At 42.7% G+C, this 84,361-nt stretch carries 78 protein-coding genes, 1 tRNA gene and 3 pseudogenes; 25 read left to right on the plus strand and 57 right to left on the minus strand.

The window, feature by feature from the left end:
- Nucleotides 1–222: 222 nt before the first annotated feature.
- Genes lptB through Bealeia2_RS04325 form a run of 4 tightly spaced genes read right to left on the minus strand, consistent with a single transcriptional unit; the run spans nt 223 to nt 3,535 of the window.
- On the minus strand, nt 223–966 hold the full coding sequence (gene lptB / locus Bealeia2_RS04310) for an LPS export ABC transporter ATP-binding protein (RefSeq protein WP_331255882.1): 744 nt from the start codon (nt 964–966) through the stop codon (nt 223–225).
- 29 nt (nt 967–995) lie between these two features.
- Nucleotides 996–1,931, minus strand: coding sequence for an LptA/OstA family protein (locus Bealeia2_RS04315; protein ID WP_331255883.1), 936 nt, complete (start codon nt 1,929–1,931; stop codon nt 996–998).
- A 3-nt stretch (nt 1,932–1,934) separates the two neighbouring features.
- Complete coding sequence (lptC, locus tag Bealeia2_RS04320; protein ID WP_331255884.1) at nt 1,935–2,534, minus strand: LPS export ABC transporter periplasmic protein LptC; 600 nt, start codon at nt 2,532–2,534, stop codon at nt 1,935–1,937.
- 11 nt (nt 2,535–2,545) lie between these two features.
- Nucleotides 2,546–3,535 carry a KpsF/GutQ family sugar-phosphate isomerase gene (locus Bealeia2_RS04325; RefSeq protein WP_331255885.1) on the minus strand — a complete coding sequence of 330 codons (990 nt, stop codon included), beginning with the start codon at nt 3,533–3,535 and terminating at the stop codon, nt 2,546–2,548.
- Nucleotides 3,536–3,604: 69 nt separating this feature from the next.
- Between Bealeia2_RS04325 and Bealeia2_RS04330 the strand changes: the two genes are divergently transcribed.
- A complete protein-coding gene (locus tag Bealeia2_RS04330) occupies nt 3,605–3,868 on the plus strand; it encodes a BolA family protein (RefSeq protein ID WP_331255886.1) in 264 nt (87 codons plus the stop codon).
- On the opposite strand, the gene Bealeia2_RS04335 is transcribed toward Bealeia2_RS04330, so the two are convergent.
- Complete coding sequence (locus Bealeia2_RS04335) at nt 3,852–5,171, minus strand: ATP-binding protein (RefSeq protein ID WP_331255887.1); 1,320 nt, start codon at nt 5,169–5,171, stop codon at nt 3,852–3,854. The genes Bealeia2_RS04330 and Bealeia2_RS04335 overlap by 17 nt on opposite strands.
- On the minus strand, nt 5,168–5,863 hold the full coding sequence (locus Bealeia2_RS04340) for a response regulator transcription factor (protein WP_331255888.1): 696 nt from the start codon (nt 5,861–5,863) through the stop codon (nt 5,168–5,170). The genes Bealeia2_RS04335 and Bealeia2_RS04340 overlap by 4 nt, the downstream gene beginning before the upstream one ends.
- A gap of 308 nt (nt 5,864–6,171) precedes the next feature.
- Between Bealeia2_RS04340 and Bealeia2_RS04345 the strand changes: the two are divergent.
- A pseudogene (locus Bealeia2_RS04345) lies at nt 6,172–6,974 on the plus strand (IS630 family transposase).
- 151 nt (nt 6,975–7,125) lie between these two features.
- Here Bealeia2_RS04345 and Bealeia2_RS04350 read toward each other — a convergent pair.
- Nucleotides 7,126–7,482 (minus strand): transposase, encoded by a 357-nt coding sequence (locus Bealeia2_RS04350; RefSeq protein ID WP_414437844.1) that lies wholly within the window; start codon nt 7,480–7,482, stop codon nt 7,126–7,128.
- Between Bealeia2_RS04350 and Bealeia2_RS10535 the strand changes: the two genes are divergently transcribed.
- Together Bealeia2_RS10535 and Bealeia2_RS04355 are read left to right on the plus strand one after the other, a co-directional pair.
- Nucleotides 7,369–7,707: an IS630 transposase-related protein gene (locus tag Bealeia2_RS10535; RefSeq protein WP_331255450.1), complete on the plus strand. Its 339-nt coding sequence runs from the start codon at nt 7,369–7,371 to the stop codon at nt 7,705–7,707. The two genes, Bealeia2_RS04350 and Bealeia2_RS10535, sit on opposite strands and share 114 nt — an antisense overlap.
- A 58-nt stretch (nt 7,708–7,765) precedes the next feature.
- A complete protein-coding gene (locus tag Bealeia2_RS04355) occupies nt 7,766–7,972 on the plus strand; it encodes a transposase (RefSeq protein WP_331255451.1) in 207 nt (68 codons plus the stop codon).
- A gap of 110 nt (nt 7,973–8,082) precedes the next feature.
- On the opposite strand, the gene Bealeia2_RS04360 is transcribed toward Bealeia2_RS04355, so the two are convergent.
- A complete protein-coding gene (locus tag Bealeia2_RS04360) occupies nt 8,083–9,054 on the minus strand; it encodes an IS701 family transposase (protein WP_422388038.1) in 972 nt (323 codons plus the stop codon).
- 147 nt (nt 9,055–9,201) lie between these two features.
- Between Bealeia2_RS04360 and Bealeia2_RS04365 the strand changes: the two genes are divergently transcribed.
- The 3 genes from Bealeia2_RS04365 to Bealeia2_RS04375 all read left to right on the plus strand — a co-directional run bounded on the left by Bealeia2_RS04365 (nt 9,202) and on the right by Bealeia2_RS04375 (nt 11,686).
- On the plus strand, nt 9,202–10,185 hold the full coding sequence (locus tag Bealeia2_RS04365; RefSeq protein WP_331255236.1) for an IS5 family transposase: 984 nt from the start codon (nt 9,202–9,204) through the stop codon (nt 10,183–10,185).
- A gap of 312 nt (nt 10,186–10,497) precedes the next feature.
- Nucleotides 10,498–11,253, plus strand: a complete 756-nt coding sequence (locus tag Bealeia2_RS04370; protein ID WP_331255890.1) for a pentapeptide repeat-containing protein — start codon at nt 10,498–10,500, stop codon at nt 11,251–11,253.
- 61 nt (nt 11,254–11,314) lie between these two features.
- Entirely contained in the window at nt 11,315–11,686 is a 372-nt protein-coding gene (locus tag Bealeia2_RS04375; RefSeq protein WP_331255891.1) for a 2TM domain-containing protein, read from the plus strand.
- Nucleotides 11,687–11,689: 3 nt separating this feature from the next.
- Here Bealeia2_RS04375 and Bealeia2_RS04380 read toward each other — a convergent pair whose 3' ends face one another.
- Both Bealeia2_RS04380 and ctrA read right to left on the minus strand, forming a co-directional pair.
- Nucleotides 11,690–13,171, minus strand: a complete 1,482-nt coding sequence (locus tag Bealeia2_RS04380) for an Npt1/Npt2 family nucleotide transporter (protein WP_331255892.1) — start codon at nt 13,169–13,171, stop codon at nt 11,690–11,692.
- Nucleotides 13,172–13,218: 47 nt separating this feature from the next.
- Nucleotides 13,219–13,953: a response regulator transcription factor CtrA gene (gene ctrA / locus Bealeia2_RS04385; protein ID WP_331255893.1), complete on the minus strand. Its 735-nt coding sequence runs from the start codon at nt 13,951–13,953 to the stop codon at nt 13,219–13,221.
- Between the two features lie 208 nt (nt 13,954–14,161).
- Between ctrA and Bealeia2_RS04390 the strand changes: the two genes are divergently transcribed.
- Nucleotides 14,162–17,314 (plus strand): leucine-rich repeat domain-containing protein, encoded by a 3,153-nt coding sequence (locus Bealeia2_RS04390; protein WP_331255894.1) that lies wholly within the window; start codon nt 14,162–14,164, stop codon nt 17,312–17,314.
- Nucleotides 17,315–17,381: 67 nt separating this feature from the next.
- Here Bealeia2_RS04390 and rpoN read toward each other — a convergent pair whose 3' ends face one another.
- The 13 genes and pseudogenes from rpoN to Bealeia2_RS04455 all read right to left on the minus strand — a co-directional run bounded on the left by rpoN (nt 17,382) and on the right by Bealeia2_RS04455 (nt 31,398).
- Nucleotides 17,382–18,824, minus strand: a complete 1,443-nt coding sequence (rpoN, locus tag Bealeia2_RS04395) for an RNA polymerase factor sigma-54 (RefSeq protein ID WP_331255895.1) — start codon at nt 18,822–18,824, stop codon at nt 17,382–17,384.
- A gap of 67 nt (nt 18,825–18,891) precedes the next feature.
- Nucleotides 18,892–20,004 (minus strand): lipid-A-disaccharide synthase, encoded by a 1,113-nt coding sequence (gene lpxB, locus Bealeia2_RS04400; protein ID WP_331255896.1) that lies wholly within the window; start codon nt 20,002–20,004, stop codon nt 18,892–18,894.
- Nucleotides 20,001–20,852, minus strand: coding sequence for an LpxI family protein (locus Bealeia2_RS04405; protein ID WP_331255897.1), 852 nt, complete (start codon nt 20,850–20,852; stop codon nt 20,001–20,003). Before Bealeia2_RS04405 ends, lpxB begins: the two co-directional genes overlap by 4 nt.
- The gene (gene lpxA / locus Bealeia2_RS04410) at nt 20,830–21,681 is read right to left on the minus strand and encodes an acyl-ACP--UDP-N-acetylglucosamine O-acyltransferase (RefSeq protein WP_331255898.1); all 852 of its coding nucleotides are present in this window, start codon (nt 21,679–21,681) and stop codon (nt 20,830–20,832) included. The genes Bealeia2_RS04405 and lpxA overlap by 23 nt, the downstream gene beginning before the upstream one ends.
- A 28-nt stretch (nt 21,682–21,709) precedes the next feature.
- Complete coding sequence (gene fabZ, locus Bealeia2_RS04415) at nt 21,710–22,192, minus strand: 3-hydroxyacyl-ACP dehydratase FabZ (RefSeq protein WP_331255899.1); 483 nt, start codon at nt 22,190–22,192, stop codon at nt 21,710–21,712.
- Nucleotides 22,193–22,196: 4 nt separating this feature from the next.
- Nucleotides 22,197–23,234 carry a UDP-3-O-(3-hydroxymyristoyl)glucosamine N-acyltransferase gene (lpxD, locus tag Bealeia2_RS04420; protein ID WP_331255900.1) on the minus strand — a complete coding sequence of 346 codons (1,038 nt, stop codon included), beginning with the start codon at nt 23,232–23,234 and terminating at the stop codon, nt 22,197–22,199.
- 62 nt (nt 23,235–23,296) lie between these two features.
- Entirely contained in the window at nt 23,297–23,893 is a 597-nt protein-coding gene (locus Bealeia2_RS04425; protein ID WP_331255901.1) for an OmpH/Skp family outer membrane protein, read from the minus strand.
- A 13-nt stretch (nt 23,894–23,906) separates the two neighbouring features.
- Entirely contained in the window at nt 23,907–26,195 is a 2,289-nt protein-coding gene (gene bamA, locus Bealeia2_RS04430) for an outer membrane protein assembly factor BamA (RefSeq protein ID WP_331255902.1), read from the minus strand.
- A gap of 17 nt (nt 26,196–26,212) precedes the next feature.
- Complete coding sequence (gene rseP / locus Bealeia2_RS04435; RefSeq protein WP_331255903.1) at nt 26,213–27,325, minus strand: RIP metalloprotease RseP; 1,113 nt, start codon at nt 27,323–27,325, stop codon at nt 26,213–26,215.
- 128 nt (nt 27,326–27,453) lie between these two features.
- The gene (locus tag Bealeia2_RS04440) at nt 27,454–28,851 is read right to left on the minus strand and encodes an NAD(P)(+) transhydrogenase (Re/Si-specific) subunit beta (RefSeq protein ID WP_331255904.1); all 1,398 of its coding nucleotides are present in this window, start codon (nt 28,849–28,851) and stop codon (nt 27,454–27,456) included.
- 14 nt (nt 28,852–28,865) lie between these two features.
- A pseudogene (locus tag Bealeia2_RS04445) lies at nt 28,866–29,147 on the minus strand (proton-translocating transhydrogenase family protein); the annotation flags it as partial.
- 21 nt (nt 29,148–29,168) lie between these two features.
- Nucleotides 29,169–30,308, minus strand: a complete 1,140-nt coding sequence (locus Bealeia2_RS04450; protein WP_331255906.1) for a Re/Si-specific NAD(P)(+) transhydrogenase subunit alpha — start codon at nt 30,306–30,308, stop codon at nt 29,169–29,171.
- Between the two features lie 97 nt (nt 30,309–30,405).
- Complete coding sequence (locus Bealeia2_RS04455) at nt 30,406–31,398, minus strand: integrase core domain-containing protein (protein WP_462346301.1); 993 nt, start codon at nt 31,396–31,398, stop codon at nt 30,406–30,408.
- A 450-nt stretch (nt 31,399–31,848) separates the two neighbouring features.
- On the opposite strand from Bealeia2_RS04455, the gene Bealeia2_RS04460 reads away from it, so the two are divergent.
- From Bealeia2_RS04460 to Bealeia2_RS04480, 5 genes are all read left to right on the plus strand, one after another.
- Nucleotides 31,849–34,371, plus strand: a complete 2,523-nt coding sequence (locus Bealeia2_RS04460; RefSeq protein ID WP_331255908.1) for a tetratricopeptide repeat protein — start codon at nt 31,849–31,851, stop codon at nt 34,369–34,371.
- 491 nt (nt 34,372–34,862) lie between these two features.
- Entirely contained in the window at nt 34,863–35,684 is an 822-nt protein-coding gene (locus Bealeia2_RS04465) for a hypothetical protein (RefSeq protein WP_331255909.1), read from the plus strand.
- A gap of 327 nt (nt 35,685–36,011) precedes the next feature.
- A complete protein-coding gene (locus tag Bealeia2_RS04470) occupies nt 36,012–36,983 on the plus strand; it encodes an IS701 family transposase (RefSeq protein ID WP_422388038.1) in 972 nt (323 codons plus the stop codon).
- Between the two features lie 464 nt (nt 36,984–37,447).
- Nucleotides 37,448–38,197 (plus strand): HAD family hydrolase, encoded by a 750-nt coding sequence (locus Bealeia2_RS04475; RefSeq protein WP_331255910.1) that lies wholly within the window; start codon nt 37,448–37,450, stop codon nt 38,195–38,197.
- The gene (locus Bealeia2_RS04480; protein WP_331255969.1) at nt 38,187–38,738 is read left to right on the plus strand and encodes a GNAT family N-acetyltransferase; all 552 of its coding nucleotides are present in this window, start codon (nt 38,187–38,189) and stop codon (nt 38,736–38,738) included. The genes Bealeia2_RS04475 and Bealeia2_RS04480 overlap by 11 nt, the downstream gene beginning before the upstream one ends.
- Nucleotides 38,739–38,799: 61 nt before the next feature.
- On the opposite strand, the gene Bealeia2_RS04485 is transcribed toward Bealeia2_RS04480, so the two are convergent.
- Complete coding sequence (locus tag Bealeia2_RS04485; RefSeq protein ID WP_331255911.1) at nt 38,800–39,444, minus strand: hypothetical protein; 645 nt, start codon at nt 39,442–39,444, stop codon at nt 38,800–38,802.
- Between the two features lie 251 nt (nt 39,445–39,695).
- Here Bealeia2_RS04485 and Bealeia2_RS04490 point away from each other — a divergent pair, with 251 nt between their 5' ends.
- Nucleotides 39,696–41,027: a M23 family metallopeptidase gene (locus Bealeia2_RS04490; protein WP_331255912.1), complete on the plus strand. Its 1,332-nt coding sequence runs from the start codon at nt 39,696–39,698 to the stop codon at nt 41,025–41,027.
- A 269-nt stretch (nt 41,028–41,296) separates the two neighbouring features.
- On the opposite strand, the gene Bealeia2_RS04495 is transcribed toward Bealeia2_RS04490, so the two are convergent.
- The 14 genes from Bealeia2_RS04495 to Bealeia2_RS04560 form a co-directional block, all read right to left on the minus strand.
- Complete coding sequence (locus Bealeia2_RS04495) at nt 41,297–42,076, minus strand: nucleotide-binding protein (protein WP_331255913.1); 780 nt, start codon at nt 42,074–42,076, stop codon at nt 41,297–41,299.
- Nucleotides 42,076–43,050 (minus strand): flagellar biosynthesis protein FlhF, encoded by a 975-nt coding sequence (locus tag Bealeia2_RS04500; RefSeq protein ID WP_331255914.1) that lies wholly within the window; start codon nt 43,048–43,050, stop codon nt 42,076–42,078. Before Bealeia2_RS04500 ends, Bealeia2_RS04495 begins: the two co-directional genes overlap by 1 nt.
- A gap of 14 nt (nt 43,051–43,064) precedes the next feature.
- A complete protein-coding gene (gene flhA / locus Bealeia2_RS04505; RefSeq protein ID WP_331255915.1) occupies nt 43,065–45,185 on the minus strand; it encodes a flagellar biosynthesis protein FlhA in 2,121 nt (706 codons plus the stop codon).
- A gap of 14 nt (nt 45,186–45,199) precedes the next feature.
- Complete coding sequence (locus Bealeia2_RS04510) at nt 45,200–46,528, minus strand: sigma-54-dependent transcriptional regulator (RefSeq protein ID WP_331255916.1); 1,329 nt, start codon at nt 46,526–46,528, stop codon at nt 45,200–45,202.
- Between the two features lie 64 nt (nt 46,529–46,592).
- Nucleotides 46,593–46,859 carry a flagellar motor switch protein FliN gene (gene fliN, locus Bealeia2_RS04515; RefSeq protein ID WP_414437845.1) on the minus strand — a complete coding sequence of 89 codons (267 nt, stop codon included), beginning with the start codon at nt 46,857–46,859 and terminating at the stop codon, nt 46,593–46,595.
- Between the two features lie 487 nt (nt 46,860–47,346).
- Entirely contained in the window at nt 47,347–47,955 is a 609-nt protein-coding gene (locus Bealeia2_RS04520) for a FliH/SctL family protein (RefSeq protein ID WP_331255918.1), read from the minus strand.
- A 1-nt stretch (nt 47,956) separates the two neighbouring features.
- On the minus strand, nt 47,957–48,973 hold the full coding sequence (gene fliG, locus Bealeia2_RS04525; protein ID WP_331255919.1) for a flagellar motor switch protein FliG: 1,017 nt from the start codon (nt 48,971–48,973) through the stop codon (nt 47,957–47,959).
- Nucleotides 48,973–50,664 (minus strand): flagellar basal-body MS-ring/collar protein FliF, encoded by a 1,692-nt coding sequence (fliF, locus tag Bealeia2_RS04530; RefSeq protein ID WP_331255920.1) that lies wholly within the window; start codon nt 50,662–50,664, stop codon nt 48,973–48,975. The genes fliG and fliF overlap by 1 nt, the downstream gene beginning before the upstream one ends.
- Before the next feature lie 185 nt (nt 50,665–50,849).
- Entirely contained in the window at nt 50,850–52,169 is a 1,320-nt protein-coding gene (locus tag Bealeia2_RS04535) for a flagellar hook-basal body complex protein (RefSeq protein WP_331255921.1), read from the minus strand.
- 12 nt (nt 52,170–52,181) lie between these two features.
- Entirely contained in the window at nt 52,182–53,135 is a 954-nt protein-coding gene (locus tag Bealeia2_RS04540) for a FlgD immunoglobulin-like domain containing protein (RefSeq protein WP_331255922.1), read from the minus strand.
- A 13-nt stretch (nt 53,136–53,148) separates the two neighbouring features.
- A complete protein-coding gene (locus Bealeia2_RS04545; protein ID WP_331255923.1) occupies nt 53,149–54,420 on the minus strand; it encodes a flagellar hook-length control protein FliK in 1,272 nt (423 codons plus the stop codon).
- A gap of 147 nt (nt 54,421–54,567) precedes the next feature.
- Nucleotides 54,568–55,170: an MlaC/ttg2D family ABC transporter substrate-binding protein gene (locus Bealeia2_RS04550; protein WP_331255924.1), complete on the minus strand. Its 603-nt coding sequence runs from the start codon at nt 55,168–55,170 to the stop codon at nt 54,568–54,570.
- 6 nt (nt 55,171–55,176) lie between these two features.
- Nucleotides 55,177–56,079, minus strand: coding sequence for an MlaA family lipoprotein (locus tag Bealeia2_RS04555; protein WP_331255925.1), 903 nt, complete (start codon nt 56,077–56,079; stop codon nt 55,177–55,179).
- Between the two features lie 25 nt (nt 56,080–56,104).
- Nucleotides 56,105–56,989, minus strand: coding sequence for a LysR family transcriptional regulator (locus Bealeia2_RS04560; protein ID WP_331255926.1), 885 nt, complete (start codon nt 56,987–56,989; stop codon nt 56,105–56,107).
- Nucleotides 56,990–57,089: 100 nt separating this feature from the next.
- Here Bealeia2_RS04560 and dut point away from each other — a divergent pair, with 100 nt between their 5' ends.
- Nucleotides 57,090–57,563, plus strand: coding sequence for a dUTP diphosphatase (gene dut, locus Bealeia2_RS04565; RefSeq protein WP_338453474.1), 474 nt, complete (start codon nt 57,090–57,092; stop codon nt 57,561–57,563).
- Nucleotides 57,560–58,039 carry an SH3 domain-containing protein gene (locus Bealeia2_RS04570; RefSeq protein ID WP_331255928.1) on the plus strand — a complete coding sequence of 160 codons (480 nt, stop codon included), beginning with the start codon at nt 57,560–57,562 and terminating at the stop codon, nt 58,037–58,039. The genes dut and Bealeia2_RS04570 overlap by 4 nt, the downstream gene beginning before the upstream one ends.
- A gap of 9 nt (nt 58,040–58,048) precedes the next feature.
- Here the strand turns inward: Bealeia2_RS04570 and Bealeia2_RS04575 are convergent, their stop codons facing one another.
- A complete protein-coding gene (locus Bealeia2_RS04575; RefSeq protein ID WP_331255929.1) occupies nt 58,049–59,365 on the minus strand; it encodes a hypothetical protein in 1,317 nt (438 codons plus the stop codon).
- Nucleotides 59,366–59,369: 4 nt separating this feature from the next.
- Nucleotides 59,370–59,702 carry a hypothetical protein gene (locus Bealeia2_RS04580; RefSeq protein WP_331255930.1) on the minus strand — a complete coding sequence of 111 codons (333 nt, stop codon included), beginning with the start codon at nt 59,700–59,702 and terminating at the stop codon, nt 59,370–59,372.
- A gap of 459 nt (nt 59,703–60,161) precedes the next feature.
- Between Bealeia2_RS04580 and Bealeia2_RS04585 the strand changes: the two genes are divergently transcribed.
- A complete protein-coding gene (locus Bealeia2_RS04585) occupies nt 60,162–61,034 on the plus strand; it encodes a hypothetical protein (RefSeq protein WP_331255931.1) in 873 nt (290 codons plus the stop codon).
- A gap of 8 nt (nt 61,035–61,042) precedes the next feature.
- On the opposite strand, the gene recG is transcribed toward Bealeia2_RS04585, so the two are convergent.
- Nucleotides 61,043–63,253, minus strand: a complete 2,211-nt coding sequence (gene recG / locus Bealeia2_RS04590) for an ATP-dependent DNA helicase RecG (RefSeq protein WP_331255932.1) — start codon at nt 63,251–63,253, stop codon at nt 61,043–61,045.
- Here recG and infA point away from each other — a divergent pair.
- The 3 genes from infA to Bealeia2_RS04605 are packed head-to-tail and all read left to right on the plus strand — an operon-like array spanning nt 63,252 to nt 65,148.
- Complete coding sequence (gene infA, locus Bealeia2_RS04595; RefSeq protein WP_331255933.1) at nt 63,252–63,470, plus strand: translation initiation factor IF-1; 219 nt, start codon at nt 63,252–63,254, stop codon at nt 63,468–63,470. The two genes, recG and infA, sit on opposite strands and share 2 nt — an antisense overlap.
- A gap of 6 nt (nt 63,471–63,476) precedes the next feature.
- Nucleotides 63,477–64,049, plus strand: coding sequence for a Maf family protein (locus tag Bealeia2_RS04600; protein ID WP_331255934.1), 573 nt, complete (start codon nt 63,477–63,479; stop codon nt 64,047–64,049).
- On the plus strand, nt 64,039–65,148 hold the full coding sequence (locus tag Bealeia2_RS04605; protein WP_331255935.1) for a ribonuclease E/G: 1,110 nt from the start codon (nt 64,039–64,041) through the stop codon (nt 65,146–65,148). Before Bealeia2_RS04600 ends, Bealeia2_RS04605 begins: the two co-directional genes overlap by 11 nt.
- 400 nt (nt 65,149–65,548) lie before the next feature.
- Here the strand turns inward: Bealeia2_RS04605 and mfd are convergent, their stop codons facing one another.
- From mfd to Bealeia2_RS04620, 3 genes are all read right to left on the minus strand, one after another.
- A complete protein-coding gene (gene mfd / locus Bealeia2_RS04610) occupies nt 65,549–69,010 on the minus strand; it encodes a transcription-repair coupling factor (RefSeq protein WP_331255936.1) in 3,462 nt (1,153 codons plus the stop codon).
- A 106-nt stretch (nt 69,011–69,116) separates the two neighbouring features.
- Nucleotides 69,117–69,386: a succinate dehydrogenase assembly factor 2 gene (locus Bealeia2_RS04615; RefSeq protein WP_331255937.1), complete on the minus strand. Its 270-nt coding sequence runs from the start codon at nt 69,384–69,386 to the stop codon at nt 69,117–69,119.
- Nucleotides 69,387–69,468: 82 nt separating this feature from the next.
- Nucleotides 69,469–69,774 carry a hypothetical protein gene (locus tag Bealeia2_RS04620; RefSeq protein ID WP_331255938.1) on the minus strand — a complete coding sequence of 102 codons (306 nt, stop codon included), beginning with the start codon at nt 69,772–69,774 and terminating at the stop codon, nt 69,469–69,471.
- Between the two features lie 260 nt (nt 69,775–70,034).
- Here Bealeia2_RS04620 and Bealeia2_RS04625 point away from each other — a divergent pair, with 260 nt between their 5' ends.
- Nucleotides 70,035–71,195 carry a branched-chain amino acid transport system II carrier protein gene (locus Bealeia2_RS04625; RefSeq protein WP_331255939.1) on the plus strand — a complete coding sequence of 387 codons (1,161 nt, stop codon included), beginning with the start codon at nt 70,035–70,037 and terminating at the stop codon, nt 71,193–71,195.
- Between the two features lie 127 nt (nt 71,196–71,322).
- Here the strand turns inward: Bealeia2_RS04625 and Bealeia2_RS04630 are convergent, their stop codons facing one another.
- The 6 genes from Bealeia2_RS04630 to Bealeia2_RS04655 form a co-directional block, all read right to left on the minus strand.
- Entirely contained in the window at nt 71,323–71,946 is a 624-nt protein-coding gene (locus Bealeia2_RS04630; protein WP_331255970.1) for an IS630 family transposase, read from the minus strand.
- Nucleotides 71,947–71,970: 24 nt separating this feature from the next.
- Nucleotides 71,971–72,090: a winged helix-turn-helix domain-containing protein gene (locus tag Bealeia2_RS04635; RefSeq protein ID WP_331255940.1), complete on the minus strand. Its 120-nt coding sequence runs from the start codon at nt 72,088–72,090 to the stop codon at nt 71,971–71,973.
- A gap of 388 nt (nt 72,091–72,478) precedes the next feature.
- Nucleotides 72,479–74,434: a hypothetical protein gene (locus tag Bealeia2_RS04640; protein WP_331255941.1), complete on the minus strand. Its 1,956-nt coding sequence runs from the start codon at nt 74,432–74,434 to the stop codon at nt 72,479–72,481.
- 20 nt (nt 74,435–74,454) lie between these two features.
- Entirely contained in the window at nt 74,455–75,423 is a 969-nt protein-coding gene (locus tag Bealeia2_RS04645; RefSeq protein WP_331255942.1) for a mitochondrial fission ELM1 family protein, read from the minus strand.
- Nucleotides 75,420–76,631 (minus strand): 5-aminolevulinate synthase, encoded by a 1,212-nt coding sequence (hemA, locus tag Bealeia2_RS04650; protein WP_331255943.1) that lies wholly within the window; start codon nt 76,629–76,631, stop codon nt 75,420–75,422. The genes Bealeia2_RS04645 and hemA overlap by 4 nt, the downstream gene beginning before the upstream one ends.
- 76 nt (nt 76,632–76,707) lie before the next feature.
- Entirely contained in the window at nt 76,708–76,884 is a 177-nt protein-coding gene (locus tag Bealeia2_RS04655; RefSeq protein ID WP_331255944.1) for a zinc-finger domain-containing protein, read from the minus strand.
- An 85-nt stretch (nt 76,885–76,969) separates the two neighbouring features.
- On the opposite strand from Bealeia2_RS04655, the gene Bealeia2_RS04660 reads away from it, so the two are divergent.
- Both Bealeia2_RS04660 and Bealeia2_RS04665 read left to right on the plus strand, forming a co-directional pair.
- Nucleotides 76,970–77,046, plus strand: a tRNA-Arg gene (locus Bealeia2_RS04660).
- 29 nt (nt 77,047–77,075) lie between these two features.
- Nucleotides 77,076–77,501 (plus strand): FKBP-type peptidyl-prolyl cis-trans isomerase, encoded by a 426-nt coding sequence (locus Bealeia2_RS04665; RefSeq protein ID WP_331255945.1) that lies wholly within the window; start codon nt 77,076–77,078, stop codon nt 77,499–77,501.
- Between the two features lie 54 nt (nt 77,502–77,555).
- Here the strand turns inward: Bealeia2_RS04665 and Bealeia2_RS04670 are convergent, their stop codons facing one another.
- From Bealeia2_RS04670 to Bealeia2_RS04700, 7 genes are all read right to left on the minus strand, one after another.
- Nucleotides 77,556–77,978, minus strand: a complete 423-nt coding sequence (locus Bealeia2_RS04670) for a flagellar export protein FliJ (RefSeq protein WP_331255946.1) — start codon at nt 77,976–77,978, stop codon at nt 77,556–77,558.
- Nucleotides 77,953–79,314: a flagellar protein export ATPase FliI gene (gene fliI / locus Bealeia2_RS04675; protein WP_331255947.1), complete on the minus strand. Its 1,362-nt coding sequence runs from the start codon at nt 79,312–79,314 to the stop codon at nt 77,953–77,955. Before fliI ends, Bealeia2_RS04670 begins: the two co-directional genes overlap by 26 nt.
- 351 nt (nt 79,315–79,665) lie before the next feature.
- Nucleotides 79,666–81,282: an IS66 family transposase gene (tnpC, locus tag Bealeia2_RS04680; protein WP_331255562.1), complete on the minus strand. Its 1,617-nt coding sequence runs from the start codon at nt 81,280–81,282 to the stop codon at nt 79,666–79,668.
- Nucleotides 81,283–81,346: 64 nt separating this feature from the next.
- Nucleotides 81,347–81,694, minus strand: coding sequence for an IS66 family insertion sequence element accessory protein TnpB (gene tnpB / locus Bealeia2_RS04685; RefSeq protein ID WP_331255536.1), 348 nt, complete (start codon nt 81,692–81,694; stop codon nt 81,347–81,349).
- On the minus strand, nt 81,687–82,103 hold the full coding sequence (gene tnpA, locus Bealeia2_RS04690) for an IS66 family insertion sequence element accessory protein TnpA (protein ID WP_331255563.1): 417 nt from the start codon (nt 82,101–82,103) through the stop codon (nt 81,687–81,689). The genes tnpB and tnpA overlap by 8 nt, the downstream gene beginning before the upstream one ends.
- Nucleotides 82,104–82,122: 19 nt before the next feature.
- The gene (locus Bealeia2_RS04695; RefSeq protein ID WP_331255971.1) at nt 82,123–82,575 is read right to left on the minus strand and encodes an IS630 family transposase; all 453 of its coding nucleotides are present in this window, start codon (nt 82,573–82,575) and stop codon (nt 82,123–82,125) included.
- Nucleotides 82,576–82,597: 22 nt separating this feature from the next.
- Nucleotides 82,598–82,936 carry an IS630 transposase-related protein gene (locus Bealeia2_RS04700; RefSeq protein WP_331255749.1) on the minus strand — a complete coding sequence of 113 codons (339 nt, stop codon included), beginning with the start codon at nt 82,934–82,936 and terminating at the stop codon, nt 82,598–82,600.
- A 63-nt stretch (nt 82,937–82,999) separates the two neighbouring features.
- Between Bealeia2_RS04700 and Bealeia2_RS04705 the strand changes: the two are divergent.
- Nucleotides 83,000–83,200, plus strand: a pseudogene (locus tag Bealeia2_RS04705) (IS5-like element ISCca5 family transposase); the annotation flags it as partial.
- A 61-nt stretch (nt 83,201–83,261) separates the two neighbouring features.
- A partial coding sequence (locus Bealeia2_RS04710) for an ISAs1 family transposase (protein ID WP_331255948.1) occupies nt 83,262–84,361 on the plus strand: 1,100 nt, incomplete at its 3' end.

The raw sequence follows: 84,361 nt of genomic DNA on the forward strand, positions 1-84,361 counted from the left end.
GGAATGACGGTTCAGACATCTCATATAATAAATAATATTTGATGAAATTAATTGATTTTTTAAAAAATAATTTAATATTAAAATCTAAAATTTATATTTAATATGAATCTTGCGTGAAATGAAAATATATATTCTTTTTTTTATTGAATTGCTAAGTGTATTTTTAAATGTAATGCGGTAAAAAATGATTCTGATCACAAAGGCGGCGTAGGTAAATCTCCATTAAAGAGTAAAATCTTCACCCAGATAAACGCGGCGCACATCTTTGTCGGCAACAATCTCTTGAGGATTACCTTCTTTTAAGACGCGCCCTTCATTGATGATATAGGCGCGATCGACAATCCCAAGTGTGTCCCGAACGTTGTGGTCTGTGATCAAAACGCCGATATTTTTATTTTTTAGATGGGAAATAAGTTCGCGGATTTCGCCGACAGCAATGGGATCAATTCCCGCCAGAGGCTCATCTAATAGCATGAAGTGAGGGTTGTTGGCCAATGCGCGTGCAATTTCAGTTCTGCGACGCTCTCCACCGGAAAGCGCAGGAGCGGGGGAGTTGCGGATATGTTTGATTGTAAATTCATCTAAGAGCTGTTCAAGGCGTTCCTCGCGAATTTCGCGGTTCGGCTCATTGAGCTCTAAAATCGCACGAATATTGCCTTCCACTGTGAGACCTCTGAAAATAGAGGACTCTTGGGGTAGGTAACCAATTCCAAGGCGTGCCCTTCTATACATGGGAAGGTTTGTGATGTCTTGACCTGCAAGATTGACTTGTCCAGCATCGGCGTGAATAAGTCCTGTAATGATGGAAAAGCTTGTTGTTTTTCCGGCACCATTGGGACCTAACAATCCAACAGCCTCTCCTCGTTTAACGTGAAGATTAACGTCGTCGACAACGATACGACCCTTAAAGGCTTTTCTAAGGCCCGAGGCGCGAAGGTCTTGAATTTCTGAATCTGTGTTTTTCATATGAGGGGTCTAACTTGAAATGGGCAAAATTACAATGCTTCTGATGATTTTTTTGTCTCATCAGCTTTTCTCATGTTTTTTGCGTCCTTAGGCATGATAATGCCCCGAATGCGTTTTGGTTTTTGATCAGACACGGGATCGTTGGGGTTTTTAGCGAATAATTGGGCTACATTGGTTTTCATATTCATAATTGCGTATTCCCCGCGAATATGATTTCCACCTTGCGTGATTTTGACATTTCCAAAAAGTTCGGACATGTCTGCTGCCGCATTGTAAACTCCGCGATCTCCTGAGGCGATTTCTTTGGGTGTGGACACAAGAACGTTGCCTTCCGCTTCAATCTTTTTCAGAGACATTTTATCTTTGGCCGAATCTTCTTTGTTTTTAGTGTTTTTCTCTCGTTCTTCTTTGGGAACAAAATAAGCAATGAGGGTATCGGCTTCAACCACTTGCTCTTTTTTAGGGAAATGGGCTACGGCATCTCCCCGGGCAATGCCTTGGTGTTTGATTTGCCAGAATTCGAGGGAATCGCGGGCAGTGATAAGTTGATCGGGTGTCACAAGTTTCAGATCGCCACCGGTTAAAATAACGCGGTCTAACGCCACGTCATAGTGAGCGTGATCGCCATAAGCGGCTTCAGTGGGATTGACGAGGGAGACATTTCCATCCGCCATCAATTCCTTAATTTCCCGATCATGGCCGGATCCTTTAAAGTAAACAGTCAATTTTGTGCCATTGACCACAAATGTGCCTCTTTGGGCACGGGCGTTTCCTGTTGCAACACAGCTGTTGGTGGCTTCATCGCAGACAACAGATTCATCGGCATCAATGACAATAGGTATGCTACCACCACTCTGCCCTAAGGAAAGGAGATTGGCGGCGGAATTTTCTTTTGCAACTTCTTCCTCGGCCTGAAGTGTCGTTGAAAAAAGAAGTGTCAGGCTCAAGAGAAAAATGATTTTCATTTTTTAATTTTCCTTAGCGGCTTTTGAGTTGATAATCACTTGAGATTTGCCTTTAAGAGTTAGTATCTTACCTGATTCATCAGCACGTTCAACCACTGTAAATCCATTTTGACTTTTAAGAGAGCCCATTGGTCCTTCACCTTGAACAGGGACGTTACCATCAACCGTTTGTGTATTGATATCAATATGCGCAGCTTCCGTTTGGACTTTGTAGCCGTCACTTGTGGTTAAAACGACATCTCCTGTAAGATCTACGGCTTTTTGATCATTGGCATAGGTTCCTGCATTGGATTTTAAATCCACTTCAATGCCTTTGGCGTTCGTCATTTTGCCATGAGGACTCGTCAATTGCGCTTGATTCTCAGTGAGTTGTTTTCCCCAGTGAGCCCCCAGCTCAAAAGGCCTTCCGTTTTCATCCGTTGACATAAATCGTGGATGGAGCATTCGATTTTCAACAACATCTGGATGCGAAAGGTTTGCAAATTCTGTGCTCTCAAGAATTTGATTTTCCAAATAAGGCCACAAAAATACAAGGGATAGCATGAAGACACCTGCTAAAGGCAGTGCGATTTTGAGAATGAAAATAGCGCGAGAATAATTCATTTATATTTGCCTTAAGAAAGACCAGCTTTTAAACAGTCGTGAAGACGGATAAGCCCTAATGGTGTTCTATTTTCAGCAATAACGAAAAGACTTGTAATCGATTTTTCATTCATAATGTGAAGGGCTTCTTGAGCCCAAGCTTCTTTTGAAATCGTAAGCGGGGAGGGGGTCATGACCTCTTCAGCTGTCATATTCAAAAGAGTCGGTGACATATGGCGACGCAAATCTCCATCGGTGATAATTCCGCAGAGTTTCTTATCTTGATCAATAATTCCCAAACAGCCAAAACCCTTTTGTGTCATTTGAATGAGTGCTTCACTCATGGGGGTTTTTAAAGATGATAAAGGAAGATCTGTCTGATCGCGCATAAGATCAGATACAAGAGAAAGACGCGCGCCCAGCTTTCCTCCAGGATGAAGGTTCTTAAAATCAAGCGCAGAGAACCCCTTTTCTTGAAGAAGTGCTACAGCCAAAGCATCACCCAAGGCTAACATTAAAGTTGTAGAAGTTGTGGGAGCCAATTGATGGGGGCAGGCCTCTTGATAAGGGGGGAGCGTTAAAACAACGTTGGAAGCTTTTCCAAGGGTGCTTTCAGCACTTCCTGTGATGCCAATAAGGGGAATTCCAAATCGTTTAGCAAATCCAATGATGTCTAAAAGCTCTTGTGTTTCCCCAGAACTTGAGAGAATCATAATTGCATCCTCTTTCGAGAGCATCCCCAAATCGCCATGACTGGCTTCTGTGGGGTGGATAAAAAATGAAGGTGTTCCTGTGGAAGAAAGTGTTGCTGCAATTTTGTTAGCGATATGTCCGCTTTTTCCAATGCCTGTCACAATTACACGACCTTGGATACGGTTTAAAATTTCGATCGTTTCTGTGAAACTGTGATCTAAATGATTCGCTAAACTCTCTAAAGAATTGGCTTCAAGTGTGAGGACGCGACGAGCTTCCTCGAGGGATTTCGTTGTTTTAGGGACTATCTTTAAAGATGAAACTGACATAGGATCCAAGCATGCATTCAATAAACTTTATCCTTTTATAATAGAATTATGAAAAAAATCCATTCAAAAATGCCGATGAGAGAAAAAATTGAGAAGAAATTAAAAACTGCACTGGATCCACAGAGTCTCGAAGTGATCGATGAATCCCATTTGCATCAAGGTCATTCAGGAAGTAAATCTTCGGGTGAGACTCACTATTTTGTGCGCATTGGATCGGCTGTTTTTAAAAATATGAATCGTATTCAACAGCATCGCAAGGTTTATGAGGTTTTAGAGAGGGAACTTCAATCCGGCGTTCATGCTTTAAGAATTGAGGTTATAGCGGAAGCGTGACCTTGGCCTTAAGGCCGCCTTGTTCAGATTTTGAGAGGTCAATGTCTCCCCCTTGATTGCGGATAATATCGCGCGCAATGGAAAGACCAAGGCCAACGCCTCCCGTTGAGGTGTTTCTTGAAGAATCAAGACGGAAAAACGGTTTAAAAACATCTTCCCATTTTTCTTCCGCAATTCCCGGGCCATCATCTTCAATTGAAATTACGACCGTACCTTTGAATTTTTCAAGAGAAACCCAAAGCTGATTTCCATAACGCAGACCATTGTTCATGAGGTTTCCAAGGGCGCGTGCTGTCATATGAGGGCGCAGTAAAACGACAGGAAGGCTTTTGTCGGGTGTAAAATGGATCATCTTTCCATTTTTAATGCGTGTATCAATCACCTCTTGTAGGAGTTGATTGATGTCAATATGACGGGATTCTTCATGGGATTCTCCGCGTGCAAAGGCCAGGTATCCCTCAACCATGCGCTCCATGTCGCTGACATCTGTGATGAGACCTTTGACATCTCCGTTTTGATCCATCATCGCGAGTTGGAGTTTCATCCGTGTGAGAGGAGTCCTTAAATCATGGGAGACGCCCGCGAGCATTTCTGTTCTTTGGCCAATTTGACGTTTGAGTCGATCTTTCATAGATAAAAAAGCTTGGGCAACTTTTCGAACTTCTGTGGCCCCTTCGGGCTTGAAATCGGGGAAATCGCGTCCTTTACCAAAACGATCAGCAGCAATCGCAAGACGCCTTAACGGTTTGACTTGATTACGCATGAAAATGGCAGCCACAAATAAAAAGAAAATTGATGTTCCTGCCGCCCACATGACAAAAAGCGGTGTGGTTTTGGGAAGGAGTCGTTTCCTGGGTGTTGTAAACTCAAGAACCCTTTTATTGACCTCGGTTTCAATAATAATGTCAGTGTTTGAAATCTCAAATTGATAAGGGCGCCTTAGTTTTTCCTGAAGTTCAAAGTCCAAAAAACTATCGATCCATCGGGGGTCGGTTGCTTTTTGAAGCTTTTTTTGAGGAAGTAATTTCATGGAAAATCCCAGCTGAGATCCCGCAATGCCTTTGATGAATTCAAAGCTTTTTGGGTTTTTCTCATAAAGATCAGCCAAAAGTGAGACGTCCCCTGCAATGTCACGCGCCAAAACCTTGGTGGTATATTCCCAGTGGCGATCAAAAAAAATGTAGGCGGAAATCGTTTGGACCAAGACAAGCGGGGCAATCAAAATAAAAAGAGATCGCCCAAACATTGTTTTGGGGAGGAATTTTTTGAGAGATTTAAAAGGATGGCGAAGTGCGTAGATCATTCAGTATCCGTCATCAGAACATAACCTTTTCCGCGCACAGTCTGAAGATAACGTGGCAGTTTCGGATCTTTCTCAATCTTTCGACGTAATCGAGTCATTTGAACATCGATGGTGCGGGGGTTCATTTCCTCTCCATAAAGCTCAACCAACTCTTCACGCGAAAGGGGACGTCCTGGGTATTTTGAGAGAATTTTAAGAAGATTGCTCTCAACCGTTGTAAGCGAAATTGCATTATTGTTGAGGCTCAAATGATTCGTTTCAGGATCGTAAATAACGCTTCCTAATTTAATTTTGATTGCTGAGTCGTAAGCTTGCGTTCGTTTTAGAATGACTTGAATTCTTAACAGAAGCTCTCTTGGGTCAAAAGGTTTTGAAAGATAATCATCAGCCCCATAAGATAATCCTTCAATGCGGTGATCAACCTCGCCCATAGCGGTGAGCAATAAAACAGGGAGGGATTGAAGGCGATCTGATGTTGTTTTTAGTCTTTGGATAAATTCAAAGCCTGTTTCTCCGGGCATCATCACATCCAAAATCATGAGATCAAAGACGAAAATTTTCAAAAGCTCTGCAGCCTTTGCAGCATCGGACGCCGTTGAAATACGCATATTATTTTCGTGCAAAAATTTCTTGAGAAGCTCACGAAGTCTCTCATCATCATCAACAATTAATATGTGTGGAACATGCGTCATAAAAGTAATTATAATATATGCCCTTTCAAACTGAAAGTGCTGAATTTGAAGGCAAAGGCTGAACCTTAGAAAAAAGAGGTCGTGGAGCTCCAGAGGAATTTGAAAGAATCTGTCGTTGAACCTGGATGGTTGCGCCCTTTTTTTCTCAAATTATAGCCCGTTAATGCGGCTTCTTCATTTCTGAGGGGTATATACCTCTCGCTAATGAAAAGGCCTTCTATACCTCTCGCCAATGAAGAGGCCTTATTAATCAGAGGAGTAAACGAAACAACCGTTGTAATTCAATAAAATTTATTTATAAACAAGGCATGAAAATTGAACTGACAAATAAAGAAAAACAAGATCTAGAATTTCAGCACAGTAAAGAAAGAGATCGTCGCGTGGCTGATCGCATCAAAGCCGTTTTGTTAAATGCGGAAGGATGGACTCAAAAGCAAATCGCTCAGGCTTTGCGTATTCGCTATGAAACTGTTCAAAATCACCTCAACGATTACAAGAATAGCTAGCAGGAAACTGAAACCTGAAAATGGCGGTTCTGAAAGCCGTCTTACCCCTCATCAAACTTTGCAGCTGATCAGCCATCTTGAGGGCAACGAATGAACAAATAGCTCATTCGCAACAATTTTTCTTTCAAAAAACTAAGGGCACACCTTCGAAAGCAGATCCAGTAAAACAAGCTGAGTTTATCCAAATCTCTTGGGTTCCATTAATTTGGAAACGATGGATGTGACTATTGCAGCCCATGAAACCATTGATAGCAAGGCCATGGAAAAGCATTTTGCCGCCTTGCGAAAGAAATATCCCAAGGCCCCAAAAATTCACCAGATTTTAGATAGGGGCCCTTATAACATCAGCAAAGACACAAAGCGCCGCTGAAAAATATGGGATCGTTCTTCATTATTTGCCGCCATACAGTCCAAACTTGAATCCAATTGAGCGATTATGGAAAGTGATGAACGAGTACGTACGCAACAATCGTGTCTTTCAAAGTGCTGCTGAATTTAGGGATGCCATTGACGCATTCTTTGCTACGTGGCCTCAAATCGCCATCTCTATGGTTGACCTCATTAATGATAACTTTCAGATCCTTAATAAGGCATCTTCAAGTTAAAGGAGTATATCACGCGGATATTGGCCAAGCGTTGTGCAGGATCTGTGTCACTTTCCTTGCGAAAACCTGTATTGAGCGGAATGACGGCTATGATGGGTTTGTCTTGTCCGTGACGGAGTTGATGCTCTTCAAGAGCACTATAGGTGGGAGGTTAATCATAGGCGGAATCAGCAATGGCCTCCGCAATGGGAGCGTCAATCTGTCGCAGAAGGGGATCAACCTGATTACAATCGCTATTAGTATGATTTGTCAATGTTGCCGCGATAATCTCACCATGTTCATCCGTGGCAAGGCTAAGTTTCCGCCACACTTTCCGCACACGGGTCCCATGCTTATATAGTCCTTCCCCTATAAATAGATAGATTTTTAGGAAAAGTTTAGGTATAAGGAGGGAATAGCAAAAGCATATTCGGAAGACCTGCGGAAAAAGGTCATCTCCTACATTACGAGCGGCGGCCGTAAGCGGGAGGCTGCAAAGGTTTTTAACGTTGGAGAAGCCACGATCTATCGATGGATATGTCTTCATAAACAAGGGGATATTAAACCGAAAAAACGCACTTCTTATCCGCGTAAAGTCGATGAGCAAAAACTCAGAGACTACGTCGCTCAAAATCCGGATCATACGCTCAAACAAATCGCCGAAGCTTTGGGGTTGAGATTCCAAAACGTGAGTAAATGGCTTAAACGTTTAAACATTACACGAAAAAAAGACGACGCTTTACAAAGAACGTAACGAAGACAAGCGGGCCGAATTTATAAAACAGCTTGAGAAAATAGATCCTGAAACAATCGTGTGGATTGATGAAGCTGGGATTGATAATCGCCTTTATCGAGAGCATGCCTGGGCGCCGCGCGGACAAAAGGTTTACGCGGAGATCCCGGGCCAAAAAAGAGAGCGTGCCAGTATCATTGGCGGTCTCATGAAGGGTGCGTTCGTGGCGCCTTTCACCTTTCAAGGTGGATGTCATGCAGATCTTTTTAATGCTTGGCTTGAGTAGGTTTTATTGCCGGGTTTATCAAAAAATACCACCCTGATTATGGACAATGCCGCTTTTCACAAATAAAGACCATTCACGAGTTACGCAGTTTGCAGCAAAAGGGTGGGAATCTAAGCGAAAGACATGAGTTTTGTTATTTCTCTAGAGATATCATGCTTAATAACATCCCACTGCTGCTGATAAAAAGAGAAGCCTCCAGCAAGTCGTCTTTTAAATCTTTGAATCCAAGCCGAAATGGCAAGAAATATATGATTTCTTTGGGCTCGTCCCGTGCGAGACTGACAGCGTTCAAGACCGCATGTTTGCTTTAATTCCCGATGATAAACTTCGATTTTCCAACGCGATTTCATGACCAGTTCAATATGATCACGAGAGGGATTATCCCTATTGGTTCCGATATAATCCGTGCGACCGTTTTTGGCAACAAACCGGAAAACAGTAATCCATCCATATCCGCGTAAGTGAACTTTCAGTCCTTCATCTGGAATGTCCAGCTTTTCAAGAGTTTCTCCACGATTCACTTTCCTGTTTTTCTTCAACCCCATCACCCATGTCCAGCCTATGGATTCAATGGCCTTCAGATTATTCAAGCTCGAGTACCAAGCGTCTGCAACCACGTCATCCGGATTTATCCCTCTGTCTTGAGCCAGCTTTAACATTTCCCTGAAATGGTCATTCTTGCTTTTGCCATCGCTGGCTTTATCATAAATACGATAATCAACAGGAATAGAGTCATGACTCCTCAGGCCATGCCATACCAAATTGACAAGACCTATCCCCGCAATAACATCATGGGCATTCCCAGAATACTGATAATGCACAAGCTCTATCTTCTCGCTCCGATTTTTATCCAAAATTGTATCGTCACATACTAAAAAACAAGGTTCTTTCTTGTTAATAAGAGATTGAGTAAGATTCCACACTCCGCTCGGACGCAATGCACTAGAACTCAACCATCGATTGACGCTGTCATGCGACAATGGAATCGGTGACACCTCCGAAAGTGCCAACCCTGAATAGCGCACACTGCTGGCTTGTAAAAATGAACGATAAAGTGATTTTGTGCATTTGTGTCGAGACATCATTTCTTCTCATTTAATAAATATTCCCTCTCACCTTATCTCTTCTCTCTTCTCCTGCAAACTGCGTAACTCGTGCCATTGCATAATTGAGGGATGAGGAGAGAAAGGATATACTGAGGAAAGTCCGAAAAGCAGGAGTGATCGAAAATGTCCTTTTTAAATCGTGAAGCCAGAGAGCGTTTAAAGAACAGTCAACTTATCCAAGCTTTTAGCCTTATCGACTGGGAGAGTGTAAAGCAAAATATGGGGAAACTAGGAAGATCTGGCTATGGCCCCAATGGGTACGTACCAGTCAATTTACTGAAGGCGTTGATTTTGCAGGCTTGGCATAGCTTAAGCGATGAGGGGTTGGAAGAAGCCTTGAGGGTTCGGTTGGACTTTATGGTCATCACGGGGTTGGAAAAGGTGCCTGATCATACGACGCTCTGTCGATTTCGCAACTTGTTGATCAGTCAAAACCTTTGGGAATACCTCCTTGCAATGATCAATTATCAACTAGAACAAAAGGGATTAAAAGTGAAAGAATCCCAAGGAGCGATTATAGATGCGACGCTTATCGAATCAGCGGCACGTCCTCGGAAAGAAATGGAGGGGATGGCTGTTGATCGTGAAGAAGACAAGGAATATGCTGTTGAAGAGCAGGTAACCCTTTCCAAAGATCCAGATGCCACATGGCTTAAGAAGGGGAAACGGAGCTATTTTGGGTACAAAGGCTTTATGGTCATTGACCAGGAGGACGGATATATTGATCAGGTTCACGTGACGCCTGCGCATGTCTCTGAAGTGAGAGAGTTGGAAGAGGTTGTGAAGAAGCGTCGAGATAAGAGGCTTTATGGAGACAAAGGGTATGCTTCCCAAGGAAACAAAGACTTGCTGAGGTCTAAGGGGATTAAGAACGGGTTGATGGAGAAAGCGAAAAGAAATAAGCCCTTAACCCATTGGCAAAAAGTATTTAACCGGATGATTTCGAAGATTCGATATAGGGTGGAACAAGGATTTGGAACCTTAAAACGAAAATTCAAATTCACGAGAGCATCCTATTTTACAACACCCAAAGTTCAAGGACAAATGGCCCTAAAAGCCATAGCCTTTAACCTCTTAAAGGCCACAAATAAGGTTGCTTATGGATAAATCAGGCGAGTTAAGTGAGTATTTGAGCAAAAAAAGAACAAAGAGACGAAGAAAAATATCATCCCCCTCAATTTAAAAAACTCAAAAATTAGCTTTTCAGGACCTCAGTTGGAATTTTTATTAATTATGCAATGGCCTTTCTTTTTGTTTTATCAGACAGTCTCTTAGGGAAGAGTGTTGCATAAATTACAATGTGTCGTAAGTTTTTAAAATTGAGAGATTCAGGGCTTGCTAAATGTAAATAATTTTAATAGCCTTCAATCGCTTATTAAAAAATAAGAATATATCAAACCATCTCTTAGGGAGACTCTCATGAAAAAAAACTTTGTAACACCAGGCCTTTCTTTGCTTAGCGTCCTTGCGCTTGCAGGACTTACAGGATGCGCAACATCCAATATGGATCGTCTGCAATCTGATGTAAAATGGGGCGAATGTGTGAATTGCGATTTGTCAAAAGCAAACCTTGCTGGCAAAGACCTTTCCCACGTGGATTTGGCCGGTGCCAATTTAAGTGGTGCTAATCTTGAAAAAGCCAATCTTCAAAATGCTAACTTAGAGCATGCGAATTTAATGGGGGCTAATCTTAGCTTTGCCAATTTTGAACGTGCGAATTTGACCGGTGCGAATTTAGATGCTGCAATGGCTCCCAATGCGAACTTTGAAAGAGCAACTGTTGTGGATGCCAACATGGCCGCAGACCTCAAAGATGCGAACTTTGAAAGAGCCTTTGTTGCAGATACAAATTTCATAGGTGGCAACCTCGCTGGCGCCAATTTCTATTGGGCTGAGACAACGGAACTTGTTAAAGAAATGCTTTATCACTCTGGTGCACAAAACCTCGACAAGATCACCGTTTATGGTCAAGAGGAAGTGGCGGTGCTGAAGAAGAAGCATTATAAAAAGCACAAAAAGCATCACCCTAAAGCTGCAGAGCACAAAGTGGTGAAGCATGAGCATCACAAAAAGCCTCATGCCCATCATGCAAAGCCTACGAAAGTTGAGCCCGTAAAAACAGCTCCTGCTATGATGCCACTGAAGCCTGCAGGTAAAAAAGATCACTCAAACTAAAATAAAAATCAAAAGATTTAATCCTTTTATAAAACCTCAGTTTTCGGACTGAGGTTTTTTTTTGAATTGTAAATATATTATTAATAATTTTCCTGTTAAAATAGAGAATAGAAAGTATATTAAGGGGGAGGTTGTGATGGATAAGGATCAAGCCCAAGAAATTGTAAGACGTAAGCGAGAGTTTTATGTGAGTCTTACAGTTTATATTATCTTTTCAATTGTAGGAACCATTATATTTTTTCTTTATGATCATGGGATGAGTTTTTGGCCCAAATACATTTATTTTTGGGGGGCTCTTTATATCGTTTATAAGGGGATAAAAACAGGAAGCTTGCCTTTTATCAGTTCAATATTACCTTTTACTTCTCAAAAATGGGAGCAAAAGGAAGTAGATAAACTCACAAAGAAAAATGATTTGGAAGAGAAGAAATAAAATTTAATTCATTGATTTTTCATTTCCCTCAACTTTGATAAGCTCTTCATAAAGCGGGGCCAATGTCCTCACGCTGTAAAACCAAATTCCAAGGAGTATAAAAACAAAAACAGAAGCATAGGGGAGAGTAATTAAAAGACCTGCTGCAAAATAAGCCGTTAGAATGGCATCCGTGCCGGCGCTTCCGCCATTGGCAATATCAAAACTTAAGACATCAACAGCAGCCTTTCCCTTGACTTTCATATCCGTAGGTAGGGGGATGTAAGCCATTTCTTTTGTTGTGTATACGAATGCATAGTATACAAGAGAAATAATAATTGTATTGGCGGTTCCAATGTAAATGATGAGAGATGATAATTGAGAAAACTCTGGAAAATGCCCATTTAATAAAAGAGCACTCAAGAAAACAGTGGCCGAAAGTCCCGTTAATAATGGCGCCATATAAGCTACAAATTTCCATCCAAGTTGAGGGATAAATGTTTTTGAAATGTAAGCAATAATTGCAACGCCTATCCCTTCCCAAATGCGAACTTGAGAGAGAAAATAATTATAATTGTCTGGCGAGGTCTCAATTTTATTCAGTTCTGTTTTCCAGAGTAAAGCTGTGAATTCATAGATCATTTCATTGGAAAGCAGTATTAAAAAAATGCATCTTAAATACTTGGAATTAAAAAGATAATGAAATCCTTGAAATATTGATGTTTTTGATCGATCTTTTGGTGGCGTTTTGTGTTTTAGCATAAAAGGCCGTTCCCACAGAATAATATGAATGCTGACGGCTATGAGAAATGAAACAACGCTTAAAACAGAGACGAGTTGAAAAACGTGAGTCCAAACTTGTCCTTGATCAGAAGGGGAGGCAAGAACCATATTCACGAGTTTTACAACGCCCATACCTGAGGCAATAGAGGCGAGTCCTCCAATGGCAATGAAAACGGGATAAAATCTTTTGGCTTCATGCGTTGTGACAACTTGGTTGGCCAATTGCCAAAATAAAACAGTAAAAGAAGCACCCAACCATAAATCAACAATGAGATAATAAATGCAAATTAACCAATTGCCATAGATCACGATAAACCATTTCCAATGCGGATAGGATTGAATCAGATTTTCAATATATTGGGGAGAGGGTTGATAACGTTCAATTGAAGGGTAAAGAAAAAATGGAAAGAAAAGTAAGAATGCTGAGGTGCTCAGAAAAAAGACGTTAAAGATTGATCTGCGTGAAAACCGATCAATCATCCAAGAAAAAAACATAACAAATAAAATACCGATGGGAAGTGATCCAAAACACCTTAAATAAACGAGTATTGTTGCGCTAGAATTGGGTGCGGTAATCACAAGAGAGTCTCTGAGTCCCGTCAGATTCAAATTTCCAACGGAAATTAAAAATGCTAAAACTGCAAAATAATAAAACTTTTGCCGCTCTTGGCGTTCAATGGGAAAAATATATTTTTGAAAAAAAGAAACGTGCTGATGCGTCATGTAAAGTCTTTATTTTAAATTTTAGGGTCGTTAACAGAATGAAAAAATTAAGCGATGCGTTTTGGTTTTTTCAATTCAGAAGACTCAAAGCCTGTACCCGTCATTTCTTCAGGGTCTCTAAGGACATAGCCACGTCCCCAGACGGTTTCGATATAGTTTTCTCCGTCCAAAGCATCCGTAATTTTTTTTCGAAGCTTACAAATAAAGACATCGATGATTTTTAATTCAGGCTCGTCCATTCCCCCATAAAGGTGATTTAAGAACATTTCTTTGGTGAGTGTTGCGCCTTTGCGTAAAGAAAGAAGTTCAAGGATGGCATATTCTTTTCCGGTAAGTCTGAGGGGGCGTCCATCTATAAAAACGGTATGATCTTGAAGGTTCACGACTAAGCGGCCAGTTCTGACGCTTGATTCAGCGTGACCTTTTGAACGGCGGATAATAGCTTGAACGCGCGCAGTGAGTTCATTTTTATTAAAAGGTTTTGTGAGATAATCATCGGCACCAAATCCCAGGCCTTTGACCTTATCGGAGATCTCATTGAGGCCTGATAGAATCAAGATCGGCGTTGTAATATGGGACGCGCGAAGACGCCTTAAGACCTCATAGCCGTCCATATCCGGAAGCATTAAATCCAGAATAATGATGTCGTAATCATAGAGCTTTCCGATTTCAATACCGTCTTCCCCCAGATCCGTTGTGTCTATAATAAAGCCTTCCGCGCGGAGCGTTAATTCAACACTTTTGGCCGTCGACGAATCATCTTCTACCAGCAGAACGCGCATGATATTTCTCCCTTTTATATAGGCCTTTGACCCTTTTTTATTTATAGTAAACCATATTTTTGCACATTCGTTAAGCAAAAAAATAGGTGAGACGAGATAAGCTGAAATACGCTTTGTTTTGCCTCAAATTTTAAGAAAAATTAATTTTATCATTACAGTTTTAATTTTATAATAAAAATACGATAATTGTATGTTGTGGGTGGTTTTTATGAAAAAGAAATTTCGTCGTTTGAGCTCTTCAATTTTGCTTGCATCCTCAGCTTTTGCCCCATCGGCGGCTGAGGCGAAAATGCCACCTAACGCTTTTAAAGGCATCTCTGAGTTTTTTCTCAAAAAATCTTATGATCCCACTGTGGGAGAAGCCGCCTTGGAAAGTGGCTTTATTGAATCGCTTCGCTTAGATGGTGATTTTGAATATGGTGAAGAGAATGGTGAACGTCGTTTTATTAAAGATAAATCTCAGGATCCGGTCTGGAAGTTTTTGAAAGAATTATTTCCCTCTCCTGCTGGGCATTTGACGATTGAAACAGAAGGGAATAAAAATTTTGCACGTCTACTTAAAACGCCTAAGGGTGTAGCCCTTATGCTAAACTATGTGCATGCATTACGTGCGGAGTCTGAAAAAAATTCAAAGAGCTTTTTAAAAATAAAATCAGACATCCAGGATGCACTTTTCGAAGAGCTCTTTTCAAAGGATGAAAAAGAAAAAAAAGAGAAATTAAAAAATTATATCAAAAGTCTTATTGAATCAAGAAAAACCCTTGAGGAAAATAAATTTGAAAATCAAGAGAAATTGGAGAAAACAAAAAAATTAATAGGACTACTAGAAAAAGCGATTTTAAATACTTTAAAGACGTTTATGTTAGCTGATGATTTTCCGAAAGAGTCCTACGAGCAAATTAACAAATTTTTGGAAGAGGGGAAAGATCTTAATAATATTGAGACTATCATAGAAAAAAACCTATTTAAAAAGCGTTTTGATGCGGCAAAAGAAATTCTCAAATTAATTAATGGAGCTGTTGATGAAGAAAAAAAAGCTTTTTATCCACCACATACAACTGAGCAAATTATCACAGCTTTCTTTTGTGAAAAGTTTAGTGAACAATCAGAGATCTTCGATCTAATCCGAGAGTTAGATAAACAGATTGTAGATAAAAATAAACAAATTCCTTTAAAAGGAGATATTCTCAAAAAAGACGATTTTGAAGAAATTTATAAAAAAAAGACTGTGAAAATAGACGATCTTTTTGATATTTTCGTTGAGCAAACCTTTTTTTCAATGATTCCGTTTAAATCTGGAAGCCATCTTTCCAGTAATGGAAGTACGGAGCGTTATGATCGAAAATCAGATAAGTTATTGCCAAATAAGACATTTCAAGATTGTGCAGAAATTTCAGGCCGTCATATTTTTTCCATGCTTCTTTATGATAGAATTTCGAATTCTTATGATTTGAGTTTTATTGAAAGTTATATGAAAAATAATGAAAGTAGGTATTTCAAAAATTTTAAAGAATTTTTTGAAAAATATAGTCCTGGGAAGGCTAATTCTGGTGCGCGCGATGTGCGTTCTGATTGGAATCGGGTTGTTGGGGATTTGAATGACAAAAATGATTTGTCTATTCAATACCTGTCTGGAAATAATGAGTTAACGCCAGGCTTTGTGAATTTTGTAAATGTATTTTCAAAAGTTTTTAATTTAAAATTGGCTCCGTTTCCTTTTGAAAATCAGCTTTTAGATCAAAAGAAATGGCTGAAAAACTCATTTGTCAAAATCTTTACACTCGTAAATCCCCGTTATGATTATCAATTGGATCTTGATTCTGTGAGGGGTGGTAAAGACAAAAATGGAATGAAAGATTTAGCAGGAAGTCTCAAGATCAAAATCTTGGATAAAGAAAATAAAAAAGAATTATTTTCATTTAAATTTGATGTCTGGGAAGATTTGAAACATGCCTTTGTGCATACCGTGAAGGACAAACTTCAGGAAACATATTTGAAAACTCTAAAGCCTTTGGGAAAAGAGATTAGTGAGGATGTAGATGTCAAAACGGCGCAAGATATCATCCATTTATTGGTCAAAACGAAGGATGTGAGTCATCCTCTCTATACTCTTTTTCAAAGACCTTTAACGGACAATGAATCCAGAGTTGATTTTCTAAAAAACTTTATAACATTGTCTTCAGCAAATGGAGAATTTGTAAAATCTCATCAAAAACGATTAAAAACGATGCTCGGGCATGTGTTAGATGATATTGGATGGGATGATTCGGCGACTGTTAAGATAGCCTCTCCCCATGTTCTTACTCTTGCACAAAATCAATTTTTTCGGGATGTTGTCTTTGAAAAAGTAGGGGCGCTGCAAATTGATAAAAATACAGATCTTCTATTGCAATTCAAAAAAATTCAAAATTTAGCATTGAATAACTCAAAGATTAAGAGCCTTACGTTTCCACAGACATTCAAGAATATGGAGTTTTTATCAGTTCAACAATCAGAAATCACTGATCTTAATTTAGCGGCCGTTGAGAATTTGACAAGGGTGAATATTCAGAACGCACCTTTGCAGTCAATTGTGTTTGGTGAGAAAAATAAATTTGTTGAGTCTTTAGAAATATGTGGAGGAAATATTAAAAATTCACTAGATGTGTTGGATGCCTCTCCTCTTGAAAGTCTGAAAACTCTCAAATTATTTGATAATCCACTTTTGAAATCTTTTATATTTGGTGAGAAAAATAAAAAGCTCGAAGAATTTGAGCTCTGGGATTCCGCCGTAGAGGAAGTGGATTTTTCATCCCTCAAGGGCATTAAAACTATCCATTTGAAGGGTAATAAAAAGTTAAGATCCATTACGTTGGGTGAAGATCATAAAGATTTGGAGGACTTGACTATTTTGGATTCGGCCATTACAAAATTAGATGAGGTTTCGTTCTTTAAATCTCTCGTGGCGTTAAAGGATCTCTCACTTAGAAATGATCAGCTGAAAGAGTTGACATTCAGCAAATCCAATACGGCTCTTTTTGATTTTTCTCTTTCGCAATCATTGATAGAGGAACTTGATGTCTCTCCTCTCACAGGGCTGCAGAAATTCTCTCTCTATAATAATAGTAATTTAAAGACACTTACGTTTGGTCAGAATAGTAAAATTGAAATGTTTAATTGTAATGGTTCAGAAGACCTTCGGTTAATGGGATTATCCCATCTTAAAAACTTGAAAAGTGTTACAATTGGACAGGATATATTTAATGAAAAAGTTGTAAAGGGCATCACATTTGAGGATGAAATGACGATTGGGCACTTGAAACTCAAACTTAAAGGCTTGAAATCAAAATCAACGGGCAAAGATGAGGAAGAACAAACCTGAAGTTTCCGCAGAAAAGTATAGTAAGGCTTAGGGTTTCGGTATGGAGTTTGAAGGGGGACTAAAGTTCTCACCCCAAAACTTTTTGTCTTTTACGGGCAAAAGCTGGGGGGATGCTCAATTGATCTCGATATTTGGCGACGGTTCTGCGGGCGATTTCAATGCCTTCGCCTTCAAGAATTTCCACCAATTTTTCATCTGAAAGAGGTTTTCCTGGGGGTTCGTTCTCCACAAGGTTTTGAATGCGCATACGAACGTGTTCAGATGAAAGGGCATCACCGCCGGCGCTGCTATTAATTCCTGTTGTGAAGAAGAATTTAAACTCAAAAATACCGCGAGGTGTGGCTAAATATTTGTTACTGGTCACGCGGCTGACCGTGCTTTCGTGCATCTCGATGGCGTCGGCGATTTCCTTCATCACAAGGGGTTTTAAATAGCGAATGCCGTATTTAAAAAAATCTTCTTGATGGTGCACGATTTGGGTTGCAACTTTGAGTATGGTTTTGGCGCGCTGATCGATAGCTTTTAAAAGCCAATTTGCGGATTGAAAATGTTGATTTAAATAGGTCTTGGTGTCCTTTTCGGTGCCCCCTAATTTTAATAATGCCGCATACTTTTGATTCATCATGACTTTGGGCAGCGTTTCAGAATTAAGCTCCACATGCCAATTTTGTGATTTCTCATCAAAGCGTACAAAGACATCAGGAATGCGGGTTTGCGGATCCTCAAATTGAAAAGTGGCCCCGGGTTTGGGATTGAGGGCACGAATATCTTGAATAAGACCTTTTAAAGCGTCTTCATCACAATTCAAGAGTTTTTGGAGGTCTTTCAATTGTCCTCGCCCTAAAAGATCGAGATGCTTTAAAAACTGAGCATGAAGGGGAGTGAGTGATTTTTGTTGCTCGAATTGCAGGCGCAAACATTCACTTAAATTGCGGGCCCCAATTCCTGGTGGATCAAAGGATTGAATGAGATCAAGCGCAGATTCGATCTCTTCTTGTAGACAATTCATTTGAAGGGCAATGGCCTCTAAAGAATCCTCCAAATAGCCGGCCTCTGAGATTTTATGGATGAGGAGGGCTCCTAAGAAATGTTCTTGTGGTGTTTTGGCTTCAATACGGAGTTGCTCGAAAAGATAATCCTGAAGACTTTTTTCGCGAATGTCTTCGATGTCGAATTCCTTGCCATCGTCAAAATGATGATCTTGGGTTGCAATGTTATTAAGAGTACTTTTTTCGTCTTGAAAGACGTTGTTCTCGTCGCCATCCAGGCTGTCCCAATGATCTTGCGAATCGTCTAAATTGAGAGTCTCTTCCGACTCATCAATTGGTGTTTGATCTTCTTCCTTGGTGGTCTCATCATGTTCGAGAAGAGGATTTTGAATAAGTTCGTTTTCAAGGAATTGGGAAAGCTCAAGATTAGTCATCTGCAAAAGCTCGATGGCAAGCCGCAGTTGGGGCGTCATTGTAAGTGTTTGCGTCTGGGTTTGATCCAGACGTTGTTGAAGCGGCATGGTTTTCCCTGTTTTTTATTTGTAAGGCGCCGTTACAAGGGAATTGTCGCAAGTTTTGACAAGATTGTCATGCGGATTTTGCGGTGAGCATTTCTTTCAGTGCATTACGATGATCGTCTTGAGAGCTGGGTGCTTGATTCAAAAACCTAACCATATTTTCAACAGTGCATTTTTCTTGTAAAAATTCAGGAATGACTTCTTGATCAAATAAAATATTGACCATACACGCGTATTTGGCTGTGATGAGTCTGCGTGCAATAATCGCTGTAGCTGCACTCATTTGATAGGCGATGGCAAAGGGGGCGCCAGAAAAAAGACCGAGCTCAAGGGCTACGGTTCCTGATGCCGCCAAAGCCTTTGAGGTGGTTGCAAAGGCATCTCGGCGTATATCATCTCCAAGAAAAATATAAGGACGTGCGTCCCAATTTTTTGTCATCTCACGGACCAGAGTTTCGACTTGAGGAACCGTGGGAAGAATGACTTTATACTGAGGATGCGTTTTGAGAAAAACGTCGGAGGCTTTCATAAAAAGAGGCAGAAGTTGGGTGACTTCACTCTTGCGACTTCCTGGTAAAATGGTGAGAAGAGGTGTGCCTTCAGGAATTCCAGATTTTTCATAAAAGCGTGCAGCATGGCCTTCGGGAATTTGGGCCAAAGGATGGCCGAGAAATTTTGTAGGAAGACCATGTTTTTCAAAATAGGGGGGTTCAAAAGGATAAAGGCACCAGAGTTCATCATAAATTTTAGCAATTTTTTTTGCGCGCCCCGGGCGCCAAGCCCAAACAGTGGGAGCCACATAATGAATCAGCTTGGGGGAGTTTTCTGTCCGTGATTTCCGGATCGCTTTGGCCACGCGAAATGAAAAATCAGGAGAGTCGATGGTTACAACCACATCGGGTTTTTCCTTTTGAATTGTTATGATTGTTTGTTTTAAACGTTTAAGCAAATGCGGGAGTTTGGCCAAAATTCCAAAAATCCCCATGATGGAGAGTTCTTCCATGGGGAAAAGACTTTGAAGCCCCTCTTTTTGCATGCGGGGGCCGCCGATGCCGATAAAATCAATTTCGCCTTTGTGTCGAGTTTTCAGATCGTGCATGAGTTGACCTCCCAATTGATCACCTGAGGCCTCTCCTGCAATGAGGAAATAAAAGGGGCGACGCGTGGGGAAGTCTTCCTTCACGATAACAAAACGCCTTCAATAAAAATTCCGGCCTCATCCGCCAATCGAATGGTTTCTTCCCGATGTAGGAGGAGAGAGCGACCGGCTTCAATCACCACGCCTCGAAGTCCTGCTTTGGCCAAATTTTTAATGGTCTCAGGGCCAATAGTTGGAAGATCCGCGCGGTTGTCTTGAGAGGTTTTGGCTATTTTAACCAAAATGCCTTTTTCACCAGGGCGTGCATGCTCACCCGCTCTTTTAATGAGGGCGTCGGTGCCTTCAATGGCCTCAACACCTAAGACGAGGCCTTGTTGAATAACAACAGCTTGCCCCACATCTGCGCTACTTAAGGCTTTTAAAATTTCAAGACCACGGGCAATGTCAGAGCGCGCTATTGCATCAGGAGAAACAGATCCTAATGTGCCAAGTGTTTCTTTAGTCGCCAAAACATCTTGTAAGATCTGATCGGCGCCTACAATTTTAAACCCCTCGGCTTCCATCATTTGGATGAGGAGTTTGAGAAAACTATCGTCGCCTAACGCTTTGGCGCTAAGCTTAGCAAGCCATAAGGCGCCTTTAAGATCAGGTCGAATTTCGCTTAAAGAGGGGCGGGTCATTCCGCCTGCCAGAACAATTTCTTGAACAGCATTCGATTTTAAATATTTGAGGCATTTTCCAACCTCACCAAAATGAACCCAGAGGTGAGGACGTCCTTCGACAAGATCTGACTCAGTTTGCCCTTGAAAGGCCAGAATATAAAGAGGACGAGCTTGTTTTTCACAGGATTTAACAAGAAGTCTTGGCAAATCTCCACTGCCCGCAAAAAGGGCGAGTGGTTTTTTTGAACTATCTTCTGGCACTTGCTGCATTATTCTCAAGTTCCTCAGTTTCATGGAAGTCCCATGTTTCAGAAGGAAGACAGAGAGGTCTGTCGGGTTCCGCATTGATAAAATCAATTAAACGCTTGACGGCCGGGCAGTCGGAATAGGTGTCCTCGATTTTCTTTAAGCGATCTTTGAGGTTTATGGTCTTATCGCTCACGAGTAAGTTGTAAGCATTTCTGAGATTATGCATTTCATTCCGGGAAAAACCGCGACGCTTAATTCCCATAAGGTTGAGGCCCCCCAAACGGGACTTAATGGTCATTACGGCCCCAAAAGGAATTACGTCTTCATTGACACCGGCGGTTCCTGCAATAAAGGCGTGTTCGCCGATGCGGACGAATTGATGAATGGCTGCAAGTCCTCCAATCACCACAAAGTCACCGACTTTGACATGGCCGCCGATGGTGGCGTTATTGGCCATAATGATATTGTTTCCAAGCTCACAATCGTGGGCGACGTGGGTGGACACCATGAAATAGCAATTGTTGCCAATTTTTGTAACCATTCCACCATGCTCTGTTCCTGGATGAATGGTCACATGCTCACGAATAACGTTGTTGGAGCCGATTTCAATGCGGGAAGGTTCACCTTTGTAATTTATATTTTGCGGAGGTTGTCCCAAAACCGCGAATGGAAAAATTTGAGTATTTTCGCCAATGCTGACATGCCCCTCAATTACAACATGAGATCTTAAAACGACATTTTTGCCCAATTGAACATGGGGACCAACAATGGAGTAGGGGCCAATAATAACGCCCTCCCCGAGTTGTGCACTGGGATCAACAAGAGCGGTGGGATGAATTTGAGCAGTCATAAAAAATCTTTCGTTATGTAAAAATGAATTAATTATCGGCGATCATTGCGGTTTCCATGGCTTCGGCCACGAGTTCACCATTAACATAAGCCTCGCATTTAAAGCGCCAGACGGGACCACGTTGTTGGTGTTTTTTCACAGACAGATGAAGAACATCACCAGGCCCCACCATTTTGCGGAATTTTGCTTCATCGATACCCATAAAATAAACAAGCTTTTCTTTATCGTGTGTTCCCAAATAATGCATGACCATAGCAGCTGCAGTTTGTGCCATTGCTTCGATAATGAGAACTCCTGGCATTACTGGTTTTTTGGGGAAATGACCTTGAAAATACCATTCATTAATAGAAACATTTTTGATTCCAACGGCGCTTTCGCCAGGAACGACATCGATAATTTTTTCAATCAAAAGCATCGGAAAACGATGGGGAATGAGACGAATAATCTCATCGTATTCGATTGTAATGGAGTCTGGAGTCATAACCGGTTTCTCATTTGTAAGTGTCGTCATAAAATCATCCTCTCTTGGCTTTTTCCTTTGTCAAGCGCTGTAGAGTTGCGAGTTGGCGATAAAAAGATTTAATAGGCATTGCAGGGGTTCCACCGACAACTTCTCCTGGTTCGATATCGCGCATTACACCACTCTGTGCGGCAATTCGAGCACCTGATCCGATTTTCAAGTGATTGATCATTCCCACTTGCCCACCCATCGCAACAAAATCACCTAATTTTGTACTGCCGGAAATACCCGTTTGCGCCACAATCACGCAACCCTTACCAGTTTGAACATTATGAGCAATTTGAACAAGATTATCAATGCGAGTTCCATAACCAATAACAGTATCATGCCCACTTCCGCGATCAACGGTAGTATTGGCGCCGATTTCAACATGATCTTGAATGATGACGCGTCCGAGTTGAGGGACGGGAACATGACCACCTTTATGACCAGTGTCATCCATAAAGAATCCATATCCTTGTTGGCCTATGCGGGCGCCTGTTTTAATATGGACCCCGCGTCCAATAAGCGCATATTCAATAGAAACATGAGAAGCAATTATAGATCCATCACCAATGGAAACACCGCGCCCAATAAACGTATGCGTACCAATCGTAATTCCATTTCCAAGTTCTACACCCTCTTCAAGAACAGCAAGGGGGGCGATATTACAATTTGAGCCTATCTTGACGGAAGGATGAATAACTGCGGAAGGATGAATTTCAGCTTGAATTGCGGTATTTGGATAAAATGCATTGGCGATTAACGCATATGATCGATAAGGCGCCTCAGATACCAAAAGTGGCATAGAGGGAGGGGCTTCCTCCACATACTCTTCTGCCACAATGCAAGCAGAGGCATTAGTGGTTTTCAAAACACTCACATATTTGGGATTGTTGAGTACAGAAATGGTACCAGATGAAGCGGCATCCATAGGGGCAACGTCCGTAATTGAAAGTGTGACATCCCCGCGATGAATTTCGCATTCACCAATTCTTGCCAAATCTTCAAGTGTGAAGGGGCCCTTATTACTAAAAAATTTTGAATCCGCCATGTATCAATCCGACTACTATGAAAAGGGGACACCCAAAAATTTCAGGTGTCCCTTTATTCATTTTACTTTGTTTGTGATTTGAGTTGTTTTTCGATCTCAGCGGTCGCCATAAATTTGACTTTAACGCTGGGAAGGTCCTTGTTCAATGTGGCCAAAACTTTCTCTGTCACGTCATAACTTGGATCTGCAAGAACGACTTGTTCTTTATAAAGAACAATGTTCGCACCAACGTCTTGCTTCACTTTATCGGAAGACTTCAAGAACGCTTGATAGACATCTTGACGTGCCGTATCAAAAGCTTGCTCGAGTTGAACTTTCAAAACTTCAAGTTTCATTTGAACTTCAGCAACGCGTTTTTCAAAATCCTGACGTTTTTGAGAAAATTCTTTTTCAGGTAAAGTTTTTTGTTGTTTTGCAAGCTCTTGGTCTTTACCACGAAGTTCTGTTTCGTAAGTGCTCATTTCTTTTTGGATTTCAGCGCGGCGTTTTTCGATTTCCGCTTTCACACCTTGTGTCGCTGTGGATTTATCCAAAATGGCCTGAACATCAACAACCGCAATTTTGGGTTGAGGAAGCGCTGCTGGTGTATCTGTTGCAGACAATGAAGACGCAGAAATTAAAACTGCAGAAGTGAGTAAAAGGGATGTTAAAGTTTTCATATTTCGTTCTCCTTTAAAATTGTGTGCCGAAGTTAACTCTGAAAGTTTCAGTATAATCAACACCTTTAACTTTGCGTACGGCTTTTGCAAAGGTAATTCCGATAGGCCCCACAGGGGATTTCCATGTGATCCCAACGCCCGAACCTACACGTGTTTTAGAGTCGTTGCTGACAATCCGTGTGCTTGAGTTTCCTGAATCCCAAAGGCTTCCAATATCAGTAAAGAGCTGACCTTTTACACCAAAATCATTGGGCAAGGGAAGGGGGAAATTCAACTCCACGGTGGCCAGATAATAATACTGTCCGCCAAGAGCATCGCGAGTGATGCGATCACGAGGTCCAATTCCACTATCTGTAAATCCGCGCAGGCTATCGCCACCTAAGGAATAGCGGTCAACAACACGTGTTGTTTTGCCCAAACCATTCATAATTCCGGTTTCAGCTTTTGTCGCCAAAACCCAAGTATTATCATCGTCAATAGGAAGGTAATGTCCAACACTGAAATTATTTTTGATATAGCGCACATTACCACCTGCACCAGCAAAGTCATTGCCGACGGAGGCGTAATATCCAGCCGTTGGATCAATGCGGCTATCGCGTTTATCATAGACTAAGGAATGTCCAAATCCAGATACTAACCAATCTCCACTTTGCGCGGCCACAAAAGGGGAAAGACCTCGCCGGAAGGATCCTAAATGATCTTCCCTAATGAGATAGTTCCAATTTTGCCTTAAGGATTCTGTGATTTCATATCCTGTTTGGAATGAGGATCCGACCGATGACATGCGGTAATCATCAGAGAATGTTTTGCGAGTATCGTATTTGCGTTGGGTGTAGAATACCTCGACACCGCCCAAAAGTCTGCGGTCTAAGAAATAAGGATCGAAGAAAGCGGTTCTTGCATCAACACTTCTTTGGCTGACCATTGTGCGCATATTCCAGATATAACCTTCACCCATGACGTTGCGTTCATTAGCCATAATGGCGCCCAAAGGGCCTTCGCTTGTGGAGTATCCTGCTGCAAATTGAAGCTGACCTGTGGCTTGATCTTCAACGTCTACGTTGATGTCGACTTTATCTGGGGCACCTGCTTCTTGTTCAGAGAGTTCAACTTTTTTGAAATAACCTAAATCTTTAATGCGCTGTTCGCTGCGATTGAGTTTTGTGGCATTGTAAGCGTCGCCTTCTCCCAAACGAAATTCACGACGGACAACGTTGTCGTTTGTTCTATCGTTTCCGCGAATATTGATGCGGTTGATATAAACATGGCGGCCTTCTTTAATCTCGAAGGTCATTTTCACAGTGTGTTTTTCGGCATCTTTCTCAGCCTTAGGTTCAATTTCAATGAAGGTAAATCCTTGATCGCCCACAGCGCGATTTAGGTTTTCGATAGTTTTTTCGACTTCTTTGAGTTTGTACTTATTTCCTTGAGAGAACGTAATTTCAGATTCCAATTGAGATGCATCAAATTTGGCCAGATTATTGATGATTTTTACTTCCCCAAATTCATAAGGTTCACCTTCATCCAAGGTGTAAGTGATATAAAAATCTTGGGAATCTGGATCAAGTTCGGCAACAACAGACACGACCTTAAAATCGGCATATCCATTGTTGAGATAGTATTTTCTCAAAAGCTCTCGATCATAGGCCATGCGATCAGGATCATAAGTATCATCAGACGTAAAGAAGCGGTACCAGCGTGTTTCTTTTGTCATTACAATGGATTCTAGACGTCCCTCGCTGAAGCGTTTGTTCCCCACAAATATAATTCGGTCGATGCGGGTCGGTTTTCCTTCCTCAATTTCAAATACGAGGTCTACGCGGTTTTGATCACGTTCAATAATCTTAGGCTCAATTTTGGCTCCATAGCGACCGCTCAGGCGATAAATATCGCGAATTTTTTGGGCGGCTCCTTGCGCACGACCTGCGGTGTAAACTTCACGAGGGCGGAGTCCGATTTGTCCTACTAGGAGTTCGTCTTTGATCTTATCATTGCCTTCAAATACAATACGATTGATGATTTTATTTTCAACCACTTTAATCAGAAGGGTGTCTCCGGATTCTTCAATAAATACATCTGCAAAAAGTCCAGTTGCGAAAAGATCCTTTAACGCATCTTCAATCTTTTCTTGATCAAAATCATCGCCGATATGAATAGGGACATACGTTAAAATCGTTGGGGTTTCGACCCGGTTATTGCCTTCCACCTTAATGGAATGAATCTTTGCTCCCGAAAGAGAGCTTGTTGAAAGTAATCCCACAAGCGTTGTTGAGAGAAGAAACAGAGACGTTTTTGATTTCAAGACCATTATCAACCTTTTTATTTGAAGAAAATATGATGAATGTCGTTCCAAGTTGCAAAAAGCATTAAGGAGATGAGAAGCGCAAAGCCAAATCGGAAACCCCACTCCTGGGCTTTTTCTGAAACGGGTTTTCCGCGGATGGCCTCGATGGTGTAGAAAAACAAATGTCCTCCATCGAGCATAGGGATTGGGAACAAGTTCAACAATCCCAAATTAATGGAAAGAAGGGCCATAAACCAAATCAAGGAGACCATTCCATTTTGAGCAACTTCTCCCGACATTTGGGCAATCCGTAAAGGGCCTCCCAAACCATCAGCTGATTTCATGCCCATAATAACTTGACCCAAGCCTTTGAGGGTTTGCCAGGTAATGTCGCCGGTTTCTTGAATAGCATATCCGATGGCAGCAATAGGTCCGCGTTGAATAAATTCAGCCTTGTTTCCAATCACGCCCAAAAGCCCCACCTTGTGAATCGTTCCAAAATTGTCTGTGATTTCTGAAAGTTTGGGTGTGATTGCGAGGGTCTGCTGTGCACCATTTCGCTCAAATGTAATTTCAAGAGGATGACCAGGATTATCATGAACAATGGCTTGGAGATCTTCAAAACGGGTGATTTCAGAGGTTCCAATTTTTACAATACGATCGCCGGTTTGAAGTCCTGCATGTGCAGCAGCACTCTCGGGTTGAACGCCTTCGATGACAGGAGATGTAAAGCGTTGTCCAACAGTTACAAACATCATAGCCAAAACGATGACCGCAAAAATATAATTAGCTGCCGGCCCTGCCGCAGAAACTGCAAGGCGGGCGCCTACGGATTTATGATGCAGAGATTTGGCTTTAAGTTCATCGCTGAGGTTTTGGAGTTGTTCGTGATCTGGTGTGCTGGCCGCATCGGCATCGCCCACCATTTTGACGTATCCGCCTAAGGGCACCCAGCTGACTTTCCAGCGTGTTCCCACCTTGTCGGTCCACCCAAAAACTTCAGGTCCAAAACCGATGGAGAAGACGTCAATACCCACGCCATTCCACCGTGCAACTAAGTAGTGGCCAAGTTCATGGACAAAGACAAGCACCGATAAAACAACCAGGAAAGGAATTAAATACCACCCTAAACTTGCAATGACTTCCATGTCGCCCCTCTTATGTGAATTTTTAGACCGCACTATTTGTACCGATCTTATGTCACCCTGACAATGGAGATTTTAATCCTTTTTTAAGTTTTGTCAGAATTTCACATCAGGCGTGGAAAGGGGACGCGTCACTCCTCTAGGGATTTAATGATTTCTTCACACATCTTTTTTGCATCTCCAAAAAGCATCATGGTATTGTCATTATAAAAAAGTGTATTATCGACGCCTGCATAACCAGGGGACATGGAGCGTTTGACGAAAAGAACTGTTCTTGCATTTTCAACGTCTAAAATAGGCATGCCAAAGATGGGGCTTGAAGGATCGGTTTTAGCGGCTGGATTGGTCACGTCATTGGCGCCAATCACAAACGCCACATCAGTTGTTCCAAAATCTCTGTTGATTTCCTCAAGTTCCAAAACGTCTTCATAAGGAACATTAGCTTCGGCTAAAAGTACGTTCATATGACCAGGCATACGACCGGCGACGGGATGAATGGCATAGCGAACGTCAACGCCTTCTGCTTTTAAAATATCTGACATCTCTCGCAGAGCGTGCTGTGCTTGAGCCACCGCCATTCCATAACCAGGAACAATAATAAGAGATTTTGCATTCTTCATAATAAAGGCGGCATCTTCCGAACTTCCAGATTTTACCGGTTTGTCTGTGGTGGCGCCACCGGGGCCCCCGGTTTGGGCTTCAGTGCCAAATCCACCAAGGATAATATTAAAGATACTGCGGTTCATGCCCTTACACATGATATAGCTCAAAATCGCACCCGAGGATCCCACAAGTGCGCCTGTGATAATCAAAAGGCTATTGTTAAGGGTGAATCCAATTCCTGCAGCTGCCCATCCGGAATAGGAATTGAGCATGGAAATGACTACGGGCATATCCGCGCCACCAATGGGTACAATCAAAGTGAGCCCCAACAAAAATGCAAGGAATGTCATAGCCCAAAATGTGGTGTGAGATTCTGTCATAGCAAAGTGAGCAATACCGATGACGAGCAAAATTCCCATGAGAGCATTTAGAAAATGTTGTCCTTTAAAAACGAGGGGATTTCCGCTCACAAGGCCTTGCAATTTCGCAAAAGCCACCACGGATCCTGTAAATGTAATTGCCCCAATTACAACACCTAATCCCATCTCAACTAAGCTGCTGCCATGGATGAAACCTGGTGCGCCAATACCAAAAGCTTGGGGCTCATTTAAAGCCGCAGCGGCGACTGAAACGGCAGATAATCCCACCAAGCTATGGAAGGCCGCAACCAATTGGGGAAGAGCGGTCATTTGAATTTTTTTGGCAATGATTGTTCCAATGACGCCACCTACAATAATGCCGGTGATAATCCAGCCATAGCTTCCCACAATAGGATTCATCAATGTGGTACCGACCGCTAAAATCATTCCCAAAATGCCATAATTGGCACCCTTTTGTGCAGTTTTTGCGGACGAGAGTCCTTGTAGAGATAAAATAAAGAAAACGGATGCGATTAAATAAGATAACGCAGCAAAATTTGCATTCACGGCTCAGTCCTCACTTAGGATTTCTTTTGAAACATTTGAAGCATGCGGCGGGTTACAACGAACCCTCCGAAGATATTAATAGACGCCAAAACCACGGCAATAAAACCGAATATTTGGGCCAAGGGGTCGGTTGCGGATCCCAAGGCCAAAACCGCGCCAACAATAATAACGCTCGAGATCGCATTAGTAACCGACATCAATGGGGAATGAAGGGCAGGAGTCACTTTCCAGACCACATAATAGCCCACAAATACGGCCAAAATGAAGACGGTTAGGCCCATTACAAAGGGAGAAATATCGGTCATTGAAAAGTTCCTTTAGGCTTTAAATTGTGGGTGAATAATGGCGCCGTCTTTGGTGAGGACGCTTGATTGAATGATCTCATCTTCCCAAGGAATGACGAAATCTTGTGAATCCTTGGGCATCATGAGACTTAAGAAACTGAGGACGTTTTTGGCATACATGGCACTTGCATCAGTGGGGATGCGTCCTGGAAGATTGGGGTATCCAATAACCTTGACGCCATGGATTTCTGTGATTTTTCCGATCTCGCTGCCTTCGACATTTCCCCCGCTTTCAACGGCCAAATCAAGAATCACGGATCCCGATCGCATGCTTTGAATCATCTCATTATCAATCAGGCGTGGTGCTGGTTTTCCAGGAATTAACGCTGTTGTAATGACAATATCCGATTTTGCCATTGTTTCTTGAATTTTTTCGCGTTGGCGCGTTTGATAATCGGCGCTCATTTCCTTGGCATATCCACCAGTACCTTCGCCAGTTTCTTCCGAGTCTACGGTCACAAATTTTCCGCCCAAGCTTTCGACTTGTTCTTTGGCTGCCGCTCTCACATCAAAAGCGCTGGGGATTGCACCTAACCTTTTAGCGGTGGCCACTGCTTGAAGTCCTGCAACACCGGCACCCAAAATCAAAACTTTTGCAGGTGCAATGGTACCTGCGGCCGTCATCATCATAGGAAATGCGCGAGGAAGAACGGTGGCCGTTTCAATAACGGCACGATATCCCGCCAAATTCGATTGAGAAGACAAAACGTCCATAACTTGAGCGCGCGTGATTCGAGGCACGAACTCAAGGCCAAAGGCTGAAATTTTTTTCTCAGCATAGGTTTTTAAATGAGATGTATATTTAAAAGGCGACAAAATTCCAATGAGAAGGCTTCCTTCTGGAAGATAAGAAATCTCGTCTTCACCTTCATCTTTGTTCATGGGGGGCTGGACTTTCAGAACCACTTGAGCGCCCTTTAAAGCGGCTTTCATATCTTTGGCAATTGTGGCGCCTGCGGCTTCATAGTGCGCATCGGGAAATGCGGCTTGAAGACCCGCGCCGGATTCCACCACAATCTCATGACCTAAAGCCACAAGCTTTTTTATTGTTTCAGGCGTTGCCGCAACCCGGGATTCATAAGGCCGGCGTTCTTTAAGTACGGAAATTTTCATTCTAATCTTAACCTAATAATGACACTCTATGGCGGGGAACCTATCACAGCTGATTGAGAAGGAAAAGGGGGGTGTAGGAGTTCATATAGAATAAGACTCAAGAGGCCTCGAGAATATGAGAGTGAATATAGTGCAAAGGAGTGAGGCCTTTCAAGGCGCGATGAGGTCTGAAAGTGTTATATTTGTTGAGAGCTTTGGTGAGCTCAAAACGCATAGAAGCTATGGAATCAGCCAGGAGGTTGTTTTGGTTGTAAAATTCCTCCCGGAATATACGATTTCCCCACTCAACGCCGCCGTTGTAAGTGGGCTTTTTGGAGGACAGAACACTCAGCGGAATTCCAAGTTCTGCACAGGCTTCCTCAAATTCCGCCATAAATTCAGATCCTCCATCAACTTGAATGGATTGAATTTTAAAGGGGGCCTGCTTTACAAACTCAAGCAAGAATCGCTTGGCATGGGCATACACACTCGCATAGATAAATTTCGAGCCTCTTTCCCAAGCCTGGAAGTGCTTGAAACAGATACCATTTTTGGTGACTGTCATGTGGTCAATCTGAACCCGCTCACCAAGCGTCATCGTTTTATAATCCTTGAAAGTCCAAGGTTTTGCATGGCTTTTAAATTGTCTTTTTCTTTTTGTTCTCAGGGCGGAGGGTGATTTTTGCACAAGCCCCTTGTTTTTGAGGGAGGTCAGGATACGGCCGACGGTGCTTTCGTTCAGGATTTGCCCATGGTCTCGCTTGAGAATGATGGCGATTTTCTCTTTGCCATAGGTGGGATTTTCGCGGCGCACTCTCACAAGTTGAAGCTCTGCCTCTCCCCAGCGCGGTTTGTTGAGATTTCGTGGCTTTTTTGAAGGGGGAACACTCCCTTTGTTAAGGTCCTTCAGGATCTTCTTGTGGCGATAATAAGTTGCGCGAGACATCCCGCAAATGTCTTGGCACCTGGAATCGCAAACGTTTTCAGATTTCAGCTTTTCCCAGAGCCTCACGCCGTCTTCATACCGTTTGCGATAGGCGTCCAAATAGTCTTGTGTACGCGCATATGCATAAAGCCTATGCTTATTTTTATGTAATCCGTGGATCCTCATCCAGGCCTCCATCAATAGGTTTTTTAGATTTCCTATTCTTGAGGCCTGGTTGGGTGTGGCAATGGAGATGAGCTTTGCTACAGCGCAATTTGGGGGCGCGCTCAGCTCATCTCCATCCCTCCCAGTTTTGTCTCACTTCTATCTGAACTCGGACAGGAGAGCCACCTCATGAAAAACAGAAAACATCACACCCCTTCGTCTAGCAAAGCCCATAAAACCTTCCGCATCCTCTTTTGATTAATGATCAATAAAAAATATATGTGTAATTTCAAATAATTAAAAATATTTTGGATTTTTTTCTTAAAATCATATTGAATTTAAAAAAATCATACCTATATGTTTATTAATATATTTATTTTTTTTGTGAGGTCGTTGTGTTTAAGAAATCATATTTTTTTATCTTCTTCTTTAATTAGTCTTGTTTTGCTTCTTGGAAACTCTGCAAATGCAATGGACGAAGAGGAAAAAAAACATTTTGCGCCCCGGAAAGACGACAAAGCTAAATATCCACTCAGCAATCCTTCCCCTCAAAATAACAGGGAATACTATGGAGGTTCATACGCTGAATATGAAAATCCTTATAATCCTTATGCTTTCTATGAGTATTATCCTCAAGATATGAACTCTGGCTATCATGGGTATGGCTATGGTGGATATGGAGATGAAAATAGCAATGCATATCTATATGTTCCAAGTAATGGAAACTTCTTAAACCAAGCTCTTCAACATTTAGGTGGATCCTTTCTTCTTTCAGCAAATCAAAATAAACCCTCTCAAAAAAAATATTTAAATAAGAACGCAAATCCTTTCACTCCTAAAGATAATAAACCTCAGTCTATAGAAAAGGGGAAGACGCTTTTTGAATCGTCAGAAATAAAAAAATCTCCCTCAAAGAAACACGTAAAAGAGAAAAAAGTGAATGCTCTTCCTTCGCCTCCTTCATCAATCTCTTTCTCACCCAAAGGAGATTGGGGCAAACCTTTAAATTCAAAAGCGGAAAAAAATGAGGTAGAACCGCAGTCTTTATTAGGATCTTCTTCAAATCAATCGAAAAAAAATCCTAATAAAAAACACGAACATTTAGAAAATTATATCTCTGAAAGTGGAAATTTTATAAACGAAAAGGAAATTCTTCCGAATTTTGATGGGGTTAAGTTCGATAAAATTCCTTCTTTTCTTAAAGAGCATAACATTCGCACAGTAGGGGAGCTTAGACAAAAGCTCTCTAAAATGAAGCCTACTGATGTAGATGTTTTTTATCAGCTTGCAACCTCATTACGCCATAATCAACAAAATTGGTGGGGGTTAGCTGAAGAAATCCTTAAAACACTTGCTAATAGCCAAAACATACCGGATGAAAAAAAAGCTTTTTCTTATTTAGGATTAGCTAAAATAGCGGATCGGCGCAATGAAACAAAAAATGTTATGCAACATCTAAAATCAGCTTTAGAGATGGAGGGAAATTTTCCAAAAGTGCTCCTTTGGGGAGGGACTACTTATTCCATTTTGGGTCAAAAAAAGAAAGGCGCAGATCTTCTAAGTCGCGCACTTAATCATGATAATATTACGAAAAAGGATAAAATTAAAGTCATCATAGGTCTTGGGAATGCGCGATTCACCGATAACGATCATGAACATGACTTTGACTGGTATCTAGAGGCTCTCGCAATCCTTGGGAAGGAGGGAGATGTCAATCTTCGCGCTCAAGCTCTCATTGGTCTCGGGAATGCGCGATCCACCGATAATGCTCATAAACGAGCAGACTGCTACCAAGAGGCTCTCGCAATCCTTGGGAAGGAGGGAGATGTCAATCTTCGTGCTCAAGCTCTCATTGGTCTTGGGAATGCGCGATTCACCAATCCTGCTCATAAACGAGCAGACTGGTACCAAGAGGCTCTCAAAATTCTTGGAGATAACGGAGATGTCAATCTTCGCGCTCAAGCTCTCATTGGTCTTGGGAATGCGCGATTCACCGATAATGATCATACATCTGATACAGACTGGTACCAAGAGGCTCTCAAAATCCTTTGGAAGAATGGAGATGTCAATCTTCGCGCTCAAGCTCTCATAGGTCTCGGGAATGCGCGATTCACCGATAAAGATCATACATCTGATACAGACTGGTACCAAGAGGCTCTCGCAATGCTTGGAGATAACGGAGATGTCAATCTTCGTGCTCAAGCTCTCATTGGTCTCGGGAATAAACGATTCACCGATAATGATCATACATCTAATACAGACTGGTACCAAGAGGCTCTCAAAACCCTTGGGAATAATGGAGATGTCAATCTTCGCGCTCAAGCTCTCATTGGCCTCGGGAATGCGCGATTCACCGATAATGATCATAAACATGACTTTGACTGGTATCTAGAGGCTCTCAAAATTCTGGGGAAGAATGGAGATGTCAATCTTCGTGCTCAAGCTCTCATTGGTCTTGGGAATGCGCGATTCACCGATAATGATCATAAACATGACTTTGACTGGTACCAAAAGGCTCTCACAATTCTTGGAGATAACGGAGATGTCAATCTTCGCGCTCAAGCTCTCATAGGTCTCGGGAATGCGCGATTCACCGATAATCATCATACATCTAATACAGACTGGTACCAAGAGGCTCTCAAAATTCTGGGGAAGGAGGGAGACGTCAATCTTCGCGCTCAAGCTCTCATTGGTCTTGGGAATGCGCGATTCACCGATAATGATCATACATCTGATACAGACTGGTACCAAGAGGCTCTCAAAATTCTTGGAGATAACGGAGATGTCAATCTTCGCGCTCAAGCTCTCATTGGTCTCGGGAATGCGTCAAGGTCAATGAAAAAAAATGAAGAGGCCATAACTTATTATAAAGATGCACAAAAACTTGTAGGAAAGAATTCTCATCTTTATATTAAAGCCAGTGATGGCATTAAATACGCTTCTATGTTTTTAAATTATGACAACAATAAAAAACAAAATCTAAGAGGAAAATAATGCACCTGAGTTTTGGATAAGAGATAAAAAATACGATGGGCTAAGCCTTTCTTAAACTTGGATTGTCCGAGTTCAGATAGAGGTGAGACAAAATTGGGAGGGATGGAGATGAGCTGAGTGCGTCCCTATATATAGGGTTCTAGCAAACCTCAGCTTTCTTGCTGAGAGACTGTCTGGGAAAAAAACATACGAATTTTGCAAGCATAATTTCCACCATAGAGATACAAATCATATTTTGAAATTTGCCTAGAATTATTTCATAATTCGGGGCAAGCCTTTTGGAATGAGACATCCAACCAAACGTTCTATCCACGACCCGATGTTTGACGATGAATATAAGTACTTTTCCTCATATTTTTGATTTATCCTCTTGACTTATTGAATTCTTCTTTTCCCAGAGATTTTCTCAGACATTGCGAAGGCTGTTGTGTTTTTTACTGGATTCGCCTACCTTGATAAAAATTATAAAAATTTGTGGAGGGAGAGTCATCATGATCAAGAAATTAATGTGCTGGAGTTTGTCTTTTTTGATACTGTCCTCCGTTCAAATTGGTGTGGCTCAGGCAGCCTTAGAAAGTCATGAAGGATACAAAAAACCACAAAGCACAATTAAACTAAAAGTTCTTAAAATAGAGGATCAAGGTGTTAAAAAGCGAGTCCAAATTCAACTCACAAAAATCAAGGATAATATGCCGGTAACGCTTGAGGATCTTAAAGAAATCCACAGTCGTAAAATTCACATTCTCATTATTGATGATGCCCTTGAGGATTATAGCCACGTACACCCTGAGGCATTAAAAGAACCCGGAACTTATGAATTTGATTGGAAACCCAAAACACAAGGGAACTATAGAATGTGGGCGGATCTATTGCCAATCAGTACGCAAGCTCAAGAGTACGCGGAGGCGGACCTTACTTTGGGGCAAGTTAAAAAATCAGACATTAATCGGAAAACAATTTTAGAGTCACAACAAGATGGATACCATTTTAAACTTTCTTTTGAAGATGAAAGTTTAGCTGTGGGAACTCCCACTATGGGAAAAATCGTGGTCACTGATTCTCAAGGAAACCCTGTAAAAGATCTTGAACCTCTCATGGGAGCATTTGCCCATATTGTTGGATTTTCAGAGGACTTGAAAACAGTTGTTCATATTCATCCCATGGGTGAGGAACCTTCAAAACCAACAGATCGGGGAGGTCCTGATCTTGAGTTTCATTTACAACCTGAAGCTCAAGGATTCATAAAGCTTTTTGCTCAGGTGAATATTAAAGGAAAAGAAATTTTTGCACCCTTTGGCGTTACAGTAAAATAATTTCTTCAGGTTGCATTTCCTTGTTTGTTGGGCGTAAATCTCAACACCTTGCAAACTCTCCAAAAATTGGGAAAATCTTCCATAGAACCCCCCTGGAGGGGAAAGTGGTCGGGGAACGGAGAGCATTTCAATCAGCAAGAACTACTTTGCCCTCAAAATCGCACAGTCTTTGCGGTTGTGCCTGAACTTCTCCCCGTAGAAGCTGAAGAGATTAAACTCCAGATCAAGGCTGATTTCAAAATGAGAAAATGTCACGAGTTACGCAGTTTGCAGGAGAAGAGAGAAGAGATAAGGTGAGAGGGAATATTTATTAAATGAGAAGAAATGATGTCTCGACACAAATGCACAAAATCACTTTATCGTTCATTTTTACAAGCCAGCAGTGTGCGCTATTCAGGGTTGGCACTTTCGGAGGTGTCACCGATTCCATTGTCGCATGACAGCGTCAATCGATGGTTGAGTTCTAGTGCATTGCGTCCGAGCGGAGTGTGGAATCTTACTCAATCTCTTATTAACAAGAAAGAACCTTGTTTTTTAGTATGTGACGATACAATTTTGGATAAAAATCGGAGCGAGAAGATAGAGCTTGTGCATTATCAGTATTCTGGGAATGCCCATGATGTTATTGCGGGGATAGGTCTTGTCAATTTGGTATGGCATGGCCTGAGGAGTCATGACTCTATTCCTGTTGATTATCGTATTTATGATAAAGCCAGCGATGGCAAAAGCAAGAATGACCATTTCAGGGAAATGTTAAAGCTGGCTCAAGACAGAGGGATAAATCCGGATGACGTGGTTGCAGACGCTTGGTACTCGAGCTTGAATAATCTGAAGGCCATTGAATCCATAGGCTGGACATGGGTGATGGGGTTGAAGAAAAACAGGAAAGTGAATCGTGGAGAAACTCTTGAAAAGCTGGACATTCCAGATGAAGGACTGAAAGTTCACTTACGCGGATATGGATGGATTACTGTTTTCCGGTTTGTTGCCAAAAACGGTCGCACGGATTATATCGGAACCAATAGGGATAATCCCTCTCGTGATCATATTGAACTGGTCATGAAATCGCGTTGGAAAATCGAAGTTTATCATCGGGAATTAAAGCAAACATGCGGTCTTGAACGCTGTCAGTCTCGCACGGGACGAGCCCAAAGAAATCATATATTTCTTGCCATTTCGGCTTGGATTCAAAGATTTAAAAGACGACTTGCTGGAGGCTTCTCTTTTTATCAGCAGCAGTGGGATGTTATTAAGCATGATATCTCTAGAGAAATAACAAAACTCATGTCTTTCGCTTAGATTCCCACCCTTTTGCTGCAAACTGCGTAACTCGTGAATGTTAAATTTTCAACGCAAAGTTATTTTCAATTGCTTGACCATTTCAATCAGAATTCATCGAGAGCCTTTCATAAAAATTTGTTTAAAGATTTTCAAAATCAGCCATTTTAAGTTTTCGTTTTAAGGCCTTGTAGAAAATCCGTTTCTCACAAAAATATCACGAAGAAAAAAGAAGCGATCACGAGCTGAAATCTGTCGTCACTAATAATTAGGGGAGAGAATTTCAAAAAAGATTTTGGAAAAACAATCCTGCCCCGAGCTCCGAGGAACAAGAGCAATTAATTCAATCTCTCAAAAATTCTCGCGCTGTTTGATCTTTAAAAGGCAATTTATGAATGCCGGCGTCGTTATGACAGATTTGCATTAAATTTAGGGATGTGAGATAAATCGGGGACAATCCTTTATTTCACAGTATGGATTTTTTCATGTCTCAATTTTGGCTTCTTTTGGATTTTGACAATACGCTCATGAAAACTGAGCATTTGGCGGTGCCGTCTTTGATTTTGCGATTTAATGAGATGTATCAGGACCGCATTGGGCGTTCCTTGACTCTAGCGGAATTTAAAACGCATTTTCATGGTCAGGCCCGTGAAAATTTATGTGAAAATCTTTCCCGCCATTTTGGAATTCAAATCGATTATCGCGATCTTTATCGGGATCGCGAATGGCATATTATGGAGATATTGCGCCATGAAAAAGTCGAAATGGCACCCGGGTTGATTCCGGCACTTCAGAGGCTTCAAAAAGAAGGTTTTCAGTTTGCCTTTGTTTCCAATAACCCCATTCAAAGAGGACTTGCTGCAATGCGCAATGCCCAAAATGGCGAAGGGGAGACATTGGCGCGTTTTTTTGGGACTGCGTTTTTTGAAGCAGGGGATATTCAAAAACCGAAACCTGATGTCTATTTACGCGCCATGACGCAATTGGAAACAAACCCTGCTTTTTGTTTTGCGATTGAAGATAGCGTGACTGGCGCGAGCGCTGCTGTGAATGCTGATATTCCCACTTTAGGATATACTTACTTTGCAGATAATCCTGGAGAGATGGCGCAAAAGCTGAAATCAAAAGGCGTTCTGGAGACGTTTTCCGATTGGGATTCTTTGGCCAATTATCTCATTTTAGAAAAACAGTCAAACAGTCCAAAATTTTTCAAAGGGGCTTTTGATGTCTCGTGATTCATTCGTCCTGAGGCCCGCGCAGTTGAATGATATTAGAAAATTAAACTCCCTTATTCAAGTTTCAGCACGGGGATTAAATCAAAACCACTACACACACGCGCAAGTGGACAGTTTGATCCGGTATGTTTTTGGTGTGGATACAGAACTGATCGCCGATCAAACTTATTATGTAATTGAGGAAAATGGAAAATTTTCAGCTTGCGGTGGATGGAGCCAACGTAAGACGCTTTTTGGAAGTGATAAGTGTGCATCTCGTAAAAACGGATATTTGGATCCCAAAACGGATCCCGCAAAAATCAGGGCCTTTTTTGTGCATCCCGATTTTGGTCGCAAAGGACTTGGCAATAGGCTGATGATTCAATGTGAAGAGGCCGTTAAAAAAGCAGGTTTTTGTGAAACAGAATTGATGTCCACATTGCCAGGCCTAGCATTTTATAGGGCTCACGGTTATGTGGGGGATCAATTTGTGGACTATCCCTTGCCCGATGGTGTGATCGTTCAATTTGTCAAAATGGGGAAATCTTTCTCGAAAAACTGAAACAAAAAAAGAGAAGGTACTTTTTGGGCACCTTCTCTGATGTTATTAAAAATAATAAGGCTTATTTTCCGCAATCTGCGACTGGATAAGCTTCAATCATTTTTTCATATTTTGTTATGAGTTTTTCTATTAATTCGTTATCAAAACCCAATTTTATGAGAGCCATATACTTTGAAATTGCGTCGTCAGATGTGAGGGATTTCTGTTCATTCACCAAGGACCTTAAAATTGCCTTTGCTTGGTTCAGAGAAACAAGTTTCATATCCCCCAATTCAGGGAAGATCGTCTCACCATTTTTGAGTTTTTGTTCTTTCTCTTCAATTATGTTAAATCTCTGAATGAAATCCTGATAATCTGTATCCAGTTTTGTCGCGGTATCAAGATCTTTTTTCCCGTCATAGTTTTGTCCAAGAAACTCTTTTGCGTTAACGGTAGTTCCCCAGAAATTCTTAGTTTTAATTTCTTCCGATAACCCAGAAAGTTTAGATCTCAATTCATTTTGCTTAAATGATAGGATTTTGAGCTCAAAATTGATAGAAGGTTGAACTGACTTTTTTTCATTTTCATGCGCTTTACAAGTCGCACGATACGCTTTCCATGTGAATTGCTTATTTTCCTCTGATAAAGGATTTTCAAAATTAAAGCCAACGGCATTTAATTGTGTTGAGATCAAAAGTGAGCTCATGATTAAATAAAATTTTTTCATTTGTTTGTCCTTGATAATGTTAATTTTTAAAAAATAGGATTTTCATCCTGTTTTTTACATATTAAGAGCAATCCGTATTTTCAATATTTTTCTTTATGTAAAATATACATGACTGCTATGATGCTTTTAAAAGAGATAGGTTATGAGTATCATTCGTTGTCCATTAGAGCTCTTCCACTAGCCTTGACAGGGAGGATTCAAATCTGCATTTTAAAGGTGGATCATGTCAGAGGGAAGAGAAGGAGGGGTTAATGAAACAGAATTTTCGTTTATTACTCGTCTCCTTAAGTATGCTGGTCTTTGCCTATATATTAGCATTTGGATACTCCTTCTGGAGGCTTCCTGCATCCCACTCCTCCCAAGTCATTGCTACAGCCCCTCAATCTCAGCCGTCATTACCTGAAACTGTAGCAGAGGTTCTTCCTCCAGAACAAATCGAAGTCGCAGAAGTTGAGGAGGGGCCCTATGATGAAACTCTCCGAATCACGGCTGGGGATACAATGATGTCGCTTTTAGCGCGCCTCGGGATTTCGAAGATTGAGGCGCACGATGCCGTTCAAGCCCTTTCGTCCGTTTTTAATCCGCGGGATTTAAAAGTGGGACAAGAGGTTTATGTCATTTATGAAAGTTCCGATAAGGACGATAATTATCATCTCAAATTTCTTCAACTTCAGCCAGATATTGACCACAATGTTGAGCTTAAACGAACTTCAGAAGGACTTTTTGCCGTTGAGAAAACGCAAAGACAATTGGAACACGAGTATGCTCGTGTGGAAGGAAAAATTAACATTAGTTTGTATTCAGACGCCCTTAAGGCCGGTGCCTCCCCAAAGATGCTTCACGATATGATTCGTGTTCTTAGTTATGACGTTGATTTTCAGCGTGACATTCAACGGGGGGACACGTTTGAGCTTGTTTATGATAGCTATGTGGACAAAGAAGCGGGAATTGAGCGACCTGGGGAATTGGTTTATGCCAATGTGGTCATCGGTGGTAAACCCTATCAAGTTTATCGCTTTCAGCCTCAGGGCGGTAATCCCGAATATTTTACCTCCAAAGGCGAGAGTATCAAAAAAGCCTTTCTCAAAACCCCCATTGATGGTGCCCGTTTGACGTCAGGATTTGGCACGCGGAAACACCCCATTCATGGATTTACAAAAGTACATAAAGGCGTGGACTTTGGTGCGCCAAGCGGGACTCCCTTTATGGCAGCTGCAGACGGCGTTGTGGAGCGGGCCTCGCGTTATGGAGGGTATGGTAATTATATTCTCTTACGCCATGATGGAGCGACCAAAACGGCCTATGCCCATTTAAGTAAATATGCCAAAGGGATCAAAGCAGGTGCGCGTGTTAAACAAGGTCAAGTTATTGGATATGTGGGAACAACTGGAAATTCTACAGGCCCTCATCTTCATTACGAGCTCATTAAGCATGGAAAGCATGTGAATCCTACAAAACATACTCAAATGGGATCTCATAAGCTTTCAGGATCAAAACTCAAAGCCTTCCAGGATCAGAAAAAGAAAATCGACGCTATGGCCAAAAACCTGCCTGCGAAAAAAAGCCCGATGATTGATGGGTAGTCTTTCTTTGTCTTTAAGATCTATTGATAATTAAAATGGAGGAGGGCAAGGAGTATTAATATCGACACATGCGTTAATATATTGGGAAAAACAACATTTTTGTCCACTTGGGCACTGGCCTTGACTATCACAAGTTCCATCGGCATAAACACTGAAAGACGTTGTGCTGAAGATCAATAACGTAAAAAACTCTATATTTTTCATGGGTGTCTTCCTTTAGATGGTTTTCTCTTGTTTGGTAGAGTAGACCATAGCCTCTTAAATTTTTTTTAAATCTTTTTTGAAATTTCCCGCACGTCTTCAGCGGCATCAGAGTTGGGATAACGCGTCAAAAGTGGTTTTTGATGACGGATGCTTTCAGGGATTTTGAGATCGCGTCGGATTATGCCAGCAAGACCGGGTTTGAACTTTAAAAAATTCTCGCAAGCCCTGACCATCGTATCGTAAGTCTTCTGTCCCATTTTTGGATTTTCTGAATTATTGACGATAATTTCGATAGTCATCCAAGGATAAAGATAGAGGATGACTTTGATGAAGGCATATCCATCTGTTAAAGAAGTAGGTTCGTCTGTTACAACCAATAAGCATCTGGAGGCGACTTGGCTGAGTCCCTTAACGGTCCCTCCCACGCCCGCGCCCAGATCCACAATGATTTGATCGTATTTTTGAGAATGAGTCCGGATTTCTTCTTTTACTAAGGATAAAGTTTGAGGTGATAATGACGAGAGATTTCCTGATCCAGATTTGCCTGGCAAAACATCAAATCCACCGTCAGCATAAGTTGAAATAGCTTCTTCAAAAGTGCATTTTCCCTCAATAAAGGTGCTGAGATCGCGTTTGGGAACAAGGCCCAATTGAATGTCCACATTAGCAAGACCTAAGTCTCCATCAAAAAGAAGGACTTTTTTCCCAGATTGAGCTAAGGCTTGGCAAAGAGTGATTGAAAACCATGTTTTTCCTACGCCGCCTTTTCCAGAGGCTACAAGGCAGATATTTTTCTCAAGAGGTGCTTGGACGGGGGCGTGGTTTTTGGATTCTGTTTGTAACATTATTTCATGCCTCCTGCCGCTTGAGTTGCGACTTTCATCTTCTCTTGAGATGCGCGTCCGTGGGTTAAAATGAGATTTGCCAATGCTTGTGGATTTAAAATCATGAGTCCATCAGCCACCAATGGCGATGTGCTGAGCCCCATGAGTTTCATTTTCTTCTCGTGAAGGGCGCTTAAAGTTCCCCCCAATCGACGCACGAGATCAGCTCTGGTGATAATGACTTTGGTAGCGCCGATAGCAGAAAACACTTCCACAAGATCCGCTTGTTCTTCTAAATCAGCTCCCCCTGGAATCACTAAAGTGGGAGCGACACGAATGGCTAAAATAGTTTCTGTCAGTTCGCGGAGATTCTGTTCGCAAAAAGGATTACAGCCCGGCGTATCGATCAAAAGAAAACTTCCGCGCGGTGCGCGTTCTACTTCTTTAATGAGTTCAGAGGTGGTATTGGCCGTGGCCAGTGTCATTGCAAGGGCTTTGGCAAAAGAGGTCATTTGCTCAAGGGCACCTGCTTTGTGAACGTCTGTTGTAATGACATGAACGGGTACGGATTCAAATCCAGCCAAAAGTGCCAGTTTTGCAATGGTAAGCGTTTTTCCAACACCCGGAGGTCCAATTAAAAGCAAAGGTAAAGATCTTGCTTCAAATTGAGGTTTTCCTGAGAATATGAAATGCTTTTCAAGGGCTTTGGCCAGCAAGGTTTCAGAAGATGTTTTTTCATGAGAGAGACTTGCGATGAGTTTACTTGAAAGATCATTGCCGATTCCTTGATATTCAAGGGCCTTTGCAATTTCTAATTGAAGAGTTTCTCCAGGATTTGCAACCTCTTCGTAAGGTTGATCATCAAGGGCTGCGGTGACGCGAACCTCCCCCTCATCTTCGAAGGAGGAAATAATTACGGCCTCATCCCCCAACTCGTCGCGAATCAGTGTCATGACTTGAGACATAGTGGGTGCGGTGTAGGTTTTTATTTTCATTTTTCACCCCTCCTTTAAAGTTGGCCCAAGTTTCGCAGTTTGACTTTGGGATGAATTTCGGCTTGAGACATCACAACGGTTGAGGGGCGGAATCGCTCAATAATTGAGCGCACATGCACACGAATGGGCTGACCTGTAAGAATCACAGGCATTTCGCCTCGCATGGCCAAATCGTCCATAATTTCTCGGACGCGCAACATGAATTCCTGCACCTTGCTGGGAGAAAGGGCCAGATGTTTGGTTTCGCCATCGCCCAAAAGGGCGTCATTGAAAGCTTCTTCCCAGGCAGGCGATAACGTCACGAGAGGAAGGCTGCCGTTTTCATCTGAATTGGCCGCACACAATTGGCGTGAAAGGCGCGCTCGAACATGTTCGGTGATGGTTCCCAAATTGCGAGTGAAGGCGCAAGATTCGGCAATCCCTTCGAGTACAGCCGAGAGATCTCGGATGGAGACGCGTTCGTTCAAAAGATTTTGTAAAACGCGTTGAATGCCACTTTGGCTGATTTGATTGGGCACAATATCGGTGAGAAGTTTTTGTTGGGTTTTATCCAATTCATCCAAAAGTTTTTGCGTTTCAGCAAAAGATAGAAGATCGGACATATTATCTTTGATGACTTCCGTGAGGTGCGTTGTGACCACGACAGGAATATCAACAACGGTATAACCTTTGTTTTCAGCATTTGTTTTTTGATCTTCGGAAATCCACATGGCGGGAAGGCCAAATGTGGGCTCGATTGTGGGCTCGCCTGGAAGTGAAATGTTTTGACCTTGTGGGTCCATCACAAGATACATATGTGGCCTTAATTCCCCACGACCCACTTCAATTTCTTTAATGCGAATTATGTAATCATTGGCGCCTAATTGCAAATTATCCATAATTCTGACAGAAGGCAGAACAAATCCCATTTCGGTAGCCAATTGTTTTCGCAGAACCTTAATTTGATCGGTTAATCGTTGATCGTTGGGGCCGCTTACAAGGCTTAAAAGTCCATAGCCCAACTTAAGGCGAATGAGATCCATATGAAGTGCTGATGCCACTGTTTCTTCTTCTGCTGTTTTTGTGCCATCGGCTTTTGCAGCTTCCCCAGATTTGGTGGCAACGCGTTGAGCTTCTGTGTCTTTGATTTCTTGCGCTTGGGTGAGTTTCCAGGCCGCAAGCCCTGTAATCAGAGCTAAAGTGAGGAAAGGAAACATCGGTATTCCGGGGATGATGGCAAAGGCTGTCATTAAAAATGAACTTAACCCCAAGGCCGCCGGATAAGCGCCGAGTTGTGAAAAAAGAGCTTTGTCTGTGGAGCCACTAGTTCCTGATTTGGAAACCAGCATACCTGCCGCAGTTGAAATAATGAGAGCAGGGATTTGGGTAACAAGACCGTCTCCTACGGTGAGGAGGGAATAGGTGTGAAGAGCTTCTGAAAAAGTCATCCCCCCTTGCATGACCCCAATTAAAATACCGCCCACGATATTAATGAAGGTGATGATAAGGCCGGCGATGGCATCCCCGCGCACAAACTTAGCGGCACCATCCATGGATCCGTAAAAGTTCGTTTCTTCCTCAAGTTCTTTGCGTCTTTTTTTTGCCTCTTGCTCGTTGATAATTCCCGCTGATAAATCCGCATCTACGGCCATTTGTTTTCCAGGCATGGAATCCAAACTAAACCGCGCGGCAACTTCAGCAATACGTCCTGAGCCCTTGGTGATGACTACAAAGTTAATGGTGATCAAAATCATGAAAATAATGACACCAATCACGAAATTTCCGCTCATCAAGAAACCGCCAAAGGCGCGAATAACTTCACCTGCAGCGCCTGGTCCCTGGCTTCCGTCTGCCAAAATCAGACGGGTGGAAGCAACATTGAGTGAAAGGCGCAACATGGTTGAGACCAAAAGAATGGTCGGAAATGCGCTAAATTCGAGCGGTTTTTGGATGAACAAGGATGTCATGAGAATCATGACGGAAAAAGTGATGGAAAGGGCTAAACAAATATCTAAAAGAAATTTTGGCATTGGCAAAATCAAAAAAACCAAAATGGCCATGAGTCCCAAAGCGAACGCAATATCGCTTCGGCGCATTTTCAGGCCAAAGGTTGCAATGTCTGGAAAATTAAATGCGGGGAGTTGCCCCTGAGCCATGTTTTTGACCTCGTTTATCCAACAGCTTTATAGGCATTTGCACTTTTGGGCGTCATACCCTTTGCGGAATATTCATTGAGCTTATTTCGCAACGTTCGGATTGAGATCCCTAAAATTTTAGCGGCTTGCGTCCGGTTTCCAAGGCAATGATCCAACGTTCCTAAAATCATTTCTCGCTCCACATCTTCCATTGTCCGGCCCACAAGGCCATTGGAAGTCGTTTTTGACGTGGCGCTTTTGGAAGCGGAGGTAAACCCAAAAATATCTTCAACTTCGATGGCCTCACCTTGCGCTAAAAGAACAGCACGATGCATTGTGTTTTCAAGTTCTCGAACGTTGCCTGTCCAGTGATTTTCAGTAATGGCACGAAGAGCCTCATTGGAAAATTGACGTTTGATGATGCCGTTAGATTCTGAGTATTTGCCCACAAAATATTCTGCCAAAGTGAGGATGTCTTGAGGACGTTCCCGTAAAGGAGGAATTTCAATATTAATGACATTCAGACGAAAATAGAGGTCTTCCCGGAATTCTCCATTTTTAACAGCCTGGAGAAGGTCTCGGTTGCTTGTCGCCAAAAGTCTGATGTCGACTTTAACGGGATGATTTCCGCCGACGCGATCAATTTCTCGCTCTTGAATGGCCCGCAAAAGTTTGGCTTGAAGACGAACATGCATTTCGCTGATCTCATCCAAAAGAAGCGTTCCACCATTGGCTTCTTCGAATTTTCCAAGCCGTCGTGCAACTGCACCCGTGAAAGCCCCTTTTTCATGTCCAAAGAGTTCAGATTCGAGCAAATTTTCAGGGATTGCCGCGCAATTGACAGAGATGAAGCGTTTGTCGTTGCGTTTGCTTTTTTGATGAATAAAGCGCGCCATGACTTCTTTACCGGTTCCGGATTCGCCCGTAATTAAAATGCTGGCTTCGCTCGGGGCTACTTGCTCTGCCATTTTAAGAACGCGCTGCATCTTGGGATCTTTGAAGATCAAGTCCGTGCTGTCTTGAGAAACGGCCTCAAGAACCGCGGCAATCAGTTCAGGATCAGGGGGAAGGGGGAGATATTCTTTGGCGCCCGCTTTAATGGCGCGTAAGATTTCTTCTTTTTCTGATCCAATTCCGCAGGCAATTACAGGAATAGAAATTCTTTCCGAAGTGAGTTTTTGAATCAATAATGGCACATCGAGCGTGACGTCAATGAGGATAAGGTCTGCGCCTTTTCCTGTGCGCAGCCCCCCCAATGCGGCATCGATATCATCGACATGCTGGATTTGAGCGCCGCGGGCCATGGCAATCTTTCCCGCCGTTGAAATGTGCCCCTTGAGTGTCCCCACAATGAGAACGCGCATTTTTTGACTCCCTGTATTTAGTCTTATTATTTATAATCAATCTTAAACGTCTTTTTCAAAAAGGTTAAGCTTTATCCGATTTAATAATTTCCGTCATGGTGACGCCTAAGTGATCGTCCACAATAACGACTTCACCGCGTGCAACCAGTCGATCATTGACATAGACGTCAATAGCATCTCCCACTCTGCGATCCAATTCCACAACGGCACCACGTCCTAATTTCAAAAGCTGACTCACCTGCATAGACGCTTTTCCCAAAACAGCCGAAACCTGAACGGGCACATCATAAATGGCCTGCAAAGGTTCATCGGGCTTGGTTGATGTGAGCATGGGCTCTAATGCCGTTTCTTCGTTATCATCCAAAAGCATAGAATCGTCGATGGGGGTGTCTTCGTCTTGCTCGGGTAGCTCTAGTTTTTCTTCGTCTGACATAATGACTCCTGGTTTGATTTATTGGCAAGTGATGGTGCGGGGGGATATTTTCGGATCTTTGTTTGCTATAGGTTCACATCTTGACCAGTTAACGTTGGGTGAATACTGTTGTGTTGAGATAATTCCTGAGCCGGGAATAAACTTACAATTTACTGAAGTGAGCGCCGGTATGTAGGGAATATTGGATTGAGAGGTGTTCGCGCATGTTGCTATGCAAGCTGGAGGAGAGGTACTTGTCTCATCGGATCCGCACTGCATCGTTGCATAAGTCATATTTGAATTATTCGAGCAGATAGACGAAGTTTCTGCATGGCTTTGAGGGGTAAAAAAACAGAAGCTGAAAATAAAATATATCAAAAAGAATTTTGTGACTATTACTAGAGTTTTATTCATAGCTTGTCTCCTCACTGATGAGGGCTTCAATGAGTTTTGGTTCTGCCGACGACATCAAAATTTTTATGATTTCCCGTATCATCCATTTGAGATATCGCTCAACTCCGCCCTGATCCCAAGATAATCGGCAGTCCGAAATTTCCAATGAAGGATCCCCCATCACGTCTATAGAAACTGGTGATTTCTTCTCTATAACATAGTTTTTAATGTCTTCAACGAGATCTGGGTGGACTGAAAATGTGATTTTCTTTTGATCTTGAAATGAACGACTTGCGGATTCAAATGCGGCTTTGACTTCTTCTAAAGCCCCTTTCTGTGCCAAAATGGGAAAGAGCTTTTGAATGACAATGGTGACCAATGCTGCTGCTTCCTCTCCGATTTGAGATAAATGACTTTCTTCGATGGATTTTACATCTTCAAGTTTTTGTACAATGATTTGGAGTTGCTCGGACGCCAATGTGTGGCTCATAGATTTTGCGCTCTCAAGCGCTTTTTCATGAGCGATCTGTTGTAAAACTTCAGCGTGAGACGCCGTAATCATTTCAGGGGGAGGTCCTGCATCAAAGTTTTCATCAAAGAGGAATTTTTGAGCAATGGCCATTTTAATAAATCATTTCCTCCCCTTCAGATTCTTCAGGGATTGTGATTTCACCACGCATAGCCATGTCTTTGGTGGTGAGCACAACTTGTTGTTGGGCTTCATCCACTTGTTTGATTTTGACCATGCCCAAAGATTCAATGTCTTCTCTTAAAAGTTTAGACGCACGTTCGGACATATTGTTGAAGAAAAGATCTTTAATTTCTTGCTTGGCGCCTTTAAGAGCCATGGCCAAAACGCTTTTGTCTACGACCTTAATAACCGTCTGAACACCAGTGGCATCCAATTTGATCAGATCGTCAAAGGTGAACATGAGAGATTTGATTTTTTCGGCGGCCTCTGGGTTTCGCTTTTCAAGCCCTTCCATGAGACGCTCTTCTGTGGAGCGATCAAAGGAGTTGAAAACTTCAGCCAAAACCTCATATGGATTTTTGCTGGTGGTGCGGGACAGGCTGCTCATGAATTCGGTTTTGAGTGTATGTTCGACATCGGCCAACACTTCTTTTTGAACAGATTCCATTTTAAGCATGCGTAGCATGACCTCCATGGAGAGCTCCTCAGGCAGAAGTGCCAAAACACGTCCGGCATGACCTGTCTTGATTTTTGAAAGGACTACAGCAATTGTTTGAGGATATTCATTTTTTAAAAAGCTTGCGAGTGTTTCTTCGCTCACATTTCCGAGCTTGTCCCACATGGTGCGGCCTGCAGGACCTCGTATTTCTTCCATGATGGCATCAACTCGCTCTTTGCCGAGAAGTTTCATGAGGGTGCGTTCGGTACTTTCAAAGTTTCCAATAAGCTCGCCACCAGAATAGACTTTTTCTGCAAACTCGACGTAAACTTTTTCAACAAGTTCTGATTCTACCTTGCCCAAAGATGCCATCACTTGAGAAAGATCGCGGATTTCATAATCCTCAAGTTTATTCATAATTTTTCCAGCTTGGGCTTCTGAAAGAGAGAGTAACAAGATTGCAGCTTTTTCAGGGCCTTTGGGATTTCGAACAGTATCACGTGCAGCCATTAGTCTTGCCCCTCCCGCATCCAAGTGCGAATCTGGGCGACAGATTCTTCAGGTTTATCGTCAATGATCTCTTCAATTTTTTGAACAGCAGAAACTCGAACCTTGCCAATAACATTATCAATAGCCATCATTTCATCAGATTCCGTAGGGGCGGGAAGATGACCTCCACCAGGACCACTCAATTGAAGGGCAGGGGACCCGGGTGGTAATGCGCTCATGGGATTGGAAGAACTTCCTCCAGTTCCAGCTCCTGCAAGGGCGAATTGAGCATCTTGAGAGGCTACTGAGGCCGCTCCCACCTGATTCAAAAGGCGCGTAATAATGGGTCGTACGACAAAGAGAAGACCCAGCAAAGCAATTAAAGACAGCACAATGCTTTCGATCATGCGGATAATTTCAAACCGAGTAAAGCCCATGAAAAGATCTGATCCAGTTTCTTGCGCCCCGGGTTCTTCAGGGGCAAAACGCATATTCACAACCTCAACGGTATCTCCTCGTTTGTCATCAAATCCAATGGCGGATTTGACCAGTTTTGTGAGTTGATCCATTTCTTCTTTGGGACGTGCAGCATAAGCTTCTTTTCCATCTCCCCCTTTTGTGTAAACGCCATCAACCAAAACTGCGACTGAGATTTTTTTCACACCACCAGATTCTTTAATGTGTGTTTTGAGGGTTTTGGAGATTTCATAGTTGATAGTTTCTTCTGTGCGTTTGGAGTCATTTGTGTTTTTGCCTCCACCTCCGCCTGCCGCAGCTTGAGCATTGGGTACATTATTTTGGGAAGTGGCGCCTGCTGATGAAGCCGATTCAGATGCATTGGCCGATTCTTCTGCTGTTTGCGTAGATCTGACGACTTGCCCATCGGGATCATAGGTTTCTGAATTTTCGGTCAGGCGGTCCATATCCAAATCAGCACTGACTTCAGCTCTGACTTTTCCAGGGCCCACAGATCTTTCGAGTAAAGTCTCAAGCATTTTAGAAACGCGGGATTCGTAGTTGAGTTTGGCTTCCTCCAGATTGGCCGCCATGGCCGATTCTCCATCAGATCCTTTTGCAAGCAGCGTTCCTCTTTCATCAATAATAGAGATGTTTTCAACGGCAAGGCCGGGGACGGCTGCTGCAACCAAATGTTGAATACCCTGAACTTGACCGGGGGCAAGGCGCCCCGCACCCCTCATTTTAATAATTACAGAAGCACTGGTTTTTTGGGCCTCTCGCGCAAAAAGTTCTTTTTTCGGCAAGACGAGATGAACGCGCGCTGAGGAAACGCCATTGATAGAGCGAATGCTTCGGGATAGTTCTCCCTCAAGAGCTCTTAAGCGATTGAGGTCTTGAACAAAGCTTGTAGATCCGAGCACATCTGTTCTATCAAAAAGTTCATATCCGATGGACCCTCCCATAGGAAGTCCAGCTTCAGCCATCGCCATGCGGAGACGTGCCACTTGTTCGGAGGGCACAAAAATCTGAGATCCCCCTCCCTCAAGTTTATAAGTGACTCCCATATCATCAAGACGGGAGACGATTTGAGATCCATCAGCAGGATCAATGTCAGCAAAAAGCAACCCATAATCAGGTTCGCTTAATCTTGCTGTGATCATAAAGAAAAATCCGACCATGGCGGCCAAAACCGAACCCATAATCGCAAGGCGTATTAATCCAAAACCTTTGAGTGTTTCTACGAGCGCATTCACAGCTGCACCCTTCCCCTGTTGAGTATTTATTGAGGCTGCGTGCCCCTCATGTCATCCTGAAATAAATTCAGTATGACGATGAAAAAACACAACATTCTCATTTTTTATTCATCTTGAGAAAAATGAACGAAAACTGCAACTAAAAAAATGAGGGAAGGACAAAGCCTTCCCTCATTTTCTTAAAACTATGATGAACGGGCCACACTCAATAAAGCTTTGTCCGCATCAAATTGCATTCTTAGCGCTTCAGAGTTCATTTGAACGCCCAACTGAGCGGTCACCAAACTCATAAGTTGTTGTGCCTGGTCAATGTTAGATCCTTGAATTGTTCCAAATTCAACTGCGCCAATGCCATTAGTTTGGGCCTCCACTAAAATGGGGGAACCGGATTGAATGTTTGCTGTAAAAACTCCACCCCCTCGTGTGAGTTGGTTGTTATTAAATTTTGCAAAAGGAATTTTCCCTACATAAATTTGAGCGCCATTTGTGAACTCTGCAATGATGTATCCTTGGTTATCAATTGAGACGTTATTAAAGTTGCCATAAGGAACGCCATCCGTATTGGGTTTGTTGGCGGCATAGGAATTTCCATACTGAGTGAGACCACCGGGAGTATTGACCGGCCCCATGCCAATAGTGATGCCGCTATCTGCAGGAACGGTGGTTGTAGGTGTCCATTGAATATACATATTTGGCATTGAAGGACCATTGACAACACCATTGTACGTATATCCAGTTACAAGCCCGTTTGCATTAAAGTTTACAACTACACTATAGGCGTTCCCGGCATTTGCTATAGGGTTGGCGTTTGTCCCCAAATTTATTGCTTGTGCGTCTGGGCATGTTGATGTGACCGTCCATTGATTTGCCGCAGTTTTGGTCCACACAAGTGAGACGGTGTGTTGATTTCCCTGTGAGTCAATAACAGATGTTGGTGTTTTTTGGACAGATCCTGCAGCTTGGTCGATAGCCGCATTACCTGTAGCTATAGGTGCATTAGCGGGCAAGTTCAAAATATAATCTGCCTTTGTCGTAGCACTGGCTGTAGTGGCTACTTTGTCCGCTTGAATAGGAGAAAGCTGAGAGAGATCGTACTTGTTTTGAACTTTTGTTGTATCGATATCGCCATTGGCTAAAGTCGGCCATCCTAAAACAGGATATTCATTATTTCCAATTTGAGTGACGTATTCACCCAAGTTATTGATTGTGCCACGTACGGAAGGGACATACGCAATGGCTCCGTTGTATTTAACAGCAACCCAGGCGCCACCATCTTGGATCGTAAAATCCAGGTTATTGCCTGTACTGTTAATTGTGCCCTGGCTGGTATCCATCATTTGAGTTGTTTTAACACCGCTATTGCCTGTAGCGCCTGTTACGGATTCTGTTTGAAGTAAGTTCATCCCAAAGACGTTGTCAGCATTTTGAGTGGCAAGGTTTCCAGCAGAAGCCCCCATCACATTTTGGTTGGCATTAATACCTTGTATTGAAGATTGTTTCGTCATTTAAAATCTCCTTTATGGTTGTTCTGTTAGCATTGAAATGGCACGTGTCGCCCGATAGTCTGAAAGTGGAACAGACAGGCCATTCCCCAAATTCAACATGGGGGACTTGTCTTTCATTTCACCCCACTGTACTTTGCCTGAGACCAATGTCTCTCCCTGGATTTCTTGGTTTTCAGCATCCCAGGCTTTGACTCTGAAGGTGTATTTTCCACCGGGTAAAGGCACGCCTTTTTGTCCGAGGCCTTCAAATGGAATTTCATGTCGCCCTGAGGTCAGATGCCCTTTTGGACCGTCTAAGTTCATGGCACCCACAATGCGTCCCTCTTCGTTTGACATCACAAGAGTTGCTTTTTCAACATTTTGAGGAAGCTCATACATTAGATTTTGGGAGCGGTTTTTGAGATCAAATCTACCGAGTTTTTGGGATTGGGCAACTCCTGAAACGTTTTCCGTTTCAAGGACGTACTTATAATTTCCTTCGGGAAGTTTTGCGCCATTTGAATTAAAGCCATCAAATGTAATGTCGTGTTTTCCTGGTGTGGATTCACCAATGTAAGTTTTGACATGGTCATTTTTATCGTTAAAAACATGAATCATTGCGACTTTTGTGCCTTCTGGAATTTCATAAGCCATTTTAGGTAAATCGGGGAGAACAAACTGGTTCCCTTTGGCCACAATTTCTTGACCTTTGAAATTATTGGCTTGAACACCCATCATCATGTCCATTTTTTCAATAACTTTATCCATTTTCTCTAATTGAGCTGTTTGGTTTTTTGTAGAGTTCATTTGGAAGAAAGTTGCTGACATATCCTTAGGTTTTTGAGGATTCATCGGATTTTGATTCATCATTTGCTTGATCATGAGTTGAAATCCAATATTTTCCATATCGAGTTTCTTGCCCTCGCGTTTCTTCTTTTTGGCGTCCAAGGGGACAGCGCTCTTGGAAATAGCTTGAGTAGTTGCCATTATTTATCTCTCCTTAAATAACCGCATCATAACTGCGTCCGAAGACGCCAACGTTATAGCGCATACTGGGGATTTTGAGGGGTTGTCCATCCGTTCCTTCCTCCAACGAGAAAGAAGATCCATAGGTTTTCTCAAGACGCGCATATTGGGCATCTTGGGAGGGTCTTTCTTGGAATTGGAAGTTTTGTGAGGAGGCATTAAAGCCTTGGTCTCTTAACATTTGAGCAAGTTTATCCGCATCATTCCGGGCAAAGTTGAGGGCTTGTTGATCTGCCTTAAAGACAGCATTTACCTTGTCGCCATCCATATGCAATTCGATGTCCATCCGACCCAATTCACGAGGATCAAGGACGATGGAAATTTTTTGATCTCCCTTTTGCTTGAGCATTGGAAAATCAAGCCGTGTAAAAATTTGATCCATAACCTGGGGTTTGGAAAGGGTAGGGGAGGGATCAGCTTTTAGTGTTCCCGTGAAAGTGGTATCTCCTTCGTGAGCCTGAACAGAAATGGAATCTTGTTGAGCCGCTGTCTTTCCAATGTCTTTATCTTGAACGGATTTAAATTCCGAGAGAAATGGCGCTGTTTTATCATTTTTTTGAATATGTTGAGATGAATCTTGTGTTGAAGATGTTGCGACATCTGAGGAGTTTTTGGAATTCTCCTCTAGATTGGTATTTTGTGTGGGTGGAAATTCCGATTCTCTTACGACGCCTTCAATGCCTTCTTGATTTTCATTGGGTGTTAATGTTGGATTGTTTTTGACGATTTTTTGTACTTCTGGTGCAAGAAAATCGAGTGAATTTTTGTCTATAAGAGCTTCCTCCGAAGAAGCAATTTGATTTGACCTATCATCGTTTTTGTCTTGTGGAATAAACTTTTCCAATTTCTTTGAGAGGATTTCATCAACACGTTTTACTTCGCCCGAAATCCCTTTGAAAATTGTGGACTGTGATTCTGGGTTTATTTCGAGATTTTCAAGATTTAACTCTTCGGGCATCAATGAATTGGCTTGTTCTTGTGTTAGAAGAATTTGCTGATATGATGAAGATTCAGGTATATCTTCAAAATAAATGTTAATGTTTTGCTGATAGGGAAGAGGCGTAGGCATGGCTGCAAATACCAAGCCTTCCTGTCCTTCAATTATAGATTTTTTGGTCTCGCTAAAATGGTCGAGAAAATTCAAACCTTCCCCATCCTGAGAATTCTCAAAGGTCTCGCCTTTTGCCCCAGACGCCTGTTGATTTTGCCCCATTAAGGCTTGGGCAAGATTAATGATTTCAAGCATATTTTAAATTCTCCCATTGCATATGCTTGAGGTCAATGCAAGGGGTGTGCCAGTTTTAGGAGGCTACAAGAAACATACGATTAGTACGTAATTAGGGCTAAATTTTCTCACAATTTTGGTAAGTGACAACCGTAATTGCGCAAATTTTTATTCCAGGATGACCAGCTTGTCTTCCAAAGCCTTGAGGAGGGAGTCAATCTTTCCACCCCCTTGTTGAATCACGGCGGAGTATTCAGAGCGCTGTGTAATGCTCATACTAATTCCATCCAAAAGAACATCATAAATACGGAGTTCTCCGTTTTTCTCAAAAAGTTTCCAATCCACACGAATGGGCTGTCCTTGCTCTGGGGTGATTTCTGAGATGACCGTAATGCCACCATCTGACTCTTTTCGGGATCCTGTGACCTCAAATTTTTGGCTCGTGTATTCTTGGAAGCGCGTTGCATAGCTGTTGACAATTCCATCTGTAAAAAGCTGGAGAAATTTTTCCTTTTGCTCAGGAGTTGCTTGTTTCCAATAGCGTCCGAGCACAAATTTTCCAATGGATTTAACATTAAATTTTGTTTCAAAAATGTCCCGGAAGACTTTTGCACGTTGAGGTGTATCAATCATTTTATTCGTTAAAAGTGTAATTACCTGATCTCCAATTTCTTGGATGAAGGCTTCAGGGGTGGCGTGAGTCTGCTCGGCTTTGGCTAAAAAAGGTGTGGTTACGAGCATAAGTACGGTTAGAAGAAAGCGAAATTTCACGAAATATTACTCCTCATCATCGGGGGTGGGTGTGTCTAGAAGTTCGTCTTGATACCCTTCAATCACACGCTTCCGGCGCTCAAAATACCAAGTGCGAATGGCGGCATAATAATCAACAGAATTGGCTTTTAAATCTTCAAGCAAGGGTTCAACATCGGCGCGGGCTTCAAGAACATTAGACCCTCCATAAATGGGGGCGAGGGGGGCTTCCAAAGTCCAAGTCAGGGGATTCATCGCGGCATCTCCAACACGACCTACAGCTTCTCTTGCTGTTGAGGGGCCTAAGATGGGAATCACAAAATAAAAGCCTTCACCAATCCCCCAACGTGCAAATGTTTGGCCTAAATCTTTTTTCTGATAAGGGAATCCCCAGTCTTCTGCGACTTCAAATAGGCCTCCCACACCAACCGTGGCATTAATTACAAGGCGGGAGATTGTGATCCCCGCATCCTCAAAATCCCCTTGCAAAAGATCGTTTCCAAATACAACGGGATGCATCAATGTTGTTAACACATTACGAATGCGTGTCTTCATAAAATCAGGGACGGCGCCATTATACATTTTTGAAAGAGGCTGTAAGAAAAGTCCGTCAATTAGATCATTTGTAAAAAACATGATACGATTAAAGGGTTCAATGGGATCCCTGGGGTCTGAAGAAGAGCTCGTAAAAACAGGATACGGGTTGCGCGGCTCATTGGAATGGGTGGGTTGGGAAACCGTTCCGTTTTCATAATACCATTGCGAGACTTCGGCTTTTCCAGCCGGAGAAATCAGGAGGAAAATTGATAAGAAAAGTGTAGATAGTCCTTTTTTGTGAGAATAAGGGCCGTCATGCTGAGCTTCTTTCATCATCTTGCTAAAAGGTACTGAAATGAATTTAGCATGGCCATTTTTTGAATGTGTCTTCATTTTACAAATAACTCGTTTCCTAAAATTACAATTCTTTTTCTTTCATTTTTTTCAAAATGAAATCCACAAAAACCCGCAATCTCACTAAGTGTTTTAATTGATGGGGATAAATGACATATCTCTGAACTTCAGATCCTGGTAAATCCGGTAGGACTTCTATAAGATCTGGCGAGCCTTCGACGATATAACGATGGAGTGAGGCAATTCCCATGCCCCCTTTGATAGCTTCTAGCATGCCATGAGAGCTATTGAAAACTAAATACGGTTTGCGTGGTTTGTCAGTTCCTACGTGTAAAAGAAAATCCAGATCATGATAGGGGTGGGCGGGGTTTCCACCATAGACGATAATTTGATGATGATTGAGATCTTCAATGGTTTTAGGAATACCGAATTTCTCAAAATAATTTTTATTGCCATATGTTCTTAAGCGATATTGAATCGCACCCGTATGTACAAGATCTGGGTTATTCATCGGAACTGCGGCAATCCCCACATCGGCCTCACGCATGTTGAGATCAACGTCCTCATCTTTTAAAAGAACATTGATGCGAATGTTGGGGAAAAGATCTGTAAATTCTTTGAGCTTGGGGGCCAACCAAAATGTCCCAAATGCAAGTGTTGTTGCAACTTTCAGGTCGCCCTGAGGTTGTCCTTTTTGTTCAATAATGAGTGCCTCAGTTGCGGCCAATTTTGAAAAAACCCGCGTTGCCGTTTCGTTCAAGATTTTTCCAGATTCGGTGAGCTCAAGGCCGCGGGGTTGGCGAATAAAAAGGGGGGTCCCCAGTTCGTCCTCAAGGATCGAGACCTGGCGACTAATTGCCGATTGGCTAATGTTGAGCATTGAGGTGGCTTTCGTAAAGCTTCCTGAGCTTGCTACAATATGAAAGATGCGTAATTTATCCCAATCCATAAACTCTCTTTTATCACATAAAATTATCTTTTGTCTTCACCGCTTGCGAGAATACATGCAAAAGAGTATTTTTCAATGGATAACTGAATAGGATTTAAAAATGCTTAAAATGAATATCGTTCGATTGCCACATGCCGGAGATTTGGATTTGCCAAAACAAGGCACACCTTTAAGTGCGGGCCTTGATTTAAGTGCTGCGATTGAGGGGCCTCTTACATTAAATCCGGGACAAAGGTTTTTAGTGCCCACCGGTTTTTCCATAGCCCTTCCCCCCGGATATGAAGGCCAAATTCGGTCGCGCTCTGGACTTTCTTTCAAGCATGGGCTTGTGGTTTTAAATTCGCCAGGAACGATTGATGCTGATTATCGGGGTGAGATTAAAGTTCTTCTTATTAATTTTGGAGAAGAGCCGTTTCAGATTGAGCGCGGTATGCGTATTGCTCAACTGGTTGTGAATAAAGTTGAGAATGTCTCATGGACAGAAGTGATGGCACATACGGATCTTGAAACCTTGAATCGCAATGAAGCGGGATTCGGATCTACCGGAATTCATCAACAATCGGGAAAATCATGAGATATACAGTTAAGTTTTTATTTCTCTCCCTTTTCATTCCTCTTTCGCTTGAGGCACGGGACAAAAATCTTCCTATTCCTCGGTTTGCAACCATTCGTCCTGAGCGCGCGAATATTCGGGTAGGTCCAGGTCCAGGTTATCCCATTGAATGGGTCGTCGTAAAATCAGGCGTTCCTGTGGAAATCACCGCAGAGTTTGATAATTGGTGCCGTTTAAGTTTTTCAGATGGATCTCAAGGCTGGGTTCATCGCAATATGCTTATGGGAAAAAGAACGGCTTGGGTGATGAATTCCGACGTGAGTCTTTTTTCAACCGCTCAAGAAAATACCACGATTCTAGCGCGTCTTGAAAAAGGTCTTTTGATTGATTTGCAAAAATGCGAGGGACTCTTTTGCCAAGTCAAAACCGAGGGGGTAAAGGGCTGGGTTAAACGCACCGATCTTTGGGGCGTTTATCCTAACGAAAAGGTGAATTAATAATTACCCTTACTGCAAATTTTGAAATTTTTTCACAGTGGGTTTTTGTGGAGTGACAGTCTGAGGTCTTTTTAATGGTTTTGATTGAAGTGGCTTCATGGAATTTATCTCATTAGAACACGGCCCTGTGCCCTCTTTAAATATTAATTTTACTTTGTTTCCGCTGGGATCTGGAATGATTTGTGGATAAAAGTTCCTCAGATTTGGGTTTGCAATAAATCCTGAGATCTTATTATGAGCTCTTGTTAATGTGGCTAAAGTTGATTGACCTTGCCCTGAAAATTTAAGATTCAGGACGGAGGTGGCACTATTTTTACATTCTGGCGCCTTAAGGATGTATGTGTGTGTATTAATGTTAACGAATTGATTAGCGTTGACGGATAGGGGGAACTTATCATTTGTGTCCCAACACGTGGAGCCCAATTCTTCAACTTCAATAGAAGGGCATCCGCTATCCCCATTTGAAAATTCGAGGGTGATAGGAGCTGTTGGTGTTGTTCTATCCACAAATTCAATTTTGGCTATATTAGGGGAGCTCGTGTCTGTATAAAGCCCTAGGGTGGAATCACCGTGTTCGGTCCCATATTTGTGAATCAGAGTGTTATTCCAGACAGTATATGTGAATGTTACAGGTACGGAATGATAGGGTGACGAGAAGGTAAATTCTAACTCTGAAGGCGTATGCAAGCAGGTCCCTGAATCATTCGTTTGCGTTTTATTAAGATTGAGAGTTTTTCCAGGAAAAACAGTTTGAGACGTGAACATCATTCGCTGACTCGGGCCAGGAGACCAGCATGAATTATTTAACTTGTTCCAGGTGATCGTGACGGGATAACTGGAGGTGTTTTTAAATTGAAAATTGACTTCGTGTGGTTTGCGATCACTAAACGTGATAGTGGCAATCATAGGATCATTATCATTGGGCGGGTCATTAATCCATACACCAAGACTGTAGTCGCCATTTTCAGCTCCATAGGTATGCCAGATTTTATACCCATTATTGAAAAACGTGACTGGTATGGCATGATAGGGTGAGGAAAAAGAAAAACTTAAGGTTGCGGGTTCTTTTTTATAATCATCGGAAACATATGTACTTAAAGGTGGCGAACTTTTCCCTTTATGAAGAGTTAAAGGATCTGGGATCATGTAAGTGTTTGATGAGAAATCATCCCATATTTTTTCAGCTGTCTTTTTTATGGTGACATCATAACTCGAATTATTAATAAATTTGAAATAGACATGGCCGCTCATATTTGCATTTGCAGAAAAACTGATGAAAATGATCAAGAGGGGCATTTGGATTCTAAATAAAATAGAAGCTGTCATTTTGCTACCTTTTACCTGATTTTTTAGTGAGATTATTTTTTGAGCATTTGCCTTTATGCAGGGCATTTCCATCAGTGAATGTAAGTGTTGCCATTAAATCAGGATCTATCTTTGACACATCAATCCATGTTGCAAGACTTCCATCACCTGAAGTTTTGAGATAGTTGTATGTCAAATTAGTTTTATATTGAGTGAATTCTACAGACTTTGACTCAAATCCATTCGCAAATTCGAGATCTAAGTAAGAGTATCTATCCCAACAAAGTCCGCTGGCTTTTATTTGAGTTGAGTAGGGATAACCAGGGTCGCCCGGATACACTGTTAATGGTTCAGGCATTAACGTTGTGTTTTTATACCAACATATGTAATTTGATGTTGTTATTGTGACGGGGCAACTTGAATAATTGATAAATTTAAAATAGACACGCCTTCCTGCATTTACAGACGAAATGAGGAATGTTAGGGTGAGCGTTAAGGCCAGGAGGAGTGGTTTCATAATCCATCTCTTATTGGTTTTTTTGAAATTATCTACAATTTTACATAATAAAAATTAAAAAACTGTTAACGGCATTTTATTAAATCCGTATTGCTTCTCTCGGCCTCCGCTGTCATCCTCGCGCCTGGATGAGAATATTTCAGTTTTTTAGATGGCTTTGTGCCTCTTGGATGGCGATAGGGTAAAAGGCTGTTTTCTGTTTTTCATGGTATGACTTTGTCCCGTTAAAATTTTATTAACCCTTATTTTGTAAAATGAATTTAAGGCTAAAATTTAAAAATTGAATATAGAGACAAAATCATGAAACCTTCCTTCCTTCTTTTCTTCCTTGCTGCGGCGTTATTTGTGACTGCTTTAACCTCTGAAGTGCGTGCGGATCCACCGCGTACTGTCTATTTTCACTTTGTGAATAATACATCTACACGTATTAAATTTAGTGGGGACGGAAACAAATGCTGGAAGGGTTCGTTTGATAATAAAGTTTCCAGTAATAAAAAATCTGAATATTTTAGGACCGAACTTAATGAGGGGATTTGTAATCTTGACCCTTTTGTAGTGTTTAACATACATTTTAGAGATGAATCTAATGACTTTAATAATGTGAGCTACAAATGTACCAGTGTACTGGGGAGGGTGAGGTGTGTTCGATTCCCTATTATTCCTCCATTTGATGTTAGGTATGAACAATCTCAGTATTTGGGCGACACGCTGGTTACTATGACTCTTACTAATAAAAATAAAAATCCAAATAAAAAACCTTCAACCGTTGTGTTCCAGTTTGTGAATCACTCGAGCGAGCAAATTACGATTGCAAAAAATAACAATAAACCAGTTTGTTGGGATTCTGATAACGGATGGGGGCCCATAACAAAACCTATCATCGTTAAGGCTGGAAAATTCACGGGTGAGTTCGTGAGCAATGTCACAAATTTTGGAAACTGTTTGTTTGAGCCCTCAACGCTTGGTTTAAATTTCTCTTTGGGAAATGTTTCTGTGCCGGTGACTTTTATGGAATCGAATAATACGCTCAGCAATACGTCCGTGCAGGAAATTGCGTCCAAGGTTGACGTCTCAATTGTAAATCATGGAAATACTTCAATCATAACCTTTAGTGATAAGGGGAAACCTGCACTTCAACAACCTATGACAAAACCCGTGCAAAACTTAAGATAGCGGTGCCTTTATCCCGAACTTAAGGTATGGACGACTTGATCTTTACCAAAGAGATAAAGGAGGGTGCGCAAACGCTCTCCTGCTTCGGATTTGAGGTGGGGATTAGTCTCCAAAATTTCTTGCGTTTTGGCATGTGCCATCTCGAGAAGGTCGGTGTGAAAAAGTGGATCTGCAATCCGGTAGGAGGGGAGGCCACTTTGACGAAGGCCGAGTAAATCACCACCACCGCGCAGGCGCAGGTCTTCTTCTGCAATCCGAAAACCATCGTTGGAGTCCTTCATAATGGAAAGGCGTGCATGACCAATTTCACTGATGGGATAGCTGTAAATCAAAAGGCAGGAGGAAGGTTTTTCGCCGCGGCCCACCCGTCCTCGCAGCTGATGAAGCTGGGCCAAACCAAAGCGTTCTGCATGTTCGATAACGATCACGTTGGCATTGGGGACATCCACACCCACTTCAATCACGGTGGTGGCGACAAGAATTTGAATCTTGTCCCCCCGAAATTTTTCCATAACCGCGTCTTTTTCTGGAGACTTCATTTTGCCATGTACAAGACCTACGGTTCCCTCTCCATAAAGGGATTTTAAATGTTCAAAACGTTCTGTTGCGGCAGACAAATCCAGGGTTTCTGATTCCTCAACAAGGGGACAAACCCAATAGGCTTGCCCTCCCTGATCGATAACACGCTGAAGTCCATCTGCGATATCCTCAAGGCGTTTGGCTGGAAAAACACGGGTGTCAATGGGAAGACGTCCTTTGGGTTTTTCCAGAAGGCGAGAGGCCTCTAAGTCGCCATAATTTGTAAGCATCAACGTTCTTGGTATGGGGGTTGCGGTCATGACCAGAATATGGGGGCACTTGCCTTTGCGAGTAAGTTTCAAGCGTTGCTCCACTCCAAAGCGGTGCTGTTCGTCAATAACAACAAGAGCTAAATGCGAAAACAGCACATCATCTTGGAGAAGTGCGTGGGTGCCAATGACAATGTTCACTTTATTCTGTGCAATATCCTCGAGAAGGTTTTTTCGCCCTTTTTGATTCCCCATCAAAAGCTCAATCCGCAAATTTGTGCCGTGCATGAGTTTTTTGATCGTCTCGAATTGTTGGCGTGCAAGAATTTCTGTGGGTGCCAAAAATGCCGCTTGAAATCCAGATTCAAGAGCAGAAGCCATTGCCAAAAGTCCTACCATGGTTTTGCCTGAACCAACATCGCCTTGAAGAAGTCGAATCATTCGCTCACCTGAGGAGAGATCCTGATCAATCTCTTTCAAAACCTGTAATTGGCCTTGGGTTAGGGGGTGTTGGAAGGTCTCGAGAATGTCTTTCCGCAATTGGGTTGATGGCGAAATGAGAGGGCTTTCTTGGCGTTTTTGATACTTGCGCAAAAGTCCTTGTGCCAATTGGTCGGCCAAAAGTTCATCATATGCCAAACGCTTGCGCAGGGGATGTTCAGGAAAAAGTTCGGCTTCCGTGCGGGGGGCGTGAATTTTTTGAAGAGCCGCACCAATTGTGGGCCATCCTTTTTCAGAAAGCTCACTTTCAGAAATCCAATCTTTGAGCTCTGGCAATTTTCGGAGTGCTTTTTTAATGGCACTGATCAGTTGAAAATTCGGCAATCCTAAGGTGAGGGGATAGACGGGTTCATACTCTTGCCATGAGGATTGAAGAGACATAGGGGCCACTTTGGGCGGGTGTGTTAATTGCTTGCTTCCCCCAAAAATCTCAATAGTGCCTGTGATAATTCGTTTTTCGCCCGGGGGAAAGCGCTTCAAAAGATAAGGTTTGACGGCATTAAAGTACAGAAGGTCCACCTGGTCCGTATTATCAAAAACGGTAATTTTATAAGGCGCACGGCTACTGGACGCCATGTGATTTCCAATTTCAGCCGGAAATGCCACGGGTTTTCCATAAGGCGTTGCGGCAATGGTCGGATAAAGCGGATAATGATCCAGTTTTACAGGCAAATGCCAAATGAGATCAATTACACGTCTTAATCCCAAGCGTTCAAATTTTTTGGCCAACTGAGGGCCAATGCCTTCAAGGCTTTCGGTTTTTGCAAAAAGTGGGGTGAGTGTGTCTGGGCGCATCATGATTGAATCTTGCCATTGAGCAAAGCGTTTCGCAAGGTGACTTCTTTGAAATTTGTTTTCTAATTGTACTTTGACAAAAGAGCCCAAATGACCTACATACAAGGATCCGATAACCTCTTTGCGAGATTTCATGGCTAAAGAAGATTTAATTGAGTTTGCAGGCACTGTGGCCGAACTCCTCCCTAATGCAACTTTTCGCGTGGAGCTTGAAAATGGACATATCATTTTGGCTCACACGTCTGGACGTATGCGCAAAAACAGAATTCGTGTGCTTGTTGGGGACAAAGTGAACGTGGAGATGACCCCTTACGATCTGACCAAGGGCCGTATTACGTTCCGACATAAGTAAAAGCTCATGTCAAAACTGATCCTGGCGTCTTCTTCTCCCCAACGTAAAGTCCTCTTGGCACAAGTGGGGATTATCCCGGATCAGATTATTCCTGCTGATATTGATGAATCTCATGATACCAAAGAATCCATTTTGGCGTATGCTAAGCGTATGTCTTTTGAAAAAGCCAAAACCATTCATGATCTTCATCCGGATGCCTTTGTGATTGGGGCAGATACCCTTGTTGAGACGCAACGTCATATCCTTCATAAAACTGATAATGTAGAAGAAGCCATAAAATTTCTGAGAATGCTTTCAGGAAAACGCCACCGCGTTCTCACTAGTGTGACTGTGATTGCGCCCTCGGGAAAATATGCAACCCGGGCCATTAAAACTATTGTGCACTATAAACGTTTGACTGAAAAAGACATCCTAGAGTTTCTCAAAACGGACGAATGGAAAGGCCGTGCTGGGGCTTATAGCATTTTAGGATATGCCCAAAAATTCGTCAAATCCATGTCTGGCTCTCTCTCCGCTGTTGTGGGATTACCCCTTTATGAAACGTGCGCACTTTTAGAAGGATTGGGATTTGAGTATTAAATCCAAAACATGGCTTTTGGATTCTCAAAAGGGTTATACCCGCCTTATGTGCTTTGAGAACAAACATTGCCTTTATTGCGATGTGGACCTTCCCTCTCCACCCCCCCACTATGGAGCAATTTATGAGGGAAAAGTCACGAAGATCCTTCAAACTGCAAACCTTGCCTTTCTGGATTTGGGAGAGAGACTTGAAGCAGTACTCTCCTTGCCAGAACGTCATTTTCCAAAACCACAAGAAGGTGAAACTCTTCTGGTGCAAATCACACGGGAACCCTCTCCCTCTCAAGGAAAGCTTGCGATGGCGTCTCGCGCTATTGAAGTTCCTTGGGGGCCTTTCGTGTGGACGCCAGGGGAGCCGGGACTGAGGTTTTCAAAAAAACTAACAGTCGAGGTTCGGAAAAACCTTGAGTCTCTCTTAACGCCTTTAATGAGTGAAGATGATGGGCTTTTGGTTAGAAGCCATGTTTCCGCGTTTTCGAGTGAGGAATTGTTGGCCTGTCATACTAAAATTGTTTCAAGATCTTTTTTTGAGATACTGAAACAGATTCAGCACGATCATTTTATCAAAAAACTCCTCACTCTCACAACTCCAAAAGATACAATTAAAGTCGATAGTCTGGCTCTTTACTCAGACTTCACAAAAGCGATCGCAAGCCATCCTTACGCCCCCATTTTGCTTCATGAAAAAGAAGGCACTTTTGATGAAAATTTGGAAGAGGCCTGGGAGAAAATGTTTGAAATCCACGTGCCCATTTCGGGCGGTGGTGAAATCATTATTGAAAAAACTCATGCGTTTTATGCAATAGATATCAATACGGGCCAAACCAACCAACCGGCCCATGCTTTTTTGAAAAAAGCCATAGATACCGCTTTTGAGGAAATCCGAAAGCGGGATTTGGGGGGTATCATTTTAATTGATATTCCCTTTCCCCCTAAATCCCAAGGAGATTTATTAGGGTACGTTAAACGAGAAGCACAACGAGATTTAAACCCCCCTAAAATTCATGGCATTACCTCTTTAGGTATTCTGGAAATCACACGAAAACACCGCAGCCTTCCCCCTTTGGAAAAGATTGTAAACTTTGAAAAATCGATTTAACAGCCATTATACCAACATGTATTTAGCGATCCATCGGGACAATTATATACTTCGGTATTGCAAAAGATTCCGTTACCTGTAGCTCCCGGACTACACTGTTGATCCGTAGTACAATGCTGAGATGGTGAAATTTCACCTGAACACGAACACCAATCGTCTTTTAATTTAGAAGAAGCTACCCCCGTAAATGAGTAGAAGAGATTCCAAATTAAAATTACACTACACAAAATTAAATAACAGCGATTATTGGAAAAGAGATAAAATTTTTGGGCTTTTTTCATATTGCATTCCTCTTCTTATTTTTAATTTGAATGAAATTAAACCAATCATAAAATTCCGAACAACACAAACAAGATAACATGGTTTTTTCTTGCCAGCAAAATATATGACCATAAAAACCTCACACCAACCCGCCAATTTCCTGAACAATGCCTTGCACACCTTTAAGGCGCCCTTGAGGGGATGGCCACACGCGTGTGAAGACAATTTTTTGATCCGGTCGGATTTTTGCGGTACCAGCTTGTTTTTGAATATAGTTTAAAAGGCCTGCAGGATTTTCAAATTTATTTTGATAAAGGGTCAGAACAAAGCCTTTGGGGCCAGCTTCAATCTTTTCGATATTGGCTTTTTTGCACATAAGCTTGAGACGAATAATCTCAAGAAGATTTTCGGTCTCACCAGGTATTGTACCAAAGCGATCCACAAGTTCGATCCGGAATTGATCGATATCCTCAAAAGCCTGAAAAGTCCCTAAACGACGATAAAGACTCATACGAAGACCCAAATCGGACACATACGTTTCTGGGATTAAAACAGATAAACCGAGCTGAATTTGGGGTGTCCATCCCGCTTCAAAAATATCCTCCATGCCTCGGTTTTGAGACTTGAGTGCAAGAATCGCTTCCTCGAGCATGTGTTGATAAAGTTCCACACCGACTTCTTTGATGTGCCCCGATTGCTCATCACCCAAAATATTGCCAGCACCTCGAATATCAAGGTCATGACTGGCAACCGTAAATCCAGCTCCCAGGCTTTCAAGAGATTGAATGACTTCCAAGCGTTTTAATGCGGTAGGCGTTACGGGATGAGTTGCAGGCAATGTGAAATACGCATATCCGCGAACTTTGGCGCGCCCGACGCGGCCCCGCAGTTGATAAAGCTGAGCCAAGCCAAATCGATCGGCATGATGGACAATTAAGGTGTTGGCACGGGAAATATCGATTCCCGATTCAATAATATTCGTTGAAAGAAGAACGTCATAATGTCCGTCATAAAATTGGGTCATGACGTCCTCAAGTTCTGAGGCCGGCAATTGTCCATGGGCCACCCCAAAGGTCGCTTCGGGAACAAAAGTCTGAAGTCGTTCTTTCACTTTCGCCAAATCTTGGAGGCGAGGACAAACATAAAAGCTGAGGCCTCCGCGGAATTTCTCACGTAAAATGGCTTCTCGAATGACCATCCCATCAAAGGGCATCACGAAAGTGCGCACGGACAAACGATCCACAGGCGGAGTTGCAATCAGGCTCATTTCACGAACGCCAGCAAGCGCCATCTGAAGCGTTCTTGGAATAGGCGTTGCTGTTAATGTCAAAACGTGGACATCGGATTGCAATTCTTTGAGTCGTTCTTTTTGACTTACGCCAAAGTGCTGCTCTTCATCCACAATCAAAAGTCCCAAATTGGGAAAGCTCATACTTTTTGAAAAAATACCATGGGTTCCAATGACAATATCAACTTCCCCTGAGCGTATAAGATCTTTGATTTTTTGGGATTCTGAAGGTTTCACAAGGCGTGATAATTGAGCAATCTTAAGACCAGATCCTTCAAAGCGCTTGACGAAAGATTGATAATGTTGACGCGCCAAAAGGGTTGTGGGAACAACCACTGCAACTTGTTTTCCAGAAGCTGCGGCCACAAATGCAGCGCGCATTGCAACCTCTGTTTTGCCAAATCCGACGTCCCCACAAACCAGACGATCCATAACTTTTCCTGAGGACATATCCTCAAGGGCTTCTTCGATGGCGCGCAGCTGATCGTCTGTTTCGGGATAGGGAAAACGTGCTGCAAATTCTTCATAAAGTCCTTCGGGTTTGGTCATGACCTCACCGCGATGGAGAGCTCGTTCAGCAGCGACCCGCATTAAATGTTCGGCAATCTTTTTAATGCGATCTTTGACTTTGGCTTTGCGGGCCTGCCACGCAACACCGCCCAAACGATCCAATTGGACAAAGCTGTCTTTGGATCCATAGCGACTTAAGGCTTCGATATTTTCCACAGGCACATAAAGCTTACTCTCACCATCATAAATAATGACAAGACAATCATTGCGTGTTCCTGAAACTTGAAGTGTCTCAAGTCCTTCATAGCGGCCAATGCCGTGGGCCACGTGGACTACATAATCACCAGGTTCAAGGGAGGAGGCCTCCGTTAAAAAGAGGTCTTTCTTTCGGGCCCGCGCGCGACCATGACCTAATCTCTCTCCAAAAAGATCTTCTTCGGTAATCACCAAAAGCTCCGGCGATTGAAAACCGCGACCCATTTCAAGTGTGCCCAAATTAATTTGGCCTTTTTTCAGACTCTGAAAATGATCGATTCTGTGGACAGGCGCAAATTTAAACTCCTCAAGCATATGGGTCAGACGATCTGTGGATCCTGCTGTCATGCCTAAAATAAGAACGGTTCCATTATGAGATAAAAATGAATCCAAAGCCGGCTTTAAATCCTCAAAAATATGATGATGTTGTTGCAATCGAGATGAGGCAAACGTAAGTCCAATCTTGCCTTCTGTATCAAAAACCTGACCTTTGGATTCCGGCCATGTGAGGGGGGAGAGTACACCATAAGGAATGGCCTCAAGTCGTTCTTCAAATTCTTTTTTAGACACATATAAAAGATCAGAAGGGACCGGATAATAAGGCAGACCTTGATGTTTTTTCTCTAATTGTTGAAAATCAATGCGGGTTTTGTAGTGATCTCGCACATGCTCCAGGCGATCCTTCAAGGACTCCTCATAATTGTGATCAAAGGACACCGCAAAATTATCCAGATAATCAAAAAAGTGATCCAACTGGGGGTAAAATAAGGGCAGCCAATGCTCGGCTCCACTTGGAATTGAGCCTTCCGTAATGGTGTGATACAGTGGATCCTCGCGAGACCCGTCTGGAAACAAATTCCGATAAGATTTGCGAAATTGTTCGATAGATTCGGGATTGAGCAAAATCTCGCCCATGGGTTTGATTTCCAAGCTCTCCACTTTGCCTGAGCTGATCTGCGTTAAGGGATCAAATACTTTTAAAGATTCGAGTTCTTCCCCAAAAAAATCCAACCGCAACGGTAAATCTTGACCAGGTGGGAAAATATCAACAATTCCCCCTCTTAACGCAAATTCGCCCCATTCGCATACCATCTCACGACGGACATACCCATTGCTTGAAAGAAAAGTCATTAAATGATCAAAGGAGATTTTCTCACCTTTTTTCAAAATCAGCTGGGTTTTTGAAAGCGTGGACTTGGGCATGACCCGCTGAGAAATGGCGGGGATGCTCGTGAGAATCAAACGGCGATGCCGTGGATTTGGAACTTTTATAAGTTTTGAAAGCGTATCAATGCGACGCGCTATTACATCGGCATGAGGCGATACCCGATCATAAGGCAAGCAATCCCAGCCAGGAAAAGTCAAGACCTCAAGGTGAGGATCCACAAATTGAAGTTGGAGTTTCAATTCTTCACTATGGGTTTCTGCAGAAACCACGTGAACCCAATTATGATGCACATGGGTGAGCTGAGATAAAATCCATGCTTCAGAACTTTCAGGCACTTGGGACAGAAAAAACGGTGAATTTTTAAGATTGAGGGAGATCATTGAAAGATTCCAAAACGATTTTTCCAAAACTGGTCACAATTTTGAATTTGTTTCAGTATCTCAAAAAAAGATCCTGAAATAAATTCAGGATAACGATGCAAAAGACTCATTCCAACTTATCCTTGACGTCCGCATAAAGGCGATCCAAAAGACCCCCATGTGCGCCCAAAGGACGGGGCTTTCTATCAAAAAGCCAATCGATAAGATCATTATCGTTTTCTTGTAAAAGTCCTTCCCAGGCCTCAAGTTCAGGAATTGTCATGGTATGAAGATGTGCACGCGCAAATCCGCCGATGAGAACATCAGACTCCTTCATCCCTCGATGCTGGCTTACGTAAAGAAGTTTTTTAATGAGGTGCTGTTGTTTGTTTTCCATGATTATTTTCTTAACCTTGTCAAACACTTTGGTCAATGGTAAGATTCAAGGAACAAAAGCAGCACCTCTTAAAAATATCCGACTACTTAATTGTTTTAAATTCTTCCGCGTATTCAATTTTGTAATATTTTTCAATTTTACTAAGGAGTGCCTGGACATCAGAAGGTACTCTCTCCATATACTTAAATTTTCTCTCATTGAAAATTGCATCATAAAATCTTTTTGAGGGCCAAATCTGTATAATTAAGAATTCTTTTTGCTTTGTATAATGAAGAGTGGTGGATACAGCGCCTATCTTTTTTGAGAATTCAGCAATCTGATCAAAGTCGTGAATTAACTCATCATCACTTGTTTTTTCATTTTTCCATTTTACGATCATGCCATACATTTTTTGATCTCCCTTTGTTCATTAAGTAAATCCTGCTCCACACTGGAAACAAAATCTCACATAGATATCTTATTGTGAATTCATTTTTATTGAAAATTTTATGTTTATGTATTGAATATCAATATACAAAAAAAATATTAAGAATTAATTAAAGGTAGCGCATGTTCAAAAAATAATGAACATGCTTCATTTTCTCGTGTACATCAGGGGGATCCTTTGTCAATATGTAAACAATGTTAAAAATATGGATGAATTCAACCATGAAAAAATCTTCAAGCCAGTCGCTATTCACTGTTAAGAGAATTTTTGTGGCGGGATTTGCCATGTTTGCCATGTTTTTTGGCTCGGGTAATCTTGTCTTTCCCCTTCTCATTGGAAAAAGTGCGATGGGGCAATACCCTTGGGCCATTTCGGGATTTGTGATTTCTGGTGTCGTGATTCCATTCTTAGGGCTTCTTGGAATTCTCCTTTACAATGGCAGTTATATGAACTTTTTTGCACGCCTTGGGAAAGTTGTATCCTTTGTTTTAATATTTTTTCTTCTCTCTCTTGTGGGCCCCTTTGGTGTGATTCCACGGTGCATTACCGTGTCTTATGGAAGTTTTCTGACTCTTTTTCCAGAGACACCCCTTGCAATATTTAGCTTTTTGATGTGTGTTCTGGTTTTCTTCCTTTCCGTTCGCGAAAACAAAGTCGTGCCACTTTTGGGAACCATTTTAGCGCCCGCCAAAATTTTATCCGTAGGCTTCATTGTTCTTTTTGGATTTTTGTATGCGGCTCAACCTGCACTCAGTACACTCACAGACACCCAAGCCTTTAAAAGTGGTCTTTATGAGGGGTATCAAACGATGGACCTTATGGCCGCTTTCTTTTTTGCAACCGTTGTCATGAACTATCTTGTAAAATCACAAAATGAAGACTCTCAAGAATCCCCTCTCATGTTTAAAACCGCAGTGGGCGCTATGCTCATCGGAGGGGGTCTTATGAGCGCTGTTTATTTAGGTATGGTTTATTTGGGCGCGACTTATGCGAGTGATCTTGGATCCGCAAGACCTGAACAATTCTTAGCCGTCATCGCCCATATTTCCCTAGGTGCCCTTTCCGGGAAAATTGTGACTGCAGCCATTGTTTTGGCATGCCTTACAACAGCGATTGCCTTAACCACAACATTTACGGATTTTGTCTATGAGCACCTCTTCAAAAAGAGATTCGAACGCTCCCATTGCCTTGCCATGTCCACTCTCATTTCCTTTGTATTTTCAACTTTTGGATTTTCAGGAATTGCGGGATATTTGGGGCCCATTTTAAGTGCCCTTTATCCGCTCCTTATCGTCTACACTCTTTTCAACATAGGCGCCTGGATTTGGGAAAATTACTTAAAAAAAAGCACATTTTCAAATAATACCATTTGCAATAAATAGCTAAGATAATTTAGTCCAAGTACGTTGACAGAGTGAATCGATTTTATTTGAATTTTGAACCCAAAGGTTCCAAACATCACAGGTAGTATCGGCGATTTTTTCAGTGGATTGATGGACCTACACCCAATCAAAATGAAAATTGGGTGTTGAGATGTTCGAAGTTGTCAGTGACGCGAGTTTGGAGAAGATCTTTAATTTCATGAACAGTTTTTTCGAAAAAGTGTTTTACAGCGTTGGTAAAGTCACTTCCTTTAAGGTAAAACTTATTATTCGAGACGTATTCGTGCATGATTTTCCATAATCGCTCGATGGGGTTCAAATTGGGGTTGTAGGAAGGCAAATAATGAATGACGATCTGCGAATTTTCGACGTATTTCCTCGTTTCCTTTGATGTATGATAGGGGGCCTGATCCAAAAAGATGTGGATTCTTGGCGCCTTGGGATAGCAACTTTCCACATGTTTCAGAAAATCCATAAGACTTGCGCTGTTAATTTTCTCATAATCACGTGTCATCACTTGAAGAGTTGCAAGGTTAATCGCACCTGCAATATTGACGCGCATTCTGGCTCTTGTTGTGGGAATGTATTGCTCTTTAACGTGTTTGATCCATCCGCGGGTCAGCTTTTTCGCTTGGGTAGGGTGCACGCTATCCCCAAATAAGATAGGCTCATTTTCAGGCATTGTGCTCATTAAGTTTTCATATTCAACGATAAACTTTTCCTCCGGCTCCGGGTTGGCCTTTGCTGGAATTTCATTACGATTTTTGCAAACAAATCAATGAGTTTTCATCCAGCTCTGCATTCCAGAAACCGTATAAGACTTTCCATAGGCTTTTTCGACATAAGCGCAGATTTCGTGAATGTGTGAGTAAAGTGTTGTTTCCAAATGGCTCATCAGCTCTTGGGTTTCGTGCGCGGTCAGCTTGCCAGTCGAGCCGCCCCTTTCAGGCTTTAATTTGCCAGACTCTCTGTAGTCTTTAATATAGTTTCCAACGGTTTAATCGTCCAGAAAAAGTGCTTTGGCAATCATCAGATGCGTCCATCCCTCATCGGATAGAAGCACGGCCTTGATCCGATCACAGATACGTCGATCGCGTCCCCGACGATGTTGGACTTTTAGACTGCCGCTTTTTCTGGTCTCAAAAAATTCTTCATCCCTCATTATTAACACATTTTTAAACTTTATTCAAACCCTTATCCCCAACTTTCATTCACGATGGGTATACAGTTTCTAACCCTCCATTACACTCTGGGACTAAACATCCTCCTAGAATGAACACCCCTTAAAAGCCAAACATGTGATCTAAGCTGAAGGCTCCATTGTTCCGGATGAGTCCATGATAGCCAAATAATCGGCAAGTTCTATCATCGATTATTACATATCCACCTTCCGCTTTTTTCCGATCCACTTCAGAGAAAAGTTCGCTTACACGCCAAAGGCGGGAGCCACTTTGAGGAATTGCAATATGCGCTTTGGCCACAATCTCACCCTCATCATTATGAAGTGTTAGGTGAGTGTCTGAGGCAGAAGTCCAGTTCATGGTAGAACTCGGGTAAATTAAATGGCAGAAGGTCTCCACATCTGAAGGTCCTACGCGGAGGAATATGTTTGTGGTAACGCCAGGAGGTGGGCCTTTGTATGACTGCGGCTCACTTTTGTAGGTGATTGCGGTATTAAAAATATGGCTTCCAAAACTGGTTTCTGCCTGAAACCCGCCCAATTTTGTTTCATAGCGGGAAAGACCGTGAAGCCATCCATCGGCTTCGTCCCCTGCGTCAAAATCATAAACGAGTTCGACATGGCCGTATTCTGTGGGAAGCGTGACGTAGGCGTCAATTTCAATAGCATGACTGTGATTTCGAGGAAGGTTTCCAAATTTATGCTCGCCCACAAGAACGCCGTCTTTGGAATAAAAAAGGGCTTTGATGGGGAAATTCTGAAGTTCTGTTGACATCGGTGTTTGGAGAAGCGTTGTTTTATAGATTTTTTGCGGCAAAATGGGAGCCGGATAAATATAAGCTTTTCCTAAAACATCTCGATGTTTTTTGACATTGGGATCGGATTTTAAATTATTGCGTTCCACATTGACGTGAGCAATGCAACGATAGCCCGAGGCATTGATGACTTCATAACGGGGACGTACAAAATAATTCGCTGCCTTAATCTCAATTTGCTGGGGCCATTTCACGTGCGGCATAATTTTTGAAACATCAATTTCTTGGGTTTCAAAGGGTGCAAATTCTTGTGGCAAAGTGGTCCATTTTTCCTCGCCCATGACCCTTAGTGCAATACAATGAGCGGGAATCATAATGGGATGACTGTTTTGAAGCCATAAAATTACAGTTTCATTTTCACGAGGAGCCGGAAGTCCCGCATAAAATTCGGGTGGCCACGCATTGGCATCATGAGTTGCGGAAATGCCTATGCCATCATCATGATAGGTATCAAGGGCGTATTTCACAATATCGTGTCCTTTGGCTCCAATATGATGAATAAAAAGTTGTCCCGTAAAATCTGGCAAACTAAATCGCTTCTTTATTTCCGCACTGTCAAAAACAAGAGGGCTGATAGAATTTTTTGTGTCTTCCGTCCATTCCGCCAAAACCTTGCCTTTGGAATCCATAAGGCAGCACCAGATTTTCACATCTTTGGCCCCATACTTGATCCAGTAATTGGCGCTGGCGGCACGGGTGTGCCATCCCCCTTCCTCGCGCATAAATGCAAAGTTGGTGGCCCAGTTGTTACCAACTAAATAATCTTTTTTGTCACCAATAAAGTCTTCTGGAAGCTTCAGGGATTCCAATGTTAAAACCTCACACCCTTCTGGAATGAGGTGTTGGATATTTTGAATAAGTCGTTGCGGTTCAAAGGAAAGAATTAAAAGGGCTTTCGGTTTGTCCTTTGTAATTTCGCTAATAAGACGTGTTCTTCTTCCCCAAATAGTATGATCCATTTTTTCAACGGCTTGGACATAAATAGGGGGCACTTTGCACGCATAAGTTAGGGCAGAATAATCTTCGGCATACCCGCTTTTTTCGTATTGGCCAGGCAGTTCACAAAATTGAGCTATTCCCAAAAAATCTTCCACATATCCTAAGGGATCATAAATGGTAAGTCCTTCCATTTGAGATAGCTTTCGTGAGAACTCCTGGAGTTTATCTATGATTTTCGGGTGCCCCAGCGCTTTGAAAAACGAGGTTCCTTTGCCGTTTACGAAAGTTTTAATGGGTAGTGTCATGATCTCACCATAGTCAAAGATTAACGAAGTCCAAGCTGGGATTTAATAAGATTTCCAACGCGTGCGGTCTCATTAAAGGGGCGATACTCCCAGAAGTCAATTATACCATCAAAATATTTTGCATATCCGCGTCTGATGAGTTCGCTCGCAAATCGAATGGGCTTTGTATTTTCATGGCCGCGGAGTGGTAAAATATAAACGGGCTTTCCTGTGGCGCACGCCTCTGTCATCATATTTACAGAATCATCAGTGACCAAAACAGCGTTCGCCAAAGCCAACATTCCAAAGTAGGGATTAAAAGTTTCAGGCTCAGCTAAAAAGACGCGGGGGTGATTTGCAAAGTGCGTTTTTAAAAGATCACGATAAGGTGTGCGGAATGAGGGCGTGATGAGAAGTGATCCGGGATAATCTCTTAAAATCTGATCAAAAGAGGAAATAAGGTCCTCCATCGCCTCTTGCGGCATTGCATAGCGATTGGTCGCGCCTCCCAAAAGGACTGTGTAAAATGGATTTTCATAATGAGAAAAATAATCTTTGAATTCACTTCTTGCAGTCTCTAATTTTTGAGGACTTACTTTGTGAAGGGCCCCAAAAGTTTTGATCACATTGGGGGCTATCACTTTATCATGTTCAGGGGCTGCCACCAGATCCAAATGTCGGGGTGAAATCAAGGGGTCTTGAATGTGGATGAGATAAGTTTTTCCCTTGTTTTGCTTTTTAATGGAAAGAGCCAAGGCGACTGACCTTCTTCCACAACTGATCACCACATCCGGCCAGGGAGGTGCCAAAGAATCGCTTTTTTTATCCAATTGTTTTGTCGGTGTGCCAAAAGGCCAAAGTGTTGGCATCCAAGAATAAGGCCACCGGCGATTCACAACTTTATGAATCGTCTCAAGTCCAAGAGATTCGGAAAGGCCTATGACTTGGCTCATCATTCCGGGATGCCCATCAGAAAGCGTCCAGCAGGTTCTGGGAGTTAGTTTAGTCATGCAGCAACCTTGGCGGCAAAGCGTCTCCAGACATCTTGAAGAGCATTCATTAAATGATCCACCATCTCAGGCGTATGTAAAGGAGAAGGCGTTAATCGGATGCGTTCCGTCCCGCGCTCCACGGTTGGGTAATTAATGGGTTGAACATAGATGTTGTGTTCATCGAGTAAAGCATCCGTCATTTGTTTACACAAGTGTGCATCACGAATCATCAGCGGAATAATGTGGGTATTCGTGGGCAAATAAGGAATTCCCATAAGCTTCAGTCGCGCCTTTACCTCGCTCACACGCTTTTGATGATTCAAGCGTTCCTCTTGGCTAGATTTCAAATGGCGAACACTGGCCAAAGCTGCCGCCGCAACTGCAGGGGGAATGGAGGTTGTGAAAATAAAGCCAGAGGCGTGAGATCTTACAAAATCAATCAGATTTCGACTTCCTGTAATGTATCCACCCACAACGCCAAAGGCCTTGCCCAGAGTTCCTTCAATGACATTCAGGCGATCCTCCTGTCCCTGCATTTGGGCAATGCCGCCCCCTTGATGCCCATACATTCCAACGGCATGGACTTCATCAATATACGTGAGCGCTTGATATTTCTCCGCTAGATCGCAAATCTCTTTGATGGGGGATGTGTCCCCATCCATTGAATAAACGGATTCAAATATGATGAGTTTGGGGCGCTGTGGTTCTACTTGGCTTAAAAGGTCTTCCAAGTGCTTAAGATCATTGTGGCGAAAAATGTATTTTTCCACACGACTATTGCGAACGCCTTGAATGATAGAAGCATGGTTTTTTTCATCGGAGAAAATAACACATCCCGGAAGATTTTGTGCCAAGGAACTAATGGAGGCCTCATTGGCCACATAGCCTGAGGAAAAAAGGAGTGCAGCTTCTTTCCCGTGTAAATCGGCAAGCTCTTGCTCGAGTAAAACGTGATAGTGATTGGTTCCCGAAATATTCCGAGTGCCCCCGGCGCCCACACCCATTTTTTGAGCGGCCTCTCTCATCGCTTGAATGGTCAGGGGGTGACGTCCCATGCCTAAATAATCATTTGCGCACCAAACAATCACTTCTTTTTCGATGCCATTGCGTCTTAAAAGTGCATAAGGATAACGCTCAGCAATGCGCTCTAAATCCGCAAAAACACGATAACGCCCCTCGGCTTTCAGTTCTTCTAATTTTCGTGCGAAATACGACTCGTAATCCATAAGCACCCTGCTTTTTAATTCCTGACGAAGATTAGACAATTTTTCCCATCTCCGTCTAGGGAGATGTGAGAAGGATTTAGTGCCCAGAAACGCGAGGAGTTCTTAATACAAAATGGCGACTGCAATAGGGGCAGGTTACCTCGCCCGCGGGCATGATATTCAGGTAAACTGCAGGATGCCCTAAACTTCCTCCGTTCCCAGAACAGTTCACGGTTTCGTCATCCACAAGATAAGTTTCATCATTTTTTGACATTTTTTCCTCGCCTGATCTCATGCGTTGCAAGTTTCTGAATTGGAGTATATAACCTGGCACAAAGAAACTCTATTCTTTTTCTTAAGCGCCCGTAGCTCAGCTGGATAGAGCGTTGCCCTCCGGAGGCAAAGGCCAGGGGTTCGAATCCCTTCGGGCGCACCAATGATTTGAAAATAAGGGGAGCGAACACCATGTTCAAAACAACACTTTTAACACTTGGCTTACTTTACGGAGGACAAACAGCTATGGCCTGTGATCACACAACTGCAGAAATGCACACAACCGCATCAGGATTACAATATCAAGACCTAAAAGTCGGCACCGGCGCTGAGCCTCAAAAAGGCCAAAAAGTCGTCGTGCATTACACAGGATGGCTTGAATCCAACAATGAGAAATTTGATAGTTCTGTTGATCGCGGACAACCCTTTTCCTTCACATTGGGTCAAGGTATGGTCATTCAAGGATGGGATGAAGGTGTCGCTTCCATGAAAGTTGGTGGTGCTCGCCGTTTGACTATTCCTGCCAACTTGGGTTATGGCGCTCGTGGTGCAGGTGGTGTCATCCCTCCCAATGCAACCCTTGTCTTTGACGTCGAACTTTTGGATGTGAAGTCTTAAAAACAACATATTGTCATCCCTGCAACGGCGGGGATGACAGTTTAGAATTTATAATTACTTTACAAAAAAGCCTCTAAGGCCCACATCGTCCATTTCTTTTTGTTCACGTTTAAGTTCTTCTGCCTCAATAATTTTCAGGAGTTTGTCGCGCGCCAGTTCATAGCGCTTGAGTTCAGCCAAAGCTTCACGAAGGAGGCCCCGTGTAATTTCAATTTGGGCTTCGATTTCTTTGCGTTTGTAATCTTGAAGGGCTCGCCTATATTTGGCTCCCTGAAGAAACCTTGTAAAGGCTTGCATAAAATCTGGAGAAAGATGGGCAAAACTTTTCTCATAGAGAATTTCTTGATCTATCCCCTCAATTAAGCTCAATGTCTGTCTCAAGTCCTCCTCTTCTTCAGCAAGTCGCCTCCGGATGGCGTCCAGATTGTGCTGATGAAGCCTTATCAGGCTTTTAAGAGAGTTGAGTTTCTTCTTCATTTCGACAGGACTCTGGAATGGGCATGTTGAGGATTTGGGCGAGTTCTAAAAACCCAAAAGTAAATGTGGTGTGCTCGTTCTTTCCTTGAGATAAAAATGCATAAAGCTGATCATGAAGAGCAATTGCAAGATCCACCTGTGGATCACTGCCACGTTTATAAGCACCCAAACGAATCATATCTTCCATATCTTCATAAATGGAGAGAGATTCGCGTGCTTTTTTGATAATGACGGATTCATCTTCCGCATTACAATCAGGCATCATACGAGAGATGCTTTTCAAGATATTAATAGCGGGATAGCGCCCACGTTCGGCAATTTGACGCTCGAGCACAATGTGGCCATCAAGAATGGAACGTGCTGCATCTGCAATGGGTTCGTTATGATCATCCCCATCCACAAGGATTGTGAAAATACCAGTAATTGTTCCCTTTTCTGTGCCGGGGCCTGCGCGTTCTAAAAGGCGGGGGAGTTCAGCAAAAACTGTGGGAGGATAACCCTTTGTGGTGGGTGGCTCGCCCAAGGACAGACCAATTTCCCGCTGGGCCATGGCAAAGCGCGTAATGCTATCCATGAGGCATAAAACGGTGAGCCCTTGATCGCGAAAATATTCAGCAATTGTAAGCGTCATATAAGCCGCTTGTTTTCTCAAAAGGGCGGACTCATCGGAAGTAGCTACAACTACAACGCTGCGCTTGAGGCCTTCTGGCCCCAGTTGGTCTTGAATGAATTCCTGGACCTCGCGCCCGCGCTCACCAATTAATCCAATAACAGCCACATCGCACGCCGTAAAACGGGCGAGTTGCGATAAAAGAACAGATTTCCCAACGCCAGATCCTGCAAAAATGCCCATGCGTTGGCCGCGGCACATGGTTGTAAATGTATTAAGAGCGCGTATACCCAAATCAATACGCGATCCCACGCGTTTACGGGCATGGGCGGGAGGCGCCATAGTTTTTATAGGGTAGGGGAGGGAGCCTTGCGGCAGTGGTGCCCCGCCATCAAGAGGTTCCCCCAATCCATTAATGACGCGTCCCAACCATTTTTCAGTGGGGCAAATGGTTTGATTTTCACCACACACAATGACTGAATCTCCGGGGCCAATACCTTCAAGAGATTCATAAGGCATCACCAGAGTGATATCGCCGCGAAAACCGATGACTTCGCCCCAGATAGACTTTCCAGATTTAAGTCTGACCTCAACCCGAGATCCCGTGCAGGCCCTATCCTCAAGCCCTTCGACTTCAATAATGAGCCCAATTAATGTTCGCACACGCCCAGACCAGCGTAGGGAAGGAATTTCAGAGATTGTGTTTTTGAGTGTATTTAATGGCATGCGTCGTCAATAAACTCCCTTGCTCGGTCCACCCCGGTGTCATCCTCGCGAATGCGAGGATCCATAAAAGAAAAACCAGAAGGTGGGTCCCCGCCTGCGCGAGGACGAAAATGCGATATGAATTATATTTTTATAAAGCAATTCTATCAGAAAACAGGGTACTGTCGAAAATTTTTTTAAAGGCGATGATGAGCGTCCGTTCTGGACAGATTTATCCTATGAGGGCATAAAACTGCTGCCAAGGGGATAAAGTTGGGATCATGGCATTTTGTCCTTTTTTAAGCATATGACATAACTCGATTCCAATCAGTGTGGCTTGCGCACACAGAAAGCTTTTGAATAGTAAGCGTCTTATTGGTGTAAATTAGAAAGGGAATACTTAAGATTCCAGGGGAGGAGGTGGGAATAATTATTTTCAGGTGTGGAATTGATGTTGGCGAGGACGTAGCGGAAATAGTCAAAAGCATTGACGCCATTGGCTTTGCAGGTCTCAATGAGGGAATAGATGACAGCTGAGGCGTGGGCACCTTTGACATTGCCCATAAAAAGCCAGTTTTTTCGGCCCACAGCAAATGGACGGATGGCGCGTCCTGCCATGTTGTTGTCAATATCCAAGCGGCCATCATTGAGGTATTCTGTCAAGGGGCCCCATTGCCTTAAAACATAGCCAACCGCTTGCCCCAAGGGACTTTTGGGAACAATCACTTTTTTGTGCTCCTTAAGCAAGACCTTGAATTTCTCAAGGATGGGCTTGGCTTTTTCTTGTCGGAGCTTTTGGATCTTATCGGGCGGGTATTGAGCCTCTTTGGCGTCTTTTTCAATTTTATAAAGGCTTCTGATGATGGTGAGCGCCTCGGCAGATTTGCCCGTGGTGTTGCCTGTACTTTTAATAATGTCCGCAAACTTGCGCCGCGCATGGGCCCAACATCCCACAGCCGTGATGTCTTGACTTTGCGCCAAGGCTTTGTAACCACCATACCCATCCGTATGAAGGTAACCTTTAAAACCCTTCAGGAATTCTTTGGCATTTTCACCTTTGCGTGTGGGCGTGTATTCATAAGAAATGGCGTGATGAGATGACGACCCGGTCATATACACCCACATATAGGATTGCGTTTGCGCCTTGCGGTCACATTCCTTTAAAACTTGAGCCCGCGTTTCATCTGCCCGTACATAAGTCTCCTTGAGAATCTCAGATCTTAAAAGCTCTTTTAAAGGGCTCAAGAGATCACCTATTTGAAGAATCCAACGGCTCATCGTGGCCCGACCTAAGTCAACTTCAAACCGCTCCCACATCTGAGATTGTCGATAAAGGGGTAGATGATCTTGGTACTTGGAGACGATGATGTGGGCCAATAGATTCGCAGATGCCATGCTTTTGAGAAGAGGCGCATTGGGCACTTCAGCCACACGCACCCCTTCGGTGCAAGATTTACAGGCATACTTCAAGCGCACGTTTTGAATGACTTTTAACTGTGCGGGAACGTAATCCAGCTGCTCAGAGATCTCCTCGCCCATCTGATGCAACGGATGTCCACAGGTGCAGATTTTATCACCAGCAATATCATGGATGACACGTTCGCGCGGCAGATGAGCCGGCAACGGACGACGTCCTTTTTTGAGAAGAGTCGAGGAGGATTTGTCCTTTCCAGAGTCATTCTCTGTTTCACTTTCAGCCCCAGCCTTTTCTGCTTCTAAAGGCGGCTCTTCGTAAACCTCATCAAAGACGTTTTCAAACCCGGGGAGCTTGGGAAATTCCTCGAACTTGATCTTCTCAGAGCTCCGCCCAAACTTGCTTTGTTTCATCTGAAGCAATAAATGAGTCAGTCGATCAACCTCTTGCACCAGATGTTCATTTTGTGTGGCTAGAATAGCCTTGTCTTTTTCTGATTTTTGCAAGTTTTTATAGAGCGCCACAGCGTCGAAAACAGAGGAGATTTTGAGTGAAGTTTGGGGCTCATTTTTCATGAGGAACTCTACCCAAAACCCCCTAAAACGTCAATGTATTTCTGAGTTTTTTCAGGTAAAAACCTCAGGAAAATTCTTGAAAATGGACCGCCTTATGGCCTTTGAGCTTTTGATAATTGAGACCCTCTTGCAGCCATCTCAATTGCTGGGAGGTCAACTCCAAAACATCTCCCCTCAAACTCACCTGAAACCTCTCTTTTTCAAGGCGTTTGTACCAAAGACAAAATCCATTCGTCTCCCAATACAAGATCTTCATCTTGGTCAGGGTCCGGTTGCAAAAAACATACATCGTTCCGTCACACGGCACACGACCTAAGCTAGAGGCCACGTAAGCCGCAAGTCCATCAATCGATTTTCTCATGTCCATCGGGGCGGAATAAAACAGAATCTCCCCTCGCGTCTGCTCAAACATGGCAACTCCGCAGTATTGCAATTACACGCTGAAGCGTAATCCCATCAAATCCCGGCACAATCTCAATCCTCTCCCCGGACATAAAGCGAATCTCAAGGGGCACGGGAGCTTGGCGAGCCTCTGCTTGAAGGGCAGGACTCTCAAATAAATCTAATGTTTCTGGACTCTCGTGCCCCACCACAGCAGTCGCCACAAAGCGCCCGACCGATGACCCCTCAAATAGCCTTCTTCCCACGCGGGGAAACCAATACTTAAAGGACGAATAACTCAGTCCTCCAGCCGTACAAAATTTTTCCTGACTCAATCCGCTCTTACGCCAGCTCTCGATCTGCTCTTCCCAATATTTCAGCTTCCCTGCGGATCTTTCATCTCGCGTTTGACGTTGCCCCGTCCTTTTCTCCTTCATCATTTTCATCTCCGTAGTTGTTTTACGGAGTCAACCTTGTCCTATTTTCCTCACACCTAAAAGATGCGGGTCCTATGACGCTTACGATAGGATTGAGGTCAGGAGAGTCAGTTGGGAGAAAGAGGAGATGGCAGCGAAATTTCTCAATCAAATCTTTCGTTTTTGGCGATTTATGAAAGGCGGCATTGTCCATAATCAGGGTGGTATTTTTTGATAAACCCGGCAATAAAACCTCCTCAAGCCAAGCATTAAAAAGATCTGCATGACATCCACCTTGAAAGGTGAAAGGCGCCACGAACGCACCCTTCATGAGACCGCCAATGATACTGGCACGCTCTCTTTTTTGGCCCGGGATCTCCGCGTAAACCTTTTGTCCGCGCGGCGCCCAGGCATGCTCTCGATAAAGGCGATTATCAATCCCAGCTTCATCAATCCACACGATTGTTTCAGGATCTATTTTCTCAAGCTGTTTTATAAATTCGGCCCGCTTGTCTTCGTTACGTTCTTTGTAAAGCGTCGTCTTTTTTTCGTGTAATGTTTAAACGTTTAAGCCATTTACTCACGTTTTGGAATCTCAACCCCAAAGCTTCGGCGATTTGTTTGAGCGTATGATCCGGATTTTGAGCGACGTAGTCTCTGAGTTTTTGCTCATCGACTTTACGCGGATAAGAAGTGCGTTTTTTCGGTTTAATATCCCCTTGTTTATGAAGACATATCCATCGATAGATCGTGGTTTCTCCAACGTTAAAAACCTTTGCAGCCTCCCGCTTACGGTCGCCGCTCGTAATGGAGGAGATGACCTTTTTTCGCAGCTCTTCCGAATATGCTTTTACCATTCCCTCCTTATACCTAAACTTTTCCTAAAAATCTATCTATTTATAGGGGAATGACTATACATGTCTGGCCAAAACAGAGGTGTCACCAAAGCCATCAAGAAACGCCTAAAACGCAGATCGGCCATTGAACCTCATATTGGGCACATGAAAGCTGATGGAAACCTACGTCGAAATTTCCTCAAAGCAATCCTTGGGGATGCCTTCAACGCCCTGTTGTGTGCCGTTGGCCATAATTTGAGGATGAATCCCAGGGCCACCTCATGAAAAAAAAATAGCTAAGAGATAGAAAAAATGAGAGCCTACCTGAAAAAAACAGGAGGTAGAAATGGGAATAGAAGTTGAAATTAGTTTTTTAGATCATTTTAAAGATATAGAAGATCCAAGGTCTGAGCGTAATCGAGACTACACAATGTCAGAAATACGCCTTGTCACTCTGTGCGCTGTAATATCTGGAGCAGAAGGATGGCAGGATGTTGAAGACTTTGGAAAGGCAAAGATTGACTACCTTCGTCAATTCTTACCTTACAAGAACGGAATTCCCAGCGATGATACCTATCGTCGATTTTTTAGAGCAATAGATCCCAAGGAATTTCAAGAGCTGTTTCGAAGTTGGGTCGAAAGTCTTAAATCTCAAATGCAAAAGAAAGTTATTGCTATCGATGGAAAATCATCACGGCATAGCTTTGATGAGGGAACTGATATGTTACATATGGTTAGCGCTTATGCGTCAGAAGCCAGATTGGTGTTAGCGCAGGAAAAAGTCTCAGAAAAAAGCAATGAAATCACAGCGATTCCTAAGCTTTTGGAATGGTTAGACCTGAGAGGAACAACAGTCACCATTGATGCAATGGGATGTCAATATGACATTGCCGATCAAATCATTCAGAAAGAGGGAAACTATATTTTTTCTTTAAAAGGAAATCAGGGAACTCTTTGCGAAGATGTAACAACCTGCTTGAGTGATAGCGAATTGAAAACAATTAACAATATCAGCTCTTTTAAGGATTACGATAAAGGTCATGGCCGCCTTGAGACAAGGCAATGTTGGGTCACACATGATGTGGCCTGGCTGCGAGAGCGGCATCCTCATTGGAGCTCAATTCATAGTATCATTCGTATTGATTCTAAACGAGAAACCAAAGATAAAACCACTTACGAAACACGATATTATATCTCTTCTCTCCAAGAAACTCCTCAGAAGGTCCTGGGGGCTATTCGAAGTCATTGGGAGATAGAAAATAATCTTCATTGGGTTTTAGACATGTCTTTTGGAGAAGATCAATCTCGCATCAGGAAAGAAAACGCCCCTCAAGTTATGGCTATTATTCGACATATGGCTTTAAATCTTTTACAGCTTACCAAAGATAAAATGAAGCGTCAGTCTATTAAAAGGCTTAGAAAAATGGCCGGTTGGGACGACAACAT

Origin of the sequence: Candidatus Bealeia paramacronuclearis, from assembly GCF_035607555.1 — a bacterium.
GTDB classification, from domain to species: Bacteria; Pseudomonadota; Alphaproteobacteria; order UBA9655; family UBA9655; genus Bealeia; species Bealeia paramacronuclearis.

Coding starts and splice junctions, on each gene's coding strand:
- lptB (WP_331255882.1), bottom strand. CDS start 966: ATGAAAAACACAGATTCAGAAATTCAAGACCTTCGCGCCTCGGGCCTT.
- Bealeia2_RS04315 (WP_331255883.1), bottom strand. CDS start 1,931: ATGAAAATCATTTTTCTCTTGAGCCTGACACTTCTTTTTTCAACGACA.
- lptC (WP_331255884.1), bottom strand. CDS start 2,534: ATGAATTATTCTCGCGCTATTTTCATTCTCAAAATCGCACTGCCTTTA.
- Bealeia2_RS04325 (WP_331255885.1), bottom strand. CDS start 3,535: ATGTCAGTTTCATCTTTAAAGATAGTCCCTAAAACAACGAAATCCCTC.
- Bealeia2_RS04330 (WP_331255886.1), top strand. CDS start 3,605: ATGCCGATGAGAGAAAAAATTGAGAAGAAATTAAAAACTGCACTGGAT.
- Bealeia2_RS04335 (WP_331255887.1), bottom strand. CDS start 5,171: ATGATCTACGCACTTCGCCATCCTTTTAAATCTCTCAAAAAATTCCTC.
- Bealeia2_RS04340 (WP_331255888.1), bottom strand. CDS start 5,863: ATGACGCATGTTCCACACATATTAATTGTTGATGATGATGAGAGACTT.
- Bealeia2_RS04360 (WP_422388038.1), bottom strand. CDS start 9,054: ATGTCTCGACACAAATGCACAAAATCACTTTATCGTTCATTTTTACAA.
- Bealeia2_RS04365 (WP_331255236.1), top strand. CDS start 9,202: ATGTCCTTTTTAAATCGTGAAGCCAGAGAGCGTTTAAAGAACAGTCAA.
- Bealeia2_RS04370 (WP_331255890.1), top strand. CDS start 10,498: ATGAAAAAAAACTTTGTAACACCAGGCCTTTCTTTGCTTAGCGTCCTT.
- Bealeia2_RS04380 (WP_331255892.1), bottom strand. CDS start 13,171: ATGACGCATCAGCACGTTTCTTTTTTTCAAAAATATATTTTTCCCATT.
- ctrA (WP_331255893.1), bottom strand. CDS start 13,953: ATGCGCGTTCTGCTGGTAGAAGATGATTCGTCGACGGCCAAAAGTGTT.
- Bealeia2_RS04390 (WP_331255894.1), top strand. CDS start 14,162: ATGAAAAAGAAATTTCGTCGTTTGAGCTCTTCAATTTTGCTTGCATCC.
- rpoN (WP_331255895.1), bottom strand. CDS start 18,824: ATGCCGCTTCAACAACGTCTGGATCAAACCCAGACGCAAACACTTACA.
- Bealeia2_RS04405 (WP_331255897.1), bottom strand. CDS start 20,852: ATGCAGCAAGTGCCAGAAGATAGTTCAAAAAAACCACTCGCCCTTTTT.
- lpxA (WP_331255898.1), bottom strand. CDS start 21,681: ATGACTGCTCAAATTCATCCCACCGCTCTTGTTGATCCCAGTGCACAA.
- fabZ (WP_331255899.1), bottom strand. CDS start 22,192: ATGACGACACTTACAAATGAGAAACCGGTTATGACTCCAGACTCCATT.
- lpxD (WP_331255900.1), bottom strand. CDS start 23,234: ATGGCGGATTCAAAATTTTTTAGTAATAAGGGCCCCTTCACACTTGAA.
- Bealeia2_RS04425 (WP_331255901.1), bottom strand. CDS start 23,893: ATGAAAACTTTAACATCCCTTTTACTCACTTCTGCAGTTTTAATTTCT.
- rseP (WP_331255903.1), bottom strand. CDS start 27,325: ATGGAAGTCATTGCAAGTTTAGGGTGGTATTTAATTCCTTTCCTGGTT.
- Bealeia2_RS04450 (WP_331255906.1), bottom strand. CDS start 30,308: ATGAAAATTTCCGTACTTAAAGAACGCCGGCCTTATGAATCCCGGGTT.
- Bealeia2_RS04455 (WP_462346301.1), bottom strand. CDS start 31,398: ATGAGGATCCACGGATTACATAAAAATAAGCATAGGCTTTATGCATAT.
- Bealeia2_RS04460 (WP_331255908.1), top strand. CDS start 31,849: ATGGACGAAGAGGAAAAAAAACATTTTGCGCCCCGGAAAGACGACAAA.
- Bealeia2_RS04465 (WP_331255909.1), top strand. CDS start 34,863: ATGATCAAGAAATTAATGTGCTGGAGTTTGTCTTTTTTGATACTGTCC.
- Bealeia2_RS04470 (WP_422388038.1), top strand. CDS start 36,012: ATGTCTCGACACAAATGCACAAAATCACTTTATCGTTCATTTTTACAA.
- Bealeia2_RS04475 (WP_331255910.1), top strand. CDS start 37,448: ATGTCTCAATTTTGGCTTCTTTTGGATTTTGACAATACGCTCATGAAA.
- Bealeia2_RS04480 (WP_331255969.1), top strand. CDS start 38,187: ATGTCTCGTGATTCATTCGTCCTGAGGCCCGCGCAGTTGAATGATATT.
- Bealeia2_RS04485 (WP_331255911.1), bottom strand. CDS start 39,444: ATGAAAAAATTTTATTTAATCATGAGCTCACTTTTGATCTCAACACAA.
- Bealeia2_RS04490 (WP_331255912.1), top strand. CDS start 39,696: ATGAAACAGAATTTTCGTTTATTACTCGTCTCCTTAAGTATGCTGGTC.
- Bealeia2_RS04495 (WP_331255913.1), bottom strand. CDS start 42,076: ATGTTACAAACAGAATCCAAAAACCACGCCCCCGTCCAAGCACCTCTT.
- Bealeia2_RS04500 (WP_331255914.1), bottom strand. CDS start 43,050: ATGAAAATAAAAACCTACACCGCACCCACTATGTCTCAAGTCATGACA.
- flhA (WP_331255915.1), bottom strand. CDS start 45,185: ATGGCTCAGGGGCAACTCCCCGCATTTAATTTTCCAGACATTGCAACC.
- Bealeia2_RS04510 (WP_331255916.1), bottom strand. CDS start 46,528: ATGCGCGTTCTCATTGTGGGGACACTCAAGGGGCACATTTCAACGGCG.
- fliN (WP_414437845.1), bottom strand. CDS start 46,859: ATGCTCACATCAACCAAGCCCGATGAACCTTTGCAGGCCATTTATGAT.
- Bealeia2_RS04520 (WP_331255918.1), bottom strand. CDS start 47,955: ATGGCCATTGCTCAAAAATTCCTCTTTGATGAAAACTTTGATGCAGGA.
- fliG (WP_331255919.1), bottom strand. CDS start 48,973: ATGGCTGCACGTGATACTGTTCGAAATCCCAAAGGCCCTGAAAAAGCT.
- Bealeia2_RS04535 (WP_331255921.1), bottom strand. CDS start 52,169: ATGACGAAACAATCTTCAATACAAGGTATTAATGCCAACCAAAATGTG.
- Bealeia2_RS04540 (WP_331255922.1), bottom strand. CDS start 53,135: ATGGCAACTACTCAAGCTATTTCCAAGAGCGCTGTCCCCTTGGACGCC.
- Bealeia2_RS04545 (WP_331255923.1), bottom strand. CDS start 54,420: ATGCTTGAAATCATTAATCTTGCCCAAGCCTTAATGGGGCAAAATCAA.
- Bealeia2_RS04555 (WP_331255925.1), bottom strand. CDS start 56,079: ATGAAGACACATTCAAAAAATGGCCATGCTAAATTCATTTCAGTACCT.
- Bealeia2_RS04560 (WP_331255926.1), bottom strand. CDS start 56,989: ATGGATTGGGATAAATTACGCATCTTTCATATTGTAGCAAGCTCAGGA.
- dut (WP_338453474.1), top strand. CDS start 57,090: ATGCTTAAAATGAATATCGTTCGATTGCCACATGCCGGAGATTTGGAT.
- Bealeia2_RS04570 (WP_331255928.1), top strand. CDS start 57,560: ATGAGATATACAGTTAAGTTTTTATTTCTCTCCCTTTTCATTCCTCTT.
- Bealeia2_RS04575 (WP_331255929.1), bottom strand. CDS start 59,365: ATGACAGCTTCTATTTTATTTAGAATCCAAATGCCCCTCTTGATCATT.
- Bealeia2_RS04580 (WP_331255930.1), bottom strand. CDS start 59,702: ATGCCTGAACCATTAACAGTGTATCCGGGCGACCCTGGTTATCCCTAC.
- Bealeia2_RS04585 (WP_331255931.1), top strand. CDS start 60,162: ATGAAACCTTCCTTCCTTCTTTTCTTCCTTGCTGCGGCGTTATTTGTG.
- infA (WP_331255933.1), top strand. CDS start 63,252: ATGGCTAAAGAAGATTTAATTGAGTTTGCAGGCACTGTGGCCGAACTC.
- recG (WP_331255932.1), bottom strand. CDS start 63,253: ATGAAATCTCGCAAAGAGGTTATCGGATCCTTGTATGTAGGTCATTTG.
- Bealeia2_RS04600 (WP_331255934.1), top strand. CDS start 63,477: ATGTCAAAACTGATCCTGGCGTCTTCTTCTCCCCAACGTAAAGTCCTC.
- mfd (WP_331255936.1), bottom strand. CDS start 69,010: ATGATCTCCCTCAATCTTAAAAATTCACCGTTTTTTCTGTCCCAAGTG.
- Bealeia2_RS04615 (WP_331255937.1), bottom strand. CDS start 69,386: ATGGAAAACAAACAACAGCACCTCATTAAAAAACTTCTTTACGTAAGC.
- Bealeia2_RS04620 (WP_331255938.1), bottom strand. CDS start 69,774: ATGTATGGCATGATCGTAAAATGGAAAAATGAAAAAACAAGTGATGAT.
- Bealeia2_RS04625 (WP_331255939.1), top strand. CDS start 70,035: ATGAAAAAATCTTCAAGCCAGTCGCTATTCACTGTTAAGAGAATTTTT.
- Bealeia2_RS04635 (WP_331255940.1), bottom strand. CDS start 72,090: ATGAGCCATTTGGAAACAACACTTTACTCACACATTCACGAAATCTGC.
- Bealeia2_RS04640 (WP_331255941.1), bottom strand. CDS start 74,434: ATGACACTACCCATTAAAACTTTCGTAAACGGCAAAGGAACCTCGTTT.
- Bealeia2_RS04645 (WP_331255942.1), bottom strand. CDS start 75,423: ATGACTAAACTAACTCCCAGAACCTGCTGGACGCTTTCTGATGGGCAT.
- hemA (WP_331255943.1), bottom strand. CDS start 76,631: ATGGATTACGAGTCGTATTTCGCACGAAAATTAGAAGAACTGAAAGCC.
- Bealeia2_RS04655 (WP_331255944.1), bottom strand. CDS start 76,884: ATGTCAAAAAATGATGAAACTTATCTTGTGGATGACGAAACCGTGAAC.
- Bealeia2_RS04665 (WP_331255945.1), top strand. CDS start 77,076: ATGTTCAAAACAACACTTTTAACACTTGGCTTACTTTACGGAGGACAA.
- Bealeia2_RS04670 (WP_331255946.1), bottom strand. CDS start 77,978: ATGAAGAAGAAACTCAACTCTCTTAAAAGCCTGATAAGGCTTCATCAG.
- fliI (WP_331255947.1), bottom strand. CDS start 79,314: ATGCCATTAAATACACTCAAAAACACAATCTCTGAAATTCCTTCCCTA.
- tnpC (WP_331255562.1), bottom strand. CDS start 81,282: ATGAAAAATGAGCCCCAAACTTCACTCAAAATCTCCTCTGTTTTCGAC.
- tnpB (WP_331255536.1), bottom strand. CDS start 81,694: ATGTTTGAGCAGACGCGAGGGGAGATTCTGTTTTATTCCGCCCCGATG.
- tnpA (WP_331255563.1), bottom strand. CDS start 82,103: ATGATGAAGGAGAAAAGGACGGGGCAACGTCAAACGCGAGATGAAAGA.
- Bealeia2_RS04700 (WP_331255749.1), bottom strand. CDS start 82,936: ATGGTAAAAGCATATTCGGAAGAGCTGCGAAAAAAGGTCATCTCCTCC.